The organism is Gordonia iterans (assembly GCF_002993285.1).
Classification (GTDB): Bacteria; Actinomycetota; Actinomycetes; order Mycobacteriales; family Mycobacteriaceae; genus Gordonia; species Gordonia iterans.
This window is the reverse complement of the sequence record NZ_CP027433.1, coordinates 1840819-1956161: the sequence shown is the minus strand read 5'-3', so window position 1 is coordinate 1956161 and position 115343 is coordinate 1840819. Positions and strand designations below refer to the sequence as shown.

Genomic DNA, 115343 nt, shown 5'->3' with positions numbered 1-115343 from the left:
AGGTGCTCGACAGCGTCAGCGACGACAGCACTCACTTGTCGTCGCCCTTGACGGCCTCGACGACCTTCTCCGCGACCTCTTCGGCCTTCTCGACGGCGGACTCGACGGCCTCTTCGACCTTCTCGACGACGTCCTCGACGACCTCTTCGACCTTCTCAGCGGCCGACTTCTTGCCCGACTTCTTCTTGGCAGTGGTGGCCTCGACGCCGGGCTCGTTCTCGGCGGCAGCCAGCGCAGCAGCGAACAGCTCCTGCTTGCTCGGCTTGGGCTCGGCGACCTTCAGCGTGCCCTCGGCACCCGGCAGGCCCTTGTGCTTCTGCCAGTCGCCGGTGATCTTGAGGATCGCCAGCACGGGCTCGGTCGGCTGCGCCCCGACGCCCAGCCAGTACTGTGCGCGCTCGGAATCGACCTCGATCAGCGAGGGCTCTTCCTTCGGGTGGTACTTGCCGATGGTCTCGATGGCGCGACCGTTACGGCGGGTGCGCGAGTCGGCGACGATGATGCGGTACTGCGGGTTCCGGATCTTGCCGAGCCGGGTGAGCTTGATCTTGACAGCCATGTGGCGTTCCTTTGCATGTCACAGCGCAATTCAGCGATCCGCCGGGAACGGCGGATCCGGTTTTGCGATCTCTTACGGGGTGACCGCCGGACGGTGCGTAACCGCTTCCGGCGAACCAGCGTTCCATTCTGCCACGCGCCGCAGGACGCGGCCAAACCGTACCGACCGGGAGCCGGCGGCCGCTGACCCGCGGTACGCGAGTACACCACCGGACGAGCGCCACGCCGACTCACCGTCGTACCGGTGGCGACAACATCACAGCGTCACGATTGGCGGCCGTCGGGGCCGAGACGGTTAGACTCGCCGGGGTGCGCCGCGAGCGCATCGTCGTAGACGAGGCAGACCATCGGACGAGGAACGGAGAGCGAACACATGCTCAATGTCCTCGCCTACGCCTTCGTGGATGCGGTCAACGTCCTGCTCATCGGGGTGCTGGTGGCGCTGGCCATGATGCTCCCCGCGGGCCGCTACCGCGGCATCGCCAGTCTGCTGATTCTCGGCGACTGGCTGGGCGTGGCGCTGCTCGCGCTGGTGGTGCTGCTGGCGTTCGACGGGCTCGGTGACTTCGTCAAACACGTCGTCGACTCCCCCGTCTTCGGCATCCTGCTGATCCTGACCGGCGTGGTCACCGCGATTCTGACCTACCGGGGCGGGGACTCCTCGGAACTGGTGGACCGGATCCTGCAGCCGCTGCGCACCCCGTCGCCGCTGACCGTGCTGGTGGGCCTGATCCTGGGCGTGATCCAGTCGGCCACCTCGGTGCCGTTCTTCGCCGGCCTGGCGGTGCTCTCGGCCAGCGGGATCCCGACCGCCGAACGATACATCGGGATCCTCCTGTTCGCCTGCGTGGCGCTGAGCCTGCCGTTCCTGGCGGCACTGCTCCTCGGTGTGGTCCGCAAGTTCCCCCATTCCTGGGTGGGCCGGCTCTTCGCCAAGGCCCGGCGCAATCAGGGCACGGTCGCCCGCGGCGCGGGCTGGCTGGTGTCCGCACTGCTGATCGGCATCGGCATTCTCCGCCTGCTCTGACCGCTGATCTCGATACACGGCTCACCGCGTTCGCCGCCACCGGACCACCGACTCACACTCGCCCGACCGATTCGCGCGTTCACTCGACTGCCTCATCCAGCTGGTGGTGGATCGAGATCCCGTCACCCACCGCCCGGGGGCTGCTCTCGTCCAGCAGAATCGGATGCTCGGGCCGGAGTGAGATGCGTCAGCACGCACTGCCACCGATCGTCGCGCTTGACGAACACGTCCGAGGTCCACTCGTCGTTCTCGAAAGGCTCGCCACGATATCGGCCGGTGTTCTGCACCCGGGACACGACGACGGCGACGTCGCCGAGGTCGAACACCTTGTGCACCTCGCTCGTCATGGTGTCGTGACTGACCTCGCCGCGTGCTGTCGCCGCGAGGAAGTCCGCGCCCGGGAACGGCCCGTCCGGACCGAGGAACGTCCACTCCTCGGCGGCGTAGGCGGCGATCCGCTCCGCGTCGTTGGCGACGAGGGCCTCGTCCCACTCACTCGTCACCGCGGCGAAGATCTCGAAGAGTGCTGGATCGGGATGGTCGGTCATCTCACCAGCATCGCCGACCGTGCCTGCGCCGTCTTGAAGAATTGGGTTCTCGTCGACCGATCCCCCGATCAGCTCAGTTCAGCGAGACGGGCGCCGCCGCACACGATGTGCCGTGGCCTGCGCAGGGCTGCCACCGACTGCGCCGGGTCGTCGTCGAGCACCAGGAAGTCTGCTCGCGCGCCGTGGACGATGCCGTCGGCACCCAGCCATTCGCGCGGTCGGCACGACGACGCCGCCAGCGCCTCAATCGGAGAGAAGCCGAGCCCGGTGAGCGCCTCCACCTCGTCGACGATCCGGCCGTGCTCGACGAAGCCGCCCGCGTCGGTGCCCGCATAGATCGCCACGCCCGCCTCACGCGCCGCCGCGAAGACCTCCCGCGAGCGCGCATACAGCGCACGCATGTTCCGCTGATAGGCCGGGAACCGGTCGGCGCCGTCGGCGATGCCCGGGAAGTTCTCCACCTGAATCAGCGTCGGCACCAGCGCGATGTCCCGCGCGACCAGCTGATCGATCAGCTCCGGTGTGAGCCCGGCGCCGTGCTCGATCGAGTCGAACCCCGCCTCGATGAGGTCCGGCAGCGCGTCGTGACCGAAGACGTGCGCGGTGATCCGCGCCCCGGACTCGTGCGCCGCGGTCGCGGCCGCGTCGAGTTGCGCCCGCGTCCACAGCGGCGCCAGATCGCCCACCTCGCGGTCGATCCAGTCCCCGACCACCTTGACCCAGCCGTCACCGGCGGCGGCCTGCCGGCGTACCTCGTCGGCGAGCAGGTCGGGGTCGTCGAGTTCGACGCCGTAGTCGCGGAGGTAGCGCTTGGGCCGGGCGATGTGCTTTCCGGCGCGCAGGAACCGCGGGCCGTGCGCGTCGTCGTCGAGCGGATGCGTGTCGACGGGCGAGCCGACCTCGCGGATCAGCAGCGCCCCGGCGCGGGCGTCCTGCGCGGCGAAACCGCGCGCCTGCTCGACGGTCACCCCGAGGCCGGGCGCGATGCCGACGTGGTTGTGGGCGTCGACCAGCCCCGGAACGATCCACCCGCCGTCCGAGACGGTCTGCGCGCCCGGCACCGGCTCGGTCCAGATCCGCCCGCCGTCGACCCAGAGTTCGAGCTGCTCGCCGGTGAACGGATCGATCCCGCGATAGTGCTCCGCGGGGATGGCTCGAACCCTCGAAGGATCGCTCACGGGACTACTTGTTCTTCGGAAGCTTCAGATCGTTGAGGTCGATGCCCTCCAGCCCCGGCGGGAGCTGGTCCAGGCCCGGCGGCATCTGCGAGAGGTCCATGCCGGGCGGCAGGCCCATCCCCGGCATCCCCGGCATGCCCATGCCCGGCATCCCTCCGCGCATCCCCTTCGGCGGCGTCGGTCCGCGGCCCTTGCCCTTGCGACCCTTGCCCTTCTTGCCTTTGCGATTGCTGCGCTTGCCGCCGCCGGGCATGCCCATCATCCGGCCGGACATCTGCGACATCATCTTGCGGGCCGCGAAAAAGCGGTCCACCAGCTGGTTGACGTCGGTCACCGTGACGCCCGAGCCGTTCGCGATGCGGATCCGGCGCGACGCGTTGATGATCTTCGGGTCGGCACGCTCGGCCGGCGTCATGCCGCGGATGATCGCCTGCAATTTGTCCAGCTGCTTGTCGTCGACCTGCGACAGGGCGTCCTTCATGTCCCCGGCGCCCGGCAGCATGCCGAGCAGGTTCCCGATCGGACCCATCTTGCGGATCATCAGCATCTGCTCGAGGAAGTCCTCCAAGGTGAGCTCGCCCTGGCTGATCTTCTCGGCGGCCTTCTCTGCCTCGGCGGCATCCCAGTGCTGCTCGGCCTGCTCGATCAGCGACAGCACGTCGCCCATGCCGAGGATGCGGCTGGACATGCGGTCCGGGTGGAATACGTCGAACTCGTCGAGCTTCTCGCCGGTCGAGGCGAACATGATCGGCCGTCCGGTGATCTCCCGGACCGACAGCGCCGCACCGCCGCGGGCGTCGCCGTCGAGCTTGGTGAGGACGACGCCGGTGAAGTCGACGCCCTCGGCGAAGGCCTGCGCGGTGGCGACCGCGTCCTGGCCGATCATCGCGTCGAGGACGAACAGCACTTCGTCCGGGTTCGTGGCATCGCGGATGTCGGAGGCCTGCTTCATCAGCACCTCGTCGATGCCCAGGCGGCCCGCGGTGTCGATGATGACGACGTCGTGCAGCTTCTCCCGCGCGAACTCGACGCCCCCGGTGGCCACGGCGACCGGATCGCCCGAACCGTCGACGCCGAGGTCGCCCTCGCCGCCGACCGCCGTGCCCGGGTTCGGTGCATACACCGGCACCCCGGCCCGCTCGCCGACGATCTGCAGCTGCTGCACGGCGCCCGGCCGCTGCAGGTCACAGGCCACCAGGATCGGGGTGTGCCCCTGTTTGGTCAGCCAGTTCGCCAGCTTGCCGGCGAGAGTGGTCTTACCGGCGCCCTGCAGTCCGGCCAGCATGATGACCGTCGGCGGATTCTTCGCCAGCTGGATGCGACGCGTCTCGCCGCCGAGGATCCCGATGAGCTCCTCGTTGACGATCTTGACGATCTGCTGCGCCGGATTGAGCGCGCCGGAGACCTCCTGGCCCTTGGCCCGCTGCTTGATCCGGGCGATGAACGTCCGCACCACCGGGAGCGAGACGTCGGCTTCGAGCAGGGCCAGCCGGATCTCACGTGCGGTCGCGTCGATGTCGGCGTCGGTCAGCCGCCCCTTGCCACGCAGGTCCTTGAGGGCACCGGTCAACCGGTCGGAGAGGGATTCGAACATTCCCCTATCCTTCCACCTCCGCGACCGGCCGGTGCGCGGGACCCGGGCACACGCGCAAGACCGCGGCGACGATCTCCTCGCGGACACCGGGGGAATCCCGGTGCAGCCGCACGCTGAAGGTGTCGATGACCGTCGAACCCAGCGTCGTCACCGTGGCCCAGACGACGTCTGCCCCGGCGCGTTCGAGCACCGCGGCCAGCCGCGCGAGCAGGCCGGGGCGATCCGCCGAGCGCACTTCCAGCAACAGCGATCCGGACACCTCGTCGTCCACCCACGACGCCCGCGGCGGCGCCAGCACCGGCGGCAGATCGTCGCCGTCGGACAGACCCGCGACGACGTCGGCCCCGCCCTCCAGCACGGTGCGCAACCGCTGCCTCAGCACCTGCACGTCCGGCGGATCGCCGAACGCAGGCATCACCACGAAGGTGTTGACCGCGTGGCCCGCATGCGAGCGAACGTGCGCCGCATGCGTGGTGAGACCCGCCGCGGCCAGCACGCCGGCCATCCGGGACAGCAACCCGGGACGATCCGGCGCGACCAGGGTCGCCAGGTACGTGGTCGGGCCGTCGCCGGCCTCCAGCCGCACATGCAGTCCGCCCTCTTCGGCGAGCGCCGTCTGCTCGGCGGTGAGCGGCTCCGGTTCGGGAGGCGCCGCACCCCCGATCACCGCCAGCACGCCCGCCGTGAGCCCCGCCACCAGGGACGCCTTCCAATCGCTCCAGGCGGCCGCCCCCGTCGCCTCGCCGTCCGCCTTGGCCAGCGCCCCGAGCAACTCCACCAGGACCCGGTCGTGCCCGAGCGTCTGCGCCACCGATTCCACGATCCGCGGATCAGTCGGGTCCCGGCGAGTGGCGGTCGACGGCAGCAGCAGGTGGTGGCGCACCACGGCAGACAGGGTCTGCACGTCCTGCGGCCACAGCCCCAGCCGGGTGCCGATGCCCACCGCCAGGTCCGCGCCGATCTCGCTGTGATCGCCGCCGCGCCCCTTGCCGATGTCGTGGATCAGGGCGCCGAGCAGTAACAGATCCGGCCGCGACACGCTCGTCGTCAGCGCGGCCGCGCCGATCACCGTCTCGATCAGATGGCGATCGACCGTCCACGTGTGCACCGGATCTCGAGGGGCCAGATCCCGGATCCCTTTCCACTCGGGAAAGAACCTGTCCCACAAGCCGATCCGGTCCAGCGCTTCCACGGTCCGGGCCATCGGCGCGCCCGCGGACAGCAACACCAGCAGGTCGCTCAACGGTTCCGGCGGCCAGGGCTCCACCGGATCCGGCGAGTACTTGGCCAGCCGTTCCAGGGCGGGGCCGTTGATCGGCAGATCGTTCTTCGCCGCCGCCGCCGCGACCCGGAACACCAGCCCGGGGTCCTGACTCGGCATCGCCGACCGCGCGAGGACCACCTCGCCGTCGTGCTGGACGACCCCTTCGTCGAGCGGCTTGCGCAACGGCAGCCGACGGAACCGCGCGAGTCCGCGGCGGCCGACGGCGTTCCCCGCCGTCCGGATCCCGGTGTCGACCGCGAACTCGACGGTGCGGGCGGCATCGCTGAGGATCCCGGCCAGTTCGAACCTGTCCGCCAGCCCCAGTGCCCCCGCCAGCTGCTCGGCCTCTTGCGCCTGCAGCCGGTCTCGCGCGCGCCCGGTGATCAACTGGTGCTGGGTCCTGATGTCGAGCAGCCGTTCGTACGCCAGTGCCACCGGCGTTCCGGCCTGATCGGCCCGCAGCCGGGAGAGGCCGTCGGTCAGCTGGGCCAGCGCGAGGGCGTTCAGCAGTTGCACGTCGCGCAGTCCCCCGCGGCCGTGCTTCAGGTCCGGCTGGGCGTGCTGGGTGATCTCGCCGGCCCGCTTCCACCGCTGCCGCGTCAGGTCGAGCACGTCCGGAAGACGCAGTCGGGCCTCGATGCGCCAGAGATTGCGAACCGAATCGATCATCAGCGCCGCCAGATCCCCGTCGCCGGCGACGAAGCGGGCGTCGAGCAGACCCAGCGCCGCAGTCGGCTCCTCGCGCGCCACGCGCAGCACCGACGGGATGGTCCGGACACTGTGGTCGAGACCGATCCCGGAGTCCCAGATCGGATACCAGAGGCCGTCGGCCACCTCCTGCACGCGGTCCGGGAACCGGTCGTCGTGCAGCAGCACCAGGTCCAGGTCCGAGCCGGGCACCATCTCGTGGCGGCCCAGGGCGCCGACGGCCACGATCGCGAACCCGCTGCCCTCGACCACCTCGAGTTCGGCGGCCCGGGCGGTCAGCCAGTCTTCATACGCCGCCGCGAGCCCCGCGCGCAGCGGCGCACCGGCCGCCTCGTCCGGCGAATACCCCGCCAGAACGTCCGCACGAGCCGCGGCGAGGCGCCGCGCCGGATCCGGCGCGGCCGCCTCAGAGAGCTTCGCTGCCGCGTTCACCGGTGCGCACCCGGATCACCTTCTCCACCGGAGACACCCAGACCTTGCCGTCCCCGATCTTGCCGGTGCGCGCCGCCTCGACGATCGCATCGGTCACCTGGTCCACGTCCTCGTCGTCGACGACGACCTCGACCCGCACCTTCGGGACGAAGTCCACGGCGTACTCGGCGCCGCGGTAGACCTCGGTGTGGCCCTTCTGGCGGCCGTAGCCCTGCACCTCGCTGACCGTCATGCCGACGATGCCGAGCTGCTCCAGTGCGGTCTTGACGTCCTCGAGCGTGAACGGCTTGATGATGGCGGTAATCAGCTTCATGGGTACACCCTTTCTTTTCTGCTGTTCAGCCTAGTAGTGGGAGTGAGGACCGGCGGCCGGGCAGACACACCGCCCGGCCGTCTCGGCTCAGACGAGGTCGTACGCGGTCTCCGCGTGCTCGCTGGCGTCGATACCGCGAGCTTCCTCCTCCTTCTCCACGCGCCAGCCGAGGGGCTTGAGCACGTAGTAGATCACCGCGGTCAGGACACCCGTGAACACCAGGGCCAGCAGCGCGATCACCGTCTGGATCACCAGCTGCCGCAGGTCGTGGCCGTAGAACAGGCCGGTGTCCTTGGCCAGCAGGCCGATGGCCACGGTGCCCCAGAGCCCGGCCACCAGGTGGACGCCGACGACGTCGAGCGAGTCGTCGAACCCGAACTTGTACTTGAGGCCGATCGCCAGGGCGGCGAGGGCACCGGCGACGACGCCCAGGCCGAGCGAGCCGACCGGGGTCAGCGAACCGCACGCGGGGGTGATGGCCACCAGACCGGCGACGATGCCCGACGCGGCGCCGACGCTGGTCGGCTTCCCGTCGCGGATCCATTCCACCGCGAGCCAGCCGATGATCGCCGCGGCGGTGGCGACGGTGGTGTTGACCCACACCAGACCGGCGTTGGCGTTGGCGCCCAGTTCCGAACCGACGTTGAAGCCGAACCAGCCGATCCACAGCAGAGCGGCGCCGAGCATGACGAACGGGATGTTGTGCGGGCGGTAGGCGGTCTTGCCGAAGCCGAGGCGCTTGCCGACCAGGACGGCCAGCACCAGGGCCGCCATGCCTGCGTTGATGTGCACCACGGTGCCGCCGGCGAAGTCGATCGGCGAGACCTTGGCCACCGTCTCCCCGTCCACCACTTCGGTGCCGAAGATCCACGCCGCGAAGCTGTGCTCGCCCTCGCCGAGCAGGCCGCCGCCCCACACCATGTGCGCGAGCGGGAAGTAGACGAGGGTGACGAACAGGACGCTGAAGGCCAGCCAGGTGCCGAACTTCACGCGCTCGGCCAGGGCGCCGCTGACCAGTGCCACGGTGATCACCGCGAAGGTCAGCTGGAAGGCCAGGAAGACCATGGCCGGAACACCGCCGTCACCGCCCCACATCACGACGTCGTCGCCCTGGGTCGCCATCAGCTGGTCCGACCCGAACAGGGAGAACGGATTGGCGAAGAGCCCCCAGATGTCGTCGTCTCCGGTGAGGGAGTTGCCGAACGACATCGAGAATCCCCACAGGATGTACACGACGGAGACGGTCGCCATCGAGGCGAACGACATCATCATCATGTTGAGAACCGAATTCTTGCCCGTCAGGCCTCCATAGAAGAACGCCAGCGCCGGCGTCATCATCAGCACGAGCGCCGCGCTGATCAGCACCCAGGCGGTGTTGCCGGTGTCGAACGTCCCGAAGACGTCGTCGGGTAAAGCCGTTGTCACGGTGAAACCTCCTCAATCCACGCCGGATTCGACGTTGTGAAGAGACCTTCCCGCGACCAGGTTTCCTGAGAACGCGCTGATTGATTTCGGCGGTGTTACACGGCCTCGCGCACCGTTAACGCTGCGTTTCCGTCCCGATCAAGACGTACGACGGCGCGTCCGGCGCAGGCGCTCGGCGATCCGCTGGCACTGTCAGAGCAGGGCGTCGACGAACGCCCCCGGCTCGAAGGGAGCCAGGTCGTCGGCGCCCTCGCCGAGTCCGACCAGCTTCACCGGAACGCCCAGTTCCTCCTGGATGCGGAAGACGATGCCGCCCTTGGCCGTGCCGTCGAGCTTGGTCAGCACCACCCCGGTCAGGTCGACGACCTCGGCGAACACCTTGGCCTGTGTGAGACCGTTCTGGCCCACTGTCGCGTCGAGCACCAGCAGCACCTCGTCGACCGGGGTCTTCTTCTCCACCACGCGCTTGACCTTGCCGAGCTCGTCCATCAGGCCGGTCTTGGTGTGCAGGCGGCCGGCGGTGTCGATGAGCACCACGTCCACCCCGTCGCCGATCCCGGTCGAGACCGCGTCGAAGGCGACCGACGCCGGATCGGCGCCCTCCTTGCCGCGCACGATCCCTGCTCCCACGCGCTCGCCCCAGGTCTGCAACTGGTCGGCGGCGGCGGCGCGGAAGGTGTCGGCGGCGCCGAGCAGCACACGCCGTCCGTCGGCGACGAGCACGCGCGCCAGCTTGCCGGTCGTGGTGGTCTTGCCGACGCCGTTGACACCGACCACCAGCACCACGGCCGGGCCGCCCGCGTGCGGGAGTGCCTTGACCGAACGATCCAGCCCCGGGTGCAGCTGCTGCACCAGCACCTTCCGCAGCGCCGCGCGGGCGTCGTCGGCGGTGCGGACCTTGCCGGTCGCCAGTTCGGCTCGCAGGCCCTCCACCACCGCCGTGGTGGCCGCGGTGCCGAGATCGGCCATCACCAGGGTGTCCTCGATCTCCTCCCAGCTGTCCTCGTCGAGGTCACCGGCGCCCAGCAGACCGAGCATGGAGGTGCCGATGGCGCCCTGCGACCGCGCCAGGCGGCCCCGCAGCCTGGCCAGGCGGCCCTCGGTGGGCGCGATCTCGTCGAGCTCGGCGGGCTGCTCGAGGTCTCGACTCCGCTCGACCGCGGGCTCGGGCTCCGGCTCCGGCTCGGGCTCCGGCTCCGGCGCGACCACCGGCACCTCGGCCGGCGTCACGGTCTGCGCGGCCTCCACCTCGGCGGCCTCGACGGACTCCTGCACCACCATGGCGGCGTCGTCGGATGCCGTCTCGGTGTCGGGCAGCTGGGCGATCGGCTCGTCCGCGACCGGCTCCACCGGCTGCGGACTCGCCTCGGCCAGAATCCGTTCGGCTTCCTCGGCGACGCCCTCGGTCGTGCCGGCTGCAGGCGGCTCGCCGGCCGGCGCCTTCTCGGCAGTGGCTGTGCCGCCCTGCGCGAAGCTGAAACCCGATCCGGCCTGGTAGCCGCCGGACTTGTCGACCTCGCGCTTGCCGTCCGGCGTCTGCGCCTCCGGAGCCGTGAGCGAGATCCGACGCCGGCGCTGCAGCGCGATTCCGCCGCCGACGACGAGCGCCAGCAGCACGACGACGGCGATGACGATGCCGATGATCAGTTGGGTGTCCACGAAGGCGGGCCTTTCAGTGCGCGGTGCGAGGGATGTTCACGGCCGGCGGAGCCGGGCGTCACGTCGATTGTGCGGGGTTCAGGTCCACTCCGCGCAAACGCTGCGAGATCACCTGGGTGATGCCGTCGCCGCGCATGCTGACCCCGTACAGCGCGTCGGCGATCTCCATGGTCGGCTTCTGGTGGGTGATGACGATCAGCTGGCTGCGCTCACGCAGCTGCTCGAAGAGGCTGATCAGCCGGCGCAGGTTGGCGTCGTCGAGGGCCGCCTCCACCTCGTCCATGACGTAGAAGGGCGACGGTCGGGCCCGGAAGATGGCGACCAGCATGGCCACGGCGGTCAGCGACTTCTCGCCGCCGGACAGCAGCGACAGCCGTTTGACCTTCTTACCCGGCGGCCGCGCCTCCACCTCGACGCCGGTGGTGAGCATGTCGCCGGGCTCGGTGAGCACGAGCCGTCCCTCGCCGCCGGGGAAGAGCGTGGCGAATACCTGGGCGAACTCCTTCTCGACGTCGGCGTAGGCCTCGGTGAAGACCTGCAGGATCTTCGCGTCCACGTCGGCCACCACGTCCAGCAGGTCGTCGCGCGCGGCTTTGACGTCCTCCAGCTGCGCCGAGAGGAAGTTGTAGCGCTCCTCGAGGGCCGCGAACTCCTCCAGCGCCAGGGGATTGACCTTGCCCAGGGTGTTCAGGTCCTTCTGTGCCTTCTTCGCGCGGGCCTCCTGCGTCGCCCGGTCGAAGGGCATCGGCGCGGGCGCGACGACGAGCTCGCCCCTGGCCTTGGCCTCCTCGTACTCGCGGAGCTCCAGCTCCGACGGCGGCATCGGCACGTCTGGACCGTACTCGGCGACGAGGTCGTCGGGGGCGACGGCGAACTGCTCGAGAACCTGCTCTTCCAACTGCTCGATGCGCAGTGCGGCCTGCGCCTTGGCCACCTCGTCGCGGTGTACGGCGTCGCGCAGCGAGTTCAGGGTCGACGTCGCGGCGTCTACGCGGGCACGGAGCTCGTCGGTCTCGGCGGTCCGGGCCGAGCGCGCCGCTTCCAGTTCGTCGCGGCCGCGCTCGGCATCGGCGACGGCGAGCGCCACCTCTTCGGCGAGACGCACCGCCGCCTGGGCCACGGCTTCGGCGATCCCGGCCGCATACCGGCGTTGCGCATCCTGACGGCGCTGGCGCTCGCGATTGCTCCGCTCGGCGGCCGCACTGCGGCGCAGTCCCTCGGCCTTCCCGCGCACCGAGCCGAGCCGCTCCTCCGCGGTCCGCAGCGCCAACCGGGTCTCCACCTCGACCGACCGGGCGGAGGCGACCTCGGCGGCGGCCGCCTCGCGCAGGGCGCGGTCGGCGTCGTCGTCGTGCTGGAGGCGGGTCTCGTCGGCGGCCAGCCGCAGCCGCTCGTCCACTTCGGTGAGCGCGGCGAGATTCTCGGCCCGGCCCTCTTCGGCCTTCTCGCGCTGACGGACCAGCCGTTCGGCTTCCTGTTCGGCGTTGCGGATCTCGGTGCCGAGGCGACCGAGCAACTCGTACGCGGCGCCGACGTTGGCGTCGGACTCCCCGAGCGCGGCGAGGGCGCCCTCGGCCGCCTCAGCGGCTTCGCGTTCGGCGGTGAGCGCGTCGGCGAGTTCGTCGTCGAGCTGCTCGGCGTCGCGGCGGGCCCGGGCGAGGTCCTCGGTGGCGGTGTCGATCGCCGACTGCACCTCCAGCGTCGACGGCCGGGCCGAGACGCCGCCCTCGACCGACGCGGCCGAGATCCGGTCGCCCGCGCGGGTCACGGCGAGGACCGGGTGTGCGCGCGCGGTGTCCATCGCCCGCTCGGCGTCGTCGACCAGCACGATCCCGTCGAGCAGGACGTCGATCGCTCCGGCGATGGAACCCGGCGCGGTGACCACGTCTCGGGCCCACACCGCACCGGACGGCAGCTGCGGCCGGCCCGAGCGAGGCAGGTCTGGCAGACCCCCGACGATCAGCGCCGCGCGACCGCCGTCGCCCTTCCGCAGCGCACCGAGCGCGCTGAGCGCGGCGATCTGGTCGACGGTGGCGATCGCATCGACGGCGGGACCGAGGGCCCCGGCGATCGCCGTCTCGTAGCCGGGTTCCACGGTCAGCAGTTCCGACAGCGGCGCGAGCAGTCCTTCGGTGTTGTGCTCGAGCAGCCATGCGCCCCCGTCGGCGCGTTCCAGACCGACGGCCAGCGCCTCGATCCGGGCAGTGAGCGAGGCGATCTTCTGCTCCGCCTCCCGCTCAGCCTGGCGCAGGGCGGTCACCCGCTGCGTCGCCTCGGTCAACGCCGCGACACACCGTTCGTGGTGGGAGTCCAGGCCCTCTTCACGCTCTTCGAGTTCACGCATCCGGGCGGCGGCGGCGTCGACCTCGACCTGTGCGGCGGCGGCACGCTCACGCGCGGCGTCGATCGCGACGGTCAACCGCTGCGTCTCACCGTCGACCGAGTCGATGCGGGTACGCAGGTTGGCGGCCTCGCCTTCGAGGCGGGCCAGGCCCTCCCGGCGGTCGGCGACGGCCCGGACCGCGGCGAGGTGGGCCCGCTCGGCTTCGCTCGACGCCTGCTCGGCGGCCTGCAGGGCGGCGGTCGCATACTCCAGCCGTTCGGCGGCCTCCTCGACGGCGGCCGTCAGTTCCGCTTCGGCGAGTTCGGCCTCGTCGGCGCGGCGTTCCAGTTCTTCGGGATCGGGGCCGGTGGCCACGGCGCCGGGGGCCGCCAGGTTGGCGGCGCGCTCGCCGGCCAGCCGCCGGGTCCCTTCGACCCGCTCGGCCAGGGCCGACAACGTGTAGTAGACCCGGCCCGCTTCGGTCGCCGCCGGCGCGACCTGCGCAAGCTGGTCCCGGCTGTGCATGAGGGCTTCAGTGGCGGCGTCGAGCTCGGCGGTCACCTCGTCGGATTTGCGGCGGATCTCCTCCTCCACCGCCGAATGCTCGGCCATCTCGGCGCGGCGGGTGACGAGATCGTCCGCGGCCAGGCGCAGCCGGGCGTCGCGCAGTTCGGCCTGGACGGTGGCCGCGCGGCGCGCCACCTCGGCCTGTCGGCCCAGCGGCTTGAGCTGCCGCCGGAGCTCACCGGTCAGATCGCTCAGCCTGGCGAGGTTGGCCGCCATGGCGTCGAGTTTGCGGACGGCCTTCTCTTTGCGGCGACGGTGCTTGAGCACCCCGGCCGCCTCTTCGATGAAGGCGCGCCGTTCCTCCGGACGCGACTCCAGGATCGCTGCCAGTCTGCCCTGGCCCACGATCACGTGCATCTCCCGGCCGATGCCCGAGTCCGACAGCAGTTCTTGCACATCCATCAGGCGGCAGGCCGAGCCGTTGATCTCGTACTCGCCGGCGCCGTCGCGGAACATGCGGCGCGTGATGGAGACCTCGGAGTACTCGATCGGCAGCGCGCCGTCGGAGTTGTCGATCGTCAGGGTCACCTCGGCGCGGCCCAGCGGCGCGCGCCCCGACGTGCCGGCGAAGATCACGTCGGCCATCTTGCCGCCGCGCAGGGCCTTCGCACCTTGCTCACCCATCACCCAGGTCAGAGCGTCGACGACATTGCTCTTGCCCGAACCGTTGGGGCCCACCACACAGGTGATGCCCGGCTCGAACCGGAGGGTCGTCGCCGACGCGAAGGACTTGAAGCCCTTCAGGGTCAGGCTCTTGAGGTGCACGACGGTAAAGGATACCCACCGTTAACCCGTGCGCGGCTCACCGCTCGTGGAATCCACTCTGGTCACCGCGCGCCGGACCGAAGGATTCGACCACCAGGTCGACCGATCCGGCGGTCTTGCCCGACCGCAACGCGGCCAGCAGCGAGTCCAGCGCCGGACGCGGCCCCTCGGCGACCACCAGCACGCGCCCGTCGGCCAGATTCTTCGCGTAGCCGGTCAGTCCGAGTTCGAGGGCGCGTGAGCGGGTCCACCACCGGAACCCGACACCCTGCACCATGCCGTGCACATACGCGGTCAGTCGTTCCATACGTCCACTCTCCCACCCCTCGATGATCGAGCGAGCGCCTCTCCGATGATTGAGCGAGCCCCCTTCGGTGATCACGCGAGCACCTCTCCGATGATTGAGCGAGCGCAGCCCTTCGACGGAGCTCAGGAACCACGAGTCGAGATCACTCCGCCACGATCGACAGGTTCACCTGGGCGCCCGCCTTCACGGTGCGGCCGACGGTGCAGTACTTGTCCACGGCACGCTGGACGACGCCGAGCAGGCGCTGGGCAGCTTCGGGATCGAGCTCGGACAGGTCGAGCTCCATCACCTCGTCGATCTGCGGGTACACCTCGTTCTCCCGGTCGGCGGCGCCGGTCACCCGCACGGTGGCGTCGTAGTCGTCGCCCAGTCGACGGGAGAGCGTGAAGTCCGAGGCCATCCCACTGCACGCGGCCACTGCGATCTTCAGCAGCTCACCCGGAGTGAACACGCCCTCGACGTCCTCCGACCCGACCAGCACCTCCGCTCCCCGCGAGCTGTGCCCGGTGTACCGGCGCGTCCCGGTGCGCTGCACCCACAGTTCGGTCTTGGCGGGCTCGGTCATCTGCTGATTCCTCTCGATCGCGGGTGATTCCTCCCCGCACAACGTCCGGCGCGCCACCAAGCTTCCCTGGCACGCACCGCGACCAGATTATGAGACCCCGACATCGGCCGGGAGCCGCGTCGCGGATCTTGCCGCCTGGCGACAATATCCGCTGCATACGCCGGCGGGCCGATAGAATCCGCGACAGATGACTGAGCAGACACCGTCCCCGACCCTGGTCGGGACTGAACTACGCGCCCTCGAGCCGAGCTTCCACCGTTCTCCGCCAGGCTCCGATCGGAGTGTGTTCGAGCAGATGACGACGCCCGACTTCTTCGAGGTCGGCGCTTCCGGGCGCGTCCACCAGCGCGACTTCGTGCTCGACACCGTCGCCGAGCGCTACGCCGCGGGGATCGACGAACCGCAGTTCACCGTCCGTGAGTTCGCGGTGCGCCACCTCAGCGGCGAATCATGGCTAGCCACATACGAACTGACCCAGGACGGGCGTCGCACCCGGCGCGCCAAGATCTGGACGCGCACCGGATCAGCGTGGCGTGCCGACTACCACCAGGGCACTCTCGTCTGATCGGCCGGCAAGGCTTCCGCTCGCTGCACGACGTCGACGTCGTCCCACGCGATCACGGTCACTCGTTCCTCGTCGTCCAGTGCACGCGCGGTCCTACAAGTGCCGGGCCCGTACGGCGCGTCTGCGGGGCGGGCGCTGACACTGCGGACAAGAGAACGAGCTGCGGTTCATGAAGCTTTCGCGGGCCATCGGGGTGCCGCACCGCGCGCACTCCTCCCCTTCCCGTCCGTAGGCGTTCAGCGCACGCTCGAAGTACCCGGACTCGCCGTTGACGTTGACGTACAGATCGTCGAACGACGTTCCACCGACCTTGATCGCCTCCGCCATCACCTCGCGGACGAAGAACAGGACCTCGTGCAGCTTCGCTCGGCTCAGGCCCCGGGTACGACGACGACCGTGCACTCCCGCGCGCCAGAGCGCTTCGTCGGCGTAGATGTTTCCGACCCCGGCCACCACGGTCTGATCCAGCAGCGCACGTTTGATCTCGGTGTCCTTGCGGCGCAACAGGTTCACCACAGCGTCGGCGTCGTACGCCTCCTCGAACGGGTCCGGCGCGATGTGCGCGACGGACTCGGGAAGCCGCCGCGGACCGGCCTCCACGAACTCGTCAAGGTGCCAGCCGCCGAAGGTGCGCTGATCGACGAAGCGCAGTTCGTTGCCGTCGTCGAGCAGCGTCCGGATCCTCAGGTGCACCGGATCGGGTGCACCGCGCTCGGCCATCAGCATCTGGCCGCTCATCCCCAGGTGCACCACGACCCCGACCTCGTCGGCGGCGTCCGCAGCGCTCAGCCACAGGTACTTCCCGCGCCGGTCGACACTCTGGATCTCTTTGCCGCGCAACCTGTTACGCAGGTCGTCCGGGCCGTACACATGGCGTCGCGTGGCGCGCGGGTGGAGCGGCTCGACGTCGTCGATCCGGCGTCCGGTCAGGTGCGCGGCCAAGCCCATCCGAATGGTCTCGACCTCGGGGAGTTCGGGCACCGGGTCAGGCGCCCGCGGTCTCTTCAGCCGCGGGCTCTCGCCCTGCGGCCGACCCCTGTGCTTCGGCGTTCAGCGCCTTCCAGGCGAGCGCCGCGGCCTTCTGCTCGGCCTCCTTCTTGGTGCGGCCGACACCGGAACCGCGAGCCTTGCCCGCCACCATCGCCTCGGCGGTGAACTCCTTGTTGTGGTCCGGTCCGGTCGAGGAGATCTGGTAGTGCGGCACACCGAGATTCTGCGCGGCGGTCAGCTCCTGGAGCGAGGTCTTCCAGTCCAGGCCGGCGCCCAGTTCGCCCGACCGTTCGATCGCCGGGGAGAACAGCCGAAGAACCACTTCCTTGGCGGTCTCGATCCCGTGATCCAGGAACACCGCACCCAGGAGCGACTCCAGGCCGTCGGCCAGGATGCTCGCCTTGTCACGACCGCCGGTCAGCTCTTCGCCGCGACCCAGGTACAGATGAGCGCCCAGACCGCCGGGCCCGAGGTCGCGCGCGATGTCCGCGAGAGCATGCATGTTGACCACGCTCGCGCGGATCTTGGCGAGCTCCCCCTCCGGCCGGTCCGGGAAACCGCGGTAGAGCCGCTCGGTCACGACCACACCCAGCACGGCGTCACCGAGGAACTCGAGGCGCTCGTTGGTCGGCAGCCCACCGTTCTCGTACGCATACGAACGGTGTGTCAGCGCCAGGGTGAGAAGCTCATCGCTCAGCGAGACACCAAGCGCGGCAAGCAAATCAGCGGGATCAGCCTTGCTCACGACTCCCGCTCCTCGTTCGACTGCCCCGCCTCGCCGCCGTCGGCGAACCGCGCGAGCCCAGCCCATCGCGGGTCGATGGTCTCGTGCCCGTGCCCGGGCTCCGCATCGGCCAGCCGGATCCCGCACTCGACGCACAGCCCGGGGCAGGACTCGTCGCACACCGGCGACAACGGCAGCTCGGTGCCGACGGCATCGATGATCAGTTGCTCGAGATCCACCTCGTCGTCGACGAGCCGCGCGACATCCTCCTCGTCGGTGGTCTGCTCCGTCTCGCTCTCGGGATACGCGAACAGCTCGGTGAGGAAGAGGTCGACGTCGCCGTTCACCGCCTCCAGGCAGCGCCCGCACTGGCCCTGTGTCCCGGCACGGACGGTGCCGGTCACCAGGACGCCCTCGGAGACCGACTCCAGTCGGAGGTCGAAGTCCACCTCGCCGCCCTCGGGGATGCCGATCATCTCGGCGCCGATGCGCTCCGGCGCGGAGACCGTGCGATGGACCTCGATCATCGAACCGGGTCGGCGCGGCAAGCTGCGTACGTCGATCACGAAGGGGCTGGCGGAAGAATGAGAGCTCACGCCGGAGATTTTACCCTCCGGCAGCGACTCCGATCAGCCCGCCATCGGCGTCGCCGCCGGATGGTTGTGCACGTTCGCGTGCTCGTTGTGCGGGTACTCGACGTAGTCGTGCATGGCCGCACCGGTGCGCAGCTGCTGCCGACCCCGGTTCACCGAGCGCAGCGTGTTGGTCAGGACGTCCTCGAAGCCGGCGAGCTTCTCGTCGACGTAGACGTCGCACTCGCCGCGCAGGCGATCGGACTCGGCGTAGGCGGCATCGACGATGCGTTCGGCCTCGGACTTCGCGGCGGCCACGACCTCGGTCGCCGACACCAAGCGCTGCTGCTCGGCGATTCCGTCGGCGACCGACTTCTCGTAGTTGGCGTTGCCCGCCTCGATCACGCGTGCGGCTTCGGCATGCGCGCGGCCGGTGACCGCGTCGAACTCCCGCTGCGCGCTGGTCTGCAGGCGCTGTGCCTCTTCAGCGGCGTTCTGACCGATGGTCTTGGCGTGGGCGCTCGCCTCGTCGACCATGCGGTCGGCGCGAGCCTTGGCCTCGGCGAGCATGCGGTCCGCCTCGGCGCGGGCCTGCGCGACCATGGACTGCGAATCACGCTCAGCAGTGGTGACCATGCTGTCGGCACTCTCGCGCGCGTTGATGATCAGCGTGTCGCGTTCGTCGAGCACATCCTGCGCATCGTCGACTTCCTGCGGCAGCGCGTCGCGGAGGTCGTCGAGCAACTCGCGCACCGCCTCGCGGGGCACGACACAGTTCGCCGACATCGGGACGCCTCGGGCCTCCTCGACGATGGCCATCAGCTCTTCGAGGGCTTCAAAGCAGCGGTACACGGTTACCCCTTGTCCGGCGCAGTACCGATGACTGGCCTGGTCGTTAATCCTGAGGCCATTGTGCCGAATGTTGCTTGTGTGACAAGGGAGGCGCGTGGGCGTGTCGCGCGACAGGGACTTTGAGACGTGAATCCGTCGACCGTCTAGCACTACCGACCAGGTGCGGCCATATCTGACTCGATCGCGATTCACATACGACGACGAATCCCCCCGGAGGAGAGGCCACCGATGACCCCCACCACCCCGGCCCGACGCCGCCTCACCCTTGCCGCGGCAGGATGCGCCACCGCTGCAGCGGTCGCCGCCGGATCCATGACCACCGGCGCAGGCCAAGCCGACGCGGCTGCGGAGCACAGCCTCCTGGGAGGCACCGCGCTGGCCGCGGACTGGCTCGGCGGCTCGGCCACCTCCGTCGCGATTCTGCCGCTGTCGTTCGCCGGCACGTACGCCTCCGGTTCGGGAAGTACCGCGACGGCCGTCGCAGTCCTCGGACTCGCCGGCGCCTCGGCGCCGTTGCTCCCCGGGGACGGTCTCGCCTTCTGCCTGGGCGGCTTCGCCTTCGCCAACTCATCGAGCGACGGGGCCTGCGTCAACGTCCTCGGCGTCTTCGGCGCCCAGTACGACAAACCCGGGCAGAACCTCCAGTTCGCACTTACCAATCCACTCGCCCTGCTCACCGGCGACATCAGTGTGGGCGACGTCATCAGCGGGATCGCGAGCGGAAACCTGAACACCGCGCTCAGCGCCGACTTCGTCCGTCTCACGTTCGGCGGAAGTGACTGGCAGAACCTCGTTCGACTCACCAGTTCCTATGGGTTCCAGCCGATCTCGGGAGCCGTTCCCGGCGCGATCGAGGTCCAGTGGCTCGGCACCAAGGTTCTGCTCTTCCCCGCCACGCAGCTCAACGGCGACACCTCGGTGAACTACCTCGGCATGCCCCGCATCGAGTTCGGTCTGCCGACGGGCGTCGGCGACATCGTCCCGAGCCTCCGGACCGGCGCATTCAAGCTGCCGTTCGACGTCACCATCCCGGGGATCGATACCAGCGACCTGCTCCCCCTCTCTGACCCCACCGGCACGTCGGCCAGGCTCGCCGGAGTTCAGGACGATCTCGGCGGCGCCTTCGAGGACGACTCCGCCCTTCAGCTCGCGAACACCGAGACTCCGGTCGTCGAATCGCAGAGGAAGGAGCCGACCACCGACTCCGCCGGAACCGACTCCGATACGGCGACCAGCGGTGACGAAAGCGCCGGAACCGCGAACACTCTCTCCGGAACCGGAACCGAAATCGACGCCGCGAACGATGACGACGCCACGCCCTCGGCGACCCCGGCCACAACCCCGGAGATCACGTCGGGAGACAGCTCCACATCGGACTCCGACGACGAACCGGCCGCGGCGCCGACCGGCTAGGCAGGCTGACGGGAAGCCCCGGGTCCGAGCGGCGCCGTCGTCGTCCTTCCGCACCAAGCCGTCGTCGGGCGTACTCCAGCGGGTGTCAGGCCCGCAGCACGCCCTCGATGCGATTCATCAGGGCCCGGTGGATCTCCGGCGAGAGGTACGGCGACGCATCACCGCCGAGTTTGGCGACCTCTTTCACCAGCGAGCTCGAGACGTGCGCGAACCGGGGATCGGTCAGCATGAAGAAGGTCTCCGCGCCCGACAGTTCCCGGTTCATCTGCGCCATCGGCGCCTCGTACGCGAAGTCGGTCTCGGCGCGCAGGCCCTTCACGATCGTCGTCGCGTCCTCGTCGCGGACCAGATCGACCAGCAGTCCGGTCCAGCTGCGCACCTCCACGTTGGGCAGATCCGCGCAGTCGTCCCGGATCAGCTCGATCCGCTCGGGCACGCTGAACATGCCTTGCTTGTTCGGGTTCACGACCACGGCGACGATCACGCGCTCGAAGCGCTCGGCGGCCTTGGCCACCACGAACCGGTGACCGAGGGTGAACGGGTCGTAGGAGCCGGGGCAGACAGCAGCACTCATGAGCACAGACCCTACCGACCGCGCACCGGCGGACGGCTTCAGCATGGTTCCGCCCCAGGAAATCCGCTCCTCCCTATACGGGCCGCATAGGGCGGAACCAGAAACCCGGGGCGGAACGTCGGGAGCCGGGACCGGGACCCGAGCACTGGACCGGCAGCACACCCGACAGCCGGTACGACGGTCAGTTCGCGGCGAGGGTGACGACCGTGTCGCCGTACGACTTCGTGGCCACCGGCACGAGTCCCTCCGGCCACTCGGGTTCCTCGCCGCGGGCGGCGCGTTCCAGAATCACCCAGGCTTCGTCCGCGAGGTGTCCCGGCAGCGCGGCGAGCGACGCGGACACCTCGTCGGCGCCCAGTGCGTAGGGCGGATCGAGGAAGACGACGTCGAACAGCTCGCCGGGCGCGGACAGGAACGACGCCACGGTCCGGTTGACCACGCGGGCGCGACCGTGCGCGCCGCACACGGCGATGTTGTCGCGCACCACGGCGGCCGCCTTCCGGTCGGACTCGACGAGCACGGCGCTGCCCGCGCCTCGCGACAGGAGTTCGAGCGCCAGCGCTCCGGTGCCGGCGTACAGATCGAGCACCCGCGCGCCGGACAGGTCCATCCGGGAACCGAGCATGGACGCGACGGCCTCGCGGACGCGATCGGAGGTGGGACGGGTGGACTCGGCGGGCGACGCGAGACGACGGCCGCGGAACTCTCCGGCGATGATGCGGGGCATGGTCCACCCATCGTAATGCCCGCCGCGGAGTCGCCCGGCACGTCTGGACCCGCGCTCCACCGGCGGGCGGCGTGCCGTCCACGACCCGCCCGGCGAGACACCCCGCGAGACCCGCGGGGCCGAGGCGAACGGGCCGGGTGTGACTTATCCCACATCCACCCTCTGAGCAGTAACGAACCGGCCGCATTCGCGATTCGCATCGAATCGGCGGTGACTTGTCTGGACGTTCTCGTTAACGTCGAAGCCGTCATGAATCCGGCGATACCGAAGTCACGACCCGACCGCGACCCCGAAATCCGTTTCCGGGAGCCCGTGGTCGGCGACGGCATTCGTCTCTGGGAGATCGCCCGCGATTCCCAGGTGCTCGACGTGAATTCGAGCTACGCCTACGTGCTCTGGTGTCACGACTTCGCCAGCACCTCGATCGTCGCCGAGCGCGACGAGCGGGCGGTCGGATTCGTGACCGGTTACCGAAAGCCCACCCGGCCGGACGTCCTGATGGTCTGGCAGGTGGCGGTCGATGCCGATCAGCGCGGTTCAGGAATCGCCGCGCGCATGCTGACCACGCTGTTCGAGCGTTGCCGCCCGGACGGGGTCACCAGCATGCACACCACCATCAGCCCCGACAACCTCGCCTCGCAGCGATTGTTCGCCAGCGTCGCCGACCGTCTGGGCCTGGGGTTCGGGTCCGAATCCCTTTTCGCCGTCACCGATTTCCCGGATGCACATCAACCCGAAGATCTGTACATCCTGGCGGCACCCACAACCTGAATAAGGAATCGACGATGACGACCATCGAAACGCACGTGGACGAGCAGACCTTTACCCGATACGAATCCGAAGTCCGATCCTATTGCCGCAACTGGCCCGCGGTATTCGATACCGCCCGGGGTTCCTGGCTGACCGACGTCGACGGCAAGCAGTACCTCGACTTCTTCGCCGGTGCCGGCGCCCTCAATTACGGGCACAACCACCCCGCGCTCAAAGAAGCGCTGCTGACCCACCTGGTGCGCGACGGGATCACCCACGGCCTGGACATGATGACAGTCGCCAAGGGCGAGTTCCTCCAGACCTTCGACGACAAGATCCTCGCTCCCCGCAAGCTCGACTACCGTGTGCAGTTCCCGGGCCCCACCGGTACCAACGCCGTGGAGTCCGCCCTGAAGCTGGCCCGCAAGGTGACCGGCCGCGAGTCCGTCATCAGCTTCACCAACGCGTTCCACGGCATGACGCTGGGTTCGCTGTCGGTCACCGGCAACGCGATGAAGCGGGCCGGCGCGGGCGTCCCCCTCGTGCACAGCACCCCGATGCCGTTCGACAACTACTTCGACGGCGCGATGGAGGACTTCTCCTGGTTCGAGCGCACGCTCGACGATTCCGGCAGCGGCCTCAACCGGCCGGCCGCCGTGATCGTGGAGACCGTTCAGGGCGAGGGTGGCGTCAACGTCGCGCGACCGGAGTGGCTGCGCGCCCTGGCCGACCTCTGCGCCGCCCGCGAGATCCTGCTGGTCGTCGACGATGTGCAGATGGGCTGCGGCCGCACCGGCGAGTTCTTCTCCTTCGAAGAGGCCGGGATCGTTCCGGACATCGTCACCCTGTCCAAGTCGATCGGCGGGTACGGGCTGCCGATGGCGCTCACCCTCCTCAAGCCGGAGCTGGACGTCTGGTCGCCCGGCGAGCACAACGGCACGTTCCGCGGCAACAACCCGGCATTCGTCACTGCGACCGCGGCCCTGCGTCACTTCTGGTCCGACGACCTGCTCAGCCGCGACGTCCACCGCAAGGGCGAGATCATCGCCGAGTGCTTCGAGGAACTCAGCAACACGCACGACGGCGTGTCGCACCGGGGCCGCGGCATGGTCCGCGGGCTGGTCTTCGACGAGCCGGAGAACGCCGGCCGCGTCTGCGCCAAGGCCTACGAATCCGGGCTGCTGGCCGAGACCTCCGGCCCCAGCGACGAGGTGGTGAAGCTGCTGCCGCCGCTGACCATCGATGAGGACGATCTGGCCCACGGCCTGGCCGTGCTGGCGGCGGCCACCGCGGAGGTGGTCGGATGATCGTCCGCACCACCGCAGAGATCACCGGCACCGAGCGCGACGTCGCCGACGGGAGCTGGCGTTCCAAGCGGATCGTGCTCGGCGGCGACCGGGTCGGGTTCTCGTTCCACGAGACCACCATCGCTCCGGGCTCGGTCAACGAGTTCCACTACGCCAACCACGTCGAGGCGGTGTGGCTGGTCGAGGGCACCGGCACCCTCACCGACCGCGAGACCGGAGTGGAGTACCCGCTCGCCCCGGGCACCATGTATTTGCTCGACGGGAACGAGCGGCACACCGTCGCCGTCGACGCCGACAGCGTTCCGATGCGCATGTTCTGCGTCTTCAACCCGCCGGTGGTGGGCACTGAGGTGCACGACGAGAACGGGGTCTACCCGCTCGTCGCCGTCGACGCCTGACCGCCGATCGAGCCGGACCGGCACCTGGACCCCGCTCGACGTCCAGGTGCCGGTCCGGCTCGTTGTGCCACCATGGGCATCATGCGCACCGCACCGGCCTGGACCCCGGCCGAACCGACCGAACCCGACCCGGATCCGGTGGGACGGACCCGCGAGCTCGCACTGCTGCTCGCCGGTCGGCGGACGGTCGCGCTGACCGGGGCCGGACTCTCGACGCCGTCCGGGATCCCCGACTACCGCAGCCCCGGTTCGCCGCCGCGCACGCCGATGACCATCCAGATGTTCCTGAGCTCGCCCGACTACCGCCGGCACTACTGGGCCCGCAACCATCTGGGCTGGCGGCACATGGATGCGGCCCGGCCGAATGCCGCCCATCACGCGCTGGCGATCCTCGAAGCCGAAGGGCTGATCAGCGGGGTGATCACTCAGAACGTCGACATGCTGCACGTGAAGGCGGGCTCGCGCCGCGTGCTCGACCTGCACGGGTCGTACGGACGGGTGATCTGCCTGGACTGCGGCCACCGCATCTCACGGCACCTGCTCGACGACGCGCTGGAGGCGGCCAATCCCGGGTTTCGTGAGCGGGTGGCCGGCCGTGGCGCCATCGAAGTGGCCCCGGACGCCGACGCCGTCCTCGAGGACACGGCGTCGTTCGTCACCGTCGACTGCTCGGTGTGCGGCGGCATCCTGAAGCCTGACATCGTCTACTTCGGCGAGTCGGTACCCAAATCCGTTGTCGCCCAGGCCTATGCGATCGTCGACGACGCCGACGCCGTCCTGGTGGCGGGCAGTTCGCTCACGGTGATGTCGGGACTGCGCTTCGTCCGGCACGCCGCCCGGGGCGGCAAGCCGATCGCGATCGTCAACCGCGGCGGCACCCGTGGCGACGACGTGGCGACGCTGAAGATCGACCACCGCTGCGAAGAGATCCTTCCGACCCTCGCGCTCCCCCGTCAGCTGGGCATCGTGTAGGCGCCGTCGAGAGCCTGCACCTGCTGCCACACCCGGTCGAACACGCCGGTATCGGCGACCGGACGACGGACCGCGCCGAGCGCCCACTGCTGCTGCTCCGGGGTCGCCGACGGCTTGCCGTACAGGTCCACCGCGTAGCCCGAGAAGTCACGGATCTGAAAATCGAAGATCCGGTCCAGCAGGTCGTCGTCGAGTCCGATCAGCGCGGCCTGCTCCAGAATCAGCTGCCCGTAGACGATCAGGGTGAACAGGTGCCCGACGGTCAGCACGAAGTCCAGATCCTTCTGCTGTTCCGCGCTGGGCGGCGCGGTCGTGAGCAGTGCCTTGAGGGCGGTCGCCTGCTCGTAGAACACTGCCACGTTCGGCACGTCGGCACGCGCCTGGTAGGGAGCCGTCCAGTCGGCGAAGCACACCTTCCCCGCCCCGCCGACCGGTCCCTGCGCGAAGAAGAACGCGTCGTCGGCCGGGTCCAGGCGACGACCGATCTCCGGGTATTCGGCGGGGTCGAACAGATAGTTCGGCATGAACTTGAGGATCTGCGCGACGTTGACGTGCACGGTGCCCTCCAGCCGAGGCAGCCAGCCGATGAAGCGATTGGCCTGATGGAAGTAGGTGTTCTTCTCGTAACCCTTGGCCGCCACGACGTCGAGCAGCAGCGTCATCACCGTCTCGCCTTCTGACGTGACCTTCGACTTGGTGACCGGGTTGAAAAGCAGATAGCGACGGTCGTCGCGGCTCGCGCTGCGGAAGTAGTCGACAGCGCGATCGCTGAACAGCTTCATGGCCGACAGCCGCGCATAGGCGTCGACGAAGTTGCCCTGCACATGGGAGAAGACGGTGACCGGGTTTCCGTACAGGATCCGGTTGTTGGAGTGGGTGATCGCCTCGTACAGCGAGTGCTCGCACATTCCGATCGAGCCGTGGCAGAGATTGAACTTACCGACGTTGACGGTGTTCAGCGCGGCGGCGAAGGCCTCCGGGCCGGTGTGCAGGATGGCGTCGGGGCCGACCGGGTACTCGTCGAGCTCGAACGTGGAGACGTACATCTGCCCGTGCACCACGTTGTCGATCAGCCGGTAGGCCGGATGCCGGCTGTCGACGGCGAAGAACACATAGCCGTCGGGTCCGTCGACGTCGCCGCGCCGGCCGAACACCGACACCGTGCCGGCGACGTTGCCGTTCCCGATGTAGTACTTGACGCCCGACGCGGTGAATCCGTCCGGCTCTCCCCCGGCGCCGCCTGTGGGTGTGAGGATCATGTCGGTGCTGTACACGTCGGCCCCGTGCTCACGCTCGGACAGGCCGAACGCCATCACCTCGCCGTCGGCCAGCTGACGGGCGGCTTTGGCCTTGGCGGCCTCGTTGTCGGACATCCAGACCGGTCCGAGGCCGAGAATGGTCACCTGCTCGGCGTACCAGTAGGCCAGCCCGTAGAAGCCGAGGATCTCGCTCAGCGCCGCGTTCCGGGCACCGTCCCAGCGACGATTCTCGTCCCCGCCGGCGTAGGCGGCCGGGGTGAGGAAGGTAGCGAACAGTCGTTCGCGCTTCTGGAACTCGAGGAAGTCGGCCACCCACTCCGCGTGCAAATCGGCCTGAAGCAGACGCTGCTTGCCGTACCCCTCGAAGAAGTCGATCGTCGCCCGCAGCAGTCTGCGGGTCTCGGGATCGAACTGCGAGTAGTCGGCGGAGGACGGATTCAGCAAGAGCGCGGTCATGCCGTCCAGCGTAGTGGTCCGCATCCGGTCACGGCGTCACCGCCACCGGAGATTCAGGTTCGGACGAGATCGTTGGCGTGGATCACCGGGCGGCGGTAGTCCGATCCGAGTACGTCACCCGACTTGCCGATCATGACGGCGATGTCGTCGGCGTCGTACGACGACACACCCCGCGCGCAGATCTCGCCGTCCGGACCTGCCAGTTCCACGACGTCCCCGCCCGCGAAGGCACCGGTGACGCCGGTGATCCCCGCGGCCAGCAGCGACCGACGGCGCCCGACCACCGCGTCGACGGCACCGGCGTCGATCGTCAAGCGGCCCAGCGCTTCCGCGGCGTGCCGCACCCAGAACTTGCGTGCTGACAGCCGCTGCGGGCGCGCGGCGAAGACGGTGCCCACCGATGCGCCGGAGAGGGCCTTGTCGGCTTCGGCGGCAGCCGCGAGCAGGACCGGCACACCGGAGTCGGCGGCCAGCCGGGCCGCGGCGAGCTTGGAGGCCATCCCGCCGGTGCCGAGCACTCCCCCGGAACCGGCGATCACCCCGTCCAGGTCCTCCGGCCCGGACACCTCCTCGATGAACCGGGCAGGCTGCCCGTCCGGACCGGGCTTGCGCGGATCACCGGTGTACAGGCCGTCGACGTCGGACAGCAGGACCAGCGCGTCCGCGACCGCCAGGTGTGCGACGAGCGCACCCAGCCGGTCGTTGTCGCCGAAGCGGAGCTCGTTGGTCGCCACGGTGTCGTTCTCGTTGACCACCGCCACCGCGTGCAGGGCACGCAGTTTGTCCAGCGTGCGCTGTGCGTTCGCGTGATGCGCGCGGTTGGAGACGTCGTCCGCGGTCAGCAGCACCTGGCCGACGACACGGCCGTATCGCGCGAACGAGGCGTCCCAGGCCTGCGCCAGCTTCAGCTGTCCTACGCTGGCGGCGGCCTGCTTGGTCGCCAGATCCGCAGGCCGCTTGCGCAACCCGAGCGGCGCGATGCCGGCGCCGACGGCTCCGGAGGAGACCACGACCACGTCGCACCCGGTGCTCATGCGGGCTTCGAGAGCGTCGACCAGTGCATCGAGCCGCTCGTGGTCGAGCCCGGTCTCCAGGTCGGTGACCGCCGACGAACCGATCTTGACGACGATCGACCGCGCCCTGGCGATCGCCGAACGGACCTCGCTCAATGCGCCTCCCCGTCGCTCCGCTCGGCCGCATCGGCATCCTCGGTCCAGCCGAGCGCCTCCTGGGACTCCTGTGCCTCGTCGTCGCGCTGCCGGCGGAGCTTACGCGCCGCCTTGCGCTCGGCTGCCCCGATGCGCTCGTTGCGCTCGAGCCGGATGTCGGTGCCGCGCCCGGTCAGCGGGACGTCCTCGCTCATCGGGACGGACGGCTCCCAGTCGAAGGTCACGCCGGCGATCGTCACGGCCGCACCGGCCCTGGCGCCGCGCTTGACCAGCGCATCCTCCACACCGAGCCGGTTCAGCCGATCGGCCAGATAGCCGACGGCCTCGTCGTTGTCGAACTGAGTCTGACGGATCCAGCGTTCGGGCCGCTCGCCGCGGACGATGAAACCACCGTCGATCTCGGGGTCGTCGACGACGGTGAACTCCGCCTTGTCGACCGCCTTCGGCCGGATCACCGCCCGCCGCGCGACCGGCTTCTCGTGCTCGCGGCGATACTCCTCGACCAGCTTCGCGAGCCCGAACTTCAGTTCGGCGAGGCCTTTGTGCGCGACGGCCGAGACCCGGAACACGGGCCAGCCACGCTCGGCGATATCGGACTCGACGAGGTCGGCGAGTTCGTCGGCTTCGGGGATGTCGACCTTGTTGAGAATGACGATCCGCGGTCGCGTGGCGAGGTCGCCGAGCGACTGGTCCTCGGCGAGCACCGGCTGGTAAGCCGCAAGCTCGGCTTCCAGCGCGTCGATGTCGGAGAGCGGGTCACGGCCGGGCTCGAGCGTCGCGCAGTCGACGACGTGTGCGAGCACCGCGCAGCGCTCCAGGTGGCGCAAGAAGTCCAGCCCCAGTCCGCGGCCCTGCGAAGCACCTGGGATCAGGCCGGGAACGTCGGCGATGGTGTACGTCGACTCGCCCGCGGTCACCACGCCGAGGTTCGGCGCGAGCGTGGTGAACGGGTAGTCGGCGATCTTCGGCTTGGCGGCCGAGAGCACCGACACCAGCGACGACTTGCCCGCGGACGGGAAGCCGACCAGGCCGACGTCCGCCACGGACTTGAGCTCCAGCACCAGCTGGCGTTCCTCGCCGGGCTCGCCGAGCAGCGCGAAACCGGGCGCCTTGCGCGCCTTGGAGGCGAGCGCCGCGTTGCCCAGACCGCCGCGGCCGCCGCGGCTGGCGATGAACTCGGTGCCTTCCCCGACCAGATCGGCCAGCAGATTGCCGTCGGTGTCGAGCACGACGGTCCCGTCGGGCACCTTGAGGACCAGCGACTCGCCGTTCGCGCCGCTGCGGTTGCCGCCCTCGCCGGGTTTACCGTTGCCGGCCTTGGCATGCGGCCGGAAGTGAAAGTCGAGCAGGGTGTGCACCTGAGGATCGACGACGAGGATCACATCCCCACCGCTGCCGCCGTTGCCGCCGTCCGGTCCGCCCAGCGGCCGGAACTTCTCGCGGTGCACCGAGGAACAGCCGTGCCCTCCGTTGCCGGCGACGGCGTCGATGGTCACGCGGTCGACGAATTTCGACATGCCACTCCTTGGTCGTGCTGTCAGCGTTGCTGGTGCGTTCGGTGAGGTGCGCCGATCACCTGATGCGAAACGACGGCAGGGCGGGTCAGGGTGATGAAACCCTGTCCCGCCCTGCCGGTCAGAACTGTGTGTGCGTCCGGGTCAGACCGAGGCCGATTCCGGGACGATGTTCACGGTCTTGCGGCCGCGCTTGGTGCCGAACTCCACCGAGCCCGCAGCGAGCGCGAACAGGGTGTCGTCGCCACCGCGACCGACGTTGACGCCCGGGTGGAACTTGGTGCCGCGCTGGCGGACCAGGATCTCGCCGGCGCTGACCACCTGGCCGCCGAAGCGCTTCACACCGAGGCGCTGGGCGTTCGAATCGCGACCGTTCCGCGAGCTGGATGCACCCTTCTTATGTGCCATCTCTCTGTCCTCCTGAGAAGTAGGTGTTGAAAACGCTTAGGCGTTGATGCCGGTGACCTTCAGGACCGTCAGCTGCTGACGGTGACCCTGACGCTTGTGGTAGCCGGTCTTGTTCTTGAACTTGTGGATCCGGATCTTCGGGCCCTTGACGTGCTCGACGACCTCGGCCTTGACCGAGGCCTTGGCCAGCGCGCCGGCGTCGGTGGTCAGGTTCGCACCGTCGACCACGAGCACCACCGGAAGCTCAACCGAGCCGCCCGGCTCGACCTCGATCTTCTCGACCTTCACAGTGTCGCCCTCGGCGACCTTGTACTGCTTACCGCCGGTCTTGGCGATGGCGTACGTTGCCATTCCCGCTGTCCTCTTAACTCGTCTCATCGGGCCGGGGCGCAGAGGTGCCTGCGTCCGGCGTACATCGGTGTTCTTGCGCTCCGGTTCCATCCGGAGATCCTCCTGCGCACCGCGCACACGTGTGCGCTCGCCTGCAGAAGGCGACCTGTCAAGGCTACGGCAGAAGCCCGGAGCAGGTCAAACCACGACACACCCGCATCGGCTGCGTGTCGTCGGCCGGCGTATCACTGGTCGGCGGGCGGCGGTCCCGACGCACGACGACCGCTGCGGCGGCGCGGCTTGCGCTTGACCTCCACCACCGGCTCGGCGGTCTGCGCGGCCACCGTGGTGACCGGGGTCTGCGTGGCGATCACGATCGGTTCGGCCGGAGCGCTCGGCGCCGCAGCACGCCGCGCGGCACGTCGCCGGCGCGTCACCACCGGCGCCGCCTCCAGCTTCTCGACCTCGGCCTCAGCGAGGTCCACGGCGGCTTCCTTCGCCGTTTCCACCGCGCCGGACACCGACTCCGCGACGGCGTCGGCCACGATCTCGGTGGTCGCCATCGCAGCCTCGGCCACGGCGACGTCGGACACGGCGGCCTCGATCGCCGCGACCTCGACGCTCGCCGCGCTGATGCGCACGGTCTCGTCGGCGCCGTCGTGCTCCGGGGCCTCGTCCTCGTGCTGGGCCTCATCGTGATGGGCCATGGCCTTGAACAGCGGGTGCTCGGCGGCGGGCTTGTGCGGCTTGACCTCGGCCACCGCCGGCGTGCTCTTGTCGGCTCCCGATTCGGGCTTGTCCCGGTCGGCCTTGCGCTTGTTCCGGCGAGAGCGCTTGGAGCCGCCGTCGCCGCCGCGGCCCGAGTCGTCGCCCGACCGGACCTCGACCGGGGTCGGGTGCACGATCAGCCCGCGACCGCTGCACGCGGTGCACGTGGTGGAGAACGCCTCCAGCAGCCCGGTGCCGAGTCGCTTGCGCGTCATCTGGACCAGGCCCAGCGAGGTGACCTCGGAGACCTGGTGACGTGTGCGATCTCGGGCGAGCGCCTCGGTGAGGCGCCGCAGCACCAGGTCGCGGTTCGACTCGAGGACCATGTCGATGAAGTCGACGATGATCATGCCGCCGATGTCACGCAGGCGCATCTGGCGGACGATCTCCTCGGCCGCCTCCAGGTTGTTCCGGGTGACCGTCTCCTCCAGGTTTCCGCCGGCACCGGTGAACTTCCCGGTGTTGACGTCGACGACGGTCATCGCCTCGGTGTGTTCGATGATCAGCGTGCCGCCCGAGGGCAGCCAGACCTTCCGGTCGAGCGCCTTGGTGAGTTGCTCGTCGATCCGGTAGACGGCGAAGCTGTCGGACGACTCCGGCGTGTCCTTCTCGAAGCGGGTCACCCGCTCGGCGAGGTCCGGGGCGACGCTGTTCACGTACCCGGAGACCTGATCCCACGCCGTGGAACCCTCGACGACGAGCTTGCTGAAGTCTTCGTTGAACAGGTCGCGGACCACCCGCACCAGCAGGTCCGGCTCCTCGTAGAGCGCGCGCGTGGTCCCCGAAGCCTTCGCCGTGTGTTCGGCGGCCGCAGCCTCGATGCCCTTCCACTGCTCCTCTAGGCGCGCGATGTCGGCGCCGAGCTCCTCGGCGCTGACCCCCTCGGAAGCGGTGCGGATGATCACCCCGGCCTCGTCCGGCACCAGCTTGGACAGGATCGACTTGAGGCGTTTGCGCTCGGTGTCAGGGAGCTTGCGGCTGATCCCGGTCGACGTGCCGCCCGGCACGTACACCAGGTAGCGGCCGGCCAGTGAGATCTGCGTGGTCAGCCGTGCGCCCTTGTGACCGACCGGATCCTTGCTGACCTGCACCAGCACGTAATCGCCCGGCTTCAGAGCCTGCTCGATCTTGCGTGAGCCGCCGTCGAGGCCTGCGGCCTCCCAGTTGACCTCGCCGGCGTACAGCACGCCGTTGCGCCCGCGACCGATGTCGACGAACGCCGCCTCCATGCCGGGCAGCACGTTCTGTACGCGGCCGAGGTAGATGTTGCCGACCATCGACTGGCTGGTCTCGGTGGTGACGAAGTGTTCCACCAGCACGCCGTCCTCGAGCACGGCGACCTGCGTGTAGTCCTCCTTGGGCGCATGCGGATCGGCGGCGGCCGAATCGACCTTGCGCTCGCGCACCACCATCACGCGTTCGACGGCCTCGCGACGCGCCAGGAACTCCGACTCGGACAGGATCGGCGGACGGCGACGACCGGCGTCGCGACCGTCGCGGCGTCGCTGCCGCTTGGCTTCCAGTCGGGTCGATCCCGAGATGCCCTGCACTTCGTCGCGCACCTTCTTGGCGCGCGGCTCACGCTCGTGCACGACGGTGTTCGGAGGATCGTCGGGCGAGGGGTCGTCGGTGTCCCCGCCGCCCTTGCGGCGACGGCGACGGCGACGGCGCTTACTGGTGGGCGTCGCCGCGTCGTCGCCGGACTCGTCACCGCCTTTGGGCTCGTCGGCCGCTTCTGCGGCTCCGGTCTGGGCGTCGTCGTCCGCGACGTCGCCGGCCCCGGTCCGGGTAGCGTCCTCAGTGCCGTTCTCGGCCTCGGCGGACTGCTCCCGGCCCGCACCGTCGGCAGGCGCCTCACCGTCGACGGACTCGTCGGCCTCGCCGGTCTGGTTCTCGCCGTCTTGTTCGGCGGCATCGCCGCGACCGCGTCCGCGTCCGCGTCGCCCGCGGCGACGTCGCCGGTTGCGCGACGGTCCTTCGGAAGCCGCGTCGTCGTCCGCGGTCTCTCCGTCGGCGTCCTCACCGCTCGATTCGGCCGGTTCCTCGCTCGCCTCGTCCGCGACGGCGGTGTCCGGGACGGCCCCGACCTCCTCGGTGCGTTCGCCGTCAGCAGCTTCGGTGTCCTCGGGAGCAGCGGCTTCGGCGTCCGGCGGGGCGGCCGGCGCGTCGGGCACGGTCGGGGGCAGGAACAGCGGCGCAGCTTCGGCCGGCGCTGCGGCGGCGACGGCGGGTTCCTCGACCACCAGCGCCGAGAACAGCGTCTCGGCGACCGGCGGCGCCGGCGGCGTCTGGCTCGCGGGTGGCTCGGTGCCGGCCGGCGTCGCGGATTCGCCGCTGTCGCCGGCCAGCCGATCAGCGACCGCCTGGGCTTCGTCCCGGCCGATCGACGACGACGCCGAGCGCGCGGTGACGCCCAGTTCCTGCAGGTGCGCGAGCACTTCCCGGCTGGTCACTCCCAGCGTTCGGGCGAGTGCGTGCACACGAAGTCGCAGGGGAAATGCTTCCGCCGAATTGTCCGACGCGTTCGCGTCGGTCGGCGACCCGTTATCGGTCACGTGGTCTCCTCGAGGCCCCCGGGCGCGTCGATCCGAATACTCCCGACGCGGCCACGCGAGGGCCTTCAGTTATGTGTGCGGCCGCTCGGCCGCAGGTTGTGTGGTCTTCGCGTCGTGAACGACGCCTTGCTGTGTCGACTGCTTCCGCGCGCGCCGCGGGTGTACGGCCCCTGCGCTGGGTAGTCGTATCCGCCGATACCAAAGTGTGGCGTCGAGGACCTGTTCAGTATCCCACACGTTCACCGGTTTTCCGCACACGGCCGTGAAGACGGACCGGCCCCGCACCCGTCGGCGACGTGGTGCGGGGCCGGAGAACGAGCTGTTCGGCCGGGTCAGGACCCCAGGGCCGGGAACCAGAGGGCGATCTCACGAGCGGCGGACTCGGGCGAGTCGGAACCGTGCACGATGTTGAACTGGGTCTCCAGACCGAAGTCGCCGCGGATGGTGCCGGGCACGGCCTTCTCGACGGGATCGGTGCCACCGGCCAATTGACGGAAGGCCGGGATCGCCCGCTCGCCTTCGACCACCATGGCCACGACCGGGCCGGAGGTGATGAACTCCAGGAGTTCTCCGAAGAACGGGCGCTCGGCGTGCTCGGCATAGTGCTCGGAGGCCACTTCGGTGGTCACCTGACGCAACTCGAGTGCGGCCAGCGAGAGGCCTTTGCGCTCGATCCGCGCGATCACTTCGCCGACCAGGCCGCGCTGGACGCCGTCGGGCTTGATGAGGACGAGAGTCTGTTCAGTCACGAGGTGAACTGTAGCGCCCGCATCCATGATGGGTGCGTGCAGGACCGGACATTCCGGCCGCACGGCTCAGGACGGCGGGCAATAGGCCGGGGCGACCGACCAGACGCCGTAGTCGAAGAGGTTTCCCTCCGAGGAGCGTGGATCGACGATGATCTGCACGCACGCGCCCTTGGTCTTGACCGCGGCCTTCAGTTCGCGGTCGATCTGCCGGGCCAGCACATTGTTGGCCGCACGGTAGTTCGGCGGCACCGGGAAGGCCCGGATCAGATCGCCGGGCCGCTGCTGCGCCAGCCACAGTGTGGCGCTGCGCGTCGCGAGATAGCCGAATGCGCCGTCGGGCACCGGCATCGGCACCGACGGCTGAGCCTCGTCGTCGGTCGAACTCGGCAGCGGAGCCTCGGGAACGTCGCCGGACGGGCCCGGAGCGGCCCGGTGACCCCGCTGCAGGTCGTCGCGGTCCACCACGACGTTCTTGCCACCGGTGTTCACCGGTTCGGCGTGCACCGGCCCGGCGACGAGAGTCGCCCCCACGATCGCCGTCACCCCCGCAAGCACCGTTCCCACACGACGACCACGCGTCATAAAGCCCTCAACATCCGTTTCGATCGGCGGCAGTCCGCTCACTGCCCGCCGCCGAGTGTAGCCCAACTCACCAGGCCGCCGGAATCGGACGAAGGTCACCGAACGGCGCTCAGGCCTCGCGCTGGATCCGCTGACTGGGCAACTGACCTCGGGCGATGCGCCGTTCCACGTCGCCCTTCAGGTACGCGATGTAGATCCAGACACACAGGAACACCACGCCGACCACGGCGATCGACCAGTGGATCCAGCCGCCCGCGATCACCGGAACCTGCGCGGTGAGGTTGACCGTGAGCGCCCGCGGGTGGCCCTGCCGTCCGCACAGCAGGATCAGCAGCAGGCACACCGCCCCCAGATACAGGCCCGATCCCCAGGTGACTCCGCTCGGGGTCAGCGCCGCGACCACCGGAAAGGTGAGGCCGACGACGATCGCCTCCAGGATCAGGACACCGGACATCACGCCGCGGAAGCCCTTCCACGGATCGGTCGCCGGAGCGGGAACGGGGTTCGCGGCGTCGTCGGCGCCGCCGGACAGCTCACTCATGAGGGCTCCTTGCCGAACAGGGTGCGTCCGGCGCCCGCGGTGACCACCGACCCGGTGATCACCACGCCGGCACCGGACAGGGTCTCGGCGTCGTCCTCTTCGGCGAGTGCGATCGCCGCGGCCACCGCATCGGGCAGGAAGGGCTCGATCTGCACACGGTCTTCGCCGAAGAGCTCCACGGCCAGCTCGCCGAGCGCCTGCGGATCGACCGCGCGCGGAGAACCGTTGTCGGTGATCACCACGGCATCCAGCACCGGTTCCAGCGCGTCGAGGAAGCCCCGCGCGTCTTTGTCGCCCAGCATGCCGACGACGCCGATCAGTCGCCGGAACGCGAACTCCTCGGTGAGTGTCTGGGCCAGCGCGCGTCCGCCGTGCGGATTGTGGGCGGCGTCGACGAACACCGTCGGCGCGCTGCGGACGCGTTCGAGGCGGCCGGGACTGGCGACCTCGGCGAAGCCGGCCCGCACCAGATCGGCGTCGAGCTGCCGGTCCGGTCCCGCACCGAAGAACGCCTCGACTGCGGCGAGCGCCAGGGCCGCGTTCTCTGCCTGGTGAGCGCCGTGCAGCGGCAGAAAGACGTCTTCATAGACTCTACCGAGCCCCTGAATCCTGAGCAACTGCCCGCCGACCGCGGTCGCCGATTCGAGCACCGCGAACTCCGAGTTCTGCCGTGCGACCACCGACTCGGCCGCCACGGCTTCGCGCAGGAGCACGTCCATCGCCTCGGGACGCTGCACCCCGATCACCGTCACGGCATCGTCGGGCACCAGGACGTCGGTGTCGGTCCGGGTGATGATCCCGGCCTTCTCCCCCGCGATGGCGGCCAGCGTGTCGCCGAGGTAGTCGGCGTGGTCGAAGGCGATCGGGGTGATCACCGCGACCTTGGAGTCGATCACGTTGGTGGCGTCCCACCGGCCGCCCATGCCGGTCTCGACCACGGCCACCTCGATCGGCGCCTCGGCGAACGCGGCGTACGCCATCGCGGTGAGGACCTCGAACTTGCTCATCCGCGGTCCGCCGGCCGTTTCGGACGAGTCGTCGACCATCGTGAGGTAGGGCTCGATGTCGCGGTAGGCGTCGACGTAGGTCCGGGGGCTGATCGGGTGTCCGTCGATCGCGATCCGCTCGGTCACCAGCTGCAGATGCGGGCTGGTGATCCGGCCGGTACGACGATGGAACGCGCGGAGCAACGAGTCGATCATGCGGGTGACCGACGTCTTGCCGTTGGTGCCCGCGACGTGGATCGAGGGGTACGCGTGCTGGGGGTTGCCGAGCAACTCCATCAGCGCGGAGATGCGCGTCAGCGAGGGCTCTATCTTGGTCTCGGGCCAGCGCGTGTCGAGGTCGGCCTCGACCGCGGCCAGCTCGGCAAGATCGTCCTGCTGCCCCGTGAGCTCGTCCCCCAGCCCCTCAGGCTCGTCTCCCAGCCCCTCGGACTCGTCCCCCAGCCCCTCGGACTCATCCTCCAGCCCCTCAGGCTCGTCCCCCAGCCCCTTGAGCTCGTCCCCCAGCCCCTCGGACTCGTCCCCCAGCCCCTTGAGCTCGTCCCCCAGCCCCTTGAGCTCGTCCCCCAGCCCCTTGAGCTCGTCCCCCAGCCCCTTGAGCTCGTCGAAAGGATCCGACGGCGTCATCGAGCGTTCAGCTCCGCCAGTTTGGCGCTCAGCCGTGCGACCTCGGCCTCGGCGAGATCGCGTCGCGCCGTGATCTTGGCGACCACCGCATCCGGGGCCTTCGCCAGGAACTGCTCGTTGCCGAGCTTGGCGGTGGTCCCGGCGAGTTCCTTCTCCGCCGCGGCCAGGTCTTTGGCGGCGCGCTTGCGTTCGGCCTCGACGTCGACCTGGCCGGAGGTGTCGATGTCGACGGTCGGCGTGCACGACGACAACCGCACCTCGACCGTGGCGGTCACCGCGAAGTCATCGCCGGTCGCATTCGGCCCGCTCGCTCCGCTCCCGGCGCCGGCCGGGGTCAGGCGGGCCAGCGAGTCCAGGTACTTGCGAGTGTCCTCCAGCTCCGCCGTCAGACCGCTGACCCGCGCGGCGACCCGCTGCCCCGGGTTCAGGCCCTGGTCGCTCCGGAAGCGGCGCACCTCGGTGACCAGCTTCTGAAGATCCTCGACGGCGGTGGCCGCCGCGGTGTCGGCGGGCTGGCCGGAGGGCTCGGGCCACGGCGCGATCACCACCGACTCTCCGCCGGTGAGCGCTTTCCAGAGCGTCTCGGTGACGAACGGCATCACCGGCGAAAGCGCGCGCAGCAGCTTGTCCAGCACCGTGCCCAGCACCAAGGCGGTGGCCTCAGCGCGCTCCGGGCCTTCGGCGTTCTGCACCTTGGCGAGTTCCAGGTACCAGTCGCAGACCTCGTCCCACGCGAAGTGGTATAGCGCCTCGCAGGCCTTGGCGAACTCGTAGTTCTCGAAGCCCGCGTCGACGTCGGCCAGCACCTGGTCCAGGCGGCCGAGGATCCAGCGGTCGGCGACGGTCAACTCATCGCGCGCGGGCAGCTCGCCGACGCGTGCGCCGTTCATGAGCGCGAACTTGGTGGCGTTGAAGAGCTTGGTGGCGAAGTTGCGCGAGCTCTGGGCGTGCGACTCGCCCACCGAGATGTCGCTGCCGGGGTTGGAGCCGCGGGCCAGGGTGAAGCGCAGCGCATCGGCGCCGAAGCGGTCGATCCAGTCGAGCGGGTCGATGCCGTTGCCCTTGGACTTGCTCATCTTGCGGCCGTGCTCGTCGCGCACCAGGCCGTGGAGCAGGACGTTCTCGAACGGCACGGCAGCACTGCGCACTGCCAGGCCCGCATCGTCGAGCGCACCGACGTAGGTGCCGAACATCATCATCCGCGCGACCCAGAAGAAGAGGATGTCGTAGCCGGTGACCAGGACCGACGTCGGATAGAACTTGTCGAGCGTCGCCGTCGAGTCCGGCCATCCCATGGTGGAGAACGGCCACAAACCCGAGCTGAACCAGGTGTCCAGCACATCCGGATCCTGCTCCCAGCCCGCCGGCGGGGTCTCGTCCGGGCCGAAGCACGCCACCTCGCCGTCGGGGCCGTACCAAATGGGGATCCGGTGCCCCCACCAGAGCTGGCGCGAGATGCACCAGTCGTGCATTCCGTCGACCCAGTCGAACCAGCGCGGCTCCTGGCTCTTCGGGTGGATCACGGTGCCGCCGTCGCGCACCGCGTCCCCGGCCGCCTTGGCCAGGCCGTCGACCTTGACCCACCACTGCAACGACAGTCTCGGTTCGATGCTCTCGCCGGAGCGCTCGGAATGCCCGACGCTGTGCAGGTACGGGCGGATCTCCTTGACGATCCGCCCCTGTTCGGCGAGCGCCTCGCGCACCCGCACGCGGGCCTCGAAGCGGTCGAGCCCGTCGAACCGGGTTCCCGTGCCGGCGATCGCGCCGGTCTCGTCCATGATGGTCGGCATCGGCAGCGAGTGCCGCAGGCCCATCTCGAAGTCGTTGGGGTCGTGGGCCGGGGTGATCTTGACCGCGCCGGAGCCGAACTCGGGGTCGACGTAGTCGTCGGCGATCACCGGGATCTTCCGGTCCAGGAAGGGGTGCTCGAGCTCGGTGCCCACCAGCTGCCGGTACCGCTCGTCGTCCGGGTGCACGGCGATCGCGGTGTCACCGAGCATGGTCTCCATGCGGGTCGTGGCCACCACGATGTGCGGCTCGTCGTCGTTCATCGATCCGTAGCGGAACGAGACCAGCTCGCCTTCGACCTCGTCGAACTTCACCTCGATGTCGCTGATCGCGGTCTGCAGCACCGGCGACCAGTTGACCAGCCGCTCGGCCCGGTAGATGAGGCCGTCGTCGTACAGCTTCTTGAAGATCGCCTGGACCGCGCGCGAGAGGCCCTCGTCCATCGTGAACCGATCGCGTTCCCAGTCGACGCCGTCGCCGAGGCGGCGCATCTGGCCCTGGATCGTGCCGCCTGATTCGCGCTTCCACTCCCAGACCTTCTCGATGAAGGTCTCGCGGCCCAGCTCCTCTTTGGTGACGCCGTCTTCGGCGAGGCGCTTCTCCACGATGCTCTGGGTCGCGATGCCGGCGTGATCCATGCCGGGCAGCCACAGCACCTCGTATCCCTGCATCCGCTTGCGCCGGGTCAGGGTGTCCATCAGCGTGTGGTCCAGCGCGTGCCCCATGTGCAGCGAGCCGGTCACGTTCGGCGGCGGCAGCACGATCGAGTAGCCGGGCTTGTCGCTGGTCTCGTCGGCGTGGAAGTACCCGGCCGACACCCAGCCCTCGTAGAGGGATTCCTCATGCTCGGCGGGATTCCAGGCAGCGGGAAGCGCGTTGGGCGCGTCAGGGGTGGTCACGACAGTGATTCTATTCGCCTTCCCCTTTCACCATAGCGCGGGGACCGGGGCTTGCGGCAAGGGCCGGTTCGGGGCGCATACTCGCTGCTCACCGCCCGCACCCTCACCGCCCACAGGAGTCTTCTGCGTGACCACCTCCACCGACTCGCACTTCGCCCTCCCCCAGGATCTGCGCCGCAAGGCCGCGCCCTCCCTGATCGACGACGACGAGGCCCGCTTCGCCGCGATCGACGCCGCGGTGGCCGCCCAGGTCGCCGCCGGCGCGGAGCGGCTCGCCGCCCTCTACCGCGTGTCGGCGTCCTCGGGCCGCGAGGCCGCCGAGCGGGATGCCGAGATCCGCTCTCTCACCGCCCGGCTGGGAGTGCTCCGCCGACGCGGCGCCGAGCTCTGCCTCGGCCGGATGTCGCCGGCCGACGGCGCCGACGTGTACCTCGGCCGCCTCGGCGTCACCGATGCGCAGGGCCGCGAACTGCTGCGCGACTGGCGCACTCCGGCCGCAGCGCCGTTCTTCGCGGCCTCCCGTGCCGCGTCGCACGGGCTGCTCTCGCGGCGCCGGTATCGCTGGTCCGGAGGCCGGGTGGTCGACTTCTGGGACGAGCTCCTCACCGACGAGCCCGGCGACCGGCACGACGATGCCGCGCTGGACGCCGAGTCGTCGTTTCTCGCCGCCCTCGGCGACTCCCGGACGACCCGGATGCGAGACGTGTTGACGACCCTGGCCGCGGACCAGGACGCGATCATCCGCGACCCGGCCAACGGCACCCTCGTCGTCGACGGCGGACCCGGCACCGGCAAGACGGTGGTCGCCCTGCACCGTGCGGCGTACCTGCTCTACGCCGATCCCCGGGTCACCGCGGCCCGCGGCGGTGTCCTGTTCGTCGGACCGACCGAGCGCTTTCTGAAGTACGTGGCAGACGTGGTGCCCGATCTCGGCGAGGAGGGCACCCGGTTCGCGACCCTGCGGGACCTCGTGTCCGAGGGCGCCGGCGCACGTCCCGAGCCAGATCCGGTGATCGCCGGACTCAAGGCCGGGCTCACCGCCGTCGTCGAGCCGGCGATCGCCTTCTACGAGGAGCCCCCGAACGAACCGCTGACCGTGGAGACCGACTGGGCCGAGATCGAGATCACGCCCGCGGACTGGGCCGTCGCCTTCGATGCCGTCGAACCGGGGACCCCGCACAACGAAGCGCGCGGGGTGATCCGCGAAGCGCTGATCGAGGTGCTCACCGAGCGGCACGACGACCTGCCCGCCGCAGAGTTCGGGGCCGCGCTGACCGCCGATCACGACCTCCGACTGGCGCTGAACCGAGCGTGGCCGCTGCTCGAGCCGACCGATGTCGTCGCGGATCTGTGGACCGTGCCCGCGTACCTTCGGCGATGCGCGCCGTGGCTGAACGACGACGAGGTGCGTGCGCTCCAGCGGCCTTCGGCGCCGCAATCCTGGACCGACGCCGACCTTCCTCTGCTCGACGCCGCACGACATCGCCTGGGCGACAAGGGTTTCGAGGCTCGCCTGCGTCGCCGTACCTCGACCGTCACTGAGCAGCACCGCGTGATGGACGAGGTGCTCGATCAGCTGGTGGCCGCCGACGACGATCGGGAGGGCCTGGTCCAGCAGTTCGCCTTCGGCGGCATGTCGGCGCTGACCACCGACGAATCCGGGCTGCCCACCGGCGATTCCGACCGCCTGGCCGGGCCGTTCGCGCACGTCATCGTCGATGAGGCACAGGAACTGACCGAAGCGCAGTGGGAGATGCTGCGACGACGCTGTCCGGCGGGCGGGTTCACCGTCGTCGGCGATCGCGCCCAGGCCCGCCGGGGATTCGCCGAACCGTGGGAGGAGAGGCTCTCGCGCGCAGGACTGCGCAACATCAGGGTCGCCCGGCTCTCGCTCAACTACCGCACGCCACGCGCGATCATGGAGTGCGCCGCGCGTGAGATCGTCACGGCGCTGCCCACAGCGAACATCCCGGAATCATTGCGGGACAACGGAATCAGCGTCCGCACGATTGGCTACGACACGATCGGGGCAGCTCTGACTGCGTGGCTCGCCGCGAACAGCGGCGTCGCGGGGGTGATCGTCGCGCCCGACCAGGAACTAGACCTGCCCGGAGACCCGCGGATCACCCGGCTCGCCCCGGACACGACCAGCGGCCTGGAGTACGACCTCGTGGCAGTCTGCTCCCCCGCCGGCTACGGACAGGGCCTGTCCGGCGCGGTCAGCCGCTACATCGCGATGACCCGCGCCACCCGGGAGATGATGATTGTGCGGTGACCCGCTACGCGGTGCGCAGGCGGTGCAGGTCCTCGGGGGCGTCGACGTTGGTGAGCCAGCGCGGGTCGCTGACCCCGACGCGGTGGGTCACAACGGCTTCGAGGGCGTCGCGCATCAGCACGTCACCCGAGGCGAGCTTCGCCTGCAAGGCCGGCAAGGCGCGTACCCGGTAGATTCCGGCCAGCGGATGGTCGCGGCCGTCGACGAACGGAATCACCACGTCGGGAGTGCCGGTCAGGGCGTGGAGGAGCTCGTCGATCAGCTGCGAGCTCACCAGCGGCAGGTCCGTCGCACAGACGAAGGCGGCCGAGGCATCGGCCTCCTTGGCGGCCGTGAGGGCCGCGACGATGCCGCCGAGCGGACCCGATCCGGCCTGCTCGTCGGTGATCCAGGCCAGCTCGGACTGCCCGGCGAGTTCGTCGTAGGCCTGCGAGGTGGCCGGTGCGGCGACCATCACCGGCGTGCAGCGCTCGCCGATCGACTCGGCGATCACCTGGAGCATCGGCCGGCCCTCCCATTCCAGGCTCGCCTTGTCCTGACCCATGCGGCGGGATCGACCGCCCGCGAGGATGATCCCGGCCAGTCCGTGCTGCGTCTGCTCACTCATGGGGCCCATTCTGTCGGCAACGGGGCCCGCCGCGAAGCCCTTTGCGCGGAAGCCCTGACCCTACCGTGGCGTAATTCCCACCGGATCCGGCCCCGCACGCGCATTCGCGCACGTCGGCGCGATCGAGCGCAAGAGCTACGCCACAGTTGGGACGGGCCCAAGGGTTACTGGATGTGTCCGGTCCAGCGCTGCCCGTCCCACCACCGCTTCTGGGTGGGATCGTCGGGATTCTGCAACCACCCCGGTGGTGGCCCCGACACCGGCGGCGCGTGACGCGGCGGCGCCGACGGAGAAACCGTGGCTGCTGACCGGGCGGAGGGACTTGCGGATAGCGCGGCGGCGCATTCCGCGCGGGACCGGGGAACGCCTGCGCGCCGACAGCGGGAGCGGAATGAGGCCTGTTGGGCATCGAGGCCGATCGCGGTGTCGGCTGGTCCCCCGACAGCACCGACCGGACCTGATCGGCGAACACTGATCCAAGCTTCTTCGCGACGTTGAACTGATACGTCCCGCCAGAAGCCGCAATGGACAAGGTCCCCGTCATCATTCGGCCGGACCAGCCCACCGATTCGAGGGTGTCAATCGACCACTCGAGGCGTTCCTGGGGCCATACCGGTGACGCTACCCGGCAGACCGCGCTCAGCGTGCAGTACCCGCTGAGATCACCCCGCAGGCGACGCGCGTGCCGGCGTCGCCGGTCATCATCGACGTCTCGTCGGGGCCCGGGGTGCCGTCGTTCTGCTTGTAGCGGTCCCCGGGAATATTGCCGAAGTTGTCGGGGCCGGAATGGATGATGATCGCGGTGCCCTGACCGGATTCCAGGTCGGCTCTGGTCAGCGCGTCGGTGGTCGTCTCCAGGAGCGCGGAGCCATCGCTGCGGACCTGCAGCGACGACAGGTCGCCGCTCATCGGATGCCCGGTGTGACCGGGTGCCTGAAAGTGGCCACCGGCCGACAGGAAGTCGCCGGGCTCACCACCCGCGGGCGCCACCGAATTCGGTTCGCACTTGCCGACCGAGTGGATGTGCAGACCGTGGAAGCCCGGAGTCAGCTTGCCCGGCCGTGTGGTCTGCACTTCGACGGTCACGTAGCCGTCGTCGAACTCCAGTTCCGCGGTCGCGATCTGCTCACCCGCGGCATCGTTGATCGGGACGGTCAGGGAGTCGCTGTTGGACGACTCGTCCGAACTACACGAGACCAGCGCCACCGCCGTCGCCGAGGCGAGGAGAACTGCGGACAGGGACCGGGAGGTGCGTCGCGAGGTCATGCTCCCCACCGTAGTCACCCGTTCGGCCGACTCCAAGGGTTCACCTGGTACGAGCCCGAACGTGCGCACGCTCGCCCTGCTTTCCCACCAGCGTCAGGCATTCGACGGGGCCCGCGCTCGTCGCACCGAACCAATGCGGTGTGCGACAGTCGAATTCGGCCACCTCACCGGGCTTCAGAAGCAGGTCGTGTTCGCCGAGGATCAGCCGCAGCGTGCCGCTCAGGATGTACACCCAGTCGTGCCCCTCGTGCACTCTGAGCTCCGGATCGGCGACGTCGTCCGCCGGCGGGATCACCATCTTGTAGGCCTGGATCCCACCGGGACGGCGACTCAGTGGAAGCACTACTCGACCGCACTCGTCGACGGTCGGCCGGATGTGCACCCTGGGATCGCCGGTCGCGGGCGCGTCGACCAGTTCGTCGAGCGTGACCCCGTAGAAGCGGGCCAGCGGGAGCAACTGCTCGAGCGTCGGACGCCGGAGACCAGCCTCCAGGCGCGACAGGGTGCTCGCCGAGATGCCGGTCTGCGCGGCGAGGTCGGCGAGGGTCACGTCGCGATTGCCGCGCAATTGCCTCAAGCGCGGACCGACGGCGTCGAGGGATCGGTCCAGATCGTCCTTCATCGTTCCGACTTTGCCATTCGGCAAAAGAGCTTGCACATACGCCGCCGGGCGGCGCACCATCGCGACAGGATCGACTCGCCGAACGAAAGGACGACCATGACCCACGACTACGAGGTGCTCGTGCTGGGCGGCAGCGCGGCCGGACTCAGCGCGGGCCTGACTCTGGCGCGCGCCCGCCGTCGCATCGCAGTGATCGACGGCGGCGCGCCGCGCAACGCGCGGGCCGAGGGCATCCACGGTCTGGTCGCGGCCGAAGGGATCGCCCCGTCCGAGTACGCGGCCCGCGGACGGGCCGAGGTGACCGGCTACGGCGGGCAGGTGATCGACGGCCGGGTGGTCGGAGTCGCACGAACCGACGACGGATTCGCCGTGCAGCTCGGCGACGGCACAAGGCTGTCCGGTCGCGCGGTGCTCGCCGCCACCGGCGTCCGGGACGAGCTTCCAGCCGTCCCCGGCCTCGCCGACCACTGGGGCACCCAGGTGCTGCACTGCCCGTACTGCCACGGGTGGGAGTTCCGCGACCGCCGGATCGCCGTCCTCGCCACCGGACCGATGTCGTGGATGCAGGCGCTGCTGTTCCGGCAGTGGAGTGCCGACACGGTGCTGCTGACGAACGGCGTCACCTACGACGACGAGGCGCTCGCCCGGGTCGACGCGATGGGCGTCCAGGTGCACCACGGAGTGGTGACGGAGATCGTCGGCGCGCCGGCTCCGGGCGGCTCGGACGAAGCAAGACGACTGGGCGGCGTGCGGCTCGCCGACGGCCGAGTGATCGAGGTCGACGCCGTCGCCGTGCCTTCGCACCTGCATGCCAACGTCGAGATGTTCGGGGACCTCGGACTCGAGGTCGCGGAGAACGAGTTCGGCACATACGTACCGGCCGGCGACGACGGCAGCACCGCGGTCCCCGGCCTGTGGGTGGCCGGGAACCTCCGCGACCAGCACGCCACGGTCGCCTCCTCCTCCGCCGACGGCGTTCTGGTGGCGGCCCGCCTCAACATGAGCCTGATCTTCGCCGATGCCGAGACCGCCGTCGCGGCCGGGCTCACAGAGGCGCACCGATGACCCGGCCGCACCACGCAGAGCGGTTCACCGCCGCCCGCTGGGAGGAGATGTGGGCGGGCAAGACGCAGCCGCAGACCACGCTCGCCCATCCGTACCTGGCATCCGAACTGGCCGGTCTGACGCGCGGAACCGCCCTCGACGCCGGTTGCGGCGCCGGCGCCGAAGCCGTCTGGCTGGCCGAACGCGGATGGCAAGTCACCGGCGCCGACGTCTCTCCGACCGCGCTCGCGATCGCCGCGAGCCGGGCCCGGGCCGCAGAAGTCGAGGTCGACTGGGTCGAGGCTGATCTGACGACGTGGGCGCCCGAACGCCCCGCAGACCTGGTCACCACGTTCTACGCGCACCCTGACGCCGACCAGATCGAGTTCTACCGGCGCCTCGCCGAGTGGGTGACGGTCGGCGGCACGCTGCTCATCGTCGGACACCTGCACCGGCACGACGACGGCGCGCACGCACATCGGCGCGCCGAGCCGCCCGAGGAGACGACGGCGACCGCGGACCGGATCACCGCGCAATTGCCGGCCGACCGATGGCGGATCGAGGCCGCATTCGAGGGCTCCCGCACCGTCCCGGCCGGTGGAGGCGAAGAACGCCTTCTGCACGACGTAGTGGTACGGGCGACGCGGCTCGCACCCAGCTGATCGAGCGGCCATCCCGCCGATCGAGCGAAGTCGAGATCACCCTTCTGGAAACGGAGTGGTCTCGACTCCGCTCGACCGGCATAAGGGGCTCGACCGGCATAAGAAGCTCGACCGGCAAAGGGTCGGATCAGGCGGACTTCTCGCGGGGCTCGCGCTTCTTGCGCGGCACGATCGTGGGCAGCACGTTGTCGCTGACGGTCTCGCCGGTCACCACGACCTTGGCGACGTCGGTGCGGCTGGGGATGTCGTACATCACCGGCAGCAGCACCTCCTCCATGATCGCGCGCAGACCGCGGGCTCCGGTGCCGCGGTGGATGGCCTGATCGGCCACCGCCTCCAGCGCGTCCGGGGTGAACTCCAGCTCCACGTTGTCCATGTCGAAGAGCTTCCGATACTGCTTCACCAGTGCGTTCTTCGGGTCGGACAGGATGGAGACCAGCGCCTCCTTGTCCAGGTTTGTCACCGAGGCGATCATCGGCAGCCGGCCGATGAACTCCGGGATCAACCCGAACTTGATCAGATCCTCCGGCATCACGTCGGCGAAGTGATCGGTCGTGTCGATCTCGTTCTTCGACGGGACCTCGTTGCCGAACCCGATGCCACGCTTGCCGACCCGCTCGGAGACGATCTTCTCCAGGCCCGCAAAGGCGCCGGCCACGATGAACAGCACGTTCGTCGTGTCGATCTGGATGAACTCCTGGTGCGGATGCTTGCGGCCTCCCTGCGGGGGCACCGACGCCTGCGTGCCCTCGAGGATCTTCAGCAGCGCCTGCTGCACGCCCTCACCGGAGACGTCGCGGGTGATCGACGGATTCTCGCTCTTGCGGGCGACCTTGTCGATCTCGTCGATGTAGATGATGCCGGTCTCGGCGCGCTTGACGTCGTAGTCGGCGGCCTGGATCAGCTTCAGCAGAATGTTCTCGACGTCCTCGCCCACGTAACCGGCCTCGGTGAGCGCAGTGGCGTCGGCGATCGCGAACGGCACGTTGAGCATCTTCGCCAGCGTCTGTGCCAGGTAGGTCTTGCCGCAACCGGTCGGCCCGAGCATCAGGATGTTGCTCTTGGCCAGCTCGACGCTCTCGCCGCCGCGCGGCTCCTTCTTCTCCCCCGCCTGGATGCGCTTGTAGTGGTTGTACACGGCCACCGCGAGCGTGCGCTTGGCGGTGTCCTGACCGACCACGTAGGTATCCAGGAACTCGCGGATCTCCGCGGGCTTGGGAAGCTCGTCGAGCTTCACGTCACTGGTCTCGGCGAGCTCTTCTTCGATGATCTCGTTGCACAGGTCGATGCACTCGTCGCAGATGTAGACGCCGGGTCCGGCGATGAGCTTCTTGACCTGCTTCTGGCTCTTTCCGCAGAACGAGCATTTGAGCAGGTCGCCGCCCTCTCCGATACGTGCCATGTGGCTTGCACCCACTTCCTGATCTGCGCGTACCTCAACGGTACCTGCGCGGTTGCTCGTCTACCTGCCGACTCGGCGGGATACCTCGCGCCCGGCCGCATTCAGCGGATCCGGACGCACCATTGCGATGGGAATTCGAGCCTACGGGCCCGAGTCGCCGACACGCCGCCGGTCGGGGCGGCGTGTCGGCGGGAACGTCACTTGCGTGCGGACTTCTTGCGGTACTCGAACACCTCGTCGACGATGCCGTACTCCTTGGCCTGTTCGGCCGACAGGATGTTGTCGCGGTCGGTGTCCTTGCGGATCTTCTCCGGGTCCTGGCCGGTGTGCTTGGCCAGGATCTCGTCGAGCCGGAGGCGGATGCGCTCGATCTCGGCGGCCTGGATCTCCAGATCCGACACCTGCCCCTGGTAGGCGCCGCCGGTACGCGGCTGGTGGATCAGCACGGTCGCGTTCGGCAGCGCGGCACGCTTGCCCGGGGTGCCCCCGGCCAGCAGGATGGCGGCGGCCGATGCGGCCTCGCCGAGGCACACCGTGACGATGTCGCAGTGCACGTACTGCATGGTGTCGTAGATGGCGAGCATGTCGTGCACGCTGCCGCCCGGCGAGTTGATGTACATCGTGATGTCGCGGTCGGGATCCTGACTCTCCAGGACCAGCAGCTGCGCCATGATGTCGTTGGCCGAGGTCTGGTCGATCTGCGTGCCGACGAAGACGATGCGCTCCTCGTAGAGCTTGGCGTACGGGTCGTACTGCCGCTGACCGTTCGGCGTGTTCTCGATGAACGACGGCAGGATGTAGCGCGCCTGGATCTGCTTGAGCGCGACGGCCGACTCGGGGATGCCGGCGCGGACGTCGGCCGGAAGGTTGCTGTACATGGATTCTCCAGAAGGTGTCGGGGTGGGCCGGTCAGGCGCCGGGGCGGGCGATGCTGGTGACAACGTGGTCGACGATGCCGTAGTCCTTCGCCTCCTCGGCGGTGAACCACTTGTCACGGTCGGCGTCGGCCTCGATCTTCTCCAGCGGCTGACCGGTGAACTCGGCGTTGAGCCGGTTCATCTCCTTCTTGGTGGTCGCGAACTGCTCGGCCTGGATGGCGATGTCGGCCGCGGTGCCGCCGATGCCCGCTGACGGCTGGTGCATCATGATCCGCGCGTGCGGCAGCGCGTGGCGCTTGCCCTTGGTGCCGGCGGCCAGCAGGAACTGCCCCATCGAGGCGGCCATGCCCATCGCGTAGGTCGAGATGTCACAGGGCGCCAGCTGCATGGTGTCGAACATCGCCATGCCCGCGGTCACGCTGCCGCCCGGCGAGTTGATGTACAGGTTGATGTCGCGGTCCGGGTCCTCGGCGGCCAGCAGCAGGATCTGCGCGCAGACCCGGTTGGCGATGTCGTCGTCGACCTGGGTGCCGAGGAAGATGATCCGCTCGCGCAGCAGCCGCTCGAAGACCGAGTCGGTCAGGTTGAGGCCGGCGACGCCCGAGCTCATCGTGGGAGTCGCGGACGGACCGGTCGCACTCGGGGGCGTGTAGAAGTTGCTCACAGTTGAATTTCCTCTTCATCTCGAAGGCGGCGATCGCGTCGGGCGACCCGGCCGCGGTGGAAGCTGTCATCGACATTAATCACTCGGAGGGGTCCGGATGTTCCGCACACCCCGGTGATTCGCTGACAGCGGAACAATCGAGGGGTGTTCGAAGGCCCGCCGGCACGCCACCCGCTCGCGGCGATCCGGCGTCGTCGGCCGCGATGCGCACAAGCCGGGGCCGGATATCCGGCCCCGGCTGTGCGGGTCAGTGCTGAGCGCGCGTGATCAGGCGTCGTCGCCCTCGGCGTCGGCGTCGTCGTCCGAACCGAAGAAGGTCGCCGTGTCGATCACCTCGCCGTTGGTGTCCTTCACGGTCACGTCGCCGATCACGCCGGCGAGCGCCTTGTTGCGACGGACGTCGGCGTACAGGGCGCCGATCTGGTTGGCATTCTGCAGCTGCTGGATGAACTCCTGCGGCGGCATGCCGTAGCGCTGCGCCTGCATGATGATCTGCTGGGTCAGCTCGCTCTGGTCCACCTCGGTCTCGGCGGCGTCGGCGATCGCATCGAGCAGCAACTGAGTGCGGACCGACTTCTCAGCCGACTCCTTGGCCTCGGCGTCCCACTCCTCACGCGTCTTGCCCTGCGCCTCCAGGAAGCGGTTGATCTGCTCGTCGTCATGCCCGAGCGCGTGCACCAGCTGGTGCTGGGTCGCCTCGACCTCGTCGTCGACCACCTTCTCCGGCAGCGGGAACTCGACCTCCTCCAGGAGCTGGTCGAGGACGGCGTCGCGGATGGCGCCGGCCTGCTCGTACTTCTTGGACTCGCTCACCTGACGGCGGAGATCCTCACGGAGCTCGTCGGCAGTGTCGAACTCGCTGGCCAGCTGTGCGAAGTCGTCGTCGAACTCGGGCAGTTCGCGTTCCTTGACCGACTGCACGGTCACCGTCACCTCGGCTTCGGAGTCCGCGTGCTCACCGGCGACGAGGGTGGTGGTGAAGGTGGCGGTCTCGCCGGCCTTCAGTCCGAGGATGGCATCGTCGAGACCGTCGATCAGATCGCCGTTGCCGACCTCGTGCGAGAGGCCCTCGGTCGCGGCGTCCGGGACCGGCTCGCCGTCGATGGTCGCCGACAAGTCGATCGAGACGAAGTCGCCGTTGGCCACACCGCGCTCTACGGCGGCGAGGGTGCCGAAGCGCTGACGCAGCTGCTCGGCCTGCTCGGTGACATCGGCATCGCTGACCTCGATCGGGTCCACCTCAACAGACAGGGCGGCGAAGTCCGGGAGAGCGATCTCCGGGCGCACGTCGACGACGGCGCTGAAGGTCAGCGGCTCACCGTGGACCAGCTCGCCGAGGTCGATCTCCGGCTGGCTGATCGCGTTGACCTCGGCCTCGGCCAGCGCCTGGCTGTACTTGGCGGGCAGGGCGTCGTTGACGACCTGCTCGAGCACGGCCTGACGGCCGACGCGGGCCTCGATGATCTTGGCCGGGGCCTTGCCCGGACGGAAACCGGGGATCCGGATCTGCTGGGCGAGCGCCTGGTAGGCCCGGTCGAAATCGCCGGACAGCTCCTCGAACGGAACCTCGACATTCAGCTTGACTCGGGTCGGGCTCAGCTGCTCGACGGTGCTCTTCACGACGTTGGTGCTCCTTTGCGGTTTCTTCACGTGCTGGTCCGGTGGGCGCCTGCCCACGGACATCGGTCGGGATGACAGGATTTGAACCTGCGACCCTCCGCTCCCAAAGCGGATGCGCTACCAAGCTGCGCCACATCCCGCGGCCCTGACGTCGACATGCGATACGACCAAAGGAACATCGTACGGGTCGGGGCACCCTGGGGCGCATCCGGGGAGGGCTTTTGCCCACCGGACCCACGTCACGTAGTGTCTGTGCTCGCGGACGTCGATGCCGGACATCGGCAGTGCGCGACGCGGGTGTAGCTCAATGGTAGAGCCCTAGTCTTCCAAACTAGCTACGCGGGTTCGATTCCCGTCACCCGCTCCACGGAAACCGCCCGTGACCTCTAGCGATTCAGGTCACGGGCGGTTTCGCATCGGCGCAACGCTCGGTCGGTCCAGCACCCGCCGGTCCGACGTCCGGCGACGACCTCAGTCCCGGATTTCGGCACGGTGCAGCCGGACCACACCCCAGACGAAGAACACCGCGCACAACACCGCGAAGTAGGCCAGTGAGCCCGCTCCGCCGCCGAACGGGCTGTCGATGGTCGCGACCTGCCCGGCCCCGAGCTCACCGTTCTTGAAGGGCGACAACCGCTGCAGCCACAGCCCGAGATCGCCGGGGATGAAGGTGAAGAAGACCTCGATGCCGAACTTCCACAGCAGCACCAGCATCACCACCACACCGGATCGGTGGACCAGGAGCGACAGTCCGATCCCCAGCGCGCACGTGAAGAACGTCAGCAACGGCACGCCGTACACGAGGCGCAGGCCGGACGACGATGTGATCGAGACGGCGCCCCACACATCCGGGAAGATCAGCGGGAACAGACCCACGATCCCGGCGATGGTCATCAGGGAGACCAGAAATCCCAGTCCCCCGTAAGTGATCAGCTTGCTCATCGGCAGCACCCAGCGCTTGGGCTGGATCGCCAGATAAGTACCGATGGTGCCGTTGCCGTACTCGCCGCAGGTGGACGAGATGCCCGCCAGCATCAGGATGAACGTGGTGAAGATGATCACCCAGTAGCCGGAGTTCTCGGTCTCCATGCCGCCGTCGGTGGGCAGCAGGTCGGACTGGCTTGCGACGGCGATGGCCGCGTTCAGGATCACCGGGATGAGAATCGCGAGCGGAACGAACGAGTACAGCACCGGGCTGCGCCACGACCACCGGGACAGTTCGCTGCGGATCCCGCGAGTCAGCGCCGTCATCGCTTGTCCTTCCCCGCCGGGCCGTATTCGACGGCGTGACGGGTCAGCGCCACATAGACCGATTCCAGCGGGCGCGGCCCCTCCCCGCGCGCCAGCAGGTCCGCGGCTGGTTCGTCGGCCAGCAGGCGCCCCTGCCCCATCACCGCGATCCGGTCGGCGGTGATCGCCACCTCCGGCAGGTCGTGCGAGGCGATCAGCAGAGCCTTGCCCCGCTTCTTCGCCAGATAGGTGAAGTAGTCGCGCAGCCAGAGGACGCCGTCGACGTCGAGACCGTTGGCCGGCTCGTCGAGGACCAGATTCTGCGGGTCGCCGAGGATCGCCGAGGCGATCCCGAGGCGCTGGAGCATGCCGAGCGAGAACTTGCCGACCGGCCGATCGGCGACCCCGGCCAGACCCACCTGCCGCAGCGCCCAGCCGACGGCTTTTCGGTCTACGCCTCCGAGCTCGGCCTGCCACCGCAGGTGTTGTTCGGCGGTCAGCGCCGGATTCACCGAACCCGAGGCGATGTTGAAGCCGATCGTGCGCAACGGCTGGCGATGGTCGACCAGGCGACGGCCGTCGATCGTCACCTCGCCTCGGTCCGGCGACGACAGTCCGGCGATGAGCCGCAGCAGGGTGGACTTGCCCGCACCGTTGGGTCCCAGCAGATAGGTGAGGGCGCCGCTCTCGGCGGTCAGCGCCACGCCGGACACGGCCGTCTTGTCGCCGTAGCTCTTCGATACCCCGGAGATTCGGATCATCGTCGCGCGCGGATCAGTAGCCGAAGTCGGGATTGCCGTTGCACGCGATGCTGGCGCAGATCCGCTTGAAGTCGAGCTTCCACTGCCCGCCGTCGCGCAGGTAGTAGTAGTTCACCTGCATCACAGGGAACCCGGCCATGGTGCCGCGGAAGGTGATCGACATCCGGTTGCCGCTGATCCGCGGCGGACCGGCCGCGGCCCCGCGCATCGAGAAGAAGTCGTAGGTCTGGCTCGACGCCATGACCTGATTGATCTCCTTGCGGGCCTTCGGGTCATTGCCGTTGTAGACCACCGCCATTTTGGCAGCGGTGGGTATGCGCGGGTTCCAGAATGCGGCGTACTGCCACTCCAGGTCTACTTTCGTCGGCCGCTCGGCGGTGACGGTCAGATCCGACGCTTTGGCCTCCCGGATCGACTGGGGCGAGCGGCGCGTGGTGGGCGCGCCGGGTGAGGCGGTGGTGGGTGCTGCCGGCTGAGCGTCGGGCGTCGCCGCGGGAGCGGCCGGAGCCAGCGCAGGCGGAAGGTCGACCGGTGCGTCCGCGGGCGCCGACTCCAGCGCCGCCGGGGCAGCGGGCGCCGCCGGAGGGTTGGCACCGTACGGCTGCTGCGTCCCCAGATTCACGACGGTCGACGGCTCCTGACCGGCAGCGGTGCGGTCGATGAGACTGATGCCCAGCGCGCCGATCCCGACGATCACCGCCGAGACCACGGTCGCCGCCAGCGCCGAGACCACCACGGTCGGCGCGGAGACCGTGCCCTTGCCCTTCTCACTCATGTAGCACAGCCTGTCCTAATCAAACCCGCCGAGCAACCCCGAATCGCCGCCGGTGGTCCACCTCACTGCGCCCGGGACGCGATGGCAAGGACCTGGGAGTTCACCGGCATGTGGCCTCGCGGACACCGAGAACGGCTTGGCCCGATGACAACAGTTGTGTAACGATGTATGGACGAGCGTCTCGGGGGACGTTCTCCATGAAGCTGAACAAAGGGTTTTCCACAGTGTTTTCCGCCAAGCCCTCGGGCCGACGTCAGAGTCGCACCGCCCGGCTCGTCGCTGTCGCCGTCAGCGCGGCAGCGTTGTCCCTCACCGTCCCCGCAGTCGCGACCGCGGAGCCGGTCACGGTGATTCCCGGCCTCCCGCCGGTCGAGTTGCCGCAGATCCCCGGCGCGCCGAGCCCGGAGAAGTCCAAGCCGAAGCCGAAGGCCACGCCGCCGGCCGAGCCCGGTGTTCCGGCCATGCCGAACGTGTCGACGCCGACCGGCTACGTCGCGCTCGCGGTGGATCAGGACCACACCATCTATTGGTGGAAGGACGGCCGCTTCGTCAGGAAGATGCCGATCTCGATGGGTTCGGACCGGCACCCGACGCCGAACGGCATCTACCGCACCATGGAGAAGTACCGTGACATGTACATGGACTCCTCCACCTACGGCGTGCCGATCGATTCGCCGGACGGCTACCGCACCTATGTCGAGTACGCCACCCGGATGTCCAACTCGGGCATCTTCATCCACGCCGCTCCGTGGTCGGTGAACCAGCAGGGCAACACCAACGTGAGCCACGGCTGCATCAACGTGAGCACCGAGAACGGCAAGTGGGTCTACGACAACGTCGGCCGCGGTACTCCGATCGTCGTCAAGGGCACCGTCGGCGGCGGCAACGCTCAGACCAGCCGCGTCGGTTCCTGAGGTTTCGGCGACGACCGACTGAACCAGCACTGTGGCCCCTCCCGTCCGGGAGGGGCCACAGTCGTTTCGGACACCGTTGTCCGAGGTCGCGATGCTGCGCGGGCTCGAGCCTTCAGGCCGCGCACCGCTGGTGCGGGCCCAGTGTCGCCTGCACCTGCATCCACTGCGCGAGCACCTGGCACCCGGTGACGTCCGGCGCAGTCAGCGGCGCTCGGAGGTAGGGCTCGGTGCCGTACGAGACGTGCCGCCCGCCGAGCGGGTTGTCCCAGCGCCACCGGTGCACCCGCAGCGACGACGGCAGGTAGCCGCGGACCTCGCGGGCCGCGATCGCCAGCCGCCGCACGTCCCGGATCCACTGGCTCGGCGCCAGCCGGGTCCGCGCCGCGTTCTGCAGCTCGGCGTCCCGCACCCGTGTGTAGACGTCCGCGAGCCAGGTCCGCACCTGGTCGACCGAGAACATGCCGGACAGGTCCGCGACGTCCCGGATCAGCGAATCGGGACTGGCGTTGCAGATGACGTCGTCGGGCGCGCCGACCCAGAATGCCGGGATCTCGGCGGGCAGGTCGGGTCCGCGACCCGCCACGCCCCACCCGTCGCAGCCCGGAACCGCGCCGGGCGGTTGATGCGGATCGGCGACGAAGCCGAGCCCGGCGACCGACGCCGCGTACCGGCCGGTCGCCGGCCGGGCGAGCAGACTGCGAATCACCACCGCGCCTTGCGAATAGCCGATCAGCATCACCGGTCGGTCCGGCTGCTCGGCGACGGCGTCGTCGATCGCCTGCGCGAGCGCCGTCACGCCGCGGGCCACGCTGCTGAGGTAGCACTCGCCGTCGAGACTGGCCGCCGGGCCGTAGCTGGCCGGATACGGCACCCAGCGCGCCGAGAAGCGCTCGTCGAGTTCGTCGGTGACGCGCGCCAGCATGCCGGTCACCGAAGCCGGGTCGTCGCCCGGCGTCGATTCACCGGTCCCGCCCACGGCGAGTACGAGGGGTCCCAGGACAGGTCGGCCGGATCGCCGGTGCGCCTCGACACCGGCTCCCGGGACACGGTGTCCACTGCGGTCGCTCTCCATGGGTCAAGACTGCCGTCGCCTGCTTGGGACAGCCGGGTCAGAAACCTGAGTGCACGGTAAGAATCGCCGGCGGTCGCGGTGAGTCCGGCCACCCTCGCTTCACGACTGACAGGCTGGACACCAGAAGAGATTGCGGCCCTCCAGCTCACGCCACAGGATCGTCGTCCCGCACAGTCGGCACGGCTCCCCCGCCCGCCGGTAGACATAGGTACGGGGCCGATTCGGCGCGTAGGCGGGAGCGCCGTGGTCGTCCTCGGGACGTACGACGTGGATGCGTCCAGTCGCCATTCCGATCGGCATCAGTTCGGCGAGGTCCGCCCAGATCGTGTCGAACTCGTCCCGGGTCAGCGTGGTGCCCGGGCGCATCGGGTCGATCCCGGCCCGGAACAGCACTTCGGCGCGATAGATGTTGCCGACCCCTGCGATCACCTTCTGGTCCATGAGCAGGGAGCCGATCGCGCGCCGCGAGCGCGCGATCCGCGCCCGAGCGTGATCGGGCTCGGCGTCGCCGCGCAGCGGGTCGGGACCGAGCCGAGCGACGAGCGCGTCGAGGTCGGCCGGGGTGTAGAGCTCACAGGAGTTCGGACCGCGCAGGTCGACGCCCAGGTCGTCGCCGACCATTCGCAGCCGGACCTGCCCGGTCGGCTCGGGCATCGGCAGCGGCTCCTCGGTGAAGGCGCCGTAGATGCCCAGGTGGATGTGCACGAGCCGACAGGAGCGGTCCCCGTCGGGGAGCGAGGACGCTCCGAACCGGTAGACGAGGTGCTTGCCCCACGCTTCGGCGCTCTGGAAGACGAGGCCGTCGAGCAGCGCGGCCTCCGGACCGAACCGCCCCTGCGGGCTGCTCACCGCGACGCGCTGCCCTCCGAACTGCTTCTGCTGCCGCCGGGCGAGCCGGTGCAGCGCATGCCCCTCGGGCACCGACGGGTGCCGATCAGGCCTGCGGCAGGTGGTTCTCGCCGGTGCGCTCGTAGTCGGCCAGCAGGTCGATGCGGCGCTGGTGACGCGGCTCCTCCGACCAGGCGGTCGAAACGAAGGCGTCGACGATCGCCAGGGCCTCCTCCTTCGAGTGCATGCGGCCGCCGAGTCCGATCAGCTGCGCGTTGTTGTGCTCGCGCGCCAGTTGCGCGGTCTCGACGCTCCAGGCCAGTGCGCAGCGCGCACCCTTGACCTTGTTCGCCGCGATCTGTTCGCCGTTTCCGCTGCCGCCGAGGACGATGCCCAGGCTGCCCGGATCGGCGACCACACGCTCGGCGGCCTCGATGCAGAACGGCGGGTAGTCGTCGAGGGCGTCGTACTCGTGGGCTCCGCAGTCGACCACCTCGTGGCCGGCTGCTCGCAGATGATCGGCGATCTCGTTCTTGCGCTCGAAACCGGCATGGTCGGCACCCAGGTAAATCCGCATGGACGTCACTATAGATTGGTGTCGTGGACAGCCACGCGCCCATCCCCTCTGTTCCCGGCGTCTTCGATCCCCTCGTGGCGGAGCCGCCGGTCCATCAACCCGGCCCCGACGCGGTCTGGCGACCGCCGGCCCCGTACTCCGGGCCGCCCCGCTTGCACCCGTGGGAGATCCCACTCCTGGTGCTGCTGGTCCTGCTGACACTGCTCGGCTACGCGGCGATCCTGCTGCTCGTCTCGAACGGCATGATCAGCGACTACTTCCTGGCGCTGCTGGCGATGCCGCTCATCATCTTTCTCGCGCGCGGCCTGTTGTTCGCTCAGCAGCGGGTCAACGGGGTGCAGATGACGCCCACGCAGTTCCCCGAGGGCTACCGGATGATGGTCGACGCCGCCGCGCGCTACGGCCTGCACTATGTTCCCGACGGATTCGTGGTCAGCGGCAACGGCGCGGTCAACGCGTTCGCGTCCGGACACGGGTTCCGCCGCTACATCGTCGTCTACTCGGACCTGTTCGAGGTGGGCGGCCGCGCCCGCAGTCCGGAGGCGCTGGAGTTCGTGATCGGGCACGAGGTGGGCCACATCGCGGCCGGGCACACCTCCTACTGGCGACAGCTGCTCACCGGAACCCTGATGTCGGTGCCGATCCTGGGCACCACGCTCTCCCGCGCCCAGGAATACAGCGCCGACAACTACGGCTACTACACGCGGCCGTCCGGCGCTCCGGGAGCGATCGGCCTGCTCTCGGCCGGCAAGTACATGCTCAGCGCCGTCGACTTCGATCAGTTCGCCGACCGGGCGACGCGCGAGAAGGGATTCTTCGTCACCCTGGTGAATCTGTTCTCGACGCACCCGGTCCTCACCTGGCGCGCCGCCGCGCTCCGGGACCGCAGCCGGTCGGGTTCGTTGTTCCGCCGTCCGACTGCGATCAAGCGCGGCGTCGGGAGCGGGCACGCCGTGCCGATAGCGCCGCCGCCTGCGCCGACGGATCTGCCGCCGGGCGCCCTGCCCAACGGTCTGAATCCGCCGCCCAAGTTCTGAGCCGTCAGCAGTATCCCGCCGTCAGCCGAACTCCGGGTCTTCGGTCCGGGTGCGTTTGAGCTCGAAGAAGTGCGGGTACGAGGCCAGGGCGACGACGCCGTCCCAGACGCGGCCCGCCTCCTCGCCGCGCGGGATCCGGGAGAGCACCGGACCGAAGAAGGCGACGTCGTTGACGTGAATCGTGGGCGTACCGACGTCGTCGCCGACCTTGTCCATGCCCTCGTGATGGCTGGTGCGGACAGCGTCGTCGTACTCGGTCGTCGTCGCCGCGTCAGCCAGGTCCGCCTCCAGTCCCGCATCGGCGAGGGCCTGTGCGATCACCGCCGACATGTCCTGCTCCCCTTCGTTGTGCCGCCGGGTACCCATCGCCGTATACAGCTCGGCGACGGCCGCATCGCCGTGCCGGGCCTGCGTCGCGGCCAGCACCCGCACCGGCTCCATCGCCCGGGCGAGCATCTCCCGGTAGGAGTCCGGGATGTCCCGGTTCTCGTTGAGCACCGCCAGGCTCATGATGTGAAAGTTCACCTCGATAGGCCGAACCCGCTCGGCTTCGAGGATCCAGCGCGAGGTGATCCAGCACCACGGGCACAGCGGGTCGAACCAGAAGTCCACGCGATCACGTTCAGCCATGACGCCATTCAACCACTCTCGTCGCCGCGGCGAGTGCTGCGACCCAAGCACGCAGCCTGCGTCCACTCGATGTCAGGCGATGCCATCGGTCCGGACTTCCGCAGAAGTCCGGACCGATGGTGTCCTGACTGTCGAGAAACCCGGATCAGCCCCAGTTCCACCATTTCCAGAACGCACGGACGGTCTCACCGCGGTACCGGTCGCCCCAGACCCCGCGGCCGCAGTTCTCCAGTCCGACGTAAGCGCCGATGAGGCCGCCGACGATCCATCCGACGATGAAGAACAGCCCGATGAGCGCACCGACGGCGGCCGCCGGACCGACGCACGCGGCGTTCTGGTTCCAGAGCTTCATCATCTGGTTGTATGCCTGCTCCTTGTTCTTGGGCTTGGGCAGGGGCCGCTTGGGGAGGGCCGCCGGCGAAAGATGCACGGACTTGCCGTCCGCGGCGACGTTCGCGCGCAGCGGGTACGTCTTGCGGTCCGACGTCGTCACACTGAGGGGAATCCGGTTCTTGACGACTCCGCGCGCGTTCGTGAGCTCCAACTCGTTGCCGACCTGCTTCACCGCGCCTGAGGTCACGGAGAGCGCGATGGCCCCATCGACGAGCTCGACCTGCACCGGCCCGAGGTCCACTGCGTGCGCAGGAGTCGCCCCTGCCGTACCGACCGGAACCACCAGCAACGCCACGACGGCGGCCGCCAGCATTCCCAGGATCGAAACAACGCGCTTCATCTGTCTTTCCTCCCCTTCTCCGCAGTGGTTCTGCAGTACCGACATCGAATCACAGGACATTCTCAGATTTGCGAGAGCGGACCGTATCCAGCCGAATTCATCCGTTCGGATTACTCGGCTCAGCTGACAGAGTTCGGCCATGCCGCTCTCACCTGCCGCCGATCGAGACGCATTCGTGCTTGTCGTCACATCGGCGGTTCACTAGCGTGAGGTTCAGGTCGGGCAGTACCCACACGAGCCCCACATGAGGAAACCGTCATGAAGACCCGAAAAGCCCTCACCGCGGTGATCGCCACTGCCGCCGTCGCTTCCGCGATCACCGCCACCACCGTTCTCGCCGCGCCCGCGTCGGCGGTCCCGTTCCCGGTCACCCAGATCCCCGCCTCCGGCGTCCAGGTCAGCGGCCTGGTGGTCCCGGCGCCGCTGTTCGTCGGCATCACCGCCGACTCGACCAGCCGACGCGGATGGACGGCCTTCACCGCGCCTGCGTCACCGGCGGTGTGCTCGTCGTCCGCGGCCGGCATGCTCGTCGACGTCGACTACGTGAACACCGCGACCGGCCACCGCGGCCATGTCCGGATGAAGCCGTGCCCGCACTTCCGGGATCCGGCGCAGTTCCGGCCGGTGGCCTTCACCGGTTCCGGACAGATCCTGTTCACCACCGCGATCCGCGGTTCGTGGGCGTACCCCAACGCCGGCCAGCCGTCGATTCCCGGCGGCGGCGCCTTCGTCGCCCACTGACGGAGGCTGGGACACGCAGCTAGAGTCGACCGCGTGACTGCTCCCAATCTCACGCGGTCGGCTGCCCAGCAGCGCGCCGCGCTCATCGACGTCCAGAACTACCGGATCGACCTCGACCTCACCGACGGCGCCGGCGGCCCCGGGGAGACCACCTTCCGGTCCCGCACCGAGGTCAGGTTCACCGCAACCCCGGGGGCGGAGTCCTTCATCGAGCTGGTCGCCCCGAACCTCATCTCGGCGACGCTCAACGGGGCCGAACTCGACGTGACGTCGTTCGACGAGTCCGTCGGGCTCCCCCTGACCGGGCTCGCCGAGCAGAACGTCCTCTCCGTGGTCGCCGACTGTGCCTACTCGAACACGGGCGAGGGCCTGCACCGCTTCGTCGATCCGGCCGACGGCGCGGTCTACCTGTACAGCCAGTTCGAGACCGCGGACGCCAAACGGATGTTCGCCTGCTTCGATCAGCCCGACCTCAAAGCGACCTATTCGATCAGCGTGCTGGCCCCCTCCGACTGGGAGGTGATCTCCAACGGCGCGGTCGCCGAGACCGAGACGATCGGCGACGCCAAGCGCGTCGGGTTCGCCACCACCGAGGTGATGAGCACCTACCTCGTCGCGCTCATCGCCGGACCGTACGCCACATGGACAGACGAGTACACCGACGAGCACGGCGTCATTCCGCTCGGTCTGTACTGCCGCGCCTCCCTCGCCGAGTTCATGGATGCCGACCGGCTCTTCACCGAGACCAAGCAGGGCTTCGGGTTCTATCACCGGACCTTCGGCATCCCCTATCCGTTCGGCAAGTACGACCAGCTCTTCGTCCCCGAGTTCAACGCCGGGGCCATGGAGAACGCCGGTGCGGTGACCTTCCTGGAGGACTACGTCTTCCGTTCCCGCGTGACCCGCTACCTGTACGAGCGGCGCGCCGAGACCGTCCTGCACGAGATGGCGCACATGTGGTTCGGCGACCTGGTGACCATGCAGTGGTGGGACGATCTCTGGCTCAACGAGTCCTTCGCGACCTTCGCCTCGGTCCTCTCCCAGGTGGAGGCCACCGAGTACACCAATGCCTGGACCACGTTCGCCAACGTGGAGAAGAGCTGGGCGTACCGCCAGGATCAGCTGCCGTCGACGCATCCGATCGCCGCGGACATCCCCGACATCGCCGCGGTGGAGGTCAACTTCGACGGCATCACTTACGCCAAGGGCGCCTCGGTGCTCAAGCAATTGGTCGCCTACGTCGGACTGGAACCGTTCCTCACCGGTCTGCGCGAATACTTCGCCGAGCACCGCTTCGGGAACGCCACCTTCGCCGATCTGGTGGGAGCACTGGAACGCGCCTCCGGCCGGGATTTGTCCGGCTGGGGCGCGCAGTGGCTCAAGACCACCGGTATCAATGCCCTGCACCCGGACTTCCAGCTCGACGACCAGGGCCGGTTCACCGACTTCGCGGTCGTGCAGGGCGGCGCCGAGCCGGGTGCGGGCGAGATCCGCGTCCACCGGATGCGGATCGGCATCTACGACGACGAAGACGGCCGCCTGGTGCGCACGCACAGCGTCGAGATCGACGTCGACGGGCCGCGCACCGAGGTGCCCGAGCTGATCGGGGTGCCGAGGGGCGCTCTGATCCTGCTGAACGACGACGACCTCACCTACGCGTCGGTGCGCCTGGACCCGGTGTCGCTGGCCACCGCGACGGCCCGGATCGGCGACATCGCCGATCCCCTCCCCCGCACGCTCGTGTGGTCGGCGGCCTGGGAGATGACCCGGCAGGCGGAGATGCGCGCCCGCGACTTCGTCGCTCTGGTCAGCGCGGGCATCGGTGCCGAGACCGAGGTCGGGGTGGTTCAGCGGGTCCTGTTGCAGGCGGCGACCGCGCTGGAGAGCTACGCCGAGCCCGGCTGGGCGGCCGACACCGGCCGGACCGAGTTCGCAGCACGGCTGCTGACATTGGCGCGCGCCGCCGAGGCCGGATCGGACCACCAGCTCGCGTTCGTGACCGCCCTGCTCGGCGGAGTGGTGAACGACGACCAGATCGCCGGGCTGCGAGCCCTGCTCGACGGCGCGGATCCCGCGTCGGTCGGCCTGCCCGGTCTGACCGTGGACGCCGAACTGCGCTGGAAGCTCGTCAAGGCGCTCGCCGCAGCGGGAGCGATCGATCCCGATGCCGAGGCCACACCGGTGATCGACGCCGAGGCGGAACGCGACAACACCGCCGCCGGCGCGCGGCACGCCGCGGCTGCCCGGGCCGCTCGGCCGCTGGCCGCGGCGAAGACCGGAGCGTGGGCCACCGCCTTCGACGACGACGCGGTCGCCAACGTCACAGTCCGGTCGATGGTCGAGGGCATCGCCCGGCCCGGCCAATACGAGCTGCTCGCTCCGTTCACCGCCGAGTATTTCGGGAAGGTCGGCGAACTGTGGCGTCGTCGTTCGTCTGAGGTGGCGCAGACTGTGGTGGTCGGGTTGTACCCGTCGTGGGAGATCAGCGAGGACGGGCTGGCCGCGGCCGACGCGTTCTTGGCCTCCGGCGACGTGCCGCCGGCACTCGCGCGGCTGATCTCCGAGGGTCGCGCGGGCGTCGAGCGCGCGCTCCGGGCCCGCGCCTTCGACGCGCGCTGAGATCTCGACTCCGCTCGATCAGCGAGGAAACCCTCGCTGATCGAGCGAAGCCCCCCGACGGTCGAGCGGGCCCCCGACGGTCGAGCGGGCCCCCGACGGTCGAGCGGGCCCCTCGACGGTCGAGCGAAGCCCCTCGACGGTCGAGCGGAGTCGAGACCACGACAAAGGACCCGGCCTCGCGAGCGAGACCGGGTCCTGACGTCGTGAGTACTACGGGCGGGCGACGGCGGTGGCCATCACGCGCAGGGCCGAGACCAGGCCGTCGATCAGCTGGTTCTGCTTGAACGCGGACACGGCGGCGGTCACGCCGAGTTCGGCGACCCGGTCGTTGACCCGACCGGCGACTTCGGAGCCGGACACCACGACCACGTCGCGGGTGTTCGGCGACACGGCGATCAGCGTGCCGTAGGCGGGCTCGGGAGCGCGGGCCAGGATCTGACGGGCGTCGCCCTCCAGGTCCGAGCTGAGGTCGCCGATGTACACCGAGAAACGCACTTCCGCCAGGTTGCTCGCGTCGCGGAGCGCGTCGTCGAGCGCGATCAGTTCGTCGCGCCGGAACGGCGGGGTGTCGAAGGTCGCGCCGGGGAACAGCGCCGCCGAGATCCGGCCGCTCGCGGTGACCGCGGCGCCGAGAGGCAGGCCTTCGTCGTTGTAGGCGCCGATCAGATCGACCACGCCGGCCTTCTGCTGGGCGATGTCACCACTTGCCACTTGCGTACCCTCCCTCGGTGTCGGCCGGCTCGAAATGGCGGGGCAGGGCCATCGGCTCGATCTCGGTTGCACTGAACAGCGCGGGCGAGCGCGTCCACTTCTGATCCAGCGTGTACTCGGGGATCTTCGGGCGCCGGACACCCGAGGAGAACAGCATCGAGATCACGCACCCGGCCACGGAGATCACCGTCAGAACGATGACCACCATCCCGACGTTGACGATCCAGTCTTCCACTGTCAGCCTTTCGACAAGCGCCCCGCTCGGGCGCAGTTGACCCGTCAGGGCCGCGAAGTTGCCTGTCTAATTTAACCCACCCCGTGCCGCCATGTGCGCGGAGGGCCTACAGCGCGTCGTAGATCTCTGCGCACGGCGGAAGGCGGGCGCCCCGTGCGGTGCCGCTGCCCGCCGGACGATCGTGGACAATGGTGGACGTGAGCACCTTCTACGACCAGGTCGGCGGCGAATCGACCTTCCGCGCGATCGCCGAGCGCTTCTACGCCGAGGTGGCCAAGGACGAGGTCCTGGTGCCGATGTACCCCGAGGCGGATCTGACGGGCGCCGAACGGCGGCTCCGCATGTTCCTCGAACAGTACTGGGGCGGCCCGCACACCTATTCCGACGAACGCGGGCACCCGAGGCTGCGGATGCGGCACGTCCCGTACAAGATCGGCCCGATCGAACGCGACGCCTGGCTGCGCTGCATGGAGATCGCCGTCGCCTCCGTTCCGTCCGACGTCCTCGACGACGAGCACCGCGCCCGGCTGCTCGAGTACTTCCAGGCCGCCGCGCACTCGCTGATGAACAGCCCCGTCTGAAAGCGATGTGAAACAATCGCACTCGTGAGCTTCGATCCCACAGCACCATCCGGTTCCCCGGACCAATGGTGGACCAACGCCGTCGTCTACCAGATCTATCCGCGCTCGTTCTCCGATCTCAACGGCGACGGTGTGGGCGATCTGGCCGGAGTCATCGACAAGCTCGGATACCTCGAACTGCTCGGCGTGGACGCGATCTGGCTGTCGCCGATCATGCGGTCGCCGATGGCCGACCACGGCTACGACGTGTCAGACCCGCGCGACGTGGACCCGGTGTTCGGCGATCTGGCGACCTTCGACGAGCTCGTCGCCGAGGCGCACGACCGCGACATCCGCGTCACCATGGATCTGGTACCCAACCACACCAGCAATCAGCACGCCTGGTTCTCAGCCGCGCTGGCCGCCGGCCCCGGCAGCCCCGAGCGCGAGCGCTACCTCTTCCGGCCCGGACGCGGCGAGCACGGCGAACTCCCGCCCAACAACTGGACCAGCGTGTTCGGCGGCCGCGCGTGGAGCCGGATCCGCGAACCCGACGGCGAGCTGGGCGAGTGGTACCTGCACCTCTTCGCCCGTGAACAGCCCGACCTCAACTGGGAGAACCCCGAGGTGATGGCCGACCTCGAGCAGACCATGCGGTTCTGGCTCGACCGCGGCGTCGACGGCTTCCGGATCGACGTCGCGCACGGGATGGCGAAGGCGCCCGGCCTCCCGGACATGGAGACTCCGGCGGTCGTCCTCAAGCACACCGACGACGATCCGCGGTTCAACAACGACGAGGTGCACGAGATCCACCGGCGTATCCGTGCGGTGATGGATCAGTATCCCGGCACCGCCAACGTCGGCGAGGTGTGGGTGGAATCCAGCGAGGAGTTCGGCAAGTACGTCCGGCCCGACGAACTGCACCTGGGCTTCAACTTCCGTCTCGCGACCGTCCCGTTCGACGTCGACGCGGTCCGGGAGGCGATCGACGAGTCCCTCGCCGCCACCGCCGCGGTCGGCGCGACGCCGACGTGGACACTCTCCAACCATGACGTTCCGCGCGAGGTGACCCGCTACACCCCGCCGGTGCCCGCGGACTACCCCGACCCCGAGTGGGCGGCCGAGAACGCCCTCGGCATCGGGATCGCACGCGCTCGCGCCATGGCCCTGGTGGAGTTGGCCCTGCCGGGCACGGTCTTCGTCTACAACGGCGCCGAGCTCGGTCTCCCCGACGCCGACCTGCCCGACGACGCGCTGGTGGATCCCGTCTGGGAGCGCTCGGGCCGCACCGAACGAGGGCGAGACGGCTGCCGCGTGCCGATCCCCTGGGAGGGTGAGGAGCCGCCGTTCGGCTTCAGCTCCTCGCCGGACACCTGGCTGCCGATCCCCGCCGACTGGAACCGGTTCACGGTGGAGACCCAGCTCGAGGACGTCTATTCGACGCTCTCGCTGTACCGCCAGGCGATCGAACTGCGCTACGCCCGCCCGGAGTTCAGCGGTGACCGCGTCGATTGGTACGGCGCGCCGCCCGGTTGCTTGGCGTTCCGGCGCCCCGGCGGACTGATCTGCGCGCTGAATGGCACCACCTCCCCGGTGCCGCTGCCGCACGGCCAGATCCTGCTGCTCAGCCTCCCCCTGGTCGACGGCATGCTCGCGCCGAACGCCGCCGCCTGGCTGGTCTGATCGCGCGACCGGCGGCGGGCGGGTCTCGATACGCCGGGCCTCACTTCGTTCGCCCGGCTACTCGACCACCAATCCGGAACGGCTGTGCTGGTCGCGCGGCCGTCTTTTGGTGGTCGAGTAGCGGCGAACGAAGTGAGCCGCGTATCGAGACCAACCCGATCCCAGATGCGCTCAGAGCACCGACACGCCGAGCGCGGCGCGTCGCTGGTACACCGACCCGTAGCGGGCATCGACACGGATCCAGGCGGCGCTGCTGCGCACCCGGACCGGCTCCCCGGCAGCGATCGCATCGAGAGGCGAGTCCTCGGAGATCTCCCGGCCCTGCGCATCGCGGACGAAGCCCATCGCGGTCAGCGCGAAGACCGCACGCATGGTGATCCCGGCGCGCCGGTCCGGGGCGTCTTCGGAGGTCACCTCGACCACCTCCTGATCGAGCAACGACGACGCCGGACCGTGCGCGCCCGACTCGTCACGCGCCACCTGAGCGCCCTTGCGCGCGAGCGCGATCAGTTCCCGAGCCGGAACGTCGTCGAGGTGGAGGTATCCGTCGAAGGCCGGCAGCGCGCCGCGCCATGCGGCCGGCAACGCGAACCCGACCGAGTACGGCTCCGGCGACGGGGTGTCGCCCGCGTCGGCGAGCGCCGCCGCCAGGGCCCCGGCGTCGCCGACCACGTCGGACGGTTCCACCGCGCCGAACACCGAGCGCGTGGCGAGGACGTCGAAGCCGGTCCGCACCCAGAGCCCCACGGCGCCGTCGGACCGTTGCTTGAGCCGGATCACCCCGGAGTCATCGATGCGCGCCGCCCGCGCGAGGAAGGCGGCGGCGTCGCGACGGTCCCCCGCGGAGGCCAGCCGCAGCCCGCGGACCGTTCCCGCGGCCCCGTCGCCGGTCACGCCGGCGTCGTCTCACGCACGAAGGAACGCAGGTAGTCCTTCTCGTCCGGGGTCATGCGGCGCGGACGCTGGGTGTCGATGTCGAACGACACGAGCTGAGTGCTGGCCACCACGGCGGGCTTCGCATCGGCGCCTGCGCCGTAAGGCCGCACCTCGTACCCGACGGTGAAGTCGCAGGCGCGCAGCCGCTCCACGAACATGGTGACCGCGATCGGTGACTCGTCGTGGCGGATCTGGCCCTGGTACTTCACGTGCAGATCGGCGACGAGGCAGCCCTTGCGCATCGCGTGCGTGGGCTTGTCTTCGTAGAAGAGCCACGGGATACGGGCCTCTTCCAGCAGGGTCACCATCCGCGCGTGGTTGATGTGCGCGAAGACATCCATGTCCGACCAGCGCACCGGCACCTGGACCACGTAACCGTCGTCCGTCCGGTGTCCCGCGTCCTCGAACAGCCTGCGGTTCTCGACCACTCCGTCTTGGGGCATTCCGTCAGCCACCTCCTCGTCCTCCACCCTAGCCCCGGGGTCTGCGGCGGCTCCTGTGCACGCGCGGCGGAGCCTGCGCCGACGCGCGGTCGACGGATCAGACGACGCTGCGCAGCGCCCGGACCGCGACCGTCAGCCCGGCGACGCCGGGATCCGGGGTCTCCAGCACGCCGCGCACGGTGCCGCGCACGCGGGCCAGGGTGGTGCTCCGCGAGGACTCCCAATCGGCGATCTTCGCCTCGGCCCCGTCTTCCGGCTCGGACAGTTGCAGGATCGCCAGGGTCAGCGCCCGCACCAGCGAATGCAGGTCGTCCCGCAGGGCGAGCCGGGCCAGCAGATGCCAACGGTCGATGCGCTCCAGCGCGGCGACGGCATCGAGCAACTCGTCGATGGCGAAGTGCTCCAGGACCGCGAAGGCCAGATCACCGATCTCCTCGGCGCCGCGGTCGGCGATCTCGGCGACGTCGGCGACGTCGAGCAGGTGCAACCGATACGGAGCACGCGCCACCGACCGCGCCAGCTCCGGATCGGCGCCGCGCTCGACGAAGTCCGCCGCCGCCGCGTCGATCGAACGGGCGATGGTCGGCCGGGCCCACGCGTCGATCATCGGTGTCAGGCGTACGACGTCGGCGTAACGCCGGACCTCGGCCGCCGCGGCCAGCGGCTGCGGCCGGTGCTCCAGGAACCACCGCGACGCCCGCGAGAGGAGCGTCCGCTCGTACTGGGTCATGTCATCGAGCAGCGACGCGGTCAGCCGTGCGCGCCGCAACCGGACGACCTGACCGGTGAAGTCGAAGACGGCGGTGGTCGCCGCGTAGGCGCGCGCCGCCTCCTCGATGGTGGCAGTGGTGGCCTCGGCGGTCCGGAACAGGAAGGTGATGCCGCCGTCGTCGACGATCTGGTTCACCAGGCAGGTCGCAGCGATCTCCCGGCGCAGCCGGTGCCCCTCGATCCCGTCGGCGAAGCGGGCCCGCAGCGGAGCCGGGAAGTACGAGAGCACCACCTCGTCGAACGCGTCTCCGTCGAGGAGCCGTGACTCGATCAGCTCGGCCTTCGCCCCGAGTTTGACGTGCGCCATCACCGTGCACAGTTCCGGGCTGGTCAGCCCGCGTGCGAGCGGCGAGGCACGCCGCTCGAGCAACGCCTCCGGAGCCGGGAGCACCTCCAGCTGCAGGTCGACGCCGTTGTCGGCGAGTTGCGACAGCAGCCGCGCGTAGAGATCGGCCTCGTCGTCGGCGGTCCGCCGCGCCGCGCCGATCGCCGCGTTCTGCGAGATGTTGTCGGCGAGCACCAGGTCGGCGACCTCGTCGGTCATCGACTCCAGGAGGGACGTCCGCTCGTCGGCCGGCAGGGCGCCCGCCGAAATCTGTGAATCGAGCAGGATCTTGATATTCACCTCGTGGTCCGAGCAGTCCACGCCCGCCGAGTTGTCCAGCGCGTCGGTGTTGATCGCGACGCCGTGCAGGTCGGCTTCGACCCGCCCGCGCTCGGTGACCCCGAGGTTGCCGCCCTCCCCGACCACTTTGACCCGCAGCCGGTCGGCGGTCACCCGCACGGCGTCGTTGGCCTTGTCTCCGACGTCCGAGTCGGCCTCGCCGGAGGCCTTGATGTAGGTCCCGATACCGCCGTTGAACAGTAGATCGACGGGCGCAAGCAGAATCGCGCGAATCAGGTCCGGGGGCGCCAGCGCCGTCACGCCCTCGTCCAGCCCCAATGCGACACGCATCTGCGGGCTCACCGGAATCGACTTGACCTCGCGGGACCACACGCCGCCGCCGGCGCTGATCAGTCCGGTGCGGTAGTCGGCCCACGACGACCGCGGCAGGGCGAACAGCCGCTCGCGCTCGGCGTACGACACTTCCGCGTCGGGTTCGGGGTCGACGAAGATGTGGCGGTGGTCGAAGGCGGCGACCAGCCTGGTGCACCGGGAGAGGAGCATGCCGTTGCCGAAGACGTCACCGCTCATGTCGCCGACGCCCACCGCGGTGAACTCCTCCCGCTGGCAGTCGATCCCCCTCTCAGCGAAGTGACGTTTGACGGCCTCCCATGCGCCGCGAGCGGTGATGCCCATCGCCTTGTGGTCGTAGCCGACAGACCCGCCCGAGGCGAACGCGTCGCCGAGCCAGAAGCGATAGTGGTGCGCGATCGCATTGGCGATGTCGGAGAAGCTGGCGGTGCCCTTGTCCGCGGCCATCACCAGGTACGGATCGTCGGGGTCCCGGCGCACGACGGCGGTCGGCGCAATCACCGCTCCGGTCTCGTGGTCGAGGTTGTCGGTGAGCTGGATCAGCGCGGAGACGTAGGCGCGATAGCACTCGACGCCCTCGGCGCGGTAGGCCGCCTGATCGGCGGCGGCGTCCCCGGTCGGCGCCGGCGGCCGACGAACGACGAACCCGCCCTTCGCGCCCGCCGGCACGATCACGGCGTTCTTGACGGCCTGGGCCTTGACCAGACCCAGGATCTCGGTGCGGAAATCCTCCCGGCGGTCGGACCAGCGACACCCGCCGCGCGCTACCCCGCCGAAGCGCAGGTGCACCCCCTCCACTCGCGGGGAATGGACGAAAATCTCGTACTCCGGTCGCGGCGCGGGCGCCAGCGGGAGGTCGCGGGTGGCGAGTTTCACGGCGAGAGTCGGAGCGAACTCGCCGTCCACTGCGGCGCTCTCGGGGTCGTCGCACCGGAAGTAGTTGGTGCGCAGGGTCGCCCGGATCGACCGGGCGAGCGCGGCCAGGACCCGGTCGGCGTCGAGGCTGATCACCCCGGCCAGTTCGCCGTCGAGTTCGGCGGCCGCATCGTCGATCAGCCGGGGGCGCACGTCCGGCTCCACCGCGGGATCGAAGGTGGCGCCGAACAGTCCGATCAGCGCCCGGGTCACGTCCGGGTACCCACCGAGGACTTCCGCGAAGTGGGCCACGCTGTTGCCGAAGCCGCACTGCTGCAGGTAGCGCGTGTAGGTGCGCAGGATCGCGACCTCGCGCGCACCGAGTCCGGCCCGCAACACCAGCTCGTTCAGCCGGTCGACGGCCGCCTCCCCCGACCACATGCGCCGGAAGGCCTCGGCCACGCGCTGCTCCGAGCCCGCCGGATCGCTCGGGGTGACGTGCGGCGCGGGGGTGACGGTGAACTCGTAGATCCGCACGCCCAGGCCGTCGGCGCGGTCCACCCGGTACGGGTGCTCGTCGAGCACGGTCAACCCCAGGCTCGCGAGCATCGGCAGGATGTCGGTCAGGGCCGCATCCCGGCCGGCGAGATAGAGGGTGAACGTCCAGGGCAGGCCGCCCGACGCGCGCAGCACGACGCGGACGTCGTCGTCGACCGCCAGACCGGCGACGATCGGCAGATCGAGGGCAGCGGCGGCGGGCTGGCGCTCTTCGCGATACGTGGTGGACACTGTGGGCAGCAGACCCGAGACCACCGTGTCCGGGCCGGCGAGCGTGCGCACGTCGTCCTCCCACGAACGCACCGCCTCGGCGAGCAGGCGCTCGAGGCGCTCGTGCATCGGCGAACCGACCCGCAGCTCACTGGCATCGGGCGTCCTGCGCAGCCGCATCATCACCTGCAACTGGGCCAGCGGGCCGTCGGACAGCCGGGTCGCGAACTCTGACCGGCCGCCGCCGAGCTCTCGCTCGGCGAACTCGATGATCCGCTCGCGCACGGCGGTCGAGTACCGGTCGCGCGGAAGGAAGGCCATCGCGCCGACCGTGTGGCCGTCGTGACAGAGCCGGGCGAAGAAGCGCACCGAGCGTTCCAGATTGGCGGCGAGGAGCGCGTCGACGCGTTGAGCGAGCTCGGCCGCCGGGGTCGCGAAGACGGCGAACAGCGGGTAGGTCTGCAACAGCTCGATCGCGGCCAGTCCGCTGTACGAATCCTCCTCCAGACTGAGCGCTTTGAGGACGGCCGACGTCTTCTTCCGGACCACCGGAATCTCGCGCACCGACTGGTACAGGCCGATCGAGGTGAACGTGCCGACGAACTGGTGCTCCACGGCGCCGTCGTCGAAGCGGAGCACCAGCGGATAGCGGGTGCGCAGGATCCCGGTCTCCAGGTACACACGGTCGATCACCGGAAGGCCCCCGCCTCCCGCTGCCGTGTCGCTCTGCGCGGGCAGCGGCTGGAGCCGGATCGTCCGCGCATCGGACCAGACGCCCAGTCCGGCGCCGCCGTCGCCCGGAGCGTAACCGACGAGATGGAAGTTCGGGCCGTCGGCGATCCACTCGATCAGGCTCCGGTACTCGTCGCGCAGCGCCTCGGGCGCGATCGCCGCGTCCGCGAGCCCGGCCAGCCGGGCCCGCATGGTCCCGGCGTCGCGAGTCACCGCCGCAAGCAGCCCGACGGCCCGGTCCACCTCGCGGGACAGCTCTTCGGGGGTGCAGGGGGCCGAGGCGAACACGCTCACGCAGATCCAGGACTCGTCCAGGACCGGCCCCGGAACCTCGTCGTCGTACACGTCCCCGATGGCCAGCAGCCGGCCGGCGGTGTCGCGGACCACCGGCATGATCGGATGATCGATGCCCGCGACGGTCAACCCGCGCCCGTCGACCACGGTGAGCACCGACTCCACCAGCAGCGGCGCGTCGGCGGCGACCACCAGGACCTCCAGCGTCTCGCCCACCTTCGCGACGCTCACCACGTAGTCGCCGGGTGGCCGCAGCTCGCCCACGGCCAGGTGTCTGGCCAGCCGGTCGCGATCGGCGCCGGTGCCTCCGTACCGAAGTAGAGCCCCGGAGATCAGGTGTTCGGGCGACGGTCCGGTCGTGCTCTGATCAGTCATGCCAGCCTCCTCGTTAGGACGCTAGCCGCCGACCGGGATCGGCACCGCCGTTATCGTCGGCGCGCCTCGATTCGACGACGCTGCGCGCCCGTCTCAGCCCTCGGCGCGCGGGTCGTCCGGGGCGGACGCCGGCGTCTCGGGCGTGGCCTCATGGACCGGAAGGGTCTGAGTGGGTGCGTCGGCGGCGGCCGGATCGAGGGCGACAGGGTTCTCCGGGACGACAGGGTTCTCCGGCACGACAGGGTTCTCCGCCGTCGGCGCATCGACGACGGCGTAGTCGGTCGTCGGCTGCTCGGCGTCCGCGCCGCTCCGCAGGACAGCGGGAGCGGTCGTGCCGCCGACGGTGACCGTATCGGCATCAGGATCGTCGTCGTCGAGCGGACGCCAGGCCAGGACCAATGAGGCGCCGACGACGCCCAGCAGGGTGCCGAGCACATAGCCGCCGAAGTTGGCCGCCGGGAACGCGACCAGCGCGACGATCATCGCGGCGATGCCGGCGATCACGCGCACGTGCGACCAGAACAGGGCGGCCACGGCGCAGACCCCCATGGCGACGGCCAACACGACCGTCGACACCCCGGAGATCGTCGACACGGTGAGGATCAGGTCGCCGATGCGGAAGTTGTTCAGCGACGGCAGGCCGATCAGGATCGCCGAGATCACCAGGCAGATGCCACCCCCGAACGGCCGGCGGTGGGTCCAGTCACGGAACGCCCGAAAGTACTTCGTCACGGTCTGCACGGGTCAGTTGCCACCGCAGGCGCCGGCGTCGCGGGTCAGGCTCACCTTGGCGCCGTCGACGGTGAGCTTAGACGCGCGCATCGCCTGCACATTGGCGCCGACGTCGACGATGACAGCGGTCGGCGCGGCGATCGCTGTGGCCAGCTCGGACGAGTCCGAGTCCCGAGCAGGCTGCGCCGATCCGATGACGGCCTTCTCCAGAGTCAGAGACGCGTCGAGGCCGTCGACGTCCATCATCATGTTGGTGGCCTGCGTCGCGGCGCCCGGTGCCTTGATCACCATCCACACGGTGCCGATGCCGGGCAGATTGGGTGCGGACATCGCCAGGCACAGGTCGTGCAGCGTCGCCGAGCCCATCGTCACGACCACGGTCTCGACCTTGCCGTTGTTCACGGTCTGCAGCGAGCGCGGGTACACCGCCACCTCGCTGCCTTCCAGCTTGGAGAGCGAGGCCACGAAGTTCTCCCCGGTCACCGACATCTGGACCGGCACGTCGCCGCGGACCATGCCGTAGCCCATGAACCCCGTGATGGCCAGGCCGCCGATCAGGGAAGCCGCGAACACCTTCGGCCTCGTGTGCTTGAAGTGCTTGCGCTTCTTCTTCGTCTTCCCGACCTTGGTGCCGTCAGCCTTGCCGACCATGTCCACTTCCCCTCTACCCGACCGTGATCGGTCACCGGTCGGCCATCCCCCTGGCCACCGCGTTGATTCACTGCTGTCCCCGGACCTGGTTCCGGGCGCTCGTGCAGATCGTACTTCTACCGCGCCCAGGACGCGTACAGCCTCCCGGAAGACGGCATGTTCTCGTCGTCCTCCGGGAGGATCTGGCGCGCGGTCAGTCGCGAGTCAGTTTGCGGTGCGTGACACGGTGCGGCCGAGCCGCCTCCGCGCCGAGACGCTCCACCTTGTTCGCCTCGTACGCCTCGAAGTTGCCCTCGAACCAGAACCACTGGCCCTCTTCGACGTTGCCCTCCCAGGCCAGGATATGGGTACAGGTCCGGTCCAGGAACCAGCGATCGTGCGAGATCACCACGGCGCAACCGGGGAACTGCTCCAGGGCGTTCTCCAGCGATCCCAGGGTCTCGACGTCGAGGTCGTTGGTGGGCTCGTCGAGCAAGATCAGGTTGCCGCCCTCTTTCAGAGTCAGCGCCAGGTTCAGTCGGTTGCGTTCACCGCCGGAGAGCACCTCCGACGGCTTCTGCTGGTCGGAGCCCTTGAAACCGAACGCGCTCAGGTACGCGCGCGAGGGCATCTCGTTCTGCCCGACCTCGATGTAGTCCAGACCGTCGGAGACCACCTGCCACACCGACTTCTTGGGGTCGATGTTGGCGCGGTCCTGGTCGACGTAGCTCAGCTTGACGGTCTCGCCGATCTTCACGGTGCCGGCATCCGGCTGCTCCAGCCCGACGATGGTCTTGAACAGGGTCGACTTGCCGACGCCGTTCGGACCGATGACGCCGACGATGCCGTTGCGCGGCAGGGTGAACGAGAGGTCCTTGATCAGGACGCGACCGTCGAAGCCCTTCTCCAGGTTCTCCACCTCCACCACCACATTGCCCAGGCGGGGCGGGGTGGGAATCTGGATCTCCTCGAAGTCGAGTTTGCGGTGCTTCTCGGCTTCGGCCGCCATCTCGTCGTACCGCGCCAGACGCGCCTTGTTCTTGGTCTGGCGGGCCTTGGCGCCCGAGCGGACCCAGGCGAGCTCTTCCTTCAGCCGCTTCTGCAGCTTCTGGTCCTTCTTGCCCTGCACCTCCAGGCGCTCGGCCTTCTTCTCCAGGTAGGTCGAGTAGTTGCCTTCGTAGGGGTGCAGCTTGCCGCGGTCGACCTCGCAGATCCACTGCGCGACGTGATCGAGGAAGTAGCGGTCGTGCGTCACGGCCAGCACTGCGCCGGGGTAGCCGGCCAGGAACTGCTCCAACCAGAGCACCGACTCGGCGTCCAGGTGGTTGGTGGGCTCGTCGAGCAACAGCAGATCGGGCTTGCTCAGGAGCAGCTTGCACAGGGCGACGCGGCGGCGCTCGCCACCGGACAGGTGAGTCACCGGCGAGTCCCCGGGCGGGCAGCGCAGCGCATCCATGGCCTGCTCGATCTGGCTGTCGAGATCCCAGGCGTCGGCGTTGTCCAGGTCTTCCTGGAGCTTGCCCATCTCCTCCATGAGTTCGTCGGAGTAGTCGGTCGCCATGAGCTCGGCGATCTCGTTGTAGCGAGCCAGCTTCTCGGCGATCTCGCCCATGCCCTCGAGGACGTTCTCCTTGACCGTCTTGTCCTCGTTCAGCGGCGGCTCCTGCAGCAGGATCCCGACGGTGGCGTCGGGGTCGAGGAAGGCGTCGCCGTTGCTCGGCTGGTCGAGGCCCGCCATGATCTTCAGGATCGACGACTTGCCGGCGCCGTTCGGACCCACCACGCCGATCTTCGCGCCCGGGTAGAACGACATCGTGACGTCGTCGAGGATGACCTTGTCACCGTGCGCCTTGCGCACCTTCTTCATGGTGTAGATAAATTCGGCCACGCTTCACCGCTCCTAGCTGCTGGTTTGTGGTTCTCGCACGGTGCGCCGGACTGGGACTGACCCAAGTGCCCCGGCTCCGGGCACAACAGTTCTCCAGTGTAGAGGTCCGTCGCCGGGCCGGGCATCCGGGCGAAGCCGCGACGCTCCGGCATGCGCCAGGGCACAACGTCCCGGTGTTTCTGAGAGAGTCCCCGCGTTTCCTGAGAGTTCGGTGCGGACCGCGTGGATCTCATCGAAACATCAGGATTTCGACGTAGATTCTGTTCCAGCGCGTGCCGGATCCCCGGTGCGCACGACGACCACCGAGAGGCTCCGCATGCGTCTGCGAATCAAGATCTGGCACCGGCGGAACCGCTACGCGATCCGGCAGCACCCGGCGCTCAACCAGATCTATCGATTCGCCGTCGGCGTCGTCGGCACCGTGATGATGCTGGCCGGTCTGGTCATGATCCCCCTGCCCATCCCGGGGCCGGGCTGGGTCACCCTCTTCCTCGGACTGGCCGTGCTCTCGACCGAGTTCGCCTGGGCGCACCGCGTCACCACGTTCCTGCGCCGCCAGCTGCAGAACGCCGGCGTCCTCAGCGCCCGCGTCACCGCCGCCGTGCGCGACTTCGCCCGCCACAACCACGCGTACCACCGCCACACGATGCTGGCCCACGCGCGCACCGCGTACACCCGGATCACTCCGCTGCCGGCCGCTGCCTAGGCTCCCGTCAGCGCTTCGCGAGACGAGGCCACGAGATCATCTCGTGGCCTCGTTTCATGTCGTGGCTCAGCTCATGTCGTAGCTCAGCTCATGTCCCGGCTCAGCGCGAGCGGCCTCATCGGTGGACGACCGGCTCCCCGGCCTCGGCCGGCTGTTCTCGTCCGGCGGCGGGACCTTCCGTGTTCTCGGTCCGATTCGGATCCGGATCCCACGGGTCGCGCTCGGCGACGGACTGCGGGTCGGGCGGAGGCGGCTCGGGGGCGCTCTGCTGCCGCGCCAGATCCAGTCCGATCGCGGTCGCGGTCAGTTCCAGCTTCTGCCGGCGGGAGCCGTCCTGGGCCGCGTACTCACTGGTGAACAACTGGCCGTGGGCGAGGATCATCGAGCCGCGGCGGATCACGCCGGCCGACGCCGTGGCAACGCGCCGCCAGCACGTCACGTCCAGGTAGAGGACCTGGCCGTCGACCCACTCCCCGCTCGCGTCCCGCCGCCGGGAAAAGCAGCCCACGCGGAACGAGAGCACCTCCCCGTGCCCGTTGGTCTGCGCGATCCGCGGATCGCTCACCACCCGTCCGGTGATCGTCGTGTACACCTCGTGCATCGTTCTCCCCCACTTCGTCGTACTGACTCGGTCCCGTCCGGGGACCTCGTCTGAGCGTCGACGATTGCCGGGCGCGCGTAAACGCCCGGCGCGGCGAGGCTGTGGACAACCCCCGCTGTCCACAGATGCGGATCCCCCTCTTGCGCGGGAGCAGCGATCTGTGGCGCCGGGGATCCGACTGCCGACCGAGACGAGGGTGCCGGGCGCCGTCGACGCCCACTGGCACCCTCGTCCGGAGGTGCCAGGCCGAGAGCCCGGTGCCGAGCACCCTCGTCTCGGCTGAGCGTCAGCGCACGTCGTCGGAGGATGTGGTGCCCGTGCGCATCTCCGCGAGCATGGCGTTGTAGCTGTCGAGCTCGGCGTCGTGGTCGCGCTCCTCCTTGCGGTCGAACCGCTTGGCCTGCCGTTCGTCCGAGCGCTGCCATTGGACCAGCAGGGCGATCATCACCACCATCAGCGGGAACTCACCCGTGGCCCAGGCGATGCCGCCGCCCATCTGCTGGTCGGCGTAGAGGTCGTGGTTCTCCCACGGAAGAGCGAGTGAGCGATACCAGTCCTCGGCGATCACCGCGCTCGTCATCATCAGCGCGACCCCGAAGAACGCGTGAAACGGCAGCGACCCCCACACGATGCCGAGTTTGGCCACCGGCGACACCTGCCGCGGTGCCGGGTCGATGCCGATCACCAGCCAATAGAACAGGTACCCGCTGATCAGGAAGTGCAGGTTCATCGCGAGGTGCGCCGAGTGGTTGTCGACGATCGCCTCGAACACACCGCCCAGATACAGCACGTAGAAGCTGCCGACGAAGATCGCCACCGCGACGATCGGATGGGTCACGAAGCGCGAATACTTGCTGTGGATACCGGTGAGAATCCACTCGCGCGGCCCCGGCGGCTGCCCGCGCCCGGCCGGCGGAACGGTGCGCAGCGCCAGGGTCACCGGCGCACCGAGCACCATGAGCACGGGCACCATCATGGACAAGATCATGTGGCTCATCATGTGGACGCTGAACACGGCCGGGGAGTACTTGCCCAACCCCGACGAGGTGGCGATGAGCAGGGCCGCGCAGCCGAGCAGCCAGGCGACTGTCCGGCCGACGGGCCATGCGTCGCCGCGCTTGCGCAACCGCCGGACGCCCAGCAGATAGACCACCGCGGCCACCACCGCGAAGGTGCCGAAGATCAGATCGAAGCGCCAGTCGAAGGCCAGCTGCGCGAGCGACGGCGGGTCGTCGAGCCGGTAGCCGATCTTCTCCTCGGTCACGCTGATGTCCGCCGTGATGAGCACCGGCGGCGGCGTCCGCGAGAGTCCCGCCGCCAGGCCGAATGCGATCGCGAACACCACCGCTTCCACCGCGGCGAGTCGAACGAACAGCGAGGTCTTGGGGTCGTCGGTCGCTTCGAGTTCGGCGATCGTACGACGACGGTGCACCAGTCCGAGGAAGCCCGCGATCAGCAAGGTGGCGAACTTGGCCAGAACCACGAGCCCGTACGTGCTGGTGAAGACCTGAGCAACGCTCATCCGCACCAGCGCGTTGACCACTCCGCTGGCACCGACCACGATCAGGCACCAGAAGGCCACCCGCGAATAGCGCCGCAGCGCCAGCGTCCGCCACCGGCCGTTGCCGAAGCAGTAGGCCAGCACCGCCACCAGGCCTCCGGTCCAGATCGCGGCGGCCACGATGTGCAGGATCAAGCTGTTGGTGCCCAGGTCGTGATTGCCGCCCGCGGAGGAGTGCCCGGCCAGCGCCGGCGGCATCAGGGACAGGAAGCCGAGTCCGATCACCAGGATCGTCCAGCCCCAGCGCAGGGCCGCCATCGCCAGCCCGGCGGCGAAGATCGCGAAGATCGCCGACCAGAGCAGGTACCAGGACTGCGGATTCATTCCACAGATGCCCAGGATCGCGTCCGGCCCGACGGACTCGGCGCACCGCTTGACGGTGGTCGCCAGGCCCCAGCCGGAGAAGTTGGCCATCGCGAACGGGATCGCGGCGAGCGAGAGCATGCTCCAGAGCGCGAACGCCGCCGACGACCAGCGCAGCGCCCGGTACCCCCCGACGTCGAGTTCGCCGTTCTCCTGCGGCGGAACGAAGAAGGCCGCGAAGATCGCGCCACCGAATCCCAGCGCTGCGAAGAGCTGCCCGGCCACGGTCACCACCGGCAGACCATAGGTGGCCACCCACCCCGGATCCGGGAGTCCGGTCAGCTGGACCGCCGTCGCGGCGCTGACCGCGGTCACGATCGCCGCGGCCGTCACCCCGGCCAGCAGCATCACTGCGATCAGTCCGCGGCGGGTGCTCGACGGATCCCGCAGACTGTCGCGGTCGGCCTCGGCCTCCGCGTGCGGGGTGGTCGTACTCATGGGTCCACTCTAGGTCGGGATATACTGACCCTCGCGGTCGGCACCACCCGGTGGTGACCCACGCCTCCGTAGCTCACGCGGACGACTGGTTTGTGTGGAACGACCAGCGTGTCGCACCGTATACGGCACGCAACCCTCCGTAGCTCAGCTGGATAGAGCAAGGAACTTCTAATTCCGAGGTCGCAGGTTCGAGTCCTGCCGGGGGGACTGTGACATCGGCGTTCTTCGGTACCGAGGTCACGCCCTCAGATTCTGGAGTGAGCCCGAGAGTGGCACCCCGGGTTTGCGACGCCGTAGTAGGTTCCAGTGGTTTGAGCCTGGTCGGTTCCTAGTCTGGTTGTGAATCGCGCAACCCGACTGGGAGTCTGACAACGATGACACCGACCACCCCAATCAGCGCTTGAGTCTCCGCCATCTGCGCACCTCTGACGCGCATCCCTCGACCCAGCGGTCGAGATCAGATTTGTCGTAGTCCCGTCGTAGAGTGATGTCAGACACACAACGAGGGCCCGGATATCTGGTTCTACCAGCGGGAACAGCACTTCGGGGGAGGTGGACACCGTGACCGTCAACGGCATCTCGTACGACGACGACGCCGCCCGGAGCGCGCCCAGCACCGCACGTCTCGACACCGCTGGTTTCGACCCCGACACGCTGATCGCCGGCCTGTCGCCCGCAGAACTGCTGGCGGTGCAGACCGCCACCGAGAAACGCTTGAGCGCCGAGGCAACCGCACTGTTGGCCGCCGAGTCCGACGACGGTCTGCTGGGTCTGCTCGACGCCCGTGAACAGGCCCACCGCCGGGCGGAGGTGTTCGACGCTGCGCTGTATGTCGAAATCTCGACAAGCTCGATCCACCGAATCTCTGACCGTGGCGTGTACCGGCGTGCCGGGCACATCTCGACCCACCAGCTCTACGCCCACGGCGCCCGCCTCGGCGTCGGTGAGGCCCGCCGCCGCCGGGTCACCGCCGAAGGCATCGGTGCGATGGGCGCGTTGACCGGTGAACGTCTCGAACCCCGACTGGCGGCGACCGCGACGGCAGTCGCGGACGGGGACGCCGGCGGCGCGCACGTCGCGGCGGTCACTGAGATCATGGAGAAGCTGCCGTCGGCGGTCACTCACGATCAGCGCGTCAAAGCCGAAGCGATGCTCGCTGATGCGGCGCGCCGTCTGGACCCTGCCGCGGTCACCGTGGTGGGCAACCGGATCCTGGCGTGGCTCGACCCCGACGGGACTCTGGCCGACGACCACGACCGGGCCCGGCGGCGTACGTTCAACCTGCAGCCGCAGAACCGGCAACTGATGAGCAAAGTGCGGGCGCTGCTCACCCCCGTCCTGCGCGCCAAACTTGAAGTACTCCTGTATCAGTGGGCCACTACGGGGATGAACAACCCCGGCGACCCGGATTCCCCGCGTGGTGCGGCCGATCAACCCGGCCTCGACCCGGCGGTCCTGGCGGCCGCGGCAGAGCGGGAAACCCGGACGCTCGGGCAGCGTCAGCACGACGCCCTGGAAGCATTGTGCGACTGGGCCCTCGCGCTGGCCGGGCAACCCGCACCCACCCGGATCCCCTCACAAGTCGTGGTCACCGTGACCGATGAGGATTTGGCGCGTCAGGCTGGGATCGGCTGGACCGCCACCGGCACCCGCATCCCGGTGTCTGATCTGGTGCAGTTCGCCGCCGACACCATCCCGTATCTGGCAGTGTTCTCCCAAGCCACCGGCAGGCGTAGTCCTGAGCATGCGTGGCGGAGCCTGCGACGACACGCGGTCGAAGGGTCCTGTACCTGGGGCGCGCCAACCGGTTCGCCACCGCAGCACAACAGCTGGCATTGTTCGCCCGCGACCGGGGATGCACCGCCCCGGGCTGCACCGTCCCGTTCATCCGCACCCAAGCCCACCACCCTTCGACCGCGTGTCGTCGCAAGCTCCGCCACGCATGCTCAGGCCCACGCATGCCCGACTGGACCGACGACGGCCAGACCGACCCTTCGACTCCGCTCAGGACAGGTATCGACCGGTTGGGTGGGGCGTGCGGCCGGCACAACCGAATGAACGGCAAGACTGCCGGGCATTGGGAATCGACGGTCCTCACCTTCGGTCCCGACGCCGGACGCGTCGGCTGGCGGCCCGTCGGGCGCGGCACCCGGTGGCAGAGCAACATCCTGTTCCACCCCGAACGCCTCGCACCCGACCCCAGCCGCATCCCAGCAGCAGGTGAACCGCCCGCCGACACCGGACCACCCGACACGACCGACTCACGCGAGGACACCAACGGACCGCCCGGCGACACCGGGCCACCAGAGGATCTCGGGCCACCCGAGGACCTGGACCGGGACGACGATCAATCGAATCCGACGATCATCGTCCACTACCGGCCGTCCCCGATCCGGATCATCGCCCCGGTCGACCCACCCTCAGGAGCCGAAAAGATCCTCGCCCGACTCCTCACCCGAGCAGCCTGACCGCCACCACCGCGGCCCGTCGACGTCGTCCGCACGCCACCGGATCAGCAAGGTCCGCACGCTCCTCAGCGACCACGATGAGAACGATCAGCCGCAAGTGCGACGAGTATGGATCGACGCCCCGTAGGTCGAGCCGAAAGCCACCCTGATTAACAAGGTCGCCACCGGCCACCGCTGTCGCTGCTTCTTCAGCCGGACGAACCGCACCGGCGGGCCGGTCAGTCGCCGCCCTCCGCCGCGCGTTCCGGCGCCGGGTAGATCAAGTGGCCGACGTCGTCGACCCGGACGAACGGGGTCGGCTCGGCGGGCCTGGTCGACGTCGGCGACATGAGGTGGCGCACCGAGATGCCGTCGTGCAGCAGTGCGTCGGTGATGAGCCGCCGGTGACAGCGCCAGGGCACGGCCTCGCTGCACATGATCGCGACCCGGCCTCGCCGCGCCAGATCTTCCAGCTCGGCGAGCCCCTCGGCGAACTCGTCTGTCGCCATGTAGTCCGCGTAGTGACTGAACGCCTTCACGCGCCAGCCGTCGTTCGGCGACGGCGTGCCCGCCGGGGTGTGCCGGCGCCCGCCCAGCCGGGGCAGCCAGTGGTAGGCGATGTCGGGCGGCAACGCAGCCCGCAGCGCCTCCTGCCCCCACTGCGGGAACGTGCGCGACGAGGGGAACGAGCGCACGTCCACCAGATCGGTGATGCCGTGGGCGCGCAGCATCGCGACCACCTCGTCCACCGAGCGCGTGGAGTGCCCGAGCGTGTAGACCTCGGTCTCCCCGCTCACGGGTCGATCAGGGTCAGCGCCCGGCCCTTGTGCAGCGCGACGTGATCGGTCTTGTCGCTGGCGATCTCGTATTGCGGATCGGCCGGGATGCAGCGGTGCGTGTACCCCTTGTAGTCGACGTCGGACGTGTGCACCGCGGTGATCACACCGCTGATGTGCCCGGCCTCGGAGTTCCACCGCACGTGGTCCCCGACCGCGAACGCCGGGCCCGCTCCCCCGCCGCTCACGCCGACCGCGACACCCGCACCCGGATGTCCTTCATGAGCGGTTGATCGCTCTGCGTGCTGTAGTCGGCGGCCCCGATCAGGACGTTCATCTCCGGCATGTACCCGGCCGCGCACCCGCGCGGAACGTTGTACTCCAGCGCGCGGAAGCCGCGTACCGAGCGCTGCGAACCGTCCCGGCAGGTCGCCACGATGTCGACGCGATCCCCCTCCGACAGCCCGCGGTCGCGCATGTCCTTCGCGTTCATCAAGATCAACTCGCGGATGTTCTTGACGCCGCGATACCGGTCATCGTTGGAGTAGATCGTGGTGTTCCACTGATCGTGCGAACGCATGGTCTGCAACACCAGCACATCGGCGTCGTCGGGAAGGACGTCGTGCAGCGGGGCGCGACTGAACTCGGCCCGGCCCGACGGCGTCCGGAAGTCACGTTCGCGGGCCGGCTGCGGAATCCGGAAGCCGTAAGGCTGCCGCACCAGCCGGTTGAAGCCCTCGAAGCCGGGGAGCACCCGGGACATGACGTCGCGGATCCGATCGTAGTCGTCGACGTAGTCCTCCCACGGCGTGCGGCTGCCGGGCAGCGTGGCCCGCGCGATGCCCGCGATGATGGCCGGTTCGCTGAGCAGGTGCTCCGACGCCGGCGTTCGGTGTCCGTTCGACAGCTGCACCGAACTCATCGCGTCTTCGGTGGTGATCCCCTGCGGTCCGGTGCGCTGCCGGTCCAATTCGGTGCGTCCCAGGCACGGCAGAATCAGCGCCTTGCGACCGTGCACCAGGTGACCGCGGTTGAGCTTGGTGCTCACCTGCACGGTCAGGTGGCAGCGGCGCAGCCCCTCGGCGGTGAACACGGTGTCCGGAGCCGCGCGCACGAAGTTGCCGCCCATGCCGACGAACACCTTCACGTCCCCGGCGTGCATGCCCGCGATGGTGTGCACGGTGTCCAGGCCGTGCGTGCGCGGGGAGGTAATGCCGCAGACCTCGTCGAGCCGCTGCAAGAACGCCTCGCCCGGATTGTGGTCGATGCCGCAGGTTCGGTTGCCCTGCACGTTGCTGTGCCCGCGGACCGGAGACGGCCCGGTGCCGGGCCTGCCGATGTTCCCACGCAGCAGCAGCAGGTTCACGATCTCGCGGATCGCATCGACGCTGTGCTCATGCTGCGTCACACCCAGACACCAGCTGATCACGGTCCGTTGCGAGTCCAGATAGATGCGGCCCGCCCGCCTGATCTGCGTCTCGCTGAGCCCCGACTGCGCCACCAGCTGATCCCACTCGGTCGCCTCGACCAGCGCCCGGTACTCCTCGAGACCATCGGTGTACTTCGCCAGAAACTCGTGATCCAGTGCGCCCGGATCGGTCTCGGCGGCTTCGAACACCACCTTGGCCATCCCGCGGATCAGCGCCATGTCGCCGCCGGAGCGCACCTGCAAGGTGTCGGTGCCGGTCGCGGTGGTCTTGAAGCGGGCCATGTCGAGGATCTCGTGCGGCACGATGGTGCGGGTCGCCCCGGCCTCGACGAGCGGGTTCACGTGAACCACCTGAGCGCCGCGGTCGACGGCCTCGGCGAGCGAGGTCAGCATCCGGGGCGCGTTCGACGCGGCGTTGACGCCGAGGATGAAGAGGGCATCGCACTGCGCCCAGTCCTCCAGGTCGGCGGTTCCCTTCCCGGTGGCCAACGACGCCGTCAGCGCACGGCCGGAGGCCTCGTGGCACATGTTGGAGCAGTCCGGGAGGTTGTTGGTGCCGTACTCGCGGGCCATCAGCTGATACAGGAACGACGCCTCGTTGCTGAGCCGGCCCGACGTGTAGAAGGCCGCCTGATCGGGACTGTCCAGGGCCCGGAGCTCCGAGCCGACCAGAGCGAACGCGTCGTCCCAGCTGATCGGCACGTAGCGGTCGACGGCACCGTCGTAGGCCATCGGCTCGGTGAGTCGGCCCTGGTCTTCCAGCGCGTGATCGGTCCACTCGGCGAGCTCGGAGACGGTGTGGGCGGCGAAGAACTCGGCGTCGACCCGTTTGCGGGTCATCTCCCAGGTGACGTGTTTGATGCCATTCTCGCAGATGTCGAGGGTCACCCCGGGATCGTCCGGCCATGCGCAGCCCGGGCAGTCGTAACCGCGCACCGGATGATTCATGGTGAACATCGACTTGGTGGCGACGATCGGCAGCCGCTGCCGCATCACCACCTTGCCGACGGCCATCGCCGCGCCCCATCCGGCGGCGGGATGGTGGTACGGGCGGCTCTTCCAGGGCGACTGAGTCTCGGGACCGTAGCCGCCCTGCCGGGTCCCGTCGGGAAGTCGCCCGAGTTCGAGCGAGCCGGGTCGGGGCGCTCCTGCGTCCTCGGCCGCCTGGTGCGTGTGGTCGGTGTGTGAGCGGTTCTCGTGCGTCGTCATCTGCGCGTACCGTCCTTCTCGGACCGCCAGGGCTGAGACGGCCCTCCGGTGTCGACTTTACGCATCCGAGCGGCCCTACGGGCGACTCTGGCGAGGTCTCCGGTCCGTCATGGCCACGACGGCGTCGTGATGATCGGCGGTGTGGTGCGCGATGCCCTGCATGGCGGCGGAGAGTTCCAGCAGCTGGTCCAGGCTCTGCCGCGACGACTCCCGCAGCAGCTTCTTGGTCATCCGGACCGCCACCGGCGGATTCGCCGCGATCCGGTCGGACAGTTCCCGCGCCGCGTCGAGCAGTTCGCCGGGCTCGGTGACCCGCGAGACGATGCCCCATTCGAGGGCCGTGGCGGCGTCGACGCGGTCGCCGGTCAGGGCCATCTCCGCCGCCCGGGCGGGTCCGACGATCCGCGGCAGGAACCACGCGCCGCCGTCGCCGGGTATCAGTCCGAGCTTCACAAAGCTCTCGGCGAAGAAAGCCCGGTCGCTGGCCAGCCGCAGGTCGCACATCAGGGCCAGGTCGCAGCCTGCGCCCACCGCTGGACCGTTGACCGCCGCGATCACGGGTACTTCGAGGGAGTACATCGCGCGCGGAATCCGTTGGATCCCTTCCCGATAGCCGACGCGCTGCTCGTGCGCCTCCCCGCCGAACAGACCTGTGCGCGCAGCCATGTCCTTCACGTTGCCTCCCGCGGAGAAGGCTTTGCCCGCGCCGGTCAGGATCACCGCGCGCACACTCTGATCACGGTTCGCCTCGGCCACCGCGCCGACCAGCGCATTGATGACGGCGTCGTCGGAGATCGCGTTGAGCGTGGCCGGCTGGTTCAGCGTCCACGTCACCACGTCACCGTCGCGTTCGACGATCAGCGGCGCCTCCCGCTCGGCGCTCATCGGATCAGTTCCAGGATCGTCGCGTTCGCCATCCCGCCCGCCTCGCACATCGTCTGCAGTCCGTAGCGAATCCCGTTGTCGCGCATGTGATGCACCATACGGGTCATCAGGATCGCTCCCGAACCGCCCAACGGATGTCCGACGGCGATGGCCCCGCCGAGCGGATTGAGCACGTCGTCGGACGCACCCGTCTCGGCCTGCCAGGCCAGCGGCACCGGCGCGAACGCCTCGTTCACCTCGAACACGCCGATCTCGTCGAGCGCCAGGCCCGAACGCGCGAGCGCCCGCCGCGTCGCGGCGATCGGCGCGCTCAGCATGATCACCGGATCGTCCCCGGCCAGCACCGCCGTGTGGATGCGGGCGAGCGGCCGCCAGTCGTGCCGCGCGGCGAGCTCACTCGTGGTCACCAGCAGCGCCGCCGCGCCGTCGGAGATCTGTGAGGAGTTGCCTGCGGTGATCACCCCGTCGTCGTCGAACACGGTCGGCAGTCCGGCGAGCTTCTCGGCGGTGGTGCCCCGGCGCAGTCCCTCGTCGGTCTCGAGTCCGGCGATCGGCGCGAGCTGTCCGTCGAACGCTCCGGCGTCGACGGCGGCCGCGGTGCGCTCATGCGACCGCGCCGAGTACGCGTCGACCTGCCCGCGGGTGAGCTGCCACCGGCGCGCCATCGCCTCGGCACCGAGCCCCTGGTGGAAGCCGTCGACGCCGTAGCGCTGCAGCACCGAGTCCGGCCAGGGCCGCCCGTCTCCGCGCGCCGACCCCATGGGCACGCGGGTCATCGACTCGGCGCCGCCGGCGATCGCGATGTCGTATTGGCCGGAGATCACCCCGGCCGCGGCGAAGTGGACCGCCTGCTGGGCCGAACCGCATCGCCGGTCGACCGTGGTCGCCGGAACCGACTCGGGCCAGCCCGCCGCGAGCACGGCGACCCGGCCGAGGCTGCCCGCCTGGTCGCCCACCTGACTCACACACCCCCAGACGACGTCGTCGACCGTCGCCGGCTCGAGGTGGTTGCGGTCGGCGAGCGCGGTGAGCACGTGCGCGGAAAGGTCACCGGGATGCACCCGCCCCAAGCTGCCGTTGCGGCTGCCGATCGGAGTGCGGATCGCATCGATGACGACTGCATCTCTCATGTCGACCGATTGTGCCAGGCACCACATTCCAGGCGGGAAAGCCCAGGCCGCCGAGCGGCCGCACACGCAGACCAGCCCGGCTGTGAGGTCGAGTTGATCCCCGGGTAACCATCGGCGGACCACGCGGAAACACCGGGCCCGCAGCCTGGACCCATGACCTCGGCAGAAGCGACGGAAACGACGACGACCGTCGACACCGTCTGCGGCTACTGCGGTGTCGGCTGCGGTCTCACCCTGCAGATCGAGAAGGGCCGCATCTCCGGCAGCAAGGGCACCGCCGCCCACCCCGCGAACCGCGGACGTCTGTGCACCAAGGGCAACACCACGCACGAGATGCTCGCCGCGCCCGGTCGCCTGACCTCCGCGTACCGCCGCCCCCGGCGCGACGCCGAACTGCAGCCGGTCGACGTCGACGACGAGATCGCCCGCGTGGGTGAGCGCCTCCGGGCGATCCACGACGAGCACGGCCCCGGATCGATCGCCCTCTACGTCTCCGGTCAGATGTCCCTCGAAGCCCAGTACCTCGCCAACAAGCTGGCCAAGGGCTACCTCCGCACCAGTCTGATCGAGTCGAACTCGCGCCTGTGCATGGCGAGCGCGGGCACCGGCTACAAGCAGTCCCTCGGGGCCGACGGACCACCGGGCAGTTACGACGACCTCGACCACGCGAACCTGTTCTTCGTGATCGGCGCGAACATGGCCGACTGTCACCCGATCCTCTATCTGCGCATGATGGATCGGGTCAAGGCGGGCGCCAAGCTGATCGTCGTCGATCCGCGCAAGACGGCGACGGCGGCGAAGGCGGACCTGTATCTGCCGGTGCGTCCCGGCACCGACCTCGCGCTCCTCAACGGACTGCTGCGGCTGCTGTACGACGACGGAGCGATCGACGACGAATTCGTCGCCGAGCACACCGAAGGCTGGGAGACCCTGGTCGAACTGCTCGCCGACTACCCCGCGGCGACGGTCGCCGGGATCACCGGCATCGCCGAGGACGATCTGCGTACCGCGGCCCGCTGGATCGCCGAGGCCGGCGACTGGGTGAGCCTGTGGACGATGGGTCTGAACCAGTCGACGCACGGCACGTGGCACACCAACGCGATCTGCAACCTGCACCTGGCCACCGGCGCGATCTGCCGCACCGGCGCCGGACCCTTCTCGCTGACCGGGCAGCCGAACGCGATGGGCGGCCGCGAAATGGGCTACATGGGCCCGGGACTGCCCGGCCAGCGCGCCGTGCTCGACGACCAGGACCGCGCCGACACCGAGCGGATCTGGGGACTGCCCGAGGGCACGCTCCCGACCACCCCCGGCGGCGGCACCGTCGAGCTCTTCGACCAGATGGCCGGGGCCGCAGGACGCGGAGCGAGCGAGGCCGATCGCAGCGGTGAGGTCAGGGCCGTCTGGATCATCTGCACCAATCCGGTGGTCTCCGTCGCCAATCGGGACGCCGTGGTCGCGGGGTTGCGGGCGGCCGAGTTCGTCGTCGTCCAGGACGTGTTCGACGGTGTGGAAACGGCCGCCTACGCCGACGCCCTCCTCCCGGCCGCCCTGTGGACCGAGGCGCCCGGCGTCATGATCAATTCCGAACGGAATCTCACGCTGACCGCCCCCGCCGCGGCGCCGCCCGGGCAGGCCCGGCCGGACTGGCAGCTGATCGCCGACGTCGCCCGGGCGATGGGTTTCGACACCGGCTTCGACTTCGGTGACGCGGCGGAGGTGTTCGACGAGCTCGCACAGTTCCACAACCCCCGGACCGGCTGGGATCTGCGCGGTGTGGACCATGCGCGCCTCGCCGAGGGTCCCGTGCAGTGGCCGGTCGCGCCCGGCGCCGGCCCGCGCAACCCCATCCGGTACCTGAACGACGGAGTCAGCCAGACCCTGCATCGCCGCGACGACGGCACCGTGCCCCGGCTGGCCTTCCCCACACCGTCCCGGCGGGCCCGCTTCCTGGCCCGTCCGTACCTGCCGCCCGCCGAGCTGCCCGACGACAACTACCCACTCCTGCTCACCACCGGCCGGCTGGCGCACCAGTGGCACACCATGACCAAGACCGGGCGCGTGAAGAAGCTCAACAAGCTCAACCCGTCGAGCTTCGCCGAGATCCACCCGGACGACGCCCGGGTTCTGGGGATCGCCGACGGCGATCCGGTCGACGTGACCTCTCGCCGCGGGTCCGTGCAGGTGCCCGCCCGGGTGACCGACGCGATCAGCCCTGGATTGTGCTTCGTCCCGATGCACTGGGGCGGCGAAGGTCTCGCGGTGAACGCGGTCACCAACGACGCCGTCGACCCCGAGTCGCTGCAGCCTGAGTTCAAACTGTGCGCCGTCGCGGTGACCCCTGCCCGGCGACCCGAACCCGTGCGACCCGAACCACTGCCCGAACCAGAAGGAGTCCCCGCGATGACCCCGCCCGCGACGACCTCCGACCCGCTCGCCGCCGCCTTCGCCGTCGGCGAGGCGCCGCAGCCGTCGGAGGCCGAACGCGCGTTCCTGACGGGGCTGGTCCACGGCATCCGCGCCAACCCGCCATCGGGCGAGGTGCCCACGATCCCGGCGTCCGCGCCGCTCGGCACGACGACCAGGAACTGGGCCGAAGGAGTGCTGGCCGGGTACTTCTCCCGGAGCACGGCCGCCGACGTCGATTCGGGGTCCGGCACGCACACGCTGCCCGTCACCGTCGTCTGGGCATCGCAGACCGGTACCGCCGAAGAGTTCGCCCAGGAATGTGCGCGGGCGCTCGGGACCGCCGATCGCCCGGTGGTTCTCGCCGAAGCCGACCGTGTCAGCCTGGACGACCTGCGCGGGACCGTGCTGTTCGTGGTGTCGACCACCGGCGACGGCGATCCCCCGGACGACGGTGCGGCGCTGTGGGATGCGCTGGCCACGGCCACCGCGCAGGACGTCGCCGAGCTGCGCTATGCGGTGCTCGGCTTCGGCGATTCGTCGTACGCCGACTTCTGCGGCTTCGCCCGCAAGCTGGACGGACGGCTGCAGACGCTCGGCGCCGTGCGCCTGGCCGAACGGGTCTCGTGCGAGCCCGACTACGAGGAGACCGCGGCCGCGTGGCTCAGCCGCATCGGCGACCTTCTCGACGAACAGCTCGGGGAGGAAGCCGACGGCCTGGGCGCAGCTGACCCAGCAGCAGCGGGCGGCGATCGATCCCACGAAGGCGCCGAGCGAGTACCTGCGTCGCAAGGCTCCGGTCCGGCACCGACGTCGGCCTACTCCAAGAAGAATCCGCTCGTCACCCGGCTGGTCGCCAACGACCTGCTGACCGCCGCGGGATCGGCGAAGGAGGTGCGCCGGTTCGCCTTTGAACTCCCGGAGGGCACGCTGCAGTACGAGACCGGCGACGCCCTCGGCGTCTGGCCGCGCAACAGCCCCGCGCTGGTGGACGCCTGGCTGCAGCTGACCGGGCTGGACGGCGACGAGTCGATCACCTTCGCCGGCGAGCAGATGGCGCTGCGCACCGCGCTGACCGAGCACCTGGAGATCGCGAAAGTCACCGCCGACCTGCTCCGCTTCCTCAACGCCGTGCATGACGACCCGGACCTCACCGCGCTCGTCAACGCCCCGGCCCAGCTGGCCGAGTGGACCTGGGGACGTCAGAGCCTGGATCTGCTCGCGCAGTATCCCGTCGCGGCGAGCGCCGCCGACTGGCTCGCGATCCTGCGGAGGCTGCAGCCACGGCTGTACTCGATCTCGTCGAGCCCGCGGGTCTCTCCCGACCGGGTCGAGGTGACCGTCTCGGCGGTGCGCTTCGACGGCCCTGCGGGTCTGCGCCGCGCCGGCGTGTGCTCCACCTATCTGGCCGATGCCGAACCGGACGCGCCGGTCCGCATCTTTGTGCAGCGCAACAAGAGCTTCGGTCCGCCGGAGGATCCGGCCGCTCCGATGGTGATGATCGGTCCGGGCACGGGTGTCGCTCCGTTCCGCGGCTTCTTGCACCACCGGGCCCACACGGGAGCATCGGGCGACAATTGGCTGTTCTTCGGCGAACAGCACCGTGCCACGGACTTCTACTACCGGAGCGAACTGGAACAGTTCCACCGCGACGGCGTGCTGACCGAGTTCGACCTCGCGTTCTCGCGCGACCAGGACGAGAAAGTCTACGTGCAGGACCTGATGCTTGCTCGCGCCGGCGAGCTGTGGCAGTGGCTGCAGCGCGGAGCACACGTGTACGTCTGCGGCGACGCCTCGCGCATGGCCCGGGACGTCGACGACACGCTGCACCGAATCGTCGCCGAACAGGGCAGACTCGCTCCGCGGGCCGCCGACGCCTACGTGACCGCACTGGCGGCCGAGCGTCGCTACGTCCGCGACGTGTACTGAACCGGGCCGGAGACGGTGCCGGCGCCGATTAAGGTCGAGGCATGAGACCGCCCAGGCCGGAGTTCGACGCCATCGTGCTCGCCGGGGGGCGGGCCCGGCGCCTCGGCGGCTCCGACAAGCCGGCGGCGCTGGTCGGCGGGCGGCGCCTGCTCGACGTCGCACTGGATGCCGTCGCCGGAGCGGGCCTGGTCGTCGTCGTCGGACCGGCCCGGCCGGTGCCGCCGGGCATCCTGGTGACCTGTGAGGACCCGCCGTACGCCGGACCGGTCGCCGCCGTCGCGGCGGGCCTGACTGCCCTGAGCACTGCCGGCAGCATCGCGCCGTCCGCCGACGATCTTCCCGTCGTGGTGCTCGCGAGCGACCTCCCCGCCCTCACCGCGCGGCACGTCGACGACCTGCGCGCCGCGCTCGCGGAAACCCAGGCTCCCGCGGTCTTCGCCGTCGACGGCGGAGGCAGGCGCCAGCACCTGCTCGGCATCTGGCGACGATCGGCCCTCGACGCCGTCCGACAGACCGGTCCGAACGCCGCGATGCGGAACCTGATCCCGGCAGGCGCGGCCCACGTGCGGATGACCGGAATCGACGACGTCGACACCCCCGAACAGCTCGCCGCCGCCCGGCGGGCCGCACCGACCCGTGCCGTGGACCCGGTGACGGCGCGCCGCCGAATCGCCGGCGGGCTCACTCCGCTCCCGGAGCAGATTCTGCCGGCCGGCACCGCGTCCGGTGCGGTGCTGGCCAGACCGCTGATCGCGGTCGCCGCGTTTCCACCGTTCGACGCCTCCGCGATGGACGGCTACGCCGTGGCCGGGCCGCCGCCCTGGCGGATCGCCGGGCCCGCCCGCGCGGCCGGTCAGACCGGAGCCGTGGAGCTGCTAGCCGGCGAGGCGGTGGCGATCGCCACCGGCGCCATGCTCCCCCGGGGCGCGGACCGAGTGCTGCGGCACGAGGAGACCGCACGGGACGGCGACGTGCTCACCGAGACCTCGACCGGGCGAGACGACACGCGGCGCCTCGGCAGTGCCTGGCCGGTCGGCGCCGCCCTCGCCCCCGCAGGCAGCACCGTCGATGCCGCCGTCAGGTCGGTCGCCCGCGCGGCGCGGGTGCCCGACCTGACCGTCCGCGGCCCCGTCCGCGCCCGTCTGCACACCTCCGGCGACGAGGTGGTCCCGGGCGACGCCGACATCCCGCCCGGGGCCGTTCCCGACACCGCATCGGACCCGGTGGCCGAGATCCTCGGCGACGCCGGCGTGCGGGTGACCCGGGCGGGTCACCTCGCCGACCGTCCGGAGATCTTCGAGGCCGCGATGACCGCACCGGACACCGACGTCGTGGTGATCGTCGGCGCCACCGGTCACGGCGTCGCCGATCATCTCCGCTCCGTGCTCGCCGGAGCGGAGGCCGACATCGTCCTGGACGGACTGAACCTGCGTCCGGGCGGCTCCCTCCTGCTCGCCCGGCTTCCCGTCGGCAGGATCGTTCTCGGACTCGGGGGAAATCCCCTGGCCGCCGTGGCGGGCACCGTCGTGGTGCTGCCCGCACTGCTCGACGGACTGCTCGGCAGAACGCCTGCCCGCCCGGAGGTGATCACGCTGAACGACGACGCGGCGCGCCTGCCCGGCCGTTGGCGGGTGCTTCCGGTGGAGCCCGACGGCGCCGGAGGCTGGTCCGCCACCGCCGGGCGCGGGACCGGCCACCTCGCGTCGATGATCGGCCATCGAGGCCTCGCGCTGGTCCCCCCGGCGGGCTCGCCCGCCGGCGTCGAACGCCTACGCTGAGCTCGATCCGCAGCATCAGCACGGTGCCGGTGCCCTGGGCGATCTCGGGGAGGCCCCGCTTCTCACAGACATCACCGTCGTGTTGTGAAAGCGATGTGACGCCGCCGTCGCATCGACGGCAATCAACGCGCAACACCGCGTTCCTACCGTGGTCCACATCAGCCCTGAGGAAGGACCCCGCGATGAGCAAGACCGTCGTCGTCGTCGGCCATGGAATGGTCGGCCACCGCTTCATCGAAGCCCTGCGCACCCGTGACACCGACAACACCTGGACGGTGATCGTGCTCGGCGAGGAGGCCGATGCCGCCTACGACCGCGTCGGCCTGTCGAGCTACGTCGGAGAGTGGGACCGTTCGTCGCTGGCCATGCCCGGCAACGACTTCGCCGACGATCCTGCCGTGGAGTTGCGTACCGGCGTCCGAGTCGAATCGATCGATCACGCCGCACACCGGGTGCGCACGGACACAGGCGAGACCATCGCCTACCACGCGCTGGTGCTGGCCACCGGCTCGTACGCGTTCGTCCCGCCGGTGCCGGGCCACGACGCACCCGGGTGCCACGTGTACCGCACCCTCGACGACCTCGACGCCATCCGCGCCGATGCGGAGGCCTCCCTGGCGCGCGATCCGGACGCCGTGGGCATCGTCGTCGGCGGCGGACTCCTCGGACTGGAGGCGGCCAATGCCCTCCGTCAGCTCGGCATGCGCCCGCACGTCGTCGAGATCAACCCGCGGCTCATGCCCCAGCAGGTCGACGAGGGCGGCGGCGAACACCTCGCCCGGATGATCGGCGAACTGGGGATCGACATCAGCCTCTCCTCGGGCACCCAGAGCATCGAGCCGGCCGACGACGGCGGACTGACCGTGACGCTCGCCGGCGACGTGCGGGTCGAAGCCGGGCTGCTGGTGTTCGCCGCCGGCGTCCGCCCCCGCGACGAGCTCGGGCGCGAGTCGGGCCTGGCACTGGCCGAACGCGGCGGCATCCTCACCGACGTCACCTGCGCCACCAGCGCACCCGACGTCTACGCGATCGGCGAGGTCGCCGCGGTGGAAGGCCGCTGCTACGGCCTGGTCGGACCGGGCTACGCGACCGCCGAGGTGGTCGCCGACCGCTTGCTGGGCGGGGACGCCACCTTCCCCGGCGCCGACCTGAGCACAAAACTCAAGCTGCTCGGCGTCGACGTCGCCAGCTTCGGCGACGCGCTCGGCGCCACGCCGGGTTCGCTGAACGTGGTGGTCAGCGACCCGGTCGGCGGGACCTATTCCAAACTGGTGCTGTCCGACGACGCGTCGACCCTGCTCGGCGGCGTCCTGGTCGGCGACGCCAGTTCGTACGGCATGCTGCGTCCGCTGGTCGGTTCGACGATCCCGGGCGATCCGGTCGCCCTGATCTCCCCGGCCTCCGAGGGCGGCGAGGCGCTGGGCCTGTCCGCACTCGGCGACGACGCGCAGATCTGCTCGTGCAACGACGTCTCCAAAGGCACGCTCTGCTCGGCGATCGCCGACGGGTCGTGCACGGTCGCCGACCTGAAGAAGTGCACCGGCGCGGGCACCGCCTGCGGCTCGTGCGTGCCCCTGCTCTCGAAGCTGCTGAACGAGTCCGGCGTCGAGCAGTCCAAGGCGCTCTGCGAACACTTCGGCCAATCCCGCGCCGAACTCTTCGAACTGGTGCAGGCCTCCGGGATCCGCACCTTCTCCGGGCTCATCGAGCGTTTCGGCACCGGCACCGGCTGCGACATCTGCAAGCCGACGGTCGCCTCGATCCTGGCGTCGACCAGTTCCGATCACATCCTCGGCGGCGAGCAGGCCACCCTGCAGGACACCAACGACGCGTTCCTGGCCAACATCCAGCGCAACGGCACCTACTCGGTGGTGCCGCGCGTGCCCGGCGGGGACATCACTCCCGAGCACCTGATCCTGATCGGCGAGATCGCCCGCGACTTCGGGCTGTACACCAAGATCACCGGCGGCCAGCGCATCGACATGTTCGGCGCCCGCGTGGAGCAGCTGCCGCTGATCTGGAAGCGCCTGGTCGACGGAGGGATGGAGTCCGGGCAGGCGTACGGCAAGTCGCTGCGCACGGTCAAGAGCTGCGTCGGTTCGGACTGGTGCCGATACGGACAGCAGGACTCGGTGCAGATGGCCATCGACTTGGAGCTGCGCTACCGCGGCCTGCGTTCCCCGCACAAACTCAAAATGGGCGTGTCGGGCTGCGCCCGCGAGTGCGCCGAGGCCCGCGGCAAAGACGTCGGCGTGATCGCCACCGACGCCGGCTGGAACCTGTACGTGTGCGGCAACGGCGGCATGACCCCCAAGCACGCGCAGTTGCTGGCGAGCGACCTCGATTCGGCGACGCTCGTCAAGTACGTCGACCGCTTCCTCATGTACTACATCCGCACCGCCGACCGCCTCCAGCGGACCGCGCCCTGGCTCGAGGAGCTCGAGGGCGGCCTCGACCGGCTGCGCGAGGTGGTGGTCGACGACGCCCTCGGCCTGGCCGAGGATTTCGAGGCCGCGATGGCCCGGCACGTCGAGGGCTATGCGTGCGAGTGGAAGGGCGTGCTCGAGGACCCTGAGAAGCTCAGTCGTTTCGTCTCATTCGTCAACGCGCCCGAATCCCCCGACCCCACCGTCGAATTCGGCGAGAACAACGGCCGCAAGGTCCCCGTCCTGCTGGGCGAGCCGGCCTTCCCGCGGCCCGTCCGCGCCACCGAAGGAGCCTGACATGTCCCTCAACTTCGATCTGTCCCGCTGGACGCGCGACTGGACCGCCGCGTGCCACATCGACCGCTTGGAGCGCTTGCGCGGCGCGGCCGTCCTGCTCCCGGACGGCGCCCAGGTGGCGCTCTTCCGGCTGGCCGACGACCGTCTCAAAGCCGTCGGGAACATCGACCCGATCGGCCGGGCGGCGGTGATGTCACGCGGCATAGTCGGCGACCGCAACGGCTTCCCGGTGGTGCAGTCGCCGCTGAAGAAGCAGGCGTTCAGCCTGATCGACGGTCGTTGCCTGGACGCCGACGGCGTCTCGATCCCGGTGTACGGCACGCGGATCGGTCTGGACGGCATGGTCTACGTCTCGAACACGCCACAAGTGCGCTTCGGCATCCGTCCGCCAGCGCAGACGAAGCCCGCCGCCACGACCGCCGAGGTGTGACATGACCGTCCTGCTGACCGCGCACGGCACCCGCAATCCGCACGGAGTGGCGATGATCGGCGACCTGGCCGCGGCGATGTCCCGCCGGCTCGACCTGCCGGTACGCGTCGCCTTCGTCGACGTCCTCGGGCCCACACCGAGCGACGTGCTCGCCGAACTGCCCGCCGACCAGCAGGTGGTCGTCGTACCCGCCTTCCTGGCACGCGGCTATCACGTGCGCGCCGACCTTCCCGAACACCTCGCCGCGGCGGGCCATCCCGGCGCGGTGCTGACTCCCGCGCTGGGCCCGTCCCCCGCCCTGGCCGAGGCCCTCGCGGCCCGGCTCCGCGAGGCCGGTGTCCGTCGCACCGATGCCGTGGTGCTCGCCGCGGCCGGGTCGTCGGACCCGCAGGCCGTCGCCGACGTGCGCCGGGTGGCCACCCGGCTGGAGTCGTTGCTCGGCACCCGGGTGTCGATCGGCTTCGCCGCGCCGCCCGCCGACTCGGCGTACCCGGGCATCGACGACGCAGTCCGCGAGGCACACCGCCGCAACGGGCGCTGCGCAGTCGCGTCGTACCTGCTCGCCGACGGCCTGTTCCAGCGCCGCCTGCACGATTCGGGCGCCGACGTCGTCGCCGAGCCGCTCGGCCTGCACCCGAGGGTGGTGGGTCTGGCCTGCCGACGCGTCCTCTCGGCGCAACTGATCGCCAAGACTGCTCGGACCCACGCCGGGTAGTCGCCGGTGCTGCCGACTGTCCACCGAAGAGCCGGGGCGCGAGGAGTGAATCTCCCTCGCGCCCCGGCTCTGTCCGGCACCCACGACGAGGTGCGGGAGCGACTCACACCGCCAGGCGATACCCGCGTTTGACGACGGTCGCGATGATCTCGCGGGCGCCGAGAGCAGTGCGCAAGCGGCCGATGGCCACCTCCACCGCGTGCGGATCGTCACCGCCGGCCGGGAGCAGCTCGAGCATCTCCTCGCGGGAGAGCACTTCTCCGGGCCGATCGGCCAGTGCTTTGAGCAGCGCGAGACCGGTGGCGGAGACGTCGCGCTCCGCGCCGTCGACGACGGCGGCGGCCGCGCGCACGCCCAGCGTGTGCCCGGCGACCTCGAGCTCCGGACGGCGGCGCGGCAGATCGTCGCCCACCAGCCGGGCCAGCGCGCCGAGACGCATCCGGTCCGGGGCCACGCTCGGCACCCCGATCGCCTCGAGCGGAGCGGCGGTGACCGGGCCGACGCAGTACACGACGACCCGCGTCGACAGCGCGTGCCGGAGCGGATCGCGCAGACCCAGTTCCTCGGCACGGATCAGTACCGAGGCGACGGCCGGCGCCGAGGTGAAGGTCACCGCGTCGACACGGCCACCCGCGACATCGGTGATCAGCGCATCGAGGGCGGAACGGTCGTCGGGGGTCTTCCATCGGTAGACGGGCACTTCGATCACCTGGCCGCCGAGCGCGCGCAGGCCGTCCAGGAATCCGGGATTGGGATCCCAGTTGTCGGTCGCGCCGTGCAGCTGCACCGCCACCCGGCGTCCGTCCAGATCCTCCGGCGACAACATCGCGAGGAGTTCGGCAGACGACTCCGATTCCGGGGACCACTCCTCCCGCAGACCCGCGGCCCGCAACGCACCGGTGGGCTTGGGCCCGCGGGAGATCACCCGGGTCCCGGCGAGGCCGGCGAGCAGATCCTCGGCCAGACCCCAGCCGTCGGCGGCCTCGATCCAGCCGCGGAACCCGATGCCGGTGGTCGCGATGAGCACGTCCGGCGGATCGGCGATGAGTTCCTCGGTGACCGAGCGCAGCGTCACGTCGTCGTGCAGCGGGACGATGGCGATGGCGGCCGCACTCCGCACGTGTGCCCCCCGGCGGGCCAGGAGCGTCTCGAACTCGTCGGCCCGGCGAGCGGCGGTGACGGCAACGGTGAACCCCGCCAGCGAGGGCGGGGCCGACCGTTGCGCCGGAACGTCGTTCGTCATGAACCCAGTTTCGCAGACACCGCGTCCGCCGGTGCCGCTGCGCCGCTGGGAACCCGGATGTACATCCGCCAGGTGACGACGGCGGCGACGGCGTAGAACGCCGCGAACACCACGAACGCCGTGGTCGCCGCGCCCGTCGACGAGTACGACTGACGCAGGACCAGGTTGATGCCCACGCCGCCGAGGCCTCCGATGGCGCCGGCGATGCCGATCACCGCACCGGACATCGACCGCGAATAGGCTGCGCGGCCCGCTTCGTCGAGCGGGAGCGAGCGCGACGCGGCGTCGAACACCGACGGAATGATCTTGTACACCGAGCCGTTGCCCATCCCGGAGATCACGAACAGGATCACGAAGCCGACCGCGCACATCGCGATCGACGCCGAACCGGCGACCAGCACCACGGCGCCGGCGATCATCCCCAGGAACACCCCGAAGGTCACGTTGCTGCCGCCGAAGCGGTCCGCCAGTTTGCCGCCGTAGACGCGGCTGATCGAACCCAGCAACGGGCCGATGAACGCGATCTGGGCGGCGTGCAGGGCCGCCTCGGCAGCGGTCTGGCCGTCGGCGCGGAAGTTCACCGCCAGCATCTGGCCGAACGCGAACGAAAAGCCGATGAACGAGCCGAAGGTGCCGATGTACAGCAATGAGATGATCCAGGTGTGCCGGTTGGCCAGCGAGGCCTTCATCGCGGCCATGTCGACGCCGGGGCCCTCCAGATTGTCCATGTAGAGCGCGGCCCCGATCGCGGCGATCACCAGGAGCACCAGGTAGATCGCGCAGACCCAATACGGCTGCCGGTTGCCGGCGACGGCGATCACCAACAGACCGAAGATCTGCACGGCGGGCACGCCCAGGTTGCCGCCGCCGGCGTTCAGGCCCAGCGCCCAGCCCTTGAGCCGCTGCGGGTAGAAGGCATTGATGTTGGTCATCGACGACGCGAAGTTTCCGCCGCCGACTCCGGTCAGTGCGGCGACCACCAGGTACATCCACAGCGGCTGGCCGGGGTTGGCCAGCAGCACCATCGTCGCGACCACCGGGATCACCAGCACCACAGCCGAGAAGACCGTCCAGTTCCGGCCGCCGAAGCGGGTGGTCGCCATGGTGTACGGGAACCGCAGCAGCGCACCGACGAGGGTCGCGACGGCGCCGATCAGGAACTTGTCGCCGAGCGAGATGCCGTAGACGTCCTCGGGCATGAACAGCACCATCACCGACCAGATCGACCACACCGAGAAGCCGATGTGCTCGGCGGCCACGGACCAGATCAGATTGCGTCGAGCGATCTTCGACCCGCCTGCGTTCCACGCCTGGACGTCTTCGGGGTCCCAATCGGTAATCGTGCGAGATCGTGTGAGCTTCACGGGAGTTCCTCCATCTGTCGCCGGCGGTGCACCGGCTCCAGGCGAAGGTACGAAGGCATTGTTTCGCGGTGCCTGACCCGACGGTCTCCGCGAAGTAATCAGATTCTCTCCGAACGCCCCTCACCGCTGTGAGGCGACGGGGCACGACGTCAGGATCCGGTCACCGCGGGCAACCAGCGCCCCCGCATCCCGACCAGGACCAGCACACTGAGCAGCACCAACCCGACGGCCATCGCGATCGCGGCCTCGTCGTCGCGCTGCAGGGCGAGGAAGATCGCCAGGGGCATGGTCTGCGTCACACCCTCGACGTTCCCGGCGAACGTCACCGTCGCGCCGAACTCGCCCAGCGCCCGCGCGAAGCACATCACCGCTCCCGCACCGATCCCTGCCCTGATCTCCGGCAGCGTCACGTGCCAGAAGGTGGTCGTCCGGCCCGCCCCGAGGGTGTAAGCCGCCTCTTCGGCTTCGATGTTGCGGCTGCGCAGCGCGGCCTCGACACTCACCACGAGGAAGGGCATGGCGACCACTACCTGCGCGATCACCACCGCGGCGAAGGTGTAGGTCGGAGTCCAGTCGAACCAGGCGTCCAGGTACCTGCCGAGCAGACCGCGACGACCGAACAGCGTCAGCAGAGCCGTCCCGATCACCACCGGCGGCATCACCATCGGCACCACGATGAGCAGCCGGACCAGTCGCGTCGGACGGATCGCGTCGGATGCCAGGACGGCCGCGAGCGGCACGCCCAGCACCAGTGCGCACAGTGTGGCCAGCGCCGCCGCGCTCAGCGAGAGCCACAGTGCGGAGACCGCCGACGGCGCCGTGAGCAGGGCCCAGATCCGCCCCCACGGCGCCGCCCACGCCAGGGCCACCAGCGGCGCGACGAGTGCGGCCAGGCCGAGAATCCCGGCACCGGTGATCGGTGCCGGGAGTCTCGCGTTCGGCTGACGGCGGGTCACGCCGGCAATCGCGCTGTCGTCGTCGTCGCGATTACGGAGTCCCGAAGCCGGCGTCGGACAGGATCCTCGCACCCTGTTCGGAGGTCAGCAGGTCGACGAAGTCCCGGCCTTCGTCGGTCAGCGCGGACGCCGGATACTGGACGACCGGCGCGTTGGGGATCTCGATCGTCTCGACCTTGTCGCCCGCGGACTTCGCATCGGTCGCGTACACCAGGGCGGCATCCGCCTCGCCACTGGTGACCGAGCCGAGGGCCGCGCGCACGTCCACCGCACGGCTGATCGGATGCGGGGTGCCGCCGGCAGCGGAGATCGCCTGTTCAGCAGCACGGCCGCACGGCACCTCGCTGGCGCAGATCACCGAACGGTTCCCCGTCGTCGTGAAGTAGTCCAGGCCCTTCACGTCCCCCGGATTGCCCTTCGGCACGACGATCACGAGCGTGTTCGTGGCGACCACCACCGGGTCCTCGGCGACCCCGGCGGCCACTGCGTCGTCCATCGTCTTCGTGTCGGCGGTGATCAGCACGTCGGCTTTGGCTCCCGATTTCAAGCGCTGCACCAGCGCCGACGAGGCGGCGGCGTCGAGCTGGACGTCAGCTCCCGAGTGGTCGGCCTTGTACGCCTCGGTCAGCGGATCCATCACGTCGACGAGGGAGGCCGCGGCCATCACCCGAACGGTGTGCCCGTCGTCGCCGGTACCGCACGCGGTGACCGAAGCCCCCATCACCAGTACGGCGCCGATCGCCATGGCGGGCCCGAACATCCTGCGCCACTTCATCTCTGTTGAGCTCCCTCTGGTCACCGGCCCGCATGCCGGCCTGCGAATGATGTTCCCTCAGCGTGCGGCGGCGCGCACCTCAACCGCCGGCGAACGGCGGGAGAAGGTCCACCTCGTCACCGATCGGCGCGGCGTCGTCCCGAAGGAGACGATCCTCGTCGAGAACGGCGGAGAGCCGCGCCAGATCGCCGGTGCGGGGTCCGTGTCGCTGCGCGATCGCCTCCCGGAGGCCGCCGACGGTCGCCTCGGCGACCTCCAGCCGTTCGCTGCGGCATCCGGCGCGATCGACCAGCGCGGCGAAGTAGGTGACGGTGATCGTCTCAGCCACCGATCGCCCCCATCGGCCGCCGCGGATGCGTGAGCACGTCCGCGGGCAGATGGCCGGGCGACTTCCGCCACGTCACCTCGCGCCAGGCCGCCGCCAGCGCCGCGTCGTCGCCGCCGCCGCGCAAGACGGCGCGCAGGTCGATCTCGTCGTCGGAGAACAGACACGGCCGCACCCGGCCCTCCGCGGTGATCCTGGTGCGATCGCATGCGCCGCAGAACGAGCGGCTCATCGACGCGATGATCCCCACGGTCCCCGGCCCGCCGTCCACACGCCACCGCTCGGCGGGAGCGCCCGGGTCCTCCCGACCGACGGACTCGAGGGCGAAACTATTCCCCAGCACCTCGAGCATCTCCGCCGCGGTGACATAGTCGTCTCGGTCCCAGGCCCCCTCCGCGTCGAGCGGCATCGCCTCGATGAACCGCAGCTGCAGACCTCGATCGAGACACCAGCGCAGAAGATCGGGTGCACCCGAGAGCGTTTCGCGCAGAGCGACGGCGTTCACTTTGACCGGCGCGAGGCCCGCGGCCACTGCGGCGTCGATCCCGGCGATCACGTCCGGCAGCCGATCGCGGCGGGTGACCGAGGCGAAGAGGTCTCGATCGACCGTGTCCAGGGAGACGTTGATGCGCGAGAGTCCCGCTTCGGCCAACGCGGCCGCCCGCCGGTCCAGGCCGAGTCCGTTGGTGGTCAGCGACACCGGCAGATCCGGGTGGTGCTCTCCGATCCCGCCGACGATCGCTTCGAGATCCTTGCGGATCAGCGGTTCGCCGCCGGTGAGCCGCACCTCGCCGATGCCGAGGTCGTCGACCGCGACGTCGACCAGCCGGATCACCTCGGCGGCCGAGAGCAATTCGTCGCGCGGCATGATCGGCAGTCCCTGTTCGGGCATGCAGTAGCGGCACCGGAGATTGCAGGCCTGAGTCAGGGAGATCCGCAGGTCCCGGGCGCGCCGACCGAGACCGTCCACTAGCACGGTCGTCTCCGGCGCCCCCATCAATGTCACCCTCTCGACGTTAGCAGCGATCTGCTTCGCGTCCTCGCCCTTCATGTCCGGCGAGCCGGTGTGCCGGCCCGGCTAGGGTTGACGACGTGACCCGCAGATCGATCACCGAGCACCGCGCCGCGGTGGGCGCCCACCTCTCCGGGATCCGGCGTACCGAGAAGGTGCCGGTCGCGGTGGCCCTGCGGCGCATCACGGCCCGGCCCGCGCATGCGCCTCACTCACTACCGCTCTTCGACAACTCGGCGATGGACGGCTTCGCGGTCCGGGCCGCCGAGGTCCAGGCCGGCACGGAGCTGCCGGTGAGCGGGCGGATCTTTGCCGGAGACCCGGCGACGGAGGCGCTGCCGCCGGGCACCGTGATGGCGATCATGACCGGCGCCCCGCTGCCGGGCGGCGCGGACGCGGTGGTGCCCGTGGAACAGACCGCCGAGCACGACGGCCGCGTGCGCTTCGACGCCACAGCTGCTCCCGGGGCGTTCGTGCGGCCGGCCGGCGACGACGTGAGCGCCGGTGCGCGCGTGGTCGATGCCGGCGTGCGATTGGCCCCACGGCATCTCGGGGCGCTCGCCGCGTCGGGAATCGCCGCCGTCGAGGTCTACCGCCGGCCGACGGTCGCGGTCATCTCCACCGGGAGCGAGCTGATCCGCCCGGGAACCGAACCGACCGGCGGGCAGGTCTTCGAGTCCAACTCGATCGTGCTCTCGTCGCTGGCGAGCGAGCACGGCGCCCAAGTGGTCTTCGTCGCGTCGGCGCGCGACGACGGCGATTTCGAGACCATCCTCACCGCGGCCTGCCAGGACGCGGACCTGGTGCTGACCTCCGGCGGCATCTCAATGGGCGAGCGCGAGCCGGTCCGCCAGGCTCTGTCCGGACACGGCTGGTTCGGTCCGGTGGCGATGCAGCCGGGCGGGCCGCAGGGACTGGCCACCTGGCGAGGCACCCCGGTGTGCTGCTTCCCCGGGAATCCGGTGAGCGTCCTGGTTTCCTTCGAGGTGCTGCTGCGTGACCATCTACGCGACCTCGGCGGCCTCGCTCCGGTGCCGCACGGCCGCGCACGCCTGCTCCGGGACGTGCCGTCGATCGCCGGGAAGACGCAGTTCCTGCGTGGCGTGCGATGCCCGGAAGCGGGCGACGTCGAAACCGTCGCGCCGGGAGCGGAGCGAGCGGGCGACATCGAAACCGTCGCGCCGGGAGCGGAGCGAGCGGGCGACATCGAAACCGTCGCGCCGGGAGCGGAGCGAGCGGGCGACATCGAAACCGTCGCGCCGGTCGGTGGCGCGGGCAGCCATCTCGCGGTGAGCGCCGCATCCGCCGACCTGCTGATCGAGATCGACGCCGAGACCACGCACGTGGCCGCCGGCACGGAGGTGACCACGTGGCCGCTGACCTGAACTCCCCCGGACCGAACGCCGGGAACTCCGCGGGTTCGACGGGTTTGACGCACCTGCGCGCAGACGGGACCGCGGCGATGGTCGACGTCTCCGGCAAGGCGGTCACCGAGCGCACCGCGATCGCGCGCGGTGTCTTCGTCACCACCGCCGCTGTGGTCGATGCCGTCCGCGGCGGCGGCGTCGCCAAGGGTGACGTGCTGGCGACGGCGCGGATCGCGGGGATCATGGGCGCGAAGAACACGTCGGTGCTCATCCCCCTCTGCCACCCGCTGCCGCTGTCCCGAATGGCCGTCGACTTCGAGCTGCTCACCGACCAGATCGTCGTGTCGGCGACGGCCAAGACCACCGGCCGGACGGGTGTGGAGATGGAAGCGCTGACCGCCGTGTCGGTGGCCGGACTCACCTTGCACGACATGGTCAAAGCCCTCGATCCGGCGGCCCGAATGACCGACGTCGGCCTCCAGGAGAAGTCCGGGGGCAGGCACGGTCACTGGACCCGTGACTCACCTGCTCCCGCGCCGGCCGGCGCGCCCGCCCCAGGGCGGGTTCACCTCCATCCGGGTCGTCGTGCGGTGGTCCTCGTCTCGTCCACCCGGATCGCCGCCGGCGAACGCAGCGACCGCACCGGACCGGTGATCGCCGAGTGGCTGGGCCGGCGCGGATTCGAGGTCGACGGACCGATCGTGGTGGCCGACGTCGAGTTCGGGTCCGCGTTGCGGTCCGCGCTGGCGGAGGCGCCCGCCGTGGTCGTCACCACCGGTGGCACCGGTCCCACCACTGACGACAGGGTGCCCGAGGAGACGCGCCCGCACCTGGACGCCGAGCTTCCCGGAATCGCCGAAGCGATTCGCGAGAAAGGCCGTGCGGCAACCCCTTTCGCGTCATTGAGCCGAGGACTGGCGGGGCTTGCGGGCGGCAGCTTCGTCGTCAATCTGCCCGGGTCGCCGGGCGGGGTGAACGACGGCCTCGAGGTACTCGGGCCGCTGCTCGATCACCTCTTCGATCTGGCCGAAGGGACCGGGCACCGTGACTGACATCCGAGACGAGGCGCTCGATCCGCGCCTCTGCGAGACCAGAGTCCGCACCGATGCGGACGGGGCCCTGGTGACGTTCACCGGAGTGGTGCGCAACCACCACGGCGGCCGCCGGGTGCGCGCATTGCGTTACGAGGCGCACCCGGATGCGGACCGGTTCCTCCAGCAGGTCCTCGACCGCCATCGTTCCGCGGAGGTGCGGGTGGCCGCCCAGCATCGCATCGGAGACCTCGCCGTGGGCGACCTCGCCGTGGTGGTCGCGGTCGCCGCCCCGCACCGCGGCGCCGCGTTCGACGTCTGCGAAACGGTGATCGACGAGATCAAGTCGGCGGTACCGATCTGGAAGTACGAGACCTACGCCGACGGAGAGTCGGAGTGGGTCGCCGCCTGCCAGAGTTGACAGGCGATCGGCAGGTTCCGACCAGGGCCGGTCCAGTTTGCGCTCCTAACTTCGTTCTTGTCCGACGGTGATGAACACCGAAGCCGGACAAGGAAATCGAATCCGATCGCAAAGGAGCAAGACATGGCACATGGATCGAACCGCCAGGGAAACCGTCAGCGCCGCTCACCCCAGCAGCCGCAGCGGCGCCGTCGGCAGCGCGTGTGGAACCGCCACACCCGCCGGTGGATCTGGCAGTGGGTGTGAGTATCGCGTCTGGCTGACTCCAGCTCGTGCGCGCCGGACCTCTCTCCCTGGTTCGGCGCGCACGGCGCGTCTGACGCACGTTCCCACCGCACCCGATCGAGAAGGTCGATGTCACCCGTCACAGTGTTCACCCGATTCCGCTCGGAGATCCTCTCCGAGCGCCGACGCCTCGTTCTCGCGGCGCTCCTGCTGCTGCTCGCCGCAGCCGCCGACGCCGTCGGGGTGTTCGTCCTGTCCGACTTCGTCGACGGCGCTCTCGAAGCGACGCATTGGACCTCGTTCGCCCAGCTGGCGCTGATCTGGATTGCGCTGACCGCCGCCTCCTCGGCGGCCGACTACCTCGGCGCCGTGCTGTCCACCGCGGCCTCGGAGAACATCGTCCTACGTCTGCGGACACGCGTGTTCGCTCATGTCCAACGGCTGTCGCCGGCTGCACATCGCCGCCGCGGCCTAGGCGACCTGGTGGTGCGCCACTCCTCCGATCTGGAGGCCCTCGAGCACCTGATCAGCTCCGGGATGCTCAGCGTGACCGTGTCCGTGGCGAGCGTCACCGGGCTGGCCGTCGCGGCGTTCATCATGAGTCCACCCGTCGCCGGTGTGGCACTGGCCGCCGTCCCCGTGCTCTGGGCCGTCTCGAGTCTCTTCCGCCGGGGCCAGCTGCGGGTCTCCCGAGACGAGATGGAGGCCAGCAGCGACATCGCGGACGCGATCACCACCGCGGTGTCGGGCCACGAGACCACCGTCGCCTACAACCAGCAGCGCCGCGAGGCCGAGCGACTGCTCTGGAGCGGACGCCGCTGGGCCCGCGCGCGGCTGGGCGACGCCCGCGTCGAGGCCGGGTTCGGCGCGGTGACGGGCACCGCCGAGATCATCGTCACGCTGGTCGTGACGATCACGGGAGTGTGGCAGGTCCGCCAGGGCGAGCTGACCATCGGCCAGTTGCTGGCGCTCACCGGCTACCTCGCCATGTTGCACCCCAAGCTGCAGGAGATCGCCGATCTGCGCCTGTCGATCGTCTCGACGGGAGTGAGCGCCGAACGGATCGTCGACCTGCTCGACGAGCCCGTACACCTCGACGACGGCGAGGTCGTCGCACTTCCCACGGCCACCGGCCCGGTGGAACTGCAGTCGGTGACGTTCCGGCGCGGCGGCCGCACCGTCCTGGACGGTGTGGACCTCACGCTGTGGCCGGGGCGGATCACGGCGCTGGTCGGGCCTAGCGGGGCCGGCAAATCGACGGTGGCAGCGCTGCTCACCAAGATGGAGTTTCCCGACTCGGGCCGCATCGTGCTCGGCGGGAGCGATTACGCCGGCCTCAACGGACCCACCGTGCGGGACCATGTCACACTGCTGCCGCAGACGCCCACCATCAAAGCCGGCACGGTGGCCGAGAACATCGCCTACGGGCGACCCGGCGCCAGCCGCGCCCAGGTGGTCGCCGCCGCCGAGGATGCCGGCGCGCACGAATTCGTCAGTGCGCTGAGCGACGGTTACGACACCGCACTGGCCGACGGCGGCGTGGAACTCTCCGGAGGTCAGCGGCAGCGTCTGTGCATCGCGCGCGCCATCCTGCGGGACACGCCGGTGCTGGTCCTGGACGAGCCGACCGCCGCACTCGACGACGACGCGGTGGACGGCATCGTGGGGCCGCTCCGGCGCCTCACCGCGGGCCGGACGACCCTGCTCATCAGCCACGACCCTCGACTGATCGGGATCGCCGACGACGTGCTCACCCTGCAGGCTGGTCGCGTGACGCCCCGTCGAGGTCGTGGAGTGGTCGCGGACTCCGCGAGCGCCTGGACCGGCGACACCGCCGCTCAGGCCGAGGGATCCAGCTGGTACACCCCGAGTGCGTCGTCGACGATGGTGCCGAAGTAGAGCACGCCGTCGCGTTCGGCGACGCTGGTCACGAATGTGTAGTCGACGCCGGCCGGGCGAACGTCGTGCACCAGTTTCCCGTCGAAGTCGAAGGCGATCGCCCACACCACGTCGTCCGGGGAGGGTCCGAGGCGCTCGGGCACCCGGGACAGGATCTTCCGTGCGCGCAGCGGCAGCTTGAAGATCCCTTCGAGCACCGGATTGCGCGGCGAAGCGAGCGCGCACCAGATCAGGCCGTCGCTGCCGATGGACATGTTGTCGGGGTAGCCGGGCAGGTCGTCGAGAAGCACCTCGGACTCGCCTGCTCTCGGTCCGGTCAGCCGATAGCGCGTGATGCGGGAAGCGCCCGTCTCGGCGACCAGAACTTCGGATTCGTCGGGGGCCAGGACCAGGCCGTTCGCGAACTGCAGGTCGTCGAGCAGGACGTCGACGGCGCCGTCGGGGCTGCGTCGGATCAGCCGGCCGGTCCCCTGGTGCTCGATGATGTCGCTGCGCCAGGCGTCGATGCGATGGCGCTGGGACGACGCCGTGAAATAGATGGTCCCGTCCTTGGCCGCCACCGCATTGCTCGCGAAATGCAGCGGGCGGCCGTCGATCTCGTCGACGAGGACGGTCGGGCGGCCGCGCCCGCCGTCGAGGCGGAGCAGGCCCCGGTCGTGGTCGCAGAGCACGATGGAGCCGTCGTCGAGCACTTCCAGGCCGAGCAGGTGACCCGCGGTGTCGGCCAGTACTTCCACCTCGCCGGAGTCCGGCGTCACCGAGATCAGCCGTCCGTCGTCGAGGCCGGCCAAGACGCGGCCGTCCGGAAGACTCACCACGTCCTCGGGTCCGTGACCGGGAAGCGCGATGCGTCGGAATCTGCTCACATTCACTTCATATCAGGCCTGACCGGTTTCCGCTCGTGCCGAAGGTCCTGACCTGCTGCGTTCGCCGCACACGAGCCACGGATCCTCCTCGGTGCGGATAGTGACACAGTTTCATAGTCTCGTTGTTGCATAGTGCGTTGGTGCATGGTTAGCTGTCGGTATGGCTTTGGAACACGCCATCCTGGTGTCGCTGGCCGAGCGACCGGGAACGGGCTACGAGATCGGGCAGCAGTTTCAGCGCTCGATCGGCTACTTCTGGTCGGCGACGCACCAGCAGATCTACCGCACTCTCAAGAAGCTCGATGCCGACGGACTGGTCACCTACACCGACGTCGCGCAGGACGGTCGGCCGGACAAGAAGGTCTACACGCTCTCTCCGGCCGGTGAGGCCTTGCTCGCCGAATGGGTGTCCAGCCCCACCCCGGTGATCCCGCTGCGCAGCGACCTCGGAGTCAAGATCCGAGCCGCAGAATTCGGCGACCTCGCCGCGGTCATCGGGGAACTGAAGTCCCATCGCGACGAAGCGCAGGCGATGCTCGACCTGTACCGGGGATTCGAACGCGACTACTACCCGGAGCCGGACGCCCTGACCGGCCGCAAACTGCACCAGTACCTGGTCCTGCGCGGCGGCGTCCGCGCGTCGGCCGCGACCGTGGAGTGGTGCGACGAGACCATCGCGGGTCTGACCCGCGAACTGAACGACGAATCCGCCGCCGGCGCCCCGCAACCCACCACTGCACGTCCGGTGGTCGAGTAGTCCGAGCCGCTAGGCGAGGACGTATCGAGACCCCCGGTCGCCACACGAGAAAGGCACCGTCATGGCAGCCCCCACGACCGCCCCGAACCCCCACTACCCCAAGCTCTTCGAGCCGCTGCAGATCGGCGGTATGACGCTGCCGAACCGCGTCGTGATGGGGTCGATGCACACCGGTCTGGAGGACCGCTTCTGGGACACTCCGAAGCTCGCCGCCTACTACGCCGAGCGCGCGCGCGGCGGCGTCGGACTGATCATCACCGGCGGGTTCTCGCCGTCGCGCACCGGGTTGCTGGCCCCGTTCGCGGGCAAGCTGACCAACCATGCCGACGTGCTGCGCCATCGCGAGTTCACCAAGGCGGTCCACGCCGAGGGCGGGAAGATCGCGATCCAGCTGATCCACGCCGGCCGGTACGGGTACACGCCGTTCAAGGTCGCCGCGGGCAGCGAGCCGTCGCCCATCCATCCGTTCAAGCACATCACGATGACCGAGCAGATGATCTGGCACGTCATCCGGTCGTTCGGCGAGTCGGCCCGGCTGGCCCGGCGCGCCGGGTACGACGCGATCGAGCTGATGGGCGGAGAGGGTTACCTGATCAACCAGTTCCTCTGCCCGCACACCAACGACCGCACCGACAAGTGGGGCGGGAGCACCGAGAACCGGCAGCGATTCCTCATCGAGATCGTCAAGGCCGTCCGGAAGAAGGTTCCCCGCGACTTCCCGGTGATCCTGCGGCAGTCGGTCGCCGACTTCGTCAAGAACGGGCAGACGTTCGACGAGATCGCGCTGCTCGCCGGCAAGGTAGAGGCCGAAGGCGTCGACGCCATCAACACCGACATCGGCTGGCACGAGGCGCAGGTGCCGACCATCGTCACCTCGGTCCCCCGCGGCGCCTTCGTGAAGTTCACCGAGCGGCTGCGCGACGTCGTCGACATCCCGCTGATCGCATCGAACCGGATCAACACTCCCGAGTTCGCCGAGGAGATCCTGGAGCGCGGGCGGGTCGACGCGGTCTCGATGGCACGACCGCTGCTGGCCGATCCGGACTTCGTCACCAAGGCCGAGCAGGGCCGGTCCGACGAGATCAACACCTGTATCGGCTGCAATCAGGCGTGCCTGGACCACGCCTTCGTCGGCAAGAAGGTCTCGTGTCTGCTCAATCCGCGCGCGGGTCGCGAGACCGTGCTCACCCTGGGCCAGACCCGGCACGCCAAGCGCGTCGCGGTGATCGGTGCCGGCCCGGCCGGACTGTCCGCCGCGGTGTCGGCGGCCCAGCGCGGTCATCGTGTGGACCTCTTCGAGGCCGGTGACTCGATCGGCGGACAGTTCTCCATCGCCGCCCGGATCCCCGGCAAGGAAGAGTTCAACGAGACGATCCGCTATTACAACCGGCAACTGGAGATCAACAACGTCACGCTGCATCTGGGCGCCCGGGTCGACGCCGAGCAGATCATCGGCGAGGGCTTCGACCAGGTGATCATCGCGACCGGTGTGGTTCCCCGCGTCCCGGACATCGCCGGCATCGACCATCCGATGGTGATGTCGTACGCCGACGCCGTGCTCGGCCGACGGGAGATCGGCAAGCGCGTCGCGGTGATCGGCGCGGGCGGCATCGGATTCGACGTCACCGAGTTCCTGACCACCGACGAGTCCCCGACCCTGAACCTCAAGGAGTGGGAGCAGGAGTGGGGCGTGACCGAAGATCTCGACACCCCCGGGTTCGTCACCAAGCCGCGCCCGCTGCCGGCCGCCCGTCAGGTGTACATGGTGCAGCGCAAACCCGGCCGCCAGGGCAAGACCCTCGGCAAGACCACCGGCTGGGTCCACCGCGCGGCGGTCAAGATGAAGGGCGTCGAGCAGATCTCCGGCGCCACCTACGACCTGATCGACGACGACGGCCTGCACATCACCCTCCACGATAAGGAGGGCAACGAGACCGGCAAGCGCGTCCTGGAGGTCGACAACGTCGTGGTGTGCGCCGGACAGGAATCGGTCCGCGACCTCGTCGACCCGCTGACCGAGGCCGGCGTCACCACGCACGTGATCGGCGGCGCGGATCTGGCGTCGGAGCTCGACGCCAAGCGCGCCATCCGCCAGGGCACAGAGGTGGCCGCCGGACTCCCCTGACCCGCGCTGATCGATCGACCCCCACCGATACAGCGACCCCGCTGATCGAGCGACCCCCACCGATAGAGCGACCCCGCTGATCGAGCGACCCCCACCGATACAGCGACCCCGCTGATCGAGCGACCCCCGCTGATTGAGCGATCCCGCTGATCGAGCGGAGTCGAGATCACCCACGCCGATCGAGCGGCCCCGCTGATCAAGCGGAGTCGAGATCACACGGAGCCGCAGCGGCACCCCTCGGCGCCGCTGCGGCAATCGCTCGTCACACGCACCGGAAGTTCTTCGTGCTCCAGTACAGCGCACGCGGTGTATCCGGCGTCGCCCGTGCAAAGCGCTCCGTCCGGATATAGGTCACCTCCACGTAGTCGTAGTGCTCCAGAAAGTTCGGTGCGGTCGAGAACACGACGATGCACCCGGCGCCCCTTCCGGGGGTTACTGCGTAGCGCACTGCGTCGACCCCGTTCCGGTTGACCAGATACGAGGCCCCACCCATGTTCCAGAAGTCCCTCGTCTGGGCACGATTCAGCAAGAACCCTTCCCAGCGACGGGGCTTGAGGTTTCCCGCGTCGCCGGATCTCACGACGCCGCTCGACACCGTGGGAAAGTACTGCGTGTACCGCGGCGCAGCCTTTGCCTCTCCGTCCGTCGCCACGACGCCACCCACGGCGAGGCCGCACACCGCTGCGACCGCCACCAGCACCCGAATCACTCTGTTCATGATCCCACTCCTCCCAATTCGACTGTTGAAATTTCCTCTCGAGTTCGAACCTCCGTTTCTCAGATTTCCTTTAGGCACTTCGCCAGCGATAGCGACTCGACTACCCGATCACTCCATTGCAACTACGCATGACGCCGACTCCACCTCCCGCACCATGCAATACATCGAGGCCATCTGCGTAGTCCGACGATGAGATCCAGGTAGTTCATCAACTATCGCGACGGACAGCCCCTTGTGCACGCTGGACGAACGGATGCCTCAACGCCCACACGGAACAGGATCGCCATGCGCAGGACAGCAAAGCTGCGTGCCCGCGGGGTAGCGGCAATGGCCGGGACATCTCTGGTCGTGTGCGCGGGCACAGGCCCGGCTCGTGCTGACGACGCCGCCACCTCCCCCGAGGCCATGCACGACCACTGGACGAACTTCATCCAGAACATCCTCACGCATCTCGGAGCGCTGCTGTGGCAGGGAGTGCTGATCCTCGCGGCGGCGCTAGTACTCGCTCGACTGGTCGCCGCAGTACCCGGTGTGGACCGGAAGCCGGGCAGTAGGGAGCGGCGGGCACTCATCGCTCGGGGCGGGGCGGTTTTCGGAATCGCCTTGGTCTTGTTTCCCTTGCTCTACGGGAGCTGGCGGCCTCACGACGCCGGGGTCCTGGTGCTCCTTCTCGCCCTCGGAGTCGGAGCCGTCACTTGCTTCGCCCGCACAATCAGCACGCGAAAGCGAGTCCTGATCACCGAAGTCTCCGACGCGAAGGACTTCGACCGACCGACCACCCCAATGAAGGTCGCTGCCGCACTGGAGGGGATCAGTCCTTCGTCGGCCTCGGGCATAGAGGTTCCGAATGGATTCGACGCCCATGTCTTGGAAGGCGCCGCGATCTTCGAGCTCGGCACCAGCCTTGCCGGCAAGGTGCTTAAGGCCTTCGCCGCGATCATCGGCTTCGCTCCGTGGAAGGTGTACTTAACACGCGGCTCTGGTGAAAACGACACCACCGTCAGCTTCCAGATCACCCGCAATGGCAGAGCCGTTCATTGCTGCACCCTGCACGCCCACGAACTGAGCATCGGCGGCGTCCAGATACCACCTGAACACATGGTCGCGGCCGCAATCCTGGTCAGCCTCGCCGAGAACTACCGCAACGACGACGCCTGGCTGGCTGGTGCGACTCAGTGGCGGAGCATCGGCTGGACCTATGCCGCCGCGACGCTGAAGCCGGGCGAGTCTTCCCGCATCAGCATTCTGCGGCGCGCCGCTTCCGACGATCACGGAAACCTGCAATGCCGCATCGCCTTCCGCAACATCGTCGATCGTCAGGCGACCGCCGCCGAACAGACCGAAGAATACCTCACGTGGCTATCGCGCATGACCGGCGAGATCGGATTGTCGGCCGGAGCGCGCACCCCGGAACCGTCGCCGCCGGCTTGGGAAGCTCCTGAACCTCCGCTGCCGCCGCCGGCCGAACTCCTGCGGCTCCGCGTTCAATGCAGCGCTGCGGCGGTGAGCCTCAATGCGGTCCAACTCTCCTTCGGCCAAGACACGAATGGCGGCGCGGAAACACCCGAAGACCCGCCGCCGCAAGGCCCATCCGAGGCGCTCCGAACAGCCGCGCGGACCAACACCCGGGGGTTCTATCTCACGTGTTTCCGAGCCAGAACCCGACCCGACCTCGGACCGGATTCCCGGCTCCTGGTCGAAGAGCTCAGTCAGGTCAGCGCCGGCCTTCTGCTGATCGCCTATCCCGGGCTTGTCGGATTGAACGACGCCCGGTACGTCGGCGTGGAGCAGAACAACATCGCCCCGATGCTTACCCCGATCAGCAGCGAACACGTCAGGGCAACCTTCGCCTGCGGTATGACCCGCAGCACCACCGTCCGATACAACGAGGCGTGTCGCCTCGCCGTGACTGAACCGACGGATGCCCTAGCCGTCGACATGATAATCAGCCTGCTCAGCGGAAGGCTCCTGCAGGATCCGATACCCCTCAAGCAGTTCAGCCAGGATCCCTTTCTGACCGCCTTCGTCGAAGCTCACGGGGGAGCTCTCCAGCAGTACTGGGACTCGCGGATGGCGCCGGCAGTTCCAGTAGGCGACGTCAGGCAACCGATCCAGAGTGGTAACAGTCTCGCGTACGGCAGGGCTGGTATCCGCGGGAGAACTCCGGTCAACCCAAGCCAAGCGGGCCCGCACTGCTGCGATTGCTGTCCGGCGTAGCGGGCCCCGCCGTCACTCGTGCGAACGACGATCAGCCACACGCGCCAGGAGTTTCTCGCGGAGGCGACTCCGCACCGACGAGACCGACGCGAGAGCAACACCTAGGAGCTCAGCAGACTCGGCCCGCGAGTGCCCTGAAGACATCAGACAGAGCACCTCGAGCTCGCGTGGAGTCAACGCCACCGGCAATTCGGCATCCCGGACGGCCGGAGTGAGGAAGCGCTCGCACTGCTCGCGCAGTTCCGACAGCCGGTTGGTCAACAGAGCCACGGCCTCCTCACGCCGCGCGGGCCGGAGGTTCTCGTCGTCTCGCACTGTGGTGATCGCTTGCGCCAGAGTGTCAGACGCGAACGGGAGATACCCGAGGTCTGCGAACGCCTCCGAGACCCGTACCAGTTCGTCGGCGTCGCGGGCACGCAGCCCCCGCGCGTGCCGCTCCTGCAGGCGTACAAGCCGACCCTCGCAAGCGCCGGCCACGGCGAGGAACTCCGCGATCGCCTTGCGATCACCGAACCGGACAGCCCAGTGCAGCACCGTGAGTGCGTCATAGTGCTCGTCGGCGGTCACACACACCGCAGCCACCGAGCGCAGCGTTGCACACGGACGCGTCACTTCGCCGTGAGCCACCTGAACAGCCGCACGCGCAAGGCGGGGGTTGATGCCCGGCCAGCCGTCGACGGCGGGGCTCACCTGCTCGCACCACGAGGCCGCGCGACGAGCGCCGTCGACGTCACCGGCGACCGCGCAGACCACCGCCAAGTGCATAGCCGTCCCCCGACCGAGACCTGTCCGATCACCGTTTCCGAGAGAGTCCAGCGCGCTCTCACAGTACCGGCGCGCCGCCGCGAAGGAACCGCCTGCCGCTTCGACGAGTGCTGCCGTGCTGCACGCAACCGCACTCGGAATGTGTTGCAGCAATGTCGTTTCCAAGAGCGCTTCGGCTGCGCGACGGGCTGCCGCAAGGTCTCCGTCGGACAGCAGCGCCTGTACGAGCGTGCGCTGTGCGCCAACTTCTGCCAGCGACGAGCCCGGTTGCTGCGCCACCGACCGGCGCACTAACGCGAGGGGTCGGCGCACCTCCCCTGATCTGCGCAGAACCTCCGCTTCCACATGGCGGCCGACGGACGTCCACAGTGACGTGCCCGCCGTCTTCTGCGCCGTTCGCGCGCAGCGAAGAGCGCCGTACTGTGCACCCGAATGGATCAGCGCGAGCCCCCGGAGGGCCGCGAACGCCGAACGGAGCT

The 115343-nt window shown here is 69.4% G+C and carries 101 protein-coding genes and 3 tRNA genes (2 of these 104 only partly in view); 34 read left to right on the top strand and 70 right to left on the bottom strand.

Annotation, left to right across the window (positions count from 1 at the left end):
• On the bottom strand, positions 1-35 hold the 5' portion of the coding sequence (locus C6V83_RS08920; protein ID WP_105942105.1) for an RNA-binding protein. 208 nt of this gene lie to the left of the window's left edge; only the first 35 of its 243 coding nucleotides appear in the window; the start codon lies at positions 33-35; the stop codon falls past the left edge of the window.
• Complete coding sequence (rpsP, locus tag C6V83_RS08915; RefSeq protein ID WP_105942104.1) at positions 32-559, bottom strand: 30S ribosomal protein S16; 528 nt, start codon at positions 557-559, stop codon at positions 32-34. The genes C6V83_RS08920 and rpsP overlap by 4 nt, the downstream gene beginning before the upstream one ends.
• A gap of 372 nt (positions 560-931) precedes the next feature.
• Between rpsP and C6V83_RS08910 the strand changes: the two genes are divergently transcribed.
• On the top strand, positions 932-1585 hold the full coding sequence (locus tag C6V83_RS08910; protein ID WP_105942103.1) for a hypothetical protein: 654 nt from the start codon (positions 932-934) through the stop codon (positions 1583-1585).
• Between the two features lie 122 nt (positions 1586-1707).
• Here the strand turns inward: C6V83_RS08910 and C6V83_RS08905 are convergent, their stop codons facing one another.
• The 10 genes from C6V83_RS08905 to C6V83_RS08860 form a co-directional block, all read right to left on the bottom strand.
• Positions 1708-2133 carry a nuclear transport factor 2 family protein gene (locus tag C6V83_RS08905; protein WP_105942102.1) on the bottom strand — a complete coding sequence of 142 codons (426 nt, stop codon included), beginning with the start codon at positions 2131-2133 and terminating at the stop codon, positions 1708-1710.
• A 68-nt stretch (positions 2134-2201) separates the two neighbouring features.
• On the bottom strand, positions 2202-3311 hold the full coding sequence (locus C6V83_RS08900) for an amidohydrolase family protein (protein ID WP_234353935.1): 1110 nt from the start codon (positions 3309-3311) through the stop codon (positions 2202-2204).
• 4 nt (positions 3312-3315) lie between these two features.
• Positions 3316-4905 carry a signal recognition particle protein gene (ffh, locus tag C6V83_RS08895; protein ID WP_105942101.1) on the bottom strand — a complete coding sequence of 530 codons (1590 nt, stop codon included), beginning with the start codon at positions 4903-4905 and terminating at the stop codon, positions 3316-3318.
• Between the two features lie 4 nt (positions 4906-4909).
• Positions 4910-7309, bottom strand: a complete 2400-nt coding sequence (locus tag C6V83_RS08890; RefSeq protein ID WP_105942100.1) for a [protein-PII] uridylyltransferase — start codon at positions 7307-7309, stop codon at positions 4910-4912.
• Positions 7284-7622: a P-II family nitrogen regulator gene (locus tag C6V83_RS08885; protein ID WP_105942099.1), complete on the bottom strand. Its 339-nt coding sequence runs from the start codon at positions 7620-7622 to the stop codon at positions 7284-7286. The genes C6V83_RS08890 and C6V83_RS08885 overlap by 26 nt, the downstream gene beginning before the upstream one ends.
• Before the next feature lie 87 nt (positions 7623-7709).
• Positions 7710-9047: an ammonium transporter gene (locus C6V83_RS08880; RefSeq protein ID WP_105942098.1), complete on the bottom strand. Its 1338-nt coding sequence runs from the start codon at positions 9045-9047 to the stop codon at positions 7710-7712.
• A gap of 192 nt (positions 9048-9239) precedes the next feature.
• Positions 9240-10706 carry a signal recognition particle-docking protein FtsY gene (gene ftsY, locus C6V83_RS08875; protein ID WP_105942097.1) on the bottom strand — a complete coding sequence of 489 codons (1467 nt, stop codon included), beginning with the start codon at positions 10704-10706 and terminating at the stop codon, positions 9240-9242.
• 58 nt (positions 10707-10764) lie between these two features.
• Complete coding sequence (smc, locus tag C6V83_RS08870; RefSeq protein ID WP_105942096.1) at positions 10765-14361, bottom strand: chromosome segregation protein SMC; 3597 nt, start codon at positions 14359-14361, stop codon at positions 10765-10767.
• A 37-nt stretch (positions 14362-14398) separates the two neighbouring features.
• On the bottom strand, positions 14399-14668 hold the full coding sequence (locus C6V83_RS08865; RefSeq protein WP_105942095.1) for an acylphosphatase: 270 nt from the start codon (positions 14666-14668) through the stop codon (positions 14399-14401).
• Between the two features lie 142 nt (positions 14669-14810).
• Positions 14811-15233, bottom strand: a complete 423-nt coding sequence (locus tag C6V83_RS08860; protein WP_105942094.1) for an OsmC family protein — start codon at positions 15231-15233, stop codon at positions 14811-14813.
• Between the two features lie 187 nt (positions 15234-15420).
• Between C6V83_RS08860 and C6V83_RS08855 the strand changes: the two genes are divergently transcribed.
• The gene (locus tag C6V83_RS08855; RefSeq protein WP_105942093.1) at positions 15421-15798 is read left to right on the top strand and encodes a nuclear transport factor 2 family protein; all 378 of its coding nucleotides are present in this window, start codon (positions 15421-15423) and stop codon (positions 15796-15798) included.
• A 93-nt stretch (positions 15799-15891) separates the two neighbouring features.
• On the opposite strand, the gene mutM is transcribed toward C6V83_RS08855, so the two are convergent.
• The 4 genes from mutM to C6V83_RS08835 are packed head-to-tail and all read right to left on the bottom strand — an operon-like array spanning position 15892 to position 18936.
• On the bottom strand, positions 15892-16779 hold the full coding sequence (gene mutM / locus C6V83_RS08850; protein WP_105942092.1) for a bifunctional DNA-formamidopyrimidine glycosylase/DNA-(apurinic or apyrimidinic site) lyase: 888 nt from the start codon (positions 16777-16779) through the stop codon (positions 15892-15894).
• 4 nt (positions 16780-16783) lie between these two features.
• A complete protein-coding gene (gene rnc / locus C6V83_RS08845) occupies positions 16784-17533 on the bottom strand; it encodes a ribonuclease III (protein WP_234353934.1) in 750 nt (249 codons plus the stop codon).
• A complete protein-coding gene (locus tag C6V83_RS08840; RefSeq protein WP_407646268.1) occupies positions 17530-18108 on the bottom strand; it encodes a YceD family protein in 579 nt (192 codons plus the stop codon). The genes rnc and C6V83_RS08840 overlap by 4 nt, the downstream gene beginning before the upstream one ends.
• Before the next feature lie 33 nt (positions 18109-18141).
• Entirely contained in the window at positions 18142-18936 is a 795-nt protein-coding gene (locus C6V83_RS08835) for a DivIVA domain-containing protein (RefSeq protein ID WP_199832610.1), read from the bottom strand.
• Positions 18937-19164: 228 nt separating this feature from the next.
• On the opposite strand from C6V83_RS08835, the gene C6V83_RS08830 reads away from it, so the two are divergent.
• Complete coding sequence (locus C6V83_RS08830; RefSeq protein WP_159067483.1) at positions 19165-20349, top strand: hypothetical protein; 1185 nt, start codon at positions 19165-19167, stop codon at positions 20347-20349.
• An 85-nt stretch (positions 20350-20434) separates the two neighbouring features.
• Here the strand turns inward: C6V83_RS08830 and coaD are convergent, their stop codons facing one another.
• Both coaD and rsmD read right to left on the bottom strand, forming a co-directional pair.
• On the bottom strand, positions 20435-20923 hold the full coding sequence (coaD, locus tag C6V83_RS08825) for a pantetheine-phosphate adenylyltransferase (RefSeq protein WP_105943828.1): 489 nt from the start codon (positions 20921-20923) through the stop codon (positions 20435-20437).
• Between the two features lie 181 nt (positions 20924-21104).
• Positions 21105-21650, bottom strand: a complete 546-nt coding sequence (gene rsmD / locus C6V83_RS08820; protein ID WP_105942087.1) for a 16S rRNA (guanine(966)-N(2))-methyltransferase RsmD — start codon at positions 21648-21650, stop codon at positions 21105-21107.
• Positions 21651-21899: 249 nt separating this feature from the next.
• Between rsmD and ectA the strand changes: the two genes are divergently transcribed.
• From ectA to C6V83_RS08800, 4 genes are all read left to right on the top strand, one after another.
• Positions 21900-22421: a diaminobutyrate acetyltransferase gene (ectA, locus tag C6V83_RS08815; protein WP_105942086.1), complete on the top strand. Its 522-nt coding sequence runs from the start codon at positions 21900-21902 to the stop codon at positions 22419-22421.
• Positions 22422-22435: 14 nt separating this feature from the next.
• Positions 22436-23707 carry a diaminobutyrate--2-oxoglutarate transaminase gene (gene ectB / locus C6V83_RS08810; RefSeq protein WP_105942085.1) on the top strand — a complete coding sequence of 424 codons (1272 nt, stop codon included), beginning with the start codon at positions 22436-22438 and terminating at the stop codon, positions 23705-23707.
• Positions 23704-24105 carry an ectoine synthase gene (locus C6V83_RS08805; RefSeq protein WP_105942084.1) on the top strand — a complete coding sequence of 134 codons (402 nt, stop codon included), beginning with the start codon at positions 23704-23706 and terminating at the stop codon, positions 24103-24105. Before ectB ends, C6V83_RS08805 begins: the two co-directional genes overlap by 4 nt.
• A gap of 81 nt (positions 24106-24186) precedes the next feature.
• Complete coding sequence (locus C6V83_RS08800) at positions 24187-25077, top strand: Sir2 family NAD-dependent protein deacetylase (protein ID WP_105943827.1); 891 nt, start codon at positions 24187-24189, stop codon at positions 25075-25077.
• Here the strand turns inward: C6V83_RS08800 and C6V83_RS08795 are convergent.
• The 11 genes from C6V83_RS08795 to C6V83_RS08745 all read right to left on the bottom strand — a co-directional run bounded on the left by C6V83_RS08795 (position 25059) and on the right by C6V83_RS08745 (position 39726).
• Entirely contained in the window at positions 25059-26792 is a 1734-nt protein-coding gene (locus C6V83_RS08795; RefSeq protein ID WP_105943826.1) for an acyl-CoA dehydrogenase family protein, read from the bottom strand. The two genes, C6V83_RS08800 and C6V83_RS08795, sit on opposite strands and share 19 nt — an antisense overlap.
• A 53-nt stretch (positions 26793-26845) precedes the next feature.
• A complete protein-coding gene (gene proB / locus C6V83_RS08790) occupies positions 26846-27961 on the bottom strand; it encodes a glutamate 5-kinase (RefSeq protein WP_105942083.1) in 1116 nt (371 codons plus the stop codon).
• Positions 27958-29478, bottom strand: a complete 1521-nt coding sequence (gene obgE, locus C6V83_RS08785) for a GTPase ObgE (protein ID WP_105942082.1) — start codon at positions 29476-29478, stop codon at positions 27958-27960. The genes proB and obgE overlap by 4 nt, the downstream gene beginning before the upstream one ends.
• Before the next feature lie 141 nt (positions 29479-29619).
• Positions 29620-29883 carry a 50S ribosomal protein L27 gene (rpmA, locus tag C6V83_RS08780; protein WP_105942081.1) on the bottom strand — a complete coding sequence of 88 codons (264 nt, stop codon included), beginning with the start codon at positions 29881-29883 and terminating at the stop codon, positions 29620-29622.
• A gap of 36 nt (positions 29884-29919) precedes the next feature.
• On the bottom strand, positions 29920-30234 hold the full coding sequence (rplU, locus tag C6V83_RS08775) for a 50S ribosomal protein L21 (protein WP_105942080.1): 315 nt from the start codon (positions 30232-30234) through the stop codon (positions 29920-29922).
• Positions 30235-30458: 224 nt separating this feature from the next.
• The gene (locus C6V83_RS08770) at positions 30459-33536 is read right to left on the bottom strand and encodes a translation initiation factor IF-2 N-terminal domain-containing protein (protein ID WP_105942079.1); all 3078 of its coding nucleotides are present in this window, start codon (positions 33534-33536) and stop codon (positions 30459-30461) included.
• Positions 33537-33868: 332 nt separating this feature from the next.
• Positions 33869-34285, bottom strand: a complete 417-nt coding sequence (gene ndk / locus C6V83_RS08765) for a nucleoside-diphosphate kinase (protein WP_105942078.1) — start codon at positions 34283-34285, stop codon at positions 33869-33871.
• A 66-nt stretch (positions 34286-34351) separates the two neighbouring features.
• The gene (locus tag C6V83_RS08760; RefSeq protein WP_159067482.1) at positions 34352-34849 is read right to left on the bottom strand and encodes a hypothetical protein; all 498 of its coding nucleotides are present in this window, start codon (positions 34847-34849) and stop codon (positions 34352-34354) included.
• A gap of 127 nt (positions 34850-34976) precedes the next feature.
• Positions 34977-35408, bottom strand: coding sequence for a DUF4233 domain-containing protein (locus tag C6V83_RS08755; protein ID WP_105942076.1), 432 nt, complete (start codon positions 35406-35408; stop codon positions 34977-34979).
• Positions 35405-37039 carry a bifunctional tetrahydrofolate synthase/dihydrofolate synthase gene (folC, locus tag C6V83_RS08750; RefSeq protein WP_234353933.1) on the bottom strand — a complete coding sequence of 545 codons (1635 nt, stop codon included), beginning with the start codon at positions 37037-37039 and terminating at the stop codon, positions 35405-35407. The genes C6V83_RS08755 and folC overlap by 4 nt, the downstream gene beginning before the upstream one ends.
• Positions 37036-39726, bottom strand: a complete 2691-nt coding sequence (locus tag C6V83_RS08745) for a valine--tRNA ligase (protein WP_105942075.1) — start codon at positions 39724-39726, stop codon at positions 37036-37038. The genes folC and C6V83_RS08745 overlap by 4 nt, the downstream gene beginning before the upstream one ends.
• Positions 39727-39853: 127 nt before the next feature.
• On the opposite strand from C6V83_RS08745, the gene helR reads away from it, so the two are divergent.
• Positions 39854-42001, top strand: coding sequence for an RNA polymerase recycling motor ATPase HelR (gene helR, locus C6V83_RS08740; protein WP_105942074.1), 2148 nt, complete (start codon positions 39854-39856; stop codon positions 41999-42001).
• Positions 42002-42005: 4 nt separating this feature from the next.
• Here helR and mobA read toward each other — a convergent pair whose 3' ends face one another.
• The 4 genes from mobA to C6V83_RS08720 all read right to left on the bottom strand — a co-directional run bounded on the left by mobA (position 42006) and on the right by C6V83_RS08720 (position 44496).
• On the bottom strand, positions 42006-42608 hold the full coding sequence (mobA, locus tag C6V83_RS08735) for a molybdenum cofactor guanylyltransferase (protein ID WP_105942073.1): 603 nt from the start codon (positions 42606-42608) through the stop codon (positions 42006-42008).
• A gap of 164 nt (positions 42609-42772) precedes the next feature.
• On the bottom strand, positions 42773-42868 hold the full coding sequence (locus C6V83_RS19080) for a DUF2510 domain-containing protein (protein ID WP_159067481.1): 96 nt from the start codon (positions 42866-42868) through the stop codon (positions 42773-42775).
• A gap of 379 nt (positions 42869-43247) precedes the next feature.
• The gene (gene sodC / locus C6V83_RS08725) at positions 43248-43874 is read right to left on the bottom strand and encodes a superoxide dismutase[Cu-Zn] (protein WP_105942071.1); all 627 of its coding nucleotides are present in this window, start codon (positions 43872-43874) and stop codon (positions 43248-43250) included.
• Between the two features lie 40 nt (positions 43875-43914).
• Complete coding sequence (locus tag C6V83_RS08720; protein ID WP_105942070.1) at positions 43915-44496, bottom strand: helix-turn-helix domain-containing protein; 582 nt, start codon at positions 44494-44496, stop codon at positions 43915-43917.
• A 96-nt stretch (positions 44497-44592) separates the two neighbouring features.
• Between C6V83_RS08720 and C6V83_RS08715 the strand changes: the two genes are divergently transcribed.
• Positions 44593-45561: an NAD(P)/FAD-dependent oxidoreductase gene (locus tag C6V83_RS08715; RefSeq protein ID WP_105942069.1), complete on the top strand. Its 969-nt coding sequence runs from the start codon at positions 44593-44595 to the stop codon at positions 45559-45561.
• Positions 45558-46202: a class I SAM-dependent methyltransferase gene (locus C6V83_RS08710; RefSeq protein WP_105942068.1), complete on the top strand. Its 645-nt coding sequence runs from the start codon at positions 45558-45560 to the stop codon at positions 46200-46202. Before C6V83_RS08715 ends, C6V83_RS08710 begins: the two co-directional genes overlap by 4 nt.
• A 127-nt stretch (positions 46203-46329) precedes the next feature.
• Here the strand turns inward: C6V83_RS08710 and clpX are convergent, their stop codons facing one another.
• The 5 genes from clpX to C6V83_RS08685 all read right to left on the bottom strand — a co-directional run bounded on the left by clpX (position 46330) and on the right by C6V83_RS08685 (position 50906).
• Positions 46330-47604, bottom strand: a complete 1275-nt coding sequence (clpX, locus tag C6V83_RS08705; protein ID WP_105942067.1) for an ATP-dependent Clp protease ATP-binding subunit ClpX — start codon at positions 47602-47604, stop codon at positions 46330-46332.
• A 197-nt stretch (positions 47605-47801) separates the two neighbouring features.
• Positions 47802-48482: an ATP-dependent Clp protease proteolytic subunit gene (locus C6V83_RS08700; RefSeq protein ID WP_105942066.1), complete on the bottom strand. Its 681-nt coding sequence runs from the start codon at positions 48480-48482 to the stop codon at positions 47802-47804.
• A 31-nt stretch (positions 48483-48513) separates the two neighbouring features.
• Positions 48514-49092 (bottom strand): ATP-dependent Clp protease proteolytic subunit, encoded by a 579-nt coding sequence (locus C6V83_RS08695; RefSeq protein ID WP_105943824.1) that lies wholly within the window; start codon positions 49090-49092, stop codon positions 48514-48516.
• 321 nt (positions 49093-49413) lie between these two features.
• Complete coding sequence (gene tig, locus C6V83_RS08690) at positions 49414-50766, bottom strand: trigger factor (RefSeq protein WP_105942065.1); 1353 nt, start codon at positions 50764-50766, stop codon at positions 49414-49416.
• Between the two features lie 66 nt (positions 50767-50832).
• Positions 50833-50906 (bottom strand) — tRNA-Pro (locus C6V83_RS08685).
• 153 nt (positions 50907-51059) lie between these two features.
• On the opposite strand from C6V83_RS08685, the gene C6V83_RS08680 reads away from it, so the two are divergent.
• A tRNA-Gly gene (locus tag C6V83_RS08680) sits at positions 51060-51133 on the top strand.
• A 104-nt stretch (positions 51134-51237) separates the two neighbouring features.
• Here C6V83_RS08680 and C6V83_RS08675 read toward each other — a convergent pair.
• The 3 genes from C6V83_RS08675 to C6V83_RS08665 are packed head-to-tail and all read right to left on the bottom strand — an operon-like array spanning position 51238 to position 53532.
• Complete coding sequence (locus C6V83_RS08675) at positions 51238-52017, bottom strand: ABC-2 transporter permease (RefSeq protein ID WP_105942064.1); 780 nt, start codon at positions 52015-52017, stop codon at positions 51238-51240.
• On the bottom strand, positions 52014-52757 hold the full coding sequence (locus C6V83_RS08670; protein WP_105942063.1) for an ABC transporter ATP-binding protein: 744 nt from the start codon (positions 52755-52757) through the stop codon (positions 52014-52016). Before C6V83_RS08670 ends, C6V83_RS08675 begins: the two co-directional genes overlap by 4 nt.
• A gap of 13 nt (positions 52758-52770) precedes the next feature.
• Positions 52771-53532: a hypothetical protein gene (locus C6V83_RS08665; RefSeq protein ID WP_105942062.1), complete on the bottom strand. Its 762-nt coding sequence runs from the start codon at positions 53530-53532 to the stop codon at positions 52771-52773.
• 197 nt (positions 53533-53729) lie between these two features.
• On the opposite strand from C6V83_RS08665, the gene C6V83_RS08660 reads away from it, so the two are divergent.
• The gene (locus tag C6V83_RS08660) at positions 53730-54446 is read left to right on the top strand and encodes a L,D-transpeptidase family protein (protein WP_105942061.1); all 717 of its coding nucleotides are present in this window, start codon (positions 53730-53732) and stop codon (positions 54444-54446) included.
• A 112-nt stretch (positions 54447-54558) separates the two neighbouring features.
• Here the strand turns inward: C6V83_RS08660 and C6V83_RS08655 are convergent, their stop codons facing one another.
• The 3 genes from C6V83_RS08655 to C6V83_RS08645 all read right to left on the bottom strand — a co-directional run bounded on the left by C6V83_RS08655 (position 54559) and on the right by C6V83_RS08645 (position 56923).
• On the bottom strand, positions 54559-55422 hold the full coding sequence (locus C6V83_RS08655; RefSeq protein WP_234353932.1) for a PE-PPE domain-containing protein: 864 nt from the start codon (positions 55420-55422) through the stop codon (positions 54559-54561).
• A 195-nt stretch (positions 55423-55617) separates the two neighbouring features.
• Positions 55618-56439, bottom strand: a complete 822-nt coding sequence (locus tag C6V83_RS08650; RefSeq protein WP_105942059.1) for an Fpg/Nei family DNA glycosylase — start codon at positions 56437-56439, stop codon at positions 55618-55620.
• Positions 56440-56452: 13 nt separating this feature from the next.
• Entirely contained in the window at positions 56453-56923 is a 471-nt protein-coding gene (locus C6V83_RS08645; protein WP_105942058.1) for a ribose-5-phosphate isomerase, read from the bottom strand.
• 23 nt (positions 56924-56946) lie between these two features.
• Between C6V83_RS08645 and C6V83_RS08640 the strand changes: the two genes are divergently transcribed.
• On the top strand, positions 56947-57960 hold the full coding sequence (locus C6V83_RS08640; protein WP_105942057.1) for a M48 family metallopeptidase: 1014 nt from the start codon (positions 56947-56949) through the stop codon (positions 57958-57960).
• 21 nt (positions 57961-57981) lie between these two features.
• On the opposite strand, the gene C6V83_RS08635 is transcribed toward C6V83_RS08640, so the two are convergent.
• Entirely contained in the window at positions 57982-58590 is a 609-nt protein-coding gene (locus C6V83_RS08635) for a mycothiol-dependent nitroreductase Rv2466c family protein (protein WP_105942056.1), read from the bottom strand.
• Between the two features lie 145 nt (positions 58591-58735).
• Complete coding sequence (locus C6V83_RS08630; protein ID WP_159067480.1) at positions 58736-59323, bottom strand: hypothetical protein; 588 nt, start codon at positions 59321-59323, stop codon at positions 58736-58738.
• 258 nt (positions 59324-59581) lie between these two features.
• Between C6V83_RS08630 and C6V83_RS08625 the strand changes: the two genes are divergently transcribed.
• Together C6V83_RS08625 and pepN are read left to right on the top strand one after the other, a co-directional pair.
• Positions 59582-60064 (top strand): hypothetical protein, encoded by a 483-nt coding sequence (locus tag C6V83_RS08625; protein ID WP_105942054.1) that lies wholly within the window; start codon positions 59582-59584, stop codon positions 60062-60064.
• A 33-nt stretch (positions 60065-60097) separates the two neighbouring features.
• Positions 60098-62683 carry an aminopeptidase N gene (pepN, locus tag C6V83_RS08620; protein WP_105942053.1) on the top strand — a complete coding sequence of 862 codons (2586 nt, stop codon included), beginning with the start codon at positions 60098-60100 and terminating at the stop codon, positions 62681-62683.
• Positions 62684-62893: 210 nt separating this feature from the next.
• Here the strand turns inward: pepN and C6V83_RS08615 are convergent, their stop codons facing one another.
• Together C6V83_RS08615 and ctaJ are read right to left on the bottom strand one after the other, a co-directional pair.
• Positions 62894-63394: a DUF5130 family protein gene (locus C6V83_RS08615; protein ID WP_105942052.1), complete on the bottom strand. Its 501-nt coding sequence runs from the start codon at positions 63392-63394 to the stop codon at positions 62894-62896.
• Complete coding sequence (gene ctaJ / locus C6V83_RS08610) at positions 63381-63629, bottom strand: aa3-type cytochrome oxidase subunit CtaJ (RefSeq protein ID WP_105942051.1); 249 nt, start codon at positions 63627-63629, stop codon at positions 63381-63383. The genes C6V83_RS08615 and ctaJ overlap by 14 nt, the downstream gene beginning before the upstream one ends.
• A 188-nt stretch (positions 63630-63817) precedes the next feature.
• Between ctaJ and C6V83_RS08605 the strand changes: the two genes are divergently transcribed.
• Both C6V83_RS08605 and C6V83_RS08600 read left to right on the top strand, forming a co-directional pair.
• Complete coding sequence (locus C6V83_RS08605) at positions 63818-64210, top strand: globin (protein ID WP_105942050.1); 393 nt, start codon at positions 63818-63820, stop codon at positions 64208-64210.
• Positions 64211-64234: 24 nt separating this feature from the next.
• Positions 64235-65872, top strand: coding sequence for a glycoside hydrolase family 13 protein (locus tag C6V83_RS08600; protein WP_105942049.1), 1638 nt, complete (start codon positions 64235-64237; stop codon positions 65870-65872).
• 171 nt (positions 65873-66043) lie between these two features.
• Here C6V83_RS08600 and C6V83_RS08595 read toward each other — a convergent pair whose 3' ends face one another.
• The 6 genes from C6V83_RS08595 to ettA all read right to left on the bottom strand — a co-directional run bounded on the left by C6V83_RS08595 (position 66044) and on the right by ettA (position 75272).
• Positions 66044-66766, bottom strand: coding sequence for a hypothetical protein (locus C6V83_RS08595; protein ID WP_234353931.1), 723 nt, complete (start codon positions 66764-66766; stop codon positions 66044-66046).
• Positions 66763-67251 (bottom strand): acyl-CoA thioesterase, encoded by a 489-nt coding sequence (locus C6V83_RS08590; protein WP_105943822.1) that lies wholly within the window; start codon positions 67249-67251, stop codon positions 66763-66765. Before C6V83_RS08590 ends, C6V83_RS08595 begins: the two co-directional genes overlap by 4 nt.
• Positions 67252-67348: 97 nt before the next feature.
• Positions 67349-72022, bottom strand: a complete 4674-nt coding sequence (locus C6V83_RS08585; RefSeq protein WP_105942048.1) for an NAD-glutamate dehydrogenase — start codon at positions 72020-72022, stop codon at positions 67349-67351.
• A gap of 93 nt (positions 72023-72115) precedes the next feature.
• Positions 72116-72763 carry a DUF6114 domain-containing protein gene (locus C6V83_RS18500; protein WP_199832609.1) on the bottom strand — a complete coding sequence of 216 codons (648 nt, stop codon included), beginning with the start codon at positions 72761-72763 and terminating at the stop codon, positions 72116-72118.
• 3 nt (positions 72764-72766) lie between these two features.
• Positions 72767-73405, bottom strand: a complete 639-nt coding sequence (locus C6V83_RS08575; RefSeq protein WP_105942047.1) for a DUF6230 family protein — start codon at positions 73403-73405, stop codon at positions 72767-72769.
• A 193-nt stretch (positions 73406-73598) separates the two neighbouring features.
• On the bottom strand, positions 73599-75272 hold the full coding sequence (ettA, locus tag C6V83_RS08570; protein WP_105942046.1) for an energy-dependent translational throttle protein EttA: 1674 nt from the start codon (positions 75270-75272) through the stop codon (positions 73599-73601).
• 316 nt (positions 75273-75588) lie between these two features.
• Between ettA and C6V83_RS08565 the strand changes: the two genes are divergently transcribed.
• A complete protein-coding gene (locus C6V83_RS08565; protein WP_105942045.1) occupies positions 75589-75978 on the top strand; it encodes a TIGR02611 family protein in 390 nt (129 codons plus the stop codon).
• A 115-nt stretch (positions 75979-76093) separates the two neighbouring features.
• Here C6V83_RS08565 and C6V83_RS08560 read toward each other — a convergent pair whose 3' ends face one another.
• Both C6V83_RS08560 and C6V83_RS08555 read right to left on the bottom strand, forming a co-directional pair.
• Entirely contained in the window at positions 76094-76579 is a 486-nt protein-coding gene (locus tag C6V83_RS08560; protein ID WP_105942044.1) for a single-stranded DNA-binding protein, read from the bottom strand.
• A 286-nt stretch (positions 76580-76865) separates the two neighbouring features.
• Positions 76866-78941 carry a cytochrome c oxidase assembly protein gene (locus C6V83_RS08555; RefSeq protein ID WP_105942043.1) on the bottom strand — a complete coding sequence of 692 codons (2076 nt, stop codon included), beginning with the start codon at positions 78939-78941 and terminating at the stop codon, positions 76866-76868.
• 133 nt (positions 78942-79074) lie between these two features.
• Here C6V83_RS08555 and C6V83_RS08550 point away from each other — a divergent pair.
• From C6V83_RS08550 to C6V83_RS08540, 3 genes are all read left to right on the top strand, one after another.
• Positions 79075-79148, top strand: a tRNA-Arg gene (locus C6V83_RS08550).
• A 354-nt stretch (positions 79149-79502) separates the two neighbouring features.
• Positions 79503-80999, top strand: coding sequence for a DUF222 domain-containing protein (locus C6V83_RS08545; RefSeq protein WP_159067479.1), 1497 nt, complete (start codon positions 79503-79505; stop codon positions 80997-80999).
• Positions 80996-81409: a hypothetical protein gene (locus tag C6V83_RS08540; protein ID WP_105942041.1), complete on the top strand. Its 414-nt coding sequence runs from the start codon at positions 80996-80998 to the stop codon at positions 81407-81409. Before C6V83_RS08545 ends, C6V83_RS08540 begins: the two co-directional genes overlap by 4 nt.
• A gap of 218 nt (positions 81410-81627) precedes the next feature.
• On the opposite strand, the gene C6V83_RS08535 is transcribed toward C6V83_RS08540, so the two are convergent.
• The 5 genes from C6V83_RS08535 to C6V83_RS08515 all read right to left on the bottom strand — a co-directional run bounded on the left by C6V83_RS08535 (position 81628) and on the right by C6V83_RS08515 (position 86817).
• Complete coding sequence (locus tag C6V83_RS08535) at positions 81628-82185, bottom strand: DUF488 domain-containing protein (RefSeq protein WP_105942040.1); 558 nt, start codon at positions 82183-82185, stop codon at positions 81628-81630.
• Entirely contained in the window at positions 82182-82412 is a 231-nt protein-coding gene (locus C6V83_RS08530) for a hypervirulence associated TUDOR domain-containing protein (protein WP_105942039.1), read from the bottom strand. Before C6V83_RS08530 ends, C6V83_RS08535 begins: the two co-directional genes overlap by 4 nt.
• Positions 82409-84802, bottom strand: a complete 2394-nt coding sequence (locus C6V83_RS08525) for an FdhF/YdeP family oxidoreductase (RefSeq protein ID WP_105942038.1) — start codon at positions 84800-84802, stop codon at positions 82409-82411. Before C6V83_RS08525 ends, C6V83_RS08530 begins: the two co-directional genes overlap by 4 nt.
• Positions 84803-84877: 75 nt before the next feature.
• Positions 84878-85687, bottom strand: a complete 810-nt coding sequence (locus tag C6V83_RS08520) for a crotonase/enoyl-CoA hydratase family protein (protein WP_105942037.1) — start codon at positions 85685-85687, stop codon at positions 84878-84880.
• The gene (locus tag C6V83_RS08515) at positions 85684-86817 is read right to left on the bottom strand and encodes a thiolase family protein (protein WP_105942036.1); all 1134 of its coding nucleotides are present in this window, start codon (positions 86815-86817) and stop codon (positions 85684-85686) included. Before C6V83_RS08515 ends, C6V83_RS08520 begins: the two co-directional genes overlap by 4 nt.
• A 153-nt stretch (positions 86818-86970) precedes the next feature.
• Here C6V83_RS08515 and C6V83_RS08510 point away from each other — a divergent pair, with 153 nt between their 5' ends.
• From C6V83_RS08510 to C6V83_RS08490, 5 genes are all read left to right on the top strand, one after another.
• Complete coding sequence (locus C6V83_RS08510) at positions 86971-91152, top strand: molybdopterin-dependent oxidoreductase (RefSeq protein WP_105942035.1); 4182 nt, start codon at positions 86971-86973, stop codon at positions 91150-91152.
• 41 nt (positions 91153-91193) lie between these two features.
• Positions 91194-92930 (top strand): NTP transferase domain-containing protein, encoded by a 1737-nt coding sequence (locus C6V83_RS08505; RefSeq protein ID WP_105942034.1) that lies wholly within the window; start codon positions 91194-91196, stop codon positions 92928-92930.
• 182 nt (positions 92931-93112) lie between these two features.
• Positions 93113-95653, top strand: coding sequence for a nitrite reductase large subunit NirB (gene nirB / locus C6V83_RS08500; protein WP_105942033.1), 2541 nt, complete (start codon positions 93113-93115; stop codon positions 95651-95653).
• Between the two features lies 1 nt (position 95654).
• On the top strand, positions 95655-96083 hold the full coding sequence (nirD, locus tag C6V83_RS08495) for a nitrite reductase small subunit NirD (protein WP_105942032.1): 429 nt from the start codon (positions 95655-95657) through the stop codon (positions 96081-96083).
• A gap of 1 nt (position 96084) precedes the next feature.
• Complete coding sequence (locus C6V83_RS08490; RefSeq protein ID WP_105942031.1) at positions 96085-96798, top strand: sirohydrochlorin chelatase; 714 nt, start codon at positions 96085-96087, stop codon at positions 96796-96798.
• Between the two features lie 103 nt (positions 96799-96901).
• On the opposite strand, the gene C6V83_RS08485 is transcribed toward C6V83_RS08490, so the two are convergent.
• From C6V83_RS08485 to moaA, 6 genes are all read right to left on the bottom strand, one after another.
• A complete protein-coding gene (locus C6V83_RS08485) occupies positions 96902-98041 on the bottom strand; it encodes a uroporphyrinogen-III synthase (protein ID WP_105942030.1) in 1140 nt (379 codons plus the stop codon).
• A complete protein-coding gene (locus C6V83_RS08480) occupies positions 98038-99405 on the bottom strand; it encodes an MFS transporter (protein WP_105942029.1) in 1368 nt (455 codons plus the stop codon). The genes C6V83_RS08485 and C6V83_RS08480 overlap by 4 nt, the downstream gene beginning before the upstream one ends.
• Positions 99406-99554: 149 nt before the next feature.
• Positions 99555-100361 carry a molybdate ABC transporter permease subunit gene (modB, locus tag C6V83_RS08475; RefSeq protein WP_234353930.1) on the bottom strand — a complete coding sequence of 269 codons (807 nt, stop codon included), beginning with the start codon at positions 100359-100361 and terminating at the stop codon, positions 99555-99557.
• 31 nt (positions 100362-100392) lie between these two features.
• Positions 100393-101136 (bottom strand): molybdate ABC transporter substrate-binding protein, encoded by a 744-nt coding sequence (gene modA / locus C6V83_RS08470; protein WP_105942028.1) that lies wholly within the window; start codon positions 101134-101136, stop codon positions 100393-100395.
• 79 nt (positions 101137-101215) lie between these two features.
• Positions 101216-101464 carry a MoaD/ThiS family protein gene (locus C6V83_RS08465; protein WP_105942027.1) on the bottom strand — a complete coding sequence of 83 codons (249 nt, stop codon included), beginning with the start codon at positions 101462-101464 and terminating at the stop codon, positions 101216-101218.
• The gene (gene moaA, locus C6V83_RS08460) at positions 101457-102458 is read right to left on the bottom strand and encodes a GTP 3',8-cyclase MoaA (RefSeq protein WP_234353972.1); all 1002 of its coding nucleotides are present in this window, start codon (positions 102456-102458) and stop codon (positions 101457-101459) included. The genes C6V83_RS08465 and moaA overlap by 8 nt, the downstream gene beginning before the upstream one ends.
• Positions 102459-102553: 95 nt before the next feature.
• Here moaA and C6V83_RS08455 point away from each other — a divergent pair, with 95 nt between their 5' ends.
• The 5 genes from C6V83_RS08455 to C6V83_RS08440 all read left to right on the top strand — a co-directional run bounded on the left by C6V83_RS08455 (position 102554) and on the right by C6V83_RS08440 (position 107416).
• Entirely contained in the window at positions 102554-103858 is a 1305-nt protein-coding gene (locus C6V83_RS08455) for a molybdopterin molybdotransferase MoeA (protein WP_234353929.1), read from the top strand.
• Entirely contained in the window at positions 103843-104892 is a 1050-nt protein-coding gene (moaCB, locus tag C6V83_RS08450; protein WP_267893980.1) for a bifunctional molybdenum cofactor biosynthesis protein MoaC/MoaB, read from the top strand. The genes C6V83_RS08455 and moaCB overlap by 16 nt, the downstream gene beginning before the upstream one ends.
• Positions 104885-105292, top strand: a complete 408-nt coding sequence (locus tag C6V83_RS08445) for a molybdenum cofactor biosynthesis protein MoaE (RefSeq protein ID WP_105942024.1) — start codon at positions 104885-104887, stop codon at positions 105290-105292. The genes moaCB and C6V83_RS08445 overlap by 8 nt, the downstream gene beginning before the upstream one ends.
• A gap of 123 nt (positions 105293-105415) precedes the next feature.
• The gene (locus tag C6V83_RS18950; RefSeq protein WP_267893978.1) at positions 105416-105538 is read left to right on the top strand and encodes a hypothetical protein; all 123 of its coding nucleotides are present in this window, start codon (positions 105416-105418) and stop codon (positions 105536-105538) included.
• Between the two features lie 108 nt (positions 105539-105646).
• Positions 105647-107416: an ABC transporter ATP-binding protein gene (locus tag C6V83_RS08440; protein WP_105942023.1), complete on the top strand. Its 1770-nt coding sequence runs from the start codon at positions 105647-105649 to the stop codon at positions 107414-107416.
• On the opposite strand, the gene C6V83_RS08435 is transcribed toward C6V83_RS08440, so the two are convergent.
• A complete protein-coding gene (locus C6V83_RS08435; RefSeq protein WP_234353928.1) occupies positions 107356-108282 on the bottom strand; it encodes an SMP-30/gluconolactonase/LRE family protein in 927 nt (308 codons plus the stop codon). The two genes, C6V83_RS08440 and C6V83_RS08435, sit on opposite strands and share 61 nt — an antisense overlap.
• Positions 108283-108442: 160 nt before the next feature.
• Between C6V83_RS08435 and C6V83_RS08430 the strand changes: the two genes are divergently transcribed.
• Positions 108443-109039 carry a PadR family transcriptional regulator gene (locus C6V83_RS08430; protein WP_105942022.1) on the top strand — a complete coding sequence of 199 codons (597 nt, stop codon included), beginning with the start codon at positions 108443-108445 and terminating at the stop codon, positions 109037-109039.
• Positions 109040-109100: 61 nt separating this feature from the next.
• Positions 109101-111164, top strand: coding sequence for an NADPH-dependent 2,4-dienoyl-CoA reductase (locus C6V83_RS08425; RefSeq protein WP_105942021.1), 2064 nt, complete (start codon positions 109101-109103; stop codon positions 111162-111164).
• 262 nt (positions 111165-111426) lie between these two features.
• Here C6V83_RS08425 and C6V83_RS08420 read toward each other — a convergent pair whose 3' ends face one another.
• Positions 111427-111882 (bottom strand): hypothetical protein, encoded by a 456-nt coding sequence (locus C6V83_RS08420; RefSeq protein WP_105942020.1) that lies wholly within the window; start codon positions 111880-111882, stop codon positions 111427-111429.
• A gap of 285 nt (positions 111883-112167) precedes the next feature.
• On the opposite strand from C6V83_RS08420, the gene C6V83_RS08415 reads away from it, so the two are divergent.
• A complete protein-coding gene (locus C6V83_RS08415) occupies positions 112168-114099 on the top strand; it encodes a hypothetical protein (protein ID WP_159067478.1) in 1932 nt (643 codons plus the stop codon).
• A 12-nt stretch (positions 114100-114111) separates the two neighbouring features.
• Here the strand turns inward: C6V83_RS08415 and C6V83_RS08410 are convergent, their stop codons facing one another.
• Positions 114112-115343, bottom strand: the final stretch of a protein-coding gene (locus C6V83_RS08410; RefSeq protein WP_105942018.1) for a LuxR C-terminal-related transcriptional regulator. 1333 nt of this gene lie beyond the right edge of the window; the window shows 1232 of its 2565 coding nt (coding positions 1334-2565); the start codon falls outside the window, past its right edge — the gene reads right to left on this strand; its stop codon occupies positions 114112-114114.

Excerpts from the sequence above, each read along its gene's own strand:
- rpsP (WP_105942104.1), bottom strand. The coding sequence starts at position 559 with ATGGCTGTCAAGATCAAGCTCACCCGGCTCGGCAAGATCCGGAACCCG.
- C6V83_RS08910 (WP_105942103.1), top strand. The coding sequence starts at position 932 with ATGCTCAATGTCCTCGCCTACGCCTTCGTGGATGCGGTCAACGTCCTG.
- C6V83_RS08905 (WP_105942102.1), bottom strand. The coding sequence starts at position 2,133 with ATGACCGACCATCCCGATCCAGCACTCTTCGAGATCTTCGCCGCGGTG.
- ffh (WP_105942101.1), bottom strand. The coding sequence starts at position 4,905 with ATGTTCGAATCCCTCTCCGACCGGTTGACCGGTGCCCTCAAGGACCTG.
- C6V83_RS08885 (WP_105942099.1), bottom strand. The coding sequence starts at position 7,622 with ATGAAGCTGATTACCGCCATCATCAAGCCGTTCACGCTCGAGGACGTC.
- C6V83_RS08865 (WP_105942095.1), bottom strand. The coding sequence starts at position 14,668 with ATGGAACGACTGACCGCGTATGTGCACGGCATGGTGCAGGGTGTCGGG.
- C6V83_RS08860 (WP_105942094.1), bottom strand. The coding sequence starts at position 15,233 with ATGACCGAGCCCGCCAAGACCGAACTGTGGGTGCAGCGCACCGGGACG.
- C6V83_RS08855 (WP_105942093.1), top strand. The coding sequence starts at position 15,421 with ATGACTGAGCAGACACCGTCCCCGACCCTGGTCGGGACTGAACTACGC.
- C6V83_RS08830 (WP_159067483.1), top strand. The coding sequence starts at position 19,165 with ATGACCCCCACCACCCCGGCCCGACGCCGCCTCACCCTTGCCGCGGCA.
- coaD (WP_105943828.1), bottom strand. The coding sequence starts at position 20,923 with ATGAGTGCTGCTGTCTGCCCCGGCTCCTACGACCCGTTCACCCTCGGT.
- rsmD (WP_105942087.1), bottom strand. The coding sequence starts at position 21,650 with ATGCCCCGCATCATCGCCGGAGAGTTCCGCGGCCGTCGTCTCGCGTCG.
- ectA (WP_105942086.1), top strand. The coding sequence starts at position 21,900 with ATGAATCCGGCGATACCGAAGTCACGACCCGACCGCGACCCCGAAATC.
- ectB (WP_105942085.1), top strand. The coding sequence starts at position 22,436 with ATGACGACCATCGAAACGCACGTGGACGAGCAGACCTTTACCCGATAC.
- C6V83_RS08805 (WP_105942084.1), top strand. The coding sequence starts at position 23,704 with ATGATCGTCCGCACCACCGCAGAGATCACCGGCACCGAGCGCGACGTC.
- C6V83_RS08800 (WP_105943827.1), top strand. The coding sequence starts at position 24,187 with ATGCGCACCGCACCGGCCTGGACCCCGGCCGAACCGACCGAACCCGAC.
- C6V83_RS08795 (WP_105943826.1), bottom strand. The coding sequence starts at position 26,792 with ATGACCGCGCTCTTGCTGAATCCGTCCTCCGCCGACTACTCGCAGTTC.
- obgE (WP_105942082.1), bottom strand. The coding sequence starts at position 29,478 with ATGTCGAAATTCGTCGACCGCGTGACCATCGACGCCGTCGCCGGCAAC.
- rpmA (WP_105942081.1), bottom strand. The coding sequence starts at position 29,883 with ATGGCACATAAGAAGGGTGCATCCAGCTCGCGGAACGGTCGCGATTCG.
- rplU (WP_105942080.1), bottom strand. The coding sequence starts at position 30,234 with ATGGCAACGTACGCCATCGCCAAGACCGGCGGTAAGCAGTACAAGGTC.
- C6V83_RS08755 (WP_105942076.1), bottom strand. The coding sequence starts at position 35,408 with ATGAGTGAGCTGTCCGGCGGCGCCGACGACGCCGCGAACCCCGTTCCC.
- folC (WP_234353933.1), bottom strand. The coding sequence starts at position 37,039 with ATGACGCCGTCGGATCCTTTCGACGAGCTCAAGGGGCTGGGGGACGAG.
- mobA (WP_105942073.1), bottom strand. The coding sequence starts at position 42,608 with ATGAGTGAGCAGACGCAGCACGGACTGGCCGGGATCATCCTCGCGGGC.
- sodC (WP_105942071.1), bottom strand. The coding sequence starts at position 43,874 with ATGACCTCGCGACGCACCTCCCGGTCCCTGTCCGCAGTTCTCCTCGCC.
- C6V83_RS08720 (WP_105942070.1), bottom strand. The coding sequence starts at position 44,496 with ATGAAGGACGATCTGGACCGATCCCTCGACGCCGTCGGTCCGCGCTTG.
- C6V83_RS08715 (WP_105942069.1), top strand. The coding sequence starts at position 44,593 with ATGACCCACGACTACGAGGTGCTCGTGCTGGGCGGCAGCGCGGCCGGA.
- C6V83_RS08710 (WP_105942068.1), top strand. The coding sequence starts at position 45,558 with ATGACCCGGCCGCACCACGCAGAGCGGTTCACCGCCGCCCGCTGGGAG.
- clpX (WP_105942067.1), bottom strand. The coding sequence starts at position 47,604 with ATGGCACGTATCGGAGAGGGCGGCGACCTGCTCAAATGCTCGTTCTGC.
- C6V83_RS08700 (WP_105942066.1), bottom strand. The coding sequence starts at position 48,482 with ATGTACAGCAACCTTCCGGCCGACGTCCGCGCCGGCATCCCCGAGTCG.
- C6V83_RS08695 (WP_105943824.1), bottom strand. The coding sequence starts at position 49,092 with ATGAGCTCGGGCGTCGCCGGCCTCAACCTGACCGACTCGGTCTTCGAG.
- C6V83_RS08675 (WP_105942064.1), bottom strand. The coding sequence starts at position 52,017 with ATGACGGCGCTGACTCGCGGGATCCGCAGCGAACTGTCCCGGTGGTCG.
- C6V83_RS08670 (WP_105942063.1), bottom strand. The coding sequence starts at position 52,757 with ATGATCCGAATCTCCGGGGTATCGAAGAGCTACGGCGACAAGACGGCC.
- C6V83_RS08665 (WP_105942062.1), bottom strand. The coding sequence starts at position 53,532 with ATGAGTGAGAAGGGCAAGGGCACGGTCTCCGCGCCGACCGTGGTGGTC.
- C6V83_RS08660 (WP_105942061.1), top strand. The coding sequence starts at position 53,730 with ATGAAGCTGAACAAAGGGTTTTCCACAGTGTTTTCCGCCAAGCCCTCG.
- C6V83_RS08645 (WP_105942058.1), bottom strand. The coding sequence starts at position 56,923 with ATGCGGATTTACCTGGGTGCCGACCATGCCGGTTTCGAGCGCAAGAAC.
- C6V83_RS08635 (WP_105942056.1), bottom strand. The coding sequence starts at position 58,590 with ATGGCTGAACGTGATCGCGTGGACTTCTGGTTCGACCCGCTGTGCCCG.
- C6V83_RS08630 (WP_159067480.1), bottom strand. The coding sequence starts at position 59,323 with ATGAAGCGCGTTGTTTCGATCCTGGGAATGCTGGCGGCCGCCGTCGTG.
- C6V83_RS08625 (WP_105942054.1), top strand. The coding sequence starts at position 59,582 with ATGAAGACCCGAAAAGCCCTCACCGCGGTGATCGCCACTGCCGCCGTC.
- C6V83_RS08605 (WP_105942050.1), top strand. The coding sequence starts at position 63,818 with ATGGTGGACGTGAGCACCTTCTACGACCAGGTCGGCGGCGAATCGACC.
- C6V83_RS08590 (WP_105943822.1), bottom strand. The coding sequence starts at position 67,251 with ATGCCCCAAGACGGAGTGGTCGAGAACCGCAGGCTGTTCGAGGACGCG.
- C6V83_RS08585 (WP_105942048.1), bottom strand. The coding sequence starts at position 72,022 with ATGACTGATCAGAGCACGACCGGACCGTCGCCCGAACACCTGATCTCC.
- C6V83_RS08575 (WP_105942047.1), bottom strand. The coding sequence starts at position 73,405 with ATGGTCGGCAAGGCTGACGGCACCAAGGTCGGGAAGACGAAGAAGAAG.
- C6V83_RS08565 (WP_105942045.1), top strand. The coding sequence starts at position 75,589 with ATGCGTCTGCGAATCAAGATCTGGCACCGGCGGAACCGCTACGCGATC.
- C6V83_RS08560 (WP_105942044.1), bottom strand. The coding sequence starts at position 76,579 with ATGCACGAGGTGTACACGACGATCACCGGACGGGTGGTGAGCGATCCG.
- C6V83_RS08555 (WP_105942043.1), bottom strand. The coding sequence starts at position 78,941 with ATGAGTACGACCACCCCGCACGCGGAGGCCGAGGCCGACCGCGACAGT.
- C6V83_RS08540 (WP_105942041.1), top strand. The coding sequence starts at position 80,996 with ATGAACGGCAAGACTGCCGGGCATTGGGAATCGACGGTCCTCACCTTC.
- C6V83_RS08525 (WP_105942038.1), bottom strand. The coding sequence starts at position 84,802 with ATGACGACGCACGAGAACCGCTCACACACCGACCACACGCACCAGGCG.
- C6V83_RS08520 (WP_105942037.1), bottom strand. The coding sequence starts at position 85,687 with ATGAGCGCCGAGCGGGAGGCGCCGCTGATCGTCGAACGCGACGGTGAC.
- C6V83_RS08515 (WP_105942036.1), bottom strand. The coding sequence starts at position 86,817 with ATGAGAGATGCAGTCGTCATCGATGCGATCCGCACTCCGATCGGCAGC.
- C6V83_RS08510 (WP_105942035.1), top strand. The coding sequence starts at position 86,971 with ATGACCTCGGCAGAAGCGACGGAAACGACGACGACCGTCGACACCGTC.
- C6V83_RS08505 (WP_105942034.1), top strand. The coding sequence starts at position 91,194 with ATGAGACCGCCCAGGCCGGAGTTCGACGCCATCGTGCTCGCCGGGGGG.
- nirB (WP_105942033.1), top strand. The coding sequence starts at position 93,113 with ATGAGCAAGACCGTCGTCGTCGTCGGCCATGGAATGGTCGGCCACCGC.
- nirD (WP_105942032.1), top strand. The coding sequence starts at position 95,655 with ATGTCCCTCAACTTCGATCTGTCCCGCTGGACGCGCGACTGGACCGCC.
- C6V83_RS08490 (WP_105942031.1), top strand. The coding sequence starts at position 96,085 with ATGACCGTCCTGCTGACCGCGCACGGCACCCGCAATCCGCACGGAGTG.
- C6V83_RS08485 (WP_105942030.1), bottom strand. The coding sequence starts at position 98,041 with ATGACGAACGACGTTCCGGCGCAACGGTCGGCCCCGCCCTCGCTGGCG.
- modA (WP_105942028.1), bottom strand. The coding sequence starts at position 101,136 with ATGAAGTGGCGCAGGATGTTCGGGCCCGCCATGGCGATCGGCGCCGTA.
- moaA (WP_234353972.1), bottom strand. The coding sequence starts at position 102,458 with ATGGGGGCGCCGGAGACGACCGTGCTAGTGGACGGTCTCGGTCGGCGC.
- C6V83_RS18950 (WP_267893978.1), top strand. The coding sequence starts at position 105,416 with ATGGCACATGGATCGAACCGCCAGGGAAACCGTCAGCGCCGCTCACCC.
- C6V83_RS08440 (WP_105942023.1), top strand. The coding sequence starts at position 105,647 with ATGTCACCCGTCACAGTGTTCACCCGATTCCGCTCGGAGATCCTCTCC.
- C6V83_RS08430 (WP_105942022.1), top strand. The coding sequence starts at position 108,443 with ATGGCTTTGGAACACGCCATCCTGGTGTCGCTGGCCGAGCGACCGGGA.
- C6V83_RS08425 (WP_105942021.1), top strand. The coding sequence starts at position 109,101 with ATGGCAGCCCCCACGACCGCCCCGAACCCCCACTACCCCAAGCTCTTC.
- C6V83_RS08420 (WP_105942020.1), bottom strand. The coding sequence starts at position 111,882 with ATGAACAGAGTGATTCGGGTGCTGGTGGCGGTCGCAGCGGTGTGCGGC.
- C6V83_RS08415 (WP_159067478.1), top strand. The coding sequence starts at position 112,168 with ATGCGCAGGACAGCAAAGCTGCGTGCCCGCGGGGTAGCGGCAATGGCC.